The organism is Pseudomonas sp. GW823-FHT02C05 (genome assembly GCF_058797595.1).
On record NZ_JBXAJU010000002.1, the window covers coordinates 1 to 111745 of the forward strand.

General features: G+C 63.4%; 105 protein-coding genes, 1 other RNA gene and 2 pseudogenes (1 of these 108 cut by a window edge). 52 read left to right on the plus strand and 56 right to left on the minus strand.

Annotated features, from left to right (window positions below; genetic code table 11):
• Window positions 1-217 precede the first annotated feature (217 nt).
• From recC to yfiB, 6 genes are all read left to right on the plus strand, one after another.
• Window positions 218-3670 (plus strand): exodeoxyribonuclease V subunit gamma, encoded by a 3453-nt coding sequence (gene recC, locus AC1RGE_RS10940; RefSeq protein WP_492584272.1) that lies wholly within the window; start codon window positions 218-220, stop codon window positions 3668-3670.
• A complete protein-coding gene (gene recB, locus AC1RGE_RS10945; protein ID WP_077933300.1) occupies window positions 3667-7359 on the plus strand; it encodes an exodeoxyribonuclease V subunit beta in 3693 nt (1230 codons plus the stop codon). Before recC ends, recB begins: the two co-directional genes overlap by 4 nt.
• A complete protein-coding gene (recD, locus tag AC1RGE_RS10950) occupies window positions 7356-9437 on the plus strand; it encodes an exodeoxyribonuclease V subunit alpha (protein WP_492584274.1) in 2082 nt (693 codons plus the stop codon). Before recB ends, recD begins: the two co-directional genes overlap by 4 nt.
• A 116-nt stretch (window positions 9438-9553) precedes the next feature.
• Window positions 9554-10135, plus strand: coding sequence for a regulatory sequestration protein YfiR (yfiR, locus tag AC1RGE_RS10955; RefSeq protein WP_026020227.1), 582 nt, complete (start codon window positions 9554-9556; stop codon window positions 10133-10135).
• A complete protein-coding gene (gene dgcN, locus AC1RGE_RS10960; protein WP_492584276.1) occupies window positions 10132-11400 on the plus strand; it encodes a diguanylate cyclase DgcN/YfiN in 1269 nt (422 codons plus the stop codon). Before yfiR ends, dgcN begins: the two co-directional genes overlap by 4 nt.
• Window positions 11401-11414: 14 nt before the next feature.
• On the plus strand, window positions 11415-11909 hold the full coding sequence (yfiB, locus tag AC1RGE_RS10965; protein ID WP_015634043.1) for an outer membrane lipoprotein YfiB: 495 nt from the start codon (window positions 11415-11417) through the stop codon (window positions 11907-11909).
• 45 nt (window positions 11910-11954) lie between these two features.
• Here the strand turns inward: yfiB and AC1RGE_RS10970 are convergent, their stop codons facing one another.
• Entirely contained in the window at window positions 11955-12905 is a 951-nt protein-coding gene (locus AC1RGE_RS10970) for a LysR family transcriptional regulator (protein ID WP_053156256.1), read from the minus strand.
• A gap of 149 nt (window positions 12906-13054) precedes the next feature.
• Between AC1RGE_RS10970 and AC1RGE_RS10975 the strand changes: the two genes are divergently transcribed.
• Together AC1RGE_RS10975 and mmsB are read left to right on the plus strand one after the other, a co-directional pair.
• Complete coding sequence (locus tag AC1RGE_RS10975; RefSeq protein ID WP_019096001.1) at window positions 13055-14581, plus strand: CoA-acylating methylmalonate-semialdehyde dehydrogenase; 1527 nt, start codon at window positions 13055-13057, stop codon at window positions 14579-14581.
• A gap of 10 nt (window positions 14582-14591) precedes the next feature.
• On the plus strand, window positions 14592-15479 hold the full coding sequence (gene mmsB, locus AC1RGE_RS10980) for a 3-hydroxyisobutyrate dehydrogenase (protein WP_053156260.1): 888 nt from the start codon (window positions 14592-14594) through the stop codon (window positions 15477-15479).
• 336 nt (window positions 15480-15815) lie between these two features.
• Here mmsB and AC1RGE_RS10985 read toward each other — a convergent pair whose 3' ends face one another.
• From AC1RGE_RS10985 to AC1RGE_RS10995, 3 genes are all read right to left on the minus strand, one after another.
• Entirely contained in the window at window positions 15816-16334 is a 519-nt protein-coding gene (locus AC1RGE_RS10985; protein WP_011059113.1) for an RES family NAD+ phosphorylase, read from the minus strand.
• On the minus strand, window positions 16331-16816 hold the full coding sequence (locus AC1RGE_RS10990) for an Xre family toxin-antitoxin system antitoxin (RefSeq protein WP_015634047.1): 486 nt from the start codon (window positions 16814-16816) through the stop codon (window positions 16331-16333). Before AC1RGE_RS10990 ends, AC1RGE_RS10985 begins: the two co-directional genes overlap by 4 nt.
• 126 nt (window positions 16817-16942) lie before the next feature.
• The gene (locus AC1RGE_RS10995; RefSeq protein WP_011059115.1) at window positions 16943-17287 is read right to left on the minus strand and encodes a cupin domain-containing protein; all 345 of its coding nucleotides are present in this window, start codon (window positions 17285-17287) and stop codon (window positions 16943-16945) included.
• Window positions 17288-17574: 287 nt separating this feature from the next.
• Between AC1RGE_RS10995 and kynB the strand changes: the two genes are divergently transcribed.
• The 3 genes from kynB (at window position 17575) to pdxR (ending at window position 20938) form a co-directional block, all read left to right on the plus strand.
• Window positions 17575-18228 carry an arylformamidase gene (kynB, locus tag AC1RGE_RS11000; RefSeq protein ID WP_011059116.1) on the plus strand — a complete coding sequence of 218 codons (654 nt, stop codon included), beginning with the start codon at window positions 17575-17577 and terminating at the stop codon, window positions 18226-18228.
• A 93-nt stretch (window positions 18229-18321) separates the two neighbouring features.
• The gene (kynA, locus tag AC1RGE_RS11005) at window positions 18322-19173 is read left to right on the plus strand and encodes a tryptophan 2,3-dioxygenase (protein ID WP_011059117.1); all 852 of its coding nucleotides are present in this window, start codon (window positions 18322-18324) and stop codon (window positions 19171-19173) included.
• Between the two features lie 265 nt (window positions 19174-19438).
• Entirely contained in the window at window positions 19439-20938 is a 1500-nt protein-coding gene (pdxR, locus tag AC1RGE_RS11010) for a MocR-like pyridoxine biosynthesis transcription factor PdxR (protein WP_011059118.1), read from the plus strand.
• A gap of 27 nt (window positions 20939-20965) precedes the next feature.
• Here pdxR and AC1RGE_RS11015 read toward each other — a convergent pair whose 3' ends face one another.
• The 5 genes from AC1RGE_RS11015 to antA all read right to left on the minus strand — a co-directional run bounded on the left by AC1RGE_RS11015 (window position 20966) and on the right by antA (window position 26751).
• Entirely contained in the window at window positions 20966-22174 is a 1209-nt protein-coding gene (locus AC1RGE_RS11015) for a benzoate/H(+) symporter BenE family transporter (RefSeq protein ID WP_011059119.1), read from the minus strand.
• A gap of 186 nt (window positions 22175-22360) precedes the next feature.
• The gene (locus tag AC1RGE_RS11020) at window positions 22361-23761 is read right to left on the minus strand and encodes an amino acid permease (protein WP_011059120.1); all 1401 of its coding nucleotides are present in this window, start codon (window positions 23759-23761) and stop codon (window positions 22361-22363) included.
• Between the two features lie 67 nt (window positions 23762-23828).
• Window positions 23829-24851, minus strand: coding sequence for an anthranilate 1,2-dioxygenase electron transfer component AntC (antC, locus tag AC1RGE_RS11025; protein WP_492584278.1), 1023 nt, complete (start codon window positions 24849-24851; stop codon window positions 23829-23831).
• 17 nt (window positions 24852-24868) lie between these two features.
• On the minus strand, window positions 24869-25360 hold the full coding sequence (gene antB, locus AC1RGE_RS11030) for an anthranilate 1,2-dioxygenase small subunit (protein ID WP_011059122.1): 492 nt from the start codon (window positions 25358-25360) through the stop codon (window positions 24869-24871).
• Between the two features lie 2 nt (window positions 25361-25362).
• A complete protein-coding gene (antA, locus tag AC1RGE_RS11035) occupies window positions 25363-26751 on the minus strand; it encodes an anthranilate 1,2-dioxygenase large subunit (protein WP_103407922.1) in 1389 nt (462 codons plus the stop codon).
• Window positions 26752-27120: 369 nt separating this feature from the next.
• On the opposite strand from antA, the gene AC1RGE_RS11040 reads away from it, so the two are divergent.
• On the plus strand, window positions 27121-28134 hold the full coding sequence (locus AC1RGE_RS11040) for an AraC family transcriptional regulator (protein ID WP_011059124.1): 1014 nt from the start codon (window positions 27121-27123) through the stop codon (window positions 28132-28134).
• Between the two features lie 6 nt (window positions 28135-28140).
• On the opposite strand, the gene AC1RGE_RS11045 is transcribed toward AC1RGE_RS11040, so the two are convergent.
• Complete coding sequence (locus AC1RGE_RS11045; protein ID WP_011059125.1) at window positions 28141-28614, minus strand: Lrp/AsnC family transcriptional regulator; 474 nt, start codon at window positions 28612-28614, stop codon at window positions 28141-28143.
• A gap of 187 nt (window positions 28615-28801) precedes the next feature.
• On the opposite strand from AC1RGE_RS11045, the gene kynU reads away from it, so the two are divergent.
• Window positions 28802-30052, plus strand: a complete 1251-nt coding sequence (gene kynU, locus AC1RGE_RS11050; RefSeq protein WP_103289837.1) for a kynureninase — start codon at window positions 28802-28804, stop codon at window positions 30050-30052.
• Between the two features lie 110 nt (window positions 30053-30162).
• A complete protein-coding gene (locus AC1RGE_RS11055; protein ID WP_011059127.1) occupies window positions 30163-31566 on the plus strand; it encodes an amino acid permease in 1404 nt (467 codons plus the stop codon).
• A gap of 21 nt (window positions 31567-31587) precedes the next feature.
• Here AC1RGE_RS11055 and AC1RGE_RS11060 read toward each other — a convergent pair whose 3' ends face one another.
• The 3 genes from AC1RGE_RS11060 to AC1RGE_RS11070 all read right to left on the minus strand — a co-directional run bounded on the left by AC1RGE_RS11060 (window position 31588) and on the right by AC1RGE_RS11070 (window position 33537).
• Window positions 31588-31959 (minus strand): MerR family transcriptional regulator, encoded by a 372-nt coding sequence (locus AC1RGE_RS11060; protein ID WP_019095167.1) that lies wholly within the window; start codon window positions 31957-31959, stop codon window positions 31588-31590.
• A gap of 64 nt (window positions 31960-32023) precedes the next feature.
• Window positions 32024-32599 (minus strand): NAD(P)H-dependent oxidoreductase, encoded by a 576-nt coding sequence (locus AC1RGE_RS11065; protein ID WP_011059129.1) that lies wholly within the window; start codon window positions 32597-32599, stop codon window positions 32024-32026.
• Window positions 32600-32655: 56 nt separating this feature from the next.
• The gene (locus AC1RGE_RS11070; protein WP_011059130.1) at window positions 32656-33537 is read right to left on the minus strand and encodes a LysR family transcriptional regulator; all 882 of its coding nucleotides are present in this window, start codon (window positions 33535-33537) and stop codon (window positions 32656-32658) included.
• A 213-nt stretch (window positions 33538-33750) separates the two neighbouring features.
• Here AC1RGE_RS11070 and AC1RGE_RS11075 point away from each other — a divergent pair, with 213 nt between their 5' ends.
• On the plus strand, window positions 33751-34515 hold the full coding sequence (locus AC1RGE_RS11075) for a sulfite exporter TauE/SafE family protein (protein ID WP_065364667.1): 765 nt from the start codon (window positions 33751-33753) through the stop codon (window positions 34513-34515).
• 9 nt (window positions 34516-34524) lie between these two features.
• Here AC1RGE_RS11075 and AC1RGE_RS11080 read toward each other — a convergent pair whose 3' ends face one another.
• Window positions 34525-34839, minus strand: coding sequence for a putative quinol monooxygenase (locus AC1RGE_RS11080; RefSeq protein ID WP_011059132.1), 315 nt, complete (start codon window positions 34837-34839; stop codon window positions 34525-34527).
• A 203-nt stretch (window positions 34840-35042) separates the two neighbouring features.
• Here AC1RGE_RS11080 and mdaB point away from each other — a divergent pair, with 203 nt between their 5' ends.
• The 8 genes from mdaB (at window position 35043) to AC1RGE_RS11120 (ending at window position 44529) form a co-directional block, all read left to right on the plus strand.
• Complete coding sequence (gene mdaB, locus AC1RGE_RS11085) at window positions 35043-35633, plus strand: NADPH:quinone oxidoreductase MdaB (protein ID WP_041115830.1); 591 nt, start codon at window positions 35043-35045, stop codon at window positions 35631-35633.
• A 67-nt stretch (window positions 35634-35700) separates the two neighbouring features.
• Entirely contained in the window at window positions 35701-36612 is a 912-nt protein-coding gene (locus AC1RGE_RS11090; protein ID WP_011059134.1) for a LysR family transcriptional regulator, read from the plus strand.
• 221 nt (window positions 36613-36833) lie between these two features.
• Window positions 36834-38501, plus strand: coding sequence for a gamma-glutamyltransferase (gene ggt, locus AC1RGE_RS11095; RefSeq protein ID WP_019095172.1), 1668 nt, complete (start codon window positions 36834-36836; stop codon window positions 38499-38501).
• Between the two features lie 228 nt (window positions 38502-38729).
• Window positions 38730-40175 (plus strand): SulP family inorganic anion transporter, encoded by a 1446-nt coding sequence (locus tag AC1RGE_RS11100; protein ID WP_492584280.1) that lies wholly within the window; start codon window positions 38730-38732, stop codon window positions 40173-40175.
• Between the two features lie 190 nt (window positions 40176-40365).
• Window positions 40366-41715, plus strand: coding sequence for a GntT/GntP/DsdX family permease (locus AC1RGE_RS11105; RefSeq protein WP_011059137.1), 1350 nt, complete (start codon window positions 40366-40368; stop codon window positions 41713-41715).
• Window positions 41716-42576: a MurR/RpiR family transcriptional regulator gene (locus AC1RGE_RS11110; protein WP_072451339.1), complete on the plus strand. Its 861-nt coding sequence runs from the start codon at window positions 41716-41718 to the stop codon at window positions 42574-42576.
• A 1-nt stretch (window position 42577) separates the two neighbouring features.
• Window positions 42578-44044 (plus strand): N-acyl-D-amino-acid deacylase family protein, encoded by a 1467-nt coding sequence (locus tag AC1RGE_RS11115; RefSeq protein WP_072451338.1) that lies wholly within the window; start codon window positions 42578-42580, stop codon window positions 44042-44044.
• Between the two features lie 116 nt (window positions 44045-44160).
• Complete coding sequence (locus tag AC1RGE_RS11120) at window positions 44161-44529, plus strand: glyoxalase superfamily protein (RefSeq protein WP_019095177.1); 369 nt, start codon at window positions 44161-44163, stop codon at window positions 44527-44529.
• Between the two features lie 6 nt (window positions 44530-44535).
• Here AC1RGE_RS11120 and gliR read toward each other — a convergent pair whose 3' ends face one another.
• The 4 genes and pseudogenes from gliR to AC1RGE_RS11140 form a co-directional block, all read right to left on the minus strand.
• The gene (gene gliR, locus AC1RGE_RS11125; RefSeq protein WP_011059141.1) at window positions 44536-45564 is read right to left on the minus strand and encodes an AraC family transcriptional regulator GliR; all 1029 of its coding nucleotides are present in this window, start codon (window positions 45562-45564) and stop codon (window positions 44536-44538) included.
• A gap of 172 nt (window positions 45565-45736) precedes the next feature.
• Window positions 45737-46600 (minus strand): methyl-accepting chemotaxis protein, encoded by an 864-nt coding sequence (locus tag AC1RGE_RS11130; RefSeq protein ID WP_370059467.1) that lies wholly within the window; start codon window positions 46598-46600, stop codon window positions 45737-45739.
• 42 nt (window positions 46601-46642) lie between these two features.
• Window positions 46643-47521 (minus strand): annotated as a pseudogene (locus tag AC1RGE_RS11135) (methyl-accepting chemotaxis protein); the annotation flags it as partial.
• A gap of 131 nt (window positions 47522-47652) precedes the next feature.
• Window positions 47653-47949 carry a hypothetical protein gene (locus tag AC1RGE_RS11140; protein WP_138641097.1) on the minus strand — a complete coding sequence of 99 codons (297 nt, stop codon included), beginning with the start codon at window positions 47947-47949 and terminating at the stop codon, window positions 47653-47655.
• Window positions 47950-48016: 67 nt separating this feature from the next.
• On the opposite strand from AC1RGE_RS11140, the gene pmrG reads away from it, so the two are divergent.
• Window positions 48017-48694 carry a lipopolysaccharide core heptose(II)-phosphate phosphatase PmrG gene (gene pmrG, locus AC1RGE_RS11145; protein ID WP_401262529.1) on the plus strand — a complete coding sequence of 226 codons (678 nt, stop codon included), beginning with the start codon at window positions 48017-48019 and terminating at the stop codon, window positions 48692-48694.
• Between the two features lie 50 nt (window positions 48695-48744).
• Here the strand turns inward: pmrG and AC1RGE_RS11150 are convergent, their stop codons facing one another.
• From AC1RGE_RS11150 to AC1RGE_RS11160, 3 genes are all read right to left on the minus strand, one after another.
• Window positions 48745-49326 carry a DUF2589 domain-containing protein gene (locus AC1RGE_RS11150; protein ID WP_492584282.1) on the minus strand — a complete coding sequence of 194 codons (582 nt, stop codon included), beginning with the start codon at window positions 49324-49326 and terminating at the stop codon, window positions 48745-48747.
• An 80-nt stretch (window positions 49327-49406) separates the two neighbouring features.
• The gene (locus AC1RGE_RS11155) at window positions 49407-50066 is read right to left on the minus strand and encodes a DUF2589 domain-containing protein (RefSeq protein ID WP_011059145.1); all 660 of its coding nucleotides are present in this window, start codon (window positions 50064-50066) and stop codon (window positions 49407-49409) included.
• An 82-nt stretch (window positions 50067-50148) separates the two neighbouring features.
• Window positions 50149-50532, minus strand: a complete 384-nt coding sequence (locus AC1RGE_RS11160) for a hypothetical protein (RefSeq protein WP_011059146.1) — start codon at window positions 50530-50532, stop codon at window positions 50149-50151.
• A gap of 168 nt (window positions 50533-50700) precedes the next feature.
• Here AC1RGE_RS11160 and AC1RGE_RS11165 point away from each other — a divergent pair, with 168 nt between their 5' ends.
• Window positions 50701-51258, plus strand: a complete 558-nt coding sequence (locus AC1RGE_RS11165; protein WP_011059147.1) for a pesticin C-terminus-like muramidase — start codon at window positions 50701-50703, stop codon at window positions 51256-51258.
• 42 nt (window positions 51259-51300) lie between these two features.
• Here AC1RGE_RS11165 and AC1RGE_RS11170 read toward each other — a convergent pair whose 3' ends face one another.
• From AC1RGE_RS11170 to AC1RGE_RS11190, 5 genes are all read right to left on the minus strand, one after another.
• The gene (locus tag AC1RGE_RS11170; RefSeq protein WP_093404976.1) at window positions 51301-51759 is read right to left on the minus strand and encodes a hypothetical protein; all 459 of its coding nucleotides are present in this window, start codon (window positions 51757-51759) and stop codon (window positions 51301-51303) included.
• 85 nt (window positions 51760-51844) lie between these two features.
• The gene (locus tag AC1RGE_RS11175; RefSeq protein ID WP_103289848.1) at window positions 51845-52042 is read right to left on the minus strand and encodes a hypothetical protein; all 198 of its coding nucleotides are present in this window, start codon (window positions 52040-52042) and stop codon (window positions 51845-51847) included.
• Between the two features lie 147 nt (window positions 52043-52189).
• The gene (locus tag AC1RGE_RS11180) at window positions 52190-53656 is read right to left on the minus strand and encodes an ArnT family glycosyltransferase (protein WP_492584284.1); all 1467 of its coding nucleotides are present in this window, start codon (window positions 53654-53656) and stop codon (window positions 52190-52192) included.
• A 133-nt stretch (window positions 53657-53789) separates the two neighbouring features.
• Window positions 53790-54155 carry a hypothetical protein gene (locus AC1RGE_RS11185; protein ID WP_169893843.1) on the minus strand — a complete coding sequence of 122 codons (366 nt, stop codon included), beginning with the start codon at window positions 54153-54155 and terminating at the stop codon, window positions 53790-53792.
• Window positions 54156-54174: 19 nt separating this feature from the next.
• Window positions 54175-54528 (minus strand): winged helix-turn-helix transcriptional regulator, encoded by a 354-nt coding sequence (locus AC1RGE_RS11190; RefSeq protein WP_492584285.1) that lies wholly within the window; start codon window positions 54526-54528, stop codon window positions 54175-54177.
• Between the two features lie 106 nt (window positions 54529-54634).
• On the opposite strand from AC1RGE_RS11190, the gene AC1RGE_RS11195 reads away from it, so the two are divergent.
• Window positions 54635-55669 (plus strand): zinc-binding alcohol dehydrogenase family protein, encoded by a 1035-nt coding sequence (locus AC1RGE_RS11195; RefSeq protein WP_011059152.1) that lies wholly within the window; start codon window positions 54635-54637, stop codon window positions 55667-55669.
• A gap of 85 nt (window positions 55670-55754) precedes the next feature.
• Here AC1RGE_RS11195 and AC1RGE_RS11200 read toward each other — a convergent pair whose 3' ends face one another.
• Together AC1RGE_RS11200 and AC1RGE_RS11205 are read right to left on the minus strand one after the other, a co-directional pair.
• Window positions 55755-56273, minus strand: coding sequence for a hypothetical protein (locus AC1RGE_RS11200; RefSeq protein ID WP_036995595.1), 519 nt, complete (start codon window positions 56271-56273; stop codon window positions 55755-55757).
• 88 nt (window positions 56274-56361) lie between these two features.
• Window positions 56362-56841: a hypothetical protein gene (locus AC1RGE_RS11205; RefSeq protein ID WP_019092813.1), complete on the minus strand. Its 480-nt coding sequence runs from the start codon at window positions 56839-56841 to the stop codon at window positions 56362-56364.
• A 356-nt stretch (window positions 56842-57197) separates the two neighbouring features.
• Here AC1RGE_RS11205 and AC1RGE_RS11210 point away from each other — a divergent pair, with 356 nt between their 5' ends.
• Window positions 57198-57515, plus strand: coding sequence for a hypothetical protein (locus AC1RGE_RS11210; RefSeq protein WP_011059155.1), 318 nt, complete (start codon window positions 57198-57200; stop codon window positions 57513-57515).
• A gap of 50 nt (window positions 57516-57565) precedes the next feature.
• On the opposite strand, the gene AC1RGE_RS11215 is transcribed toward AC1RGE_RS11210, so the two are convergent.
• A complete protein-coding gene (locus AC1RGE_RS11215) occupies window positions 57566-58348 on the minus strand; it encodes an AraC family transcriptional regulator (RefSeq protein WP_011059156.1) in 783 nt (260 codons plus the stop codon).
• A 115-nt stretch (window positions 58349-58463) separates the two neighbouring features.
• On the opposite strand from AC1RGE_RS11215, the gene AC1RGE_RS11220 reads away from it, so the two are divergent.
• From AC1RGE_RS11220 to AC1RGE_RS11230, 3 genes are all read left to right on the plus strand, one after another.
• Window positions 58464-59348 carry an EamA family transporter gene (locus tag AC1RGE_RS11220; RefSeq protein WP_123473946.1) on the plus strand — a complete coding sequence of 295 codons (885 nt, stop codon included), beginning with the start codon at window positions 58464-58466 and terminating at the stop codon, window positions 59346-59348.
• 267 nt (window positions 59349-59615) lie between these two features.
• A complete protein-coding gene (locus tag AC1RGE_RS11225) occupies window positions 59616-61256 on the plus strand; it encodes an ArnT family glycosyltransferase (protein WP_072442967.1) in 1641 nt (546 codons plus the stop codon).
• Between the two features lie 69 nt (window positions 61257-61325).
• Window positions 61326-61805, plus strand: coding sequence for a GNAT family N-acetyltransferase (locus AC1RGE_RS11230; protein WP_053148985.1), 480 nt, complete (start codon window positions 61326-61328; stop codon window positions 61803-61805).
• A gap of 1 nt (window position 61806) precedes the next feature.
• Here AC1RGE_RS11230 and AC1RGE_RS11235 read toward each other — a convergent pair whose 3' ends face one another.
• From AC1RGE_RS11235 to AC1RGE_RS11260, 6 genes are all read right to left on the minus strand, one after another.
• Window positions 61807-62166, minus strand: coding sequence for a RidA family protein (locus AC1RGE_RS11235; RefSeq protein ID WP_175456899.1), 360 nt, complete (start codon window positions 62164-62166; stop codon window positions 61807-61809).
• Between the two features lie 43 nt (window positions 62167-62209).
• Window positions 62210-62863: a DUF3726 domain-containing protein gene (locus AC1RGE_RS11240; protein ID WP_492584287.1), complete on the minus strand. Its 654-nt coding sequence runs from the start codon at window positions 62861-62863 to the stop codon at window positions 62210-62212.
• Window positions 62844-64538 (minus strand): hypothetical protein, encoded by a 1695-nt coding sequence (locus AC1RGE_RS11245; RefSeq protein ID WP_492584289.1) that lies wholly within the window; start codon window positions 64536-64538, stop codon window positions 62844-62846. Before AC1RGE_RS11245 ends, AC1RGE_RS11240 begins: the two co-directional genes overlap by 20 nt.
• Window positions 64539-66098, minus strand: coding sequence for a BCCT family transporter (locus AC1RGE_RS11250; RefSeq protein ID WP_492584291.1), 1560 nt, complete (start codon window positions 66096-66098; stop codon window positions 64539-64541).
• A gap of 122 nt (window positions 66099-66220) precedes the next feature.
• The gene (locus tag AC1RGE_RS11255) at window positions 66221-67270 is read right to left on the minus strand and encodes a membrane dipeptidase (RefSeq protein ID WP_210482662.1); all 1050 of its coding nucleotides are present in this window, start codon (window positions 67268-67270) and stop codon (window positions 66221-66223) included.
• Complete coding sequence (locus tag AC1RGE_RS11260; protein WP_011059165.1) at window positions 67267-68718, minus strand: aldehyde dehydrogenase family protein; 1452 nt, start codon at window positions 68716-68718, stop codon at window positions 67267-67269. The genes AC1RGE_RS11255 and AC1RGE_RS11260 overlap by 4 nt, the downstream gene beginning before the upstream one ends.
• A 151-nt stretch (window positions 68719-68869) precedes the next feature.
• On the opposite strand from AC1RGE_RS11260, the gene AC1RGE_RS11265 reads away from it, so the two are divergent.
• The gene (locus AC1RGE_RS11265) at window positions 68870-69745 is read left to right on the plus strand and encodes a LysR family transcriptional regulator (RefSeq protein WP_011059166.1); all 876 of its coding nucleotides are present in this window, start codon (window positions 68870-68872) and stop codon (window positions 69743-69745) included.
• A gap of 78 nt (window positions 69746-69823) precedes the next feature.
• Here the strand turns inward: AC1RGE_RS11265 and AC1RGE_RS11270 are convergent, their stop codons facing one another.
• The 3 genes from AC1RGE_RS11270 to AC1RGE_RS11280 form a co-directional block, all read right to left on the minus strand.
• Window positions 69824-70879: a YkvI family membrane protein gene (locus AC1RGE_RS11270; RefSeq protein ID WP_011059167.1), complete on the minus strand. Its 1056-nt coding sequence runs from the start codon at window positions 70877-70879 to the stop codon at window positions 69824-69826.
• Between the two features lie 102 nt (window positions 70880-70981).
• Window positions 70982-71359: a RidA family protein gene (locus tag AC1RGE_RS11275; RefSeq protein ID WP_015634090.1), complete on the minus strand. Its 378-nt coding sequence runs from the start codon at window positions 71357-71359 to the stop codon at window positions 70982-70984.
• Between the two features lie 26 nt (window positions 71360-71385).
• Window positions 71386-72522, minus strand: a complete 1137-nt coding sequence (locus AC1RGE_RS11280) for an NAD(P)/FAD-dependent oxidoreductase (protein WP_492584292.1) — start codon at window positions 72520-72522, stop codon at window positions 71386-71388.
• Between the two features lie 165 nt (window positions 72523-72687).
• On the opposite strand from AC1RGE_RS11280, the gene AC1RGE_RS11285 reads away from it, so the two are divergent.
• Complete coding sequence (locus AC1RGE_RS11285; RefSeq protein ID WP_011059170.1) at window positions 72688-73317, plus strand: helix-turn-helix domain-containing protein; 630 nt, start codon at window positions 72688-72690, stop codon at window positions 73315-73317.
• Window positions 73318-73486: 169 nt separating this feature from the next.
• Here the strand turns inward: AC1RGE_RS11285 and AC1RGE_RS11290 are convergent, their stop codons facing one another.
• Window positions 73487-73924: a GNAT family N-acetyltransferase gene (locus AC1RGE_RS11290; protein ID WP_041774060.1), complete on the minus strand. Its 438-nt coding sequence runs from the start codon at window positions 73922-73924 to the stop codon at window positions 73487-73489.
• Between the two features lie 281 nt (window positions 73925-74205).
• Window positions 74206-74754: a GNAT family N-acetyltransferase gene (locus tag AC1RGE_RS11295; RefSeq protein ID WP_011059171.1), complete on the minus strand. Its 549-nt coding sequence runs from the start codon at window positions 74752-74754 to the stop codon at window positions 74206-74208.
• Window positions 74755-74910: 156 nt separating this feature from the next.
• Between AC1RGE_RS11295 and AC1RGE_RS11300 the strand changes: the two genes are divergently transcribed.
• Together AC1RGE_RS11300 and AC1RGE_RS11305 are read left to right on the plus strand one after the other, a co-directional pair.
• Window positions 74911-75765, plus strand: coding sequence for a helix-turn-helix domain-containing protein (locus AC1RGE_RS11300; RefSeq protein WP_492584294.1), 855 nt, complete (start codon window positions 74911-74913; stop codon window positions 75763-75765).
• A gap of 100 nt (window positions 75766-75865) precedes the next feature.
• Window positions 75866-76390, plus strand: coding sequence for a helix-turn-helix domain-containing protein (locus AC1RGE_RS11305; RefSeq protein WP_492584614.1), 525 nt, complete (start codon window positions 75866-75868; stop codon window positions 76388-76390).
• Window positions 76391-76455: 65 nt separating this feature from the next.
• Here the strand turns inward: AC1RGE_RS11305 and AC1RGE_RS11310 are convergent, their stop codons facing one another.
• The 4 genes from AC1RGE_RS11310 to AC1RGE_RS11325 form a co-directional block, all read right to left on the minus strand.
• A complete protein-coding gene (locus AC1RGE_RS11310; RefSeq protein WP_015634097.1) occupies window positions 76456-76842 on the minus strand; it encodes a DUF6124 family protein in 387 nt (128 codons plus the stop codon).
• Between the two features lie 257 nt (window positions 76843-77099).
• On the minus strand, window positions 77100-77642 hold the full coding sequence (locus AC1RGE_RS11315) for a histidine phosphatase family protein (RefSeq protein WP_015634098.1): 543 nt from the start codon (window positions 77640-77642) through the stop codon (window positions 77100-77102).
• Between the two features lie 17 nt (window positions 77643-77659).
• Window positions 77660-78697 carry an SDR family oxidoreductase gene (locus tag AC1RGE_RS11320; RefSeq protein WP_492584296.1) on the minus strand — a complete coding sequence of 346 codons (1038 nt, stop codon included), beginning with the start codon at window positions 78695-78697 and terminating at the stop codon, window positions 77660-77662.
• A 3-nt stretch (window positions 78698-78700) separates the two neighbouring features.
• The gene (locus AC1RGE_RS11325; protein ID WP_041751943.1) at window positions 78701-79120 is read right to left on the minus strand and encodes an ester cyclase; all 420 of its coding nucleotides are present in this window, start codon (window positions 79118-79120) and stop codon (window positions 78701-78703) included.
• Window positions 79121-79236: 116 nt separating this feature from the next.
• Between AC1RGE_RS11325 and AC1RGE_RS11330 the strand changes: the two genes are divergently transcribed.
• The gene (locus tag AC1RGE_RS11330) at window positions 79237-80118 is read left to right on the plus strand and encodes a LysR family transcriptional regulator (protein WP_492584298.1); all 882 of its coding nucleotides are present in this window, start codon (window positions 79237-79239) and stop codon (window positions 80116-80118) included.
• A gap of 208 nt (window positions 80119-80326) precedes the next feature.
• The gene (locus AC1RGE_RS11335; protein WP_492584300.1) at window positions 80327-80911 is read left to right on the plus strand and encodes a DUF6630 family protein; all 585 of its coding nucleotides are present in this window, start codon (window positions 80327-80329) and stop codon (window positions 80909-80911) included.
• Window positions 80912-81137: 226 nt separating this feature from the next.
• Here the strand turns inward: AC1RGE_RS11335 and AC1RGE_RS11340 are convergent, their stop codons facing one another.
• Window positions 81138-82016, minus strand: a complete 879-nt coding sequence (locus AC1RGE_RS11340) for a LysR family transcriptional regulator (protein WP_041115897.1) — start codon at window positions 82014-82016, stop codon at window positions 81138-81140.
• 131 nt (window positions 82017-82147) lie between these two features.
• On the opposite strand from AC1RGE_RS11340, the gene AC1RGE_RS11345 reads away from it, so the two are divergent.
• The 9 genes from AC1RGE_RS11345 (at window position 82148) to AC1RGE_RS11385 (ending at window position 93909) form a co-directional block, all read left to right on the plus strand.
• The gene (locus AC1RGE_RS11345; protein WP_492584302.1) at window positions 82148-83014 is read left to right on the plus strand and encodes an alpha/beta hydrolase; all 867 of its coding nucleotides are present in this window, start codon (window positions 82148-82150) and stop codon (window positions 83012-83014) included.
• A gap of 126 nt (window positions 83015-83140) precedes the next feature.
• Window positions 83141-84709, plus strand: a complete 1569-nt coding sequence (locus AC1RGE_RS11350) for an ABC transporter substrate-binding protein (protein WP_492584304.1) — start codon at window positions 83141-83143, stop codon at window positions 84707-84709.
• Between the two features lie 11 nt (window positions 84710-84720).
• Complete coding sequence (locus AC1RGE_RS11355; protein WP_492584306.1) at window positions 84721-85662, plus strand: ABC transporter permease; 942 nt, start codon at window positions 84721-84723, stop codon at window positions 85660-85662.
• On the plus strand, window positions 85659-86528 hold the full coding sequence (locus tag AC1RGE_RS11360; protein WP_492584308.1) for an ABC transporter permease: 870 nt from the start codon (window positions 85659-85661) through the stop codon (window positions 86526-86528). The genes AC1RGE_RS11355 and AC1RGE_RS11360 overlap by 4 nt, the downstream gene beginning before the upstream one ends.
• A gap of 2 nt (window positions 86529-86530) precedes the next feature.
• A complete protein-coding gene (locus AC1RGE_RS11365; protein ID WP_492584310.1) occupies window positions 86531-88162 on the plus strand; it encodes an ABC transporter ATP-binding protein in 1632 nt (543 codons plus the stop codon).
• Between the two features lie 129 nt (window positions 88163-88291).
• The gene (locus tag AC1RGE_RS11370; protein WP_492584312.1) at window positions 88292-89572 is read left to right on the plus strand and encodes an OprD family porin; all 1281 of its coding nucleotides are present in this window, start codon (window positions 88292-88294) and stop codon (window positions 89570-89572) included.
• A gap of 67 nt (window positions 89573-89639) precedes the next feature.
• Window positions 89640-91154, plus strand: coding sequence for a serine hydrolase domain-containing protein (locus tag AC1RGE_RS11375; protein ID WP_492584616.1), 1515 nt, complete (start codon window positions 89640-89642; stop codon window positions 91152-91154).
• The gene (aptA, locus tag AC1RGE_RS11380) at window positions 91151-92476 is read left to right on the plus strand and encodes an omega-aminotransferase AptA (protein WP_492584314.1); all 1326 of its coding nucleotides are present in this window, start codon (window positions 91151-91153) and stop codon (window positions 92474-92476) included. Before AC1RGE_RS11375 ends, aptA begins: the two co-directional genes overlap by 4 nt.
• Before the next feature lie 14 nt (window positions 92477-92490).
• Window positions 92491-93909 carry an aldehyde dehydrogenase family protein gene (locus AC1RGE_RS11385; RefSeq protein ID WP_492584316.1) on the plus strand — a complete coding sequence of 473 codons (1419 nt, stop codon included), beginning with the start codon at window positions 92491-92493 and terminating at the stop codon, window positions 93907-93909.
• Window positions 93910-94034: 125 nt separating this feature from the next.
• On the opposite strand, the pseudogene AC1RGE_RS11390 reads toward AC1RGE_RS11385, so the two are convergent.
• The 8 genes and pseudogenes from AC1RGE_RS11390 to AC1RGE_RS11425 all read right to left on the minus strand — a co-directional run.
• Window positions 94035-94406: pseudogene (locus AC1RGE_RS11390) on the minus strand (integrase arm-type DNA-binding domain-containing protein); the annotation flags it as partial.
• 35 nt (window positions 94407-94441) lie between these two features.
• Window positions 94442-94835: a transfer-messenger RNA gene (gene ssrA / locus AC1RGE_RS11395) on the minus strand.
• An 88-nt stretch (window positions 94836-94923) separates the two neighbouring features.
• Window positions 94924-95211 carry a PA2433 domain-containing protein gene (locus AC1RGE_RS11400; RefSeq protein ID WP_492584318.1) on the minus strand — a complete coding sequence of 96 codons (288 nt, stop codon included), beginning with the start codon at window positions 95209-95211 and terminating at the stop codon, window positions 94924-94926.
• A 213-nt stretch (window positions 95212-95424) separates the two neighbouring features.
• Window positions 95425-98235, minus strand: coding sequence for an FAD-binding and (Fe-S)-binding domain-containing protein (locus AC1RGE_RS11405; RefSeq protein ID WP_492584320.1), 2811 nt, complete (start codon window positions 98233-98235; stop codon window positions 95425-95427).
• Window positions 98232-98903 carry a LutC/YkgG family protein gene (locus AC1RGE_RS11410; protein WP_492584322.1) on the minus strand — a complete coding sequence of 224 codons (672 nt, stop codon included), beginning with the start codon at window positions 98901-98903 and terminating at the stop codon, window positions 98232-98234. Before AC1RGE_RS11410 ends, AC1RGE_RS11405 begins: the two co-directional genes overlap by 4 nt.
• Entirely contained in the window at window positions 98903-100357 is a 1455-nt protein-coding gene (locus tag AC1RGE_RS11415) for a LutB/LldF family L-lactate oxidation iron-sulfur protein (RefSeq protein ID WP_011059176.1), read from the minus strand. Before AC1RGE_RS11415 ends, AC1RGE_RS11410 begins: the two co-directional genes overlap by 1 nt.
• Window positions 100354-101178 carry a (Fe-S)-binding protein gene (locus AC1RGE_RS11420; protein WP_093404858.1) on the minus strand — a complete coding sequence of 275 codons (825 nt, stop codon included), beginning with the start codon at window positions 101176-101178 and terminating at the stop codon, window positions 100354-100356. Before AC1RGE_RS11420 ends, AC1RGE_RS11415 begins: the two co-directional genes overlap by 4 nt.
• A gap of 151 nt (window positions 101179-101329) precedes the next feature.
• Window positions 101330-103024, minus strand: a complete 1695-nt coding sequence (locus AC1RGE_RS11425) for a lactate permease LctP family transporter (RefSeq protein ID WP_373940329.1) — start codon at window positions 103022-103024, stop codon at window positions 101330-101332.
• A 261-nt stretch (window positions 103025-103285) separates the two neighbouring features.
• On the opposite strand from AC1RGE_RS11425, the gene AC1RGE_RS11430 reads away from it, so the two are divergent.
• The gene (locus AC1RGE_RS11430) at window positions 103286-104053 is read left to right on the plus strand and encodes an FCD domain-containing protein (protein WP_011059179.1); all 768 of its coding nucleotides are present in this window, start codon (window positions 103286-103288) and stop codon (window positions 104051-104053) included.
• Between the two features lie 81 nt (window positions 104054-104134).
• Here AC1RGE_RS11430 and smpB read toward each other — a convergent pair whose 3' ends face one another.
• The gene (gene smpB, locus AC1RGE_RS11435) at window positions 104135-104617 is read right to left on the minus strand and encodes an SsrA-binding protein SmpB (RefSeq protein WP_011059180.1); all 483 of its coding nucleotides are present in this window, start codon (window positions 104615-104617) and stop codon (window positions 104135-104137) included.
• Between the two features lie 117 nt (window positions 104618-104734).
• Between smpB and AC1RGE_RS11440 the strand changes: the two genes are divergently transcribed.
• The 3 genes from AC1RGE_RS11440 to AC1RGE_RS11450 are packed head-to-tail and all read left to right on the plus strand — an operon-like array spanning window position 104735 to window position 106887.
• Window positions 104735-106138 carry a sodium-dependent transporter gene (locus AC1RGE_RS11440; RefSeq protein WP_011059181.1) on the plus strand — a complete coding sequence of 468 codons (1404 nt, stop codon included), beginning with the start codon at window positions 104735-104737 and terminating at the stop codon, window positions 106136-106138.
• A gap of 7 nt (window positions 106139-106145) precedes the next feature.
• Window positions 106146-106580 (plus strand): type II toxin-antitoxin system RatA family toxin, encoded by a 435-nt coding sequence (locus AC1RGE_RS11445; RefSeq protein ID WP_011059182.1) that lies wholly within the window; start codon window positions 106146-106148, stop codon window positions 106578-106580.
• A complete protein-coding gene (locus tag AC1RGE_RS11450; RefSeq protein ID WP_019096044.1) occupies window positions 106573-106887 on the plus strand; it encodes an RnfH family protein in 315 nt (104 codons plus the stop codon). Before AC1RGE_RS11445 ends, AC1RGE_RS11450 begins: the two co-directional genes overlap by 8 nt.
• A 60-nt stretch (window positions 106888-106947) precedes the next feature.
• Here AC1RGE_RS11450 and AC1RGE_RS11455 read toward each other — a convergent pair whose 3' ends face one another.
• A complete protein-coding gene (locus AC1RGE_RS11455) occupies window positions 106948-107475 on the minus strand; it encodes an outer membrane protein assembly factor BamE (RefSeq protein WP_011059184.1) in 528 nt (175 codons plus the stop codon).
• A 98-nt stretch (window positions 107476-107573) separates the two neighbouring features.
• Between AC1RGE_RS11455 and fur the strand changes: the two genes are divergently transcribed.
• Complete coding sequence (gene fur / locus AC1RGE_RS11460) at window positions 107574-107978, plus strand: ferric iron uptake transcriptional regulator (protein WP_011059185.1); 405 nt, start codon at window positions 107574-107576, stop codon at window positions 107976-107978.
• Window positions 107979-108072: 94 nt separating this feature from the next.
• On the opposite strand, the gene recN is transcribed toward fur, so the two are convergent.
• Window positions 108073-109746 carry a DNA repair protein RecN gene (gene recN / locus AC1RGE_RS11465; protein WP_011059186.1) on the minus strand — a complete coding sequence of 558 codons (1674 nt, stop codon included), beginning with the start codon at window positions 109744-109746 and terminating at the stop codon, window positions 108073-108075.
• Window positions 109747-109996: 250 nt separating this feature from the next.
• On the opposite strand from recN, the gene grpE reads away from it, so the two are divergent.
• Both grpE and dnaK read left to right on the plus strand, forming a co-directional pair.
• On the plus strand, window positions 109997-110563 hold the full coding sequence (gene grpE / locus AC1RGE_RS11470; RefSeq protein WP_011059187.1) for a nucleotide exchange factor GrpE: 567 nt from the start codon (window positions 109997-109999) through the stop codon (window positions 110561-110563).
• A gap of 102 nt (window positions 110564-110665) precedes the next feature.
• Window positions 110666-111745: the 5' portion of a molecular chaperone DnaK gene (gene dnaK, locus AC1RGE_RS11475; protein ID WP_011059188.1), read on the plus strand. The gene runs 837 nt beyond the window's last position; 1080 of the gene's 1917 nt are visible here — the first part of the coding sequence; it begins with the start codon at window positions 110666-110668; the stop codon falls past the right edge of the window.

Consider the following 111745-nt stretch of genomic DNA (forward strand, 5'->3'; position numbering starts at 1 on the left):
CATCGCCGATGGTAGTGTGGGGTTTCCCCATGTGAGAGTAGGTCATCGTCAAGATTAAATTCCGAAACCCCAACTGCGCATGCAGTTGGGGTTTTGTTTTTGCGCGACATAAAAGCCCGGCGCTTTCTCTGTCACTGTTTGCTCGACCTGGCTGCCACTGCCCGGTGACAGTGCTAAGGTTCCGCCCTAGCTTTTTGCATTATCCAAGGAAGCCTTTATGCCGGACGCCTCGTCCCTCAACCCTGGTTTCATGGTGGTTCACGGTAACCGCCTGGACGAGTTGCGCAGCCTGGTGGTCAGCTGGATGCGGCGTTATCCCCTGGCGCCCCTGGAAAATGAAATTGCCCTGGTACAGAGCAACGGTATCGCCCAATGGCTGAAACTGGCCCTGGCCGAAGACCCCGAAGTGGATGACGGCGGTGGCTGCGGTATTGCCGCTGCCATTGATGTGCAATTGCCGGGCAGTTTCATGTGGCAGTTGTACCGCCTGGTCCTGGGGCGAGACGAAATCCCGCCTAAATCCCTGCTGGATAAAGCTCCCCTGACCTGGCGGCTGATGCGCCTGTTGCCGGAGTTGATCGATGAGCCGCATTTCGAACCCCTGCAACGCTTCCTGACCCACGACAGTGACCTGCGCAAGCGCTATCAATTGGCCGAGCGTCTGGCGGATCTGTTCGACCAATACCAGGTATACCGAGCCGACTGGCTGGAGGATTGGGCTGCCGGCCGCCACCAACTGCGCAATGGTCGTGGTGAAACCAAGGCCCTGACGCCTGCCAACTGCTGGCAGGCCGAGCTATGGCGCGCGTTGCTGTTGGATGTCGGCACCGAGGGGATGGCCCAGAGTCGCGCAGGCGTTCACCAGCGCTTTATCGAACGGATCAACCAACTGGAGGTGGCGCCCAGTGGCTTGCCGTCCCGAGTGATCGTTTTCGGTATCTCTTCGCTGCCGGCCCAGGCCCTGGAGGCACTGGCCGGGTTGGCCCGTTTCAGTCAGGTGCTGCTGTGTGTGCACAACCCTTGTCGCCATCACTGGGCCGATATCGTTGCCGACAAGGACCTGCTGCGCCACCAATACAAACGCCAGGCGCGCAAGGCCGGCATGCCCCTGGCCCTGGATCAGCAAACCCTGCACCAGCACGCCCACCCGCTGCTGGCCGCCTGGGGCAAGCAAGGCCGTGACTACATCAATCTGCTGGACAGCTATGACGATCCCAACAGCTATCGAAGCGCTTTTCGCGATGGCCGGATCGATCTGTTCAGTGACAGCCAGCCGGCCAGCATGCTCCAGCAATTGCAGGACGACATTCTCGAACTGCGCCCGCTGAACGAAACACGTGAGTTGTGGCCGCAGGTCGATATCCAGCACGATCAATCGATCCTCTTTCACATTGCCCACAGCGCCCAGCGAGAAGTGGAAATCCTTCACGACCAGCTCCTGGCGCGCTTCAGTGCAGAGCCCGATCTGCGGCCCCGGGATGTGATCGTCATGGTCCCGGACATCGACAGCTACGCCCCGCATATCCGCGCCGTGTTCGGCCAGCTGGAGCGGGATGACCGGCGCTTCATTCCCTTTACCCTCACTGACCAGGGCCAGCGTGGCCGTGACCCGCTGCTGATCGCCGTCGAACATCTATTGAAGCTGCCGGACAGTCGTTTTCCGGTCAGTGAGATTCTCGACCTGCTGGACGTTCCAGCCCTGCGTGCGCGTTTTGGCGTCGACGAAGCCGACCTGCCGACCCTGCACCGCTGGATTGAAGGTGCCGGCATCCGTTGGGGAATGAATGCCGAGCAGCGCGCAGAACTGGGGCTGCCCCCGGAACTGGAGCAGAACAGCTGGCGTTTCGGCTTGCGGCGCATGCTCCTGGGTTATGCCGTCGGCCGCTCCGACGCCTGTAACGGTATCGAGCCTTATGACGAGATCGGTGGCCTGGATGCGGCGCTGATCGGTCCCCTGGTCGCCCTTCTTGACGCCCTGCAGATCGCCTACCAGCAACTCACCCAGCCGGCGGATCCGACGGAGTGGGGCGAGCGCCTGCACAACCTGTTGGAACAGTTCTTTCTTGCCAGCAACGAGCACGATGATTACCTGCTGGGACAGCTCGACGACCTGCGGGAAAACTGGCTGGAAACCTGCGAGTCTGTGGGCCTGCAAGATCAGTTGCCGCTGACGGTGGTCCGCGAAGCCTGGCTGACCGGCCTGGACCAGGGGCGCCTGTCCCAGCGTTTCCTCGCCGGAGCGGTGAACTTCTGCACCCTGATGCCGATGCGCGCCATTCCCTTCAAGCTGGTGTGCCTGCTGGGCATGAACGATGGCGATTACCCCAGGGCGCAGCCGCCTCTGGACTTCGACCTGATGGGTAGCGACTATCGCCCCGGCGACCGATCACGGCGCGAAGACGACCGTTACCTACTGCTTGAAGCCCTGCTCTCGGCTCGTGACCAACTTTATGTCAGTTGGGTTGGCCGCAGCATTCGCGACAACAGCGAGCGCCCGGCCTCGGTCCTGATCGGCCAGTTGCGCGATCACCTGGCTAGCGGCTGGCGACTGCCCGATGAGCAGGACTCCCTGCTGGAGGCCCTGACCCAGGAGCATCCCCTGCAACCCTTCAGTGCCCGCTATTTCCACGACAGCGACACGCTGTTCAGCTACGCCCGGGAGTGGCAAGTGCTGCATCAGGTCCGAGAGGAACTGGGCGCAGTCGAACGCCTGGAACCCTATGTCCAGGACGAGCCCCTGAGCCTTGCCCAGTTGCAGGATTTCCTGCGCAACCCGGTGCGGCATTTCTTCAGCCAAAGGCTCAAGGTGTTCTTTGAAGCCATGGAAGCACCGCTGGCCGATGAAGAGCCCTTCGTGCTCGATGCCCTGCAGCGCTACAGCCTCAGCGACAGCCTGCTGGAAGCGGCGCTGGGCGACGCCGGGCAGCCCGAGCAAGCCTTGCAGGCCCAGGCCCAGAGGCTGCAAGCCAGTGGCCTGTTGCCCATGGCCGGTTTTGGCGAATGCCTGCAGCGCGAACTGCTGGAGCCCCTGCCGGACCTGTTGCAGCGTTATCGGCAACTGCTCGACCTGTGGCCGACCCCGGTAACCAGTGCGCTGCCGGTGAGCCTGGAACTGCAAGGCGTGCGCCTGGAAGGTTGGCTCAGCAGCCTGCACCAGCGAGCTGATGGCGGGTTGTTGGCTGTGAGCGCCATCCCCAACGGCATCGGCTCGACCAAGACCCGTAAATGGCATCGGCTGATCAAGCCTTGGGTCAATCATCTGCTGGCCTGCGCCAGTGGCTACTCCTTGACCACCGCGCTGGTGGCCAGCGATGACAGCCTGTTGTTGCCGCCGCTGGAGCAGGAGGTGGCCCGGCAGATTCTCGGTAACCTGCTGCAGGCCTGGCAGGCCGGCATGCGCCAGCCGCTGCCGGTGGCGATCAAGACCGCCTTCGCCTGGCTGGGCCAGAGCGACCCGGACAAAGCCGCGGCCGCTGCACGCAAGACCTACGATGGCGACGGCCAGAACAGCGAGGGCGAACGCCGGCAAAGCCCGGCCCTGGCCCGCCAATTCGCCGACTACAACGCACTGATCGCCGATGAAACCTTCAGCGGTTGGGCCGAGACCCTTTATCGACCCCTGTTGAATGCTCCCTGGCGTTCGGCGCTCGGCGAGGAGGCAGGCGCATGACTGCACAAGCTCCCCTGGCCCTGGCATTTCCTCTGCGCGGCAGCCAGTTGATCGAGGCCAGTGCCGGTACCGGCAAGACTTTCACCATCTCCGCGCTCTACTTGCGCCTGGTGCTGGGCCATGGCGGCGAGGCGGCGGGTTTCGGGCGTGAATTGCTGCCGCCGCAGATACTGGTGGTGACCTTTACCGATGCCGCCACCAAGGAATTGCGCGAGCGCATTCGCACGCGCCTGGCGGAAGCCGCGCGCTTCTTTCGCGATGAAACCAGCGCCCCCGATGGCCTGATCGTCGAGTTGCGTGAGCAATACCCCGTCGAGCAGTGGGCCGCCTGTGCCAATCGCCTGGACATCGCCGCGCAATGGATGGATGAGGCCGCGGTCTCGACCATCCACAGTTGGTGCCAGCGCATGTTGCGCGAACATGCGTTCGACAGCGGCAGCCTGTTCACCCAGACCCTGGAAACCGATCACAGCGACCTGCTGGGCCAGGTTCTGCGCGATTACTGGCGGCTGTTCTGCTACCCGATGCAGGGTGATGCCCTGAACTGGGTGCGCAGCCATTGGGTCGGGCCGGCCGAACTCATGCCCCGAGTGCGGGCAATGTTCGGCAACGAGCGTCGGGACCCACCCGAACAGACGCCGAGCGAGTTGATCGAAGCCTGCCTGCAAGAACGTCGTGAAGCCTTGGTGCAGATCAAGGCGCCCTGGCGCGAGTGGGCCGCGCAACTGCGGGAGATCTGCCTGCAAGGCGTGGCCAGCAAGAGCGTCGACGGGCGCAAGATGCAGGCCCGGTTCTTCGAGCCCTGGTTCGAAAAGATCAGTGCCTGGGCCGAGGACGAATCCGTCGAGCAACTGGACATCGGCACCGGCTTCACCCGCCTGACCCCCGAAGGCATGAGCGAGGCCTGGAAAGGCGCGGCCCCCGATCACCCCGGGCTTGACGCCATGGCCGGGCTCAAGGCCAGCCTCGATGCCTTGCCCAGCCCGGATGCGGCGGTCCTGCAACACGCTGCGCAATGGGTGGGGGCACGTTTCGAAGAAGAGAAGCGGCGGCGCGCCGAGATGGGCTTCGACGACATGCTGCTGCGCCTGGACAGCGCCCTGCAGAGCGATGGCGGCGAGCGCCTGGCGACCCTGATCCGCGAGCAGTTCCCGGTGGCCCTGATCGACGAATTCCAGGACACCGACCCGGTGCAGTACCGGATCTTCGAAAGCATCTACCGGATCGAGGCCAACGACCCCGAGACCGGCCTGTTCCTGATCGGCGATCCCAAGCAGGCGATCTACGCCTTTCGTGGCGCCGATATCTACACCTACCTGCGGGCACGCCAGGCCACCAGCGGGCGCCTGCACACCCTGGGCACCAACTTCCGTTCCAGCCAGGCCATGGTCAGCGCGGTCAACCATGTGTTCCTGCAAGCCGAACAGCGGCCGCAGGGACAGGGAGCCTTCCTGTTTCGCGAAGCGGATGGCGAGAACCCGGTGCCATTCCTGGCGGTGGCCGCCCAGGGGCGCAAGGAGCAATTGCTGGTCGACGGCCAGCCGGTGCCGGCACTTAACTTCTGGCAATTGCCTTCGGAACAGCCGCTGTCCGGGGCCCAGTATCGCCAGCATCAGGCGGCGGCTTGCGCCACGGCGATTGTCGGCCTGCTCAATGGCGGCCAGCAGGGGCGTAGTGGGTTTGTCCGTGAGCAGCAAGCGCTGAAAGGCTTGCTGCCGGCGGATATCGCGATCCTGGTGCGCGATGGCAAGGAGGCCCAGGCCGTGCGCGGCGAGCTGGCGGCCCGCGGGGTGCGCAGTGTGTACCTGTCGGACAAGGACTCGGTGTTCGCCGCCCAGGAAGCCCGGGATGTTCTGGTGTGGCTCAAGGCTTGCGCCGAGCCGGACGTGGAGCGGCCGCTGCGCGCGGCCCTGGCGTCCCTGACCCTGAACCTGCCGCTGCTGGAGCTGGAGCGGCTCAACCAGGATGAACTGGCCTGGGAAGCGCGGGTCATGCAGTTCCGTGGCTACCGGGCGATCTGGCGCAGCCAGGGCGTGCTGCCGATGCTGCGGCGCCTGCTGCATGACTTCCAGCTGCCCCAGGCGCTGATGGCCCGCAGTGATGGCGAGCGGGTGCTGACCAACCTTCTGCACCTGTCCGAGCTGCTGCAACAAAGCGCCGCCGAACTCGACGGCGAGCAGGCCCTGATCCGCCATCTGGCCGAGCACCTGGCGCTGTCCGGGCAGGCGGGGGAGGAGCAGATCCTGCGCCTGGAAAGCGATGAGCAACTGGTCAAGGTGGTGACCATCCACAAGTCCAAGGGCCTGGAATACCCTTTGGTGTTCCTGCCCTTCATCTGTTCCACCAAGCCGGTGGATGGCAGCCGCTTGCCACTGCATTACCACGATGCTGCCGGCAAGCCCCAGGTCAGCCTGCGGCCCACCCCGGAGCTGATTGCCCTGGCCGATGAAGAGCGCCTGGCGGAAGACCTGCGGCTGCTCTATGTGGCCCTGACCCGGGCCCAGCATGCCTGCTGGCTGGGGGTGGCCGATCTCAAGCGGGGCAATCACAGCAGCTCGGTATTGCACCTTTCGGCCCTGGGTTACCTGCTGGGCGGCGGCGATGTCCTGGGCGAATCCAGCGCCTTGTTGCGCTGGCTGCTGGACCTGCAGCAGGGCTGCGCTGCGATTGGCGTGTCCGAGCTGCCCGTCGTCGATGACCAGCGCTATCAGCCACCGCGCAACGAGGCCACTCTGCTGGCGCCGCTGACGCCCAGCCGCCGCGCCGCGGAAAACTGGTGGATTGCCTCCTACAGTGCCTTGCGCATCAGCGACATCCTGGGGGCGGGCAGCACCGAGGCGCCGGAAAACCCCCAGGCGCAGAAACTCTTCGACGACGAACGCCTGGACCCCGAAGCTCCTCGGGAAACCCTGGCCAGCGGCGGCGATATCCACCGCTTCCCCCGCGGCCCGAACCCCGGGACCTTCCTTCATGGCCTGCTGGAGTGGGCCGGGGAGGAGGGTTTTGCCGCTGCCCCCGAGGCGATCGAGGACGCCGTGGCCCGGCGCTGCAATCGCCGCGGCTGGCAAGGCTGGATCCCGACCCTGAGCGACTGGCTGCAGCACCTGCTGCAAGCGCCCTTGCCCCTGGGCGAGGGCCAGGCACCGGTGGTGCTCGGGCAGTTGACCCAGTACCGGGTCGAGATGGAGTTCTGGTTCGCCAGCCACAAGGTCGATGTGCTCAAGCTCGATGAGCGGGTACGCCAGCAAACCCATCAGGGCGCGCCCCGAGTCACGGCCGAGCCGGTATTGCTCAACGGCATGTTCAAGGGCTTTATCGACCTGACCTTCGAGCACCAGGGCCGCTATTACGTGGCCGACTACAAATCCAACTGGCTGGGCGCGGACGACGCGGCCTACACCGAGCAGGCCATGGAACAATCGATTCTCGACAACCGTTACGACCTGCAATACGTGCTGTACCTGCTGGCCCTGCACCGGCAATTGAAGGCCCGGCTGGCGGACTACGACTACGATCGCCATGTGGGCGGCGCCTTGTACCTGTTCCTGCGTGGCACCCGTGCCGCCAGCCAGGGGGCCTACTTCGCCCGGCCGCCTCGACAGTTGATCGAGCAACTGGACCGCATGTTCCAGGGCCAGCCCGAGCCACCCAAGGCCGAGCCCGCCTGGGAGCAGGGAGTGCTGCTATGACCCAGGACCTGTTCGATGCACTGGACCAGGCGCCGCAACCGGCCTTCGACCTGGTGCCCCTGAGCCGCGCCGAGGACTTGCTGCTGTTGCTTGAGCGCTGGGTCGAGCGCGGCTGGCTGCGTTCCCTGGACCGGGCCTTTGTCGGCTTCCTGCATGAGCTGGACCCGGGCTGTGATCCGCTGGTACTGATGGCCGCGGCCCTGACCAGCCATCAGCTGGGGCACGGGCATGTCTGCCTGGACCTGTTCGAAACCCTCAAGGAGCCGGACTTCGCCCTGTCGCTGCCGCCCGAAGGCGACGCACAAAACGGCGCACCGGCGCTGCCGTCCCAGGTGTTGATGGGGCTTGAAGGGGCGCACTGGTGCAAGGTCCTGGCCGGCAGCCGCCTGGTGGCCCTGGCGGCGGATCATGCCGAGTCTTCCCGGCAGCGGCCGCTGGTGCTGTCCGGCAAGCGCCTGTACCTGCGCCGCTACTGGGCCTATGAGCGGCGTATCGACAACGCCTTGCGCCAGCGCCTGGCCTTGGCCGAGGCCACCCCGGAAAACCTCGCGGCGCGCCTCGACGGGCTGTTCGGCCCGGCCAAGGCGGCGGGGCCCGTCGACTGGCAGAAACTCGCCTGTGCCCTGGCCACCCGGGGCGCCTTCAGCATCATCACCGGCGGCCCCGGCACCGGCAAGACCACCACCGTGGTGCGCCTGCTGGCCTTGCTCCAGGGCCCGGCGGTGGAAGCACGTAAGCCGCTGCGCATTCGCCTGGCGGCGCCTACCGGCAAGGCCGCGGCGCGCCTGACCGAGTCCATCAGCTTGCAGGTGCGTTCCCTCGCGGTGCCCGATGAGGTGCGGGAAATGATCCCCAGCGAGGTGACCACCGTGCACCGCTTGCTGGGCAATCGCCCGGGCACCCGGCATTTCCGCCATCACGCCGGCAACCGCTTGCCCCTGGATGTCCTGGTGGTGGACGAAGCCTCGATGATCGACCTGGAAATGATGGCCAACCTGCTGGACGCCTTGCCCATCCATGCACGCCTGGTGTTGCTGGGGGACAAGGACCAGCTGGCCTCGGTGGAAGCCGGCGCCGTGCTCGGCGACCTGTGCCGTGACGCCGAGGCCGGTTGGTACAACCCGCAGACCCGGGCCTGGCTGGAGGCGGTCAGTGGCGAGAACCTGGGAGCCAGCGGCCTGCAGGAAGACAGCGCCCACCAGCATCCCCTGGCGCAGCAGGTGGTGATGCTGCGCCATTCCCGGCGTTTCGGCGAAGGCAGCGGCATCGGCCAGCTGGCGCGTTGGGTCAACCAGCAGCAGGCCGATGAAGCCCGGCGCCTGCTGGCGGCTCGCAGCCATGCCGACCTGTATGGCCTGAGCCTCAAGGGCGAGCAGGATCGGGCCCTGGAGCGGCTGCTGCTGGAGGGCCATGGCGAGGGGCCGCAAGGCTACCGCCACTACCTGAATGTACTGCGCAGCCAGCGCCCGCCGCCGGGTACGCCTCTGGAGGATCGGCGCTGGACCGACTGGGCGCGCCATGTCCTGCAGGCCTTTGATCGCTTCCAATTGCTGTGCGCGGTGCGCAAGGGCCCCTGGGGTGTCGAAGGCCTGAACCTGCGGATCACCCAGGCGCTGTTCAAGGCCCGGCTGATCGACAGTGACCAGCAATGGTACGAGGGCCGCCCGGTGCTGATGACCCGCAACGATTACGGCCTGGGCCTGATGAACGGTGATATCGGCATCGCCCTGAAACTGCCGGAGCAGGAAGGCTCGGAGGTGGGGCGTCAGGTGCTGCGCGTCGCCTTTCCGCGCAACGATGGCCAGGGCGGGGTGCGGTTGGTGCTGCCAAGCCGGCTCAATGACGTGGAAACCGTTTACGCCATGACTGTGCATAAGTCCCAGGGCTCGGAGTTCGCCCACACCGCGTTGATCCTGCCCGACGCTTTGAACCCGGTGCTGACCAAGGAGCTGATCTACACCGGTATCACCCGGGCCAAGGACTGGTTCAGCCTGATCGAGCCCCGTGCCGGAGTGTTCGAAGAGGCTGTTCGGCGCAAGGTCAAGCGTCTGAGCGGGTTGATGCTGGAGTTGGACTGACGCCCATGTTTCCGGCTTTTCTCAGGCATCGTGCTCGGGCGCTGGTCTCGCTGCATTTTCCCGGGCTGTGCTATCGTTGCGGCATCATTTCCGTGAAAATCAAAGAGAATCCCTGCATGGACGTGGCTGTCTTGAGGACAGAGCGCATTTTGGGGTGGAGACAGTGTGTGCTGTCGACCATTCTCTGCCTGTTCAGCCTGTTGGCCATCGCGCAGTCGGAGCCACCGGCGTCCGCGAGCCTGGCCGAGCAACGGGCCAAGGCTGTAACCCAAGTGGTGCTGGGCATTCTCAGCTACGCTCGCTGGCCCGTGGAGCCGGCGCAACTGCGTCTGTGCGTGGTTGGCCCCACCGAATACACCGATGACCTGCTCAAGGGCGCGACCCAGGCCACCGGCCGCCCGGTGCTGGTGCGGCGTCTGCTGGCCAACAACCCGTCGTTGGCCAGTGAGTGCGATTCGGTCTATGTCGGCAAATTGTCCAATGATGAGCGTACCCGCCTGTTCAACTCGCTGATCGGGCAACCGGTGCTGAGCATCAGCGAGGGGGGCGACCAGTGCACCGTGGGCAGCCTGTTCTGCCTGCGGGTCGGCGACAGCCAGGTGTCGTTCGAGGTCAACCTGGATTCCGTGGCGCGCAGTGGGGTGAAGATTCATCCCAGCGTGCTGCAGCTTTCCCGTCGTCGTCCGGCGGCCCCATGAAACTGTTCAAGCCCAACGCCCGCCCTACACTGCGGTCGGTCATCGGTCGCGGCCACCTGATCGTCGCTCTGCTGGCGATCTCCATGGCCAGCCTGTCCCTGACCTTTCTCGGGGTGTTGGCCCTGCGCGTGTACGCCGATCACAACCTGCACCTGATCGCCCGCTCCATCAGCTACACCGTGGAAGCTGCAGTGGTGTTCAACGACAGTGTGGTGGCCACCGAGGCTCTGGCCCTGATCGCCTCCACCGAAGAGGTGGCCGACGCCAAGGTGTATGACAGCCAGGGCCAGTTGCTGGCCAGCTGGCAGCGCCCGGAAAGCGGCTTTCTGACCAATCTGGAAATGCACGTCGCCAGCGCCTTTCTGGAAAAGCCCATCAGCCTGCCGATCCTGCACCAGGGGCGGGAAATCGGCACCATCAATGTCACCGGCCATGGCGGCAGCCTGTTGCGGTTTCTCCTCAGTGGCCTGGCGGGCATCGTGCTGTGCATCGCCCTCAGCGCCTGGTTGGCGCTGTACCTGGCGCGCCGCCAGCTGCGGGGTATCACCGGGCCGTTGCGCAGCCTCGCCGATGTGGCGCACGCGGCCCGGCGCGAACGGGCCTTCGATCAGCGGGTGCCGCCTGCGGAAATCGCCGAACTGGACAACCTGGGCAACGACTTCAACGCCCTGCTCGATGAGCTGGAAGCCTGGCAGACCCATCTGCAAAGCGAGAATGAAACCCTGGCCCACCAGGCCAGCCACGACAGCCTGACCGGCCTGCCCAACCGGGCGTTCTTCGAAGGCCGGCTGATCCGTGCCCTGCGCAGCGCCAACAAGCTCAACGAGCGCATGGCGGTGCTGTTTCTCGACAGCGACCGGTTCAAGGAGATCAACGATAACTTCGGCCACGCCGCCGGCGATGCGGTGCTGGTGGCTGTGGCCACGCGGATTCGCGCGCAGTTGCGCGAGGACGACCTGGTGGCGCGCCTGGGCGGGGACGAATTTGCCGTGCTGCTGACCCCGCTGCACCGGGTCGAGGATGCCCAGCGCATCGCCGACAAGATCATCAGCAGCATGGAAGTACCGATTCAACTGCCCGGCAGCCTGTCGATCCTGACATCGCTGAGTATCGGTATTGCCGTGTACCCGGATCATGGTGCGACACCGGGCAGTCTGTTGAATGCCGCCGACGCGGCCATGTACCAAGCCAAGCGCGGTTCGCGAGGCGGGCAACACACAGTGGGGGCGGAGCCCCCTATCGTTCAGGTTCAAAACAGGAGCTAATTCCCTTGTTCTCGATGACGCAACGTTCGGTTCGACTGTTCAGCACTCTGGTGTTCATGGCCCTGCTGGCCCTGGCCGGCTGTCAGAGCGTGCCGCCCAAAGGTCTGACCCCGAAACAGATCGCGGTACTGAAACAGGAGGGCTTCGAACTGACGGATGAAGGCTGGGCCTTTGGCCTGTCGGGCAAGGTGCTGTTTGGCAGCGATGTGGAAACCCTGAACCAGGCCAGCACCGAGATCGTCCAGCGCATCGGCAAGGCGCTGCTCAGCGTCGATATCCAGAAGGTCCGGGTCGACGGTCACACCGACGCGTCGGGCAAGGAGGCCTACAACGTGCAACTGTCCGTGCGCCGGGCCAAGAGCGTGGTCAAGGTGTTGACCCAGGTTGGCATGCGTGAAGAAAACATCCAGCTGCGCGGCCTGGGCAGCAGCGAGCCGGTGGCCTCCAACAGCACCGTGGCCGGGCGTACCGAGAACCGTCGGGTGTCGATCGTGGTGATCGCCGACTGATCGACGACCTGCGGGTTGCGGCTGCAGCCTTGCGGCCGCTAAGGGTCAGGGGGCGGCGAAGCGCATGCTGCGACTCTCGCCCATGAGCAGCGGCCGATTCTGCTCGGTCACCTCGCGGATGTAATCCCATAACAGGGTGATGCGCTTCAACTTCCTGAGATCCTCCCGGCAGTACATCCAGAATTGCCGGGTCAGGTTGATTTCCTTGGGCAGCACTGGCAGCAGGCGCGGGTCCTGGGCCGCCAGGAAGCACGGCAGGATCGCCAGCGAGCGGCCCTGCTGCGCTGCCACGTACTGGGCAATCACGCTGGTGCTGCGCAGGTTGGCGCTGGCCCCGGGCACCACATTGGCCAGGTACAGCAGCTCGGAACTGAAGGCCAGGTCATCCACATAACTGATGAATTGATGCTCGCTCAGGTCGCCGGGGCGGCGGATCGGCGGGTGGCGATCGAGGTATTCCTGGGTGGCGTACAGCTGCAGGCGGTAGTCGCACAGCTTGCAGCACACATAGGGGCCGTGCTCCGGGCGTTCCAGGGCGATGACGATATCCGCCTCGCGCTTGGACAGGCTGATGAAGTGCGGCAGCGGCAGGATATCCACCGAGATTGCCGGGTAGGCGTCGAGGAAGTGGCTGAGTTGCGGGGTGATGAAGAAGGTGCCGAAGCCTTCGGTGCAGCCCATGCGCACATGGCCGGACAACGCCACTCCGGAGCCCGAGACCTGCTCGCACGCCATGTGCAGGGTGCTTTCGATGGACTCCGCATAACCCAGCAGGCGCTGGCCCTCGGCGGTGAGGACAAAGCCGTTGGTGCGGGATTTTTCGAACAGCAAGGTGCCCAGGGCGGTTTCCAGGGACCCGATGCGCCGCGACACCGTGGTGTAGTCCACCGCCAGGCGCTTGGCCGCGCTGCTGGCCTTGCGGGTGCGCGCCACTTCGAGGAAAAACTTCAGGTCGTCCCAGTTCAGGGTGCTTAGCGAGGTGATGTTTTTTTGCATGATGGACCGGATTTTATGTGCGTTCTTATTAGAAGTTTGCACATCTATACTCCAAAAACCGTCCGATACCAACTCGCGACAGCCCCTCTTTCAAGGCGCTTGCCCGCCTTGGTTTCCCTGCATAAGAACTCAAGAAGTCAGGAGACCCCATGAACGCATCCCTCAAGCCCGACGGCACCACCCTGCAACAGGTCAAACTGCTGATCGACGGTGAATGGGTCCAGTCCCAGAGCCAGGAATGGCACGACATCGTCAACCCGGCGACCCAGGAAGTGCTGGCCAAGGTGCCCTTTGCCACTGCCGCTGAAGTCGACGCCGCGATCGCCGCTGCCCAGCGCGCCTTCCAGACCTGGAAACTGACCCCGATCGGCGCGCGGATGCGCATCATGCTCAAGCTCCAGGCCCTGATCCGCGAGCACTCCAAACGCATTGCCGTGGTCCTCAGCGCCGAGCAGGGCAAGACCATCGCCGACGCCGAGGGTGACATCTTCCGCGGCCTGGAAGTGGTGGAGCATGCCTGCTCCATCGGCACCCTGCAGATGGGCGAATTCGCCGAAAACGTCGCCGGCGGCGTGGACACTTACACCCTGCGCCAGCCGATCGGCGTGTGCGCCGGGATCACCCCGTTCAATTTCCCGGCAATGATTCCGCTGTGGATGTTCCCGATGGCCATCGCCTGCGGCAACACCTTCGTCCTCAAGCCTTCCGAGCAGGACCCGCTGTCAACCATGCTGCTGGTGGAGCTGGCGGTGGAGGCCGGGGTGCCGGCCGGTGTGCTCAACGTAGTGCACGGCGGCAAGGACGTGGTGGATGCGCTGTGCACCCACAAGGACATCAAGGCGGTGTCCTTCGTCGGTTCGACCGCGGTCGGCACCCACGTCTATGACCTGGCGGGCAAGCACGGCAAGCGCGTGCAATCGATGATGGGCGCGAAGAACCACGCCGTGGTGCTGCCCGACGCCAACCGCGAACAGACCCTCAATGCCCTGGTGGGCGCCGGCTTCGGCGCTGCCGGCCAGCGTTGCATGGCCACCTCGGTGGTGGTGCTGGTGGGGGCGGCGAAACAATGGCTGCCGGACCTCAAGGCCCTGGCGCAGAAACTCAAGGTCAACGCCGGCAGCGAGCCGGGCACCGATGTCGGCCCGGTGGTCTCCAAGCGTGCCAAGGCGCGGATTCTGGAGCTGATCGAAAGCGGCGTGAAAGAAGGCGCCAAGCTGGAGCTCGATGGCCGCGACATCAAGGTACCGGGCTACGAGCAGGGCAACTTCATCGGCCCGACCCTGTTCTCCGGGGTGACCACCGACATGCAGATCTACACCCAGGAAATCTTCGGCCCGGTGCTGGTGGTGCTGGAGGTGGATACCCTGGACCAGGCCATCGCCCTGGTCAACGCCAACCCCTTCGGCAACGGCACCGGCCTGTTCACCCAGAGCGGTGCGGCGGCGCGCAAGTTCCAGAGCGAAATCGACGTCGGCCAGGTGGGCATCAACATCCCGATTCCGGTGCCGGTTCCATTCTTCAGCTTTACCGGCTCCCGCGGTTCCAAGCTTGGCGACCTGGGCCCCTACGGCAAGCAAGTGGTGCAGTTCTACACTCAGACCAAGACCGTCACCAGCCGCTGGTTCGACGATGACAGCGTCAATGACGGTGTGAACACCACCATCAGCCTGCGTTGAGGAGCCTGACATGAACATTGCATTTATCGGCCTGGGCAACATGGGCGCGCCCATGGCCCGCAACCTGATCAAGGCCGGCCATCAGTTGAACCTGTTCGATCTCAACCAGAGCGTGCTGGCAGAGCTGGCGCAACTGGGCGGGCGTATCAGTGCTTCGCCCAAGGCCGCTGCCGAAGGCGCCGAACTGGTGATCACCATGCTCCCCGCTGCGGCCCATGTGCGCAGCGTCTGGCTGGGCGAGGATGGGGTGCTGGCGGGTATTGGCCGCGGCGTTCCGGCGGTGGATTGCAGCACCATCGACCCACAGACCGCCCGTGAAGTGGCCGCAGCCGCCGCCAAGCAGGGCGTGGCCATGGCCGATGCACCGGTATCCGGCGGCACCGGCGGTGCCCAGGCCGGGACCCTGACCTTCATGGTCGGCGCCAGCGCCGAACTGTTCGCCACCCTGCAACCGGTGCTGGCGCAGATGGGCCGCAACATCGTGCACTGCGGTGAAGTGGGCACCGGGCAGATCGCCAAGATCTGCAACAACCTGCTGCTGGGGATCTCGATGATCGGCGTCAGCGAAGCCATGGCCCTGGGGGATGCCCTGGGCATCGACACCCAAGTGCTGGCGGGGATCATCAACAGCTCCACCGGCCGGTGCTGGAGTTCCGACACCTACAACCCGTGGCCGGGCGTGATTGAGACCGCCCCGGCGTCCCGCGGCTACACCGGAGGCTTTGGTGCCGAGCTGATGCTCAAGGACCTGGGGCTGGCCACCGAAGCCGCGCGCCAGGCCCACCAGCCGGTGGTGCTCGGTGCCGTGGCACAGCAGCTGTACCAGGCCATGAGCCAGCGTGGGGAAGGTGGCAAGGACTTCTCGGCCATCGTCAACAGCTACCGCAAGCCGCAGTAAGGCGTCGCTTGTAGGGAGGGGGCGCTGGCGGGTTTGCGCGGCAATCTCGACGCCGCCAGTGGTCTCTCTGGGTATCGTCAAACAAGGTCCTGCGGCTCAGCAGCGGCTACAAGGGGCGATGTAGCCGCTGTCGCAGGCTGCGAACGGCTCCGCAGGAGACGCAGCGGTCTCAAACCCGGCAGAGGTTTGTCTGGATATCGCCAGGCAAGGCCCTTCGGTCCTTTTCGCAGCTTCGCGGGCTCAGCAGCGGCTCCACGCGTCATTGAATGCAGCCCCTTCAGCCGGGGCATTTGCGGGAACCTGCGTCGGGCAGGTTCCCGCTTTTTTTTGCCCGGCTCAGTTCGGCCGGCTGGCAACGGTGCCGGAGGGAGGGTTGAGGCGGGTGTCGAGGCCGAAGCGTTCCTGGATCACCACCTGGTACAGCCCCTTGGCCAGCAGCGGATTGATCAGGATATTCCAGCTGTGCCGGGAAACCGACGAGGGCACCAGCACGAAAGGGTGGTCCGCCAGCAACTGATCGGCGAACTTCTGCTGGCCGGCGCTGGGAATCCCCGGCACCAGCCAGTTGGGGTTGGGAATACGGTTTTCATCGACCCGGTAGATGGCGGTCGGGTCCTGGATCAGGGCGCCGGTGAGTACATGGGGCACGCTGTCCAGGGCGGCAAAACCCTTGTGCACCGCCACTTCCAGAATCGCCGTGGCCGGGTCGGCGCTGGCGTACACCGCCTTCACGCCCTTGGAGTTCCAGCGGCCGCCACACAGCTCGGCGCCAATGCCGCTGTCCCAGCTGTCGGCGTGCCGGGCGGCGTCCAGCCGCCAGAAGTGAAGGGTGCTGCTGCCCGGCACACTGATCACTGATAGACCCCGTATTCCAGGCGGGTGAGGAACTCGTCCACCAGTTCGAAACCGATGGGGTTGGTCAGCAGGTCCACCGGTTTGTGGCCGTCCAGGCCCATCACCGGCTTGGCCATCCACTCCTGGGCCTCTTCACTGCTGCCGAAGATGTCCTCGGCCTTGGCCAGCACCTGGGCGAAGCGCACCGCACGGGCGCTCTGTTCCGGGTTCAGCGGCTCGTCCGGGGTTTTCAGGCGCCGGTGCAGGGTGCGTTCGGAAAGGCCGATGATCTTGGCCAGGACCTGTTCGTCCTTGAGCATGGGCACCGAGGAGACGAACTTGATGATCGCCGTCAGCGGGATGCCCTCCTCGGTCAGGCGATAGATCGAGATACGATCATCAAAGCGTGCCCGGCCACCCAGAAGGATGTCCGAGGACTGCTCTTTCAATACCAGTTTGCCTCGCCGCTTGGGAACGAGGCCGGTGCCTGTCAGCGCGACCATGAGTGCTGCTCCTGCCTTTTGCCATTTGGCAGTGATTATATAGACATTTGGCAAAAGGCGCTGGCTTGAATCGCAACACGGCCAGGGGAGCCCGGCTGGCGCGGGCTCCCGGTATCGAGGGAGGGCTCAGGCGAAGACGAAGTACTTGCGCACGGTTTCCACCACTTCCCAGGTGCCTTTCATCCCGGGCTCCACCACGAAGATATCGCCGGCGCGCAGGTGGATGGGGTCGCGGCCGTCCGGGGTGATCACGCAATAGCCTTCCTGGAAATGGCAGTACTCCCACTTTTCATAGGCCACCCGCCATTTGCCCGGGGTGCAGATCCAGGTGCCCATGATCTTGCTGCCATCCTCGCTGGTGTAGGCGTTGAGGTTGACGGTGTGCGGATCGCCCTGGAGTTTTTCCCACTTGCAGGCGTCGAGCACCGGCAGCGGATGAGTGTCGCGAAGAACGGTGATGGGTTGGGACATGCTGTGCTCCTAGCAGGCAGAGAACTGAAGCCGCACCCTATAGCGCCTGGCGGGCAGGGGGTTGTCTGTACTCGACCTCGGGGTATCCAGAAGCGCAGCGCCGGCCCCGAGTCGAGGTGACTGGGCGCAGGGCCGGGAAGAGGCGTGGCGATTGCAAGATTCATTCGGCAAACAGGGCTTTGTTAGCAGTAATTGCGAAATATCCGCGACTGCCCGAGTTATTTCGCAAGAATCTTTACCGGTTTCGCTCGTATCATTCAGCTCGGAGTGACCTAAGAGCCGCACGAATGGAAAATACACCACGCTGGTGGGATATCAGCCCGCCGTTGAGTACCGCAACCCCGACCTGGCCGGGAGATACGCCGTTCCAGGAGGAGCGCGTCTGGCAGTTCGGCCCCGAGTGCCCGGTGAATGTCGGGCGGGTGACCCTGTCGCCCCACACCGGTGCCCATGTCGATGCGCCCCTGCATTACCGGCCGGACGGCCTGCCCATCGGTGAAGTATCGCTGGATGTCTACATGGGCCCGTGCCGGGTCCTGCACTGCCTGGACAGCGGTGCTCTGGTGCAGCCCGAGGCGTTGCTCGGGCGCCTCGAAAACTTGCCTGCGCGAGTGTTGCTGCGTACTTATCCACAGGCTCCGCTGAGTGCCTGGGACCCGGACTTTACTGCCGTTGCTCCAGCCACTGTCGAGCTGCTGGCCAGCCTCGGCGTGCGCCTGATCGGCATCGACACCCCGTCCCTCGACCCCCAGCAGTCCAAGACCATGGACGCCCACAACACCGTGGCCCGCCATGGCATGGCGATCCTCGAAGGCGTGGTTCTCGATGAGGTTGCCGAAGGCGACTACGAACTGATTGCCCTGCCACTGCGCTTCGCTCACCTGGACGCCAGTCCGGTGCGGGCGATCCTGCGCCCCCTGGCCGATTCATTCCTACAATAAATACACAGCTGGCCCTTCGCGCCGTTGTGCATCCCGATCCGGGCTGCGCAGCCAGCGATGGGCAACCGCTGCCTGAGGCGAGGAGCCCACGCGATGAGCCAATGTCCCTTTTCAAGCAATCCGCCGGCTGAGTGGCATAACGCCGAGCTGAATTTTTCCGACTCCATGAGCTACGGCGACTACCTGGACCTGGGGCGCATCCTCAGCGCCCAGCATCCCCTGTCGCCGGACCACAACGAGATGCTCTTCATCATCCAGCACCAGACCTCGGAGCTATGGATGAAGCTGATGCTGCACGAGCTCAAGGCGGCCCGCGAGCATGTGCGCCAGGGCCAGTTGCCGCCGGCGTTCAAGATGCTGGCGCGGGTTTCGCGGATTTTCGATCAACTGGTGCACGCCTGGGCGGTGCTGGCCACCATGACGCCGTCCGAGTACAAGTCGATCCGGCCTTACCTGGGCCAGTCCTCGGGCTTCCAGTCGTTCCAGTATCGGGAGATCGAATTCATCCTCGGCAACAAGAGCGCGGCCCTGCTGCGGCCCCATGCCCATCGTCCCGAACTGTTGCAATCGCTGGAAGCGTCGATTGCCACCCCGTCCATGTATGACGAGGCGATTGCCCTGATGGCCCGCAGCGGCTTGAGCATCGACCCTGCGCGCCTGGCACTGGACAGCACCACCACGACTCAGCATGACCCGTCGGTGGAAGCGGCCTGGCGCGAGGTCTACGCCAACCCTTCGGCCTATTGGGACCTGTACCAGTTGGCGGAGAAGTTCATCGACCTGGAAGACTCCTTCCGCCAGTGGCGCTTTCGCCATGTGACTACGGTGGAGCGCATCATCGGCTTCCAGCCCGGTACCGGTGGTACCGAGGGCGTGGGCTACCTGCGCAAGATGCTCGACACCGTGCTGTTTCCCGAACTGTGGCGAGTGCGCTCCTCGCTCTGACCCGAAAACGCCCCGCCTGCCGGGGCGTTTTCATGTGCCTGCCGGCGTCTGACTCCCTGAGACCCTGGTGCGGCCGCTGCCGCAGACTGCGATCGGCAGCGCAGCAGACGCGTTCTTGAGGTCTGGAAGGTCCTCCGGACCTTATCGCAGCCTGCGGCAGCGGCTACAGAGGTCGTTAGAGAGCAGCGGGCGCTGGCGGCAGTTGCGCTCTGGGGATAAGGTGGCCGCCTTCGGTGCACCATTTTTACTCTCTAAGGCAGACCACATGTCCCGGACCTTCGAGCTTGAAACCCTCAAGATGCGGCTCAGCGATCCTGAGTTCCGCCCTCTGGACCTGCACCAGCGCATCCAGCGCGCCTTGCGCGGGCTGATCCTCGACGGCGCCCTGGGCCCCGGCGTGAAGCTGCCGGCGACCCGGGCCCTGGCCAAGTCGCTGGCGGTATCGCGCGACACCGTGGAAAACGCCTATGTGCAGTTGCAGCGCGACGGTTTTGTCCTGCGGCGCAAAGGCTCGGGGAGCTATGTCTGCGAAACCATCGGTGCCCAATTGCGTGGCCCGTCCCGCCGGCGCCAGCTCCAGCAGGGGTTGCCGGCCCACAGCCCGGAACCGGGAGCGGGCCTGAGCCGGCGCGGCGCGGCACTGTTGGCGCGGGGTGGGGTCAGCGATCAGCAGGCGGTCACGGCCTTCGCTACCGGTTTGCCGGAAACCCGCAGCTTCCCGCTGGAGGTCTGGGAGCGCCTGCAACGCCAGGCATTGAAGGATTACCGTGCCAGCGTGCTGCTGCATGGCGATCCCCAGGGCGCGCTGCCCCTGCGCAAGGCGATTGCCGCCTACCTCAACCTGGAACGCGGGGCCAAGGTGCAGCCCGAGCAGATCCTGGTGCTGAGCAGCACTCGCCAGGCGCTGTTCCTGTGCGCGCAACTGCTGGTGGACGCCGGCAAGCCGATCCTGATGGAGAACCCAGGCTACTTCGGCGCGCGCAAGGCCTTCGAGGCGGCCGAGGCGCGGATCGTGCCCATTGATGTGGATGGCCAGGGCATCCGCACCGACCTGTTGCGAGCCGACCGCAGCGGCGCCCGCTGTGTCTATGTGACGCCCTCGCACCAGTACCCCACGGGTGCCACCCTGTCCCTGGAGCGCCGCCTGGAGCTGACCCGCTGGGCCGCCGAGCACGACCGATGGATCATCGAGGACGACTACGACAGCGAGTTCCACTACGAGGGCCTGCCCACCGCCTGCGTCCAGGGCCTGGACCCGTTTCGGCGCACCCTGTACATCGGCACCTTCAGCAAGACTCTCTATCCGGGCTTGCGCATGGGCTACATGATCCTGCCCGCCGAACTGGTGGGGGCCTTCAGCAGTGCCCGCAGCATCATGGACGGGCACACGCCGCAGATCCTCCAGCTGACCCTGGCGCGGTTCATGGAGGAGGGGCACTACAACGCCCATGTACGGGCCATGCGCAAGCTCTACGCCGGGCGCCGGCAGGCCATGCTCGAGGCCATAGGCCGGCATTTGCCGGGCATTGCCAGGGCCTTGCCGCCACCCGGCGGGTTGCAGGTCCCGTGTCTTCTGGAGCCCGGCTGGAGCGAGGAGCTGACCCAGCAACGCGCGGCCAGGGCTGGCATCCAGTTGCCGGGGCTCAGCCGGCTTTATGCGGGCGAGCAGAAGCAGCAGGGCTGGCTATTGGGCTATGCGTCCCTGAGCGCCCATGAGATCGAGGCGGCGATGGCGCGTCTGGCCCAGGCCCTGGGAAAGGCCTAGCCAGCGGCCTTTTTCCAGCGCCGGCGGTCAGGGCTTGGCGCGTTCCAGTGCCAGGGCGCTGCGCGGGCCCAGGATCAACAGGTGCACGGTCAGCCCGGCAACCAGCCCCCAGAAGGCACCACCGATCCCCAGCAGAGTGACGTTGGCGGCAGTGGCAAGGAAGGTGATCAGCGCGGTTTCCCGAGTGGCCGTATCGGCCATGGCGTTGGCCAGGCTGCCGCCGATTGCCCCCAGCAATGCCAGGCCGGCCAGGGTGGTGATAAAGGCCTTGGGCAAGACCATGAACAGGGTCGCCAGGGTGACCCCGAAGGTCCCCACCAGGATGTAGAAAACGCCGCAGGCGATACCGGCGATATAGCGTTTGCCCGGGTCCGGGTGGGCATCCTCGCCGGTACAGATCGCCGCGGTGATCGCCGCCACGTTGAATGCGTGAGCGCCGAACGGCGCCATGATCAGCGAGCCCAAACCGGTGACCGTGAGCAGCGGGTTGGCGCTGGTCTGGAAGCCGTCATTGCGCAACACCAGCATGCCCGGCATGTACTGGCCGGTCAGGGTGATGACGAACAGTGGCAGGGCCACGCCGAGCAAGGCCGACACGGAGAACTGTGGCGCAGTGAACAGGGGGGCGGCGAAGCTCAGGTGCACGCTGGCGAAGTCGACCCGCTCCTGGACGATCAGCAACGCCAGGCCGATGAACAGGATGCCCACCACGGCAAAGCGTGAAGTGAAGCGCCGCAGCACCGCATAGGACAGTACCAGCACGATCACCAGCAGTGGATCGGCACTCGCGCCGCCAAAGGCGTTGATCCCGAACTGCAGCAGGATGCCTGCCAGCAAGCCAGCCGCGATGCCCTTGGGAATCAGGCGCACCAGCTTGTCGAAAGCCCCGGACCCGCCCAGGACGATGAACCCCAGGGCGCAAACCAGGTAGGCGCCGATCACCTCGGCATAGGGCGTGAAGGGCATCACCGTGGCCAGGAAGGCCGCCCCGGGGGTAGACCAGGCGGTAATGATCGGCGCCCTGTAGCGCAGGCTCAGCCATATGCCGCTCAGGCCCACGCCCAGGGACACGGCCCAGACCCAGGAGGTGGTCTGGGCGGGTGTCAGCCGGGCCAGTTCAGCGGCCTGGAACACCAGGATGAAGGTCCCGCCATAGTTCACCAGCACTGAGATCAGTGCCGCCACGGTGGGAGAGAAGATATCGGCCGGTCTAAGGCCTGTCGCGGTTCTGTTCATAAGCCACTCTCCGTCAAGGAACAGGCTCCCTGGCCCAAACGCCGGGAGAGGCCCGATTCTAGGTAACGGATGGACTATCGTTTCGAGCCACATTCTTGTTTGCTGGCAGACCACTTTGGCGGCGCCGACAAAAAAGCCCGGCCTTGGATAAGGCCGGGCTCGGGGGTGTGGCGTGAACCTGTGGGCTTAGCGCAGGGCGGGTTGCGAAGCTTTTTTCGCCCGGCTCAGGAGGTAGAAGCCCCAGATCACCAGGACCCACACCGGGATCGCGTACACCGAGGCACGGATGCCGGGGATCATCCACATCACGCCGACGATCATCACCATGAAGGCCAGGCACAGGTAGTTGCTCAGCGGCGACCAGAAGGCCTTGAACGAAGGCACCACGCCCTGCTCGGCCATGGCCTTGCGAAAGCGCAGGTGGGTCAGGCTGATCAGCGCCCAGTTGATCATCAATGCGGCCACCACCAGGGCGAACAGCAACTCCAGCGCTTCATGGGGCGCCAGGTAGTTGACCAGCACGCAGAGCAGGGTGATCAGCGCGGAAATGCCCAGGGCCAGGATCGGCACGCCCTGCTTGTTGAGCTTCATCAGCGCCTTGGGTGCGTCACCCTGTTCGGCCAGGCCATAGAGCATGCGGCTGTTGCAGTACACGCCGCTGTTGTACACCGACAGCGCCGCAGTCAGGACCACGAAGTTGAGGATCTGCGCTGCGGCATCACTGCCGATCAGCGAGAAGATCTTCACGAACGGGCTGCTGCTGTAGGCGTCGCCGCCAGCGTTGAGGCTCACCAGCAGTTCGTCCCACGGGTACAGCGACAGCAGCACCGCCAGGGCGCCGACGTAGAAGATCAGCACCCGGTAGACCACCTGGTTGATGGCCTTGGGAATGACCTTGCGCGGTTCGGCGGCTTCGGCGGCAGTGATGCCCACCAGTTCCAGGCCGCCGAAGGAGAACATGATGAAGGCCATGGCCATCAGCAGGCCGGTGCCGCCGTTGGGGAAGAAGCCGCCGTGTGACCACAGGTTGCTCACCGAGGCCTGGCTGCCGCCGCTGCCGCTGAACAGCATGTAGCAGCCGAGGACGATCATGCCGACGATGGCCACTACCTTGATAATGGCGAACCAGAACTCGGCCTCGCCGAAGAACTTCACGTTCATCATGTTGATCAGGTTGACCAGCACGAAGAACACCGCGGCGCTGACCCAAGTGGGGATCTCCGGCCACCAGAACTGCACGTACTTGCCCACCGCAGTGAGCTCGGCCATGCCCACCAGGACATACAGCACCCAGTAGTTCCAGCCCGCGAGAAAGCCGAAATAGCCGCCCCAGTACTTGTGCGCGAAGTGGCTGAAGGAACCGGCCACCGGCTCCTCGACAATCATTTCCCCCAGCTGGCGCATGATCAGGAAGGCAATGAACCCGGCAATCGCGTAGCCCAGGATCATCGAAGGTCCGGCGGACTTGAGAACCCCGGCCGAGCCGAGGAACAGTCCGGTGCCGATCGCCCCGCCCAGGGCGATCAGCTGAATATGGCGGTTCTTCAAGCCACGCTTGAGTTCACCCTGCTTCAAGGTTTGATCCACTAATGTGCGCTCTCTTCTAGTTGTTATCAGGATCGATCGGGGTCGATCACGGCGAATGCTGACGGGATCAGATATTACTCTCGGTGAACCGCTCGTAATACAGCTGAACGCGGTTAAGTTGCTGTTCTTGCAGCCAGATCCGGATCGAGTCGACCATTGGCGGCGGCCCGCACACATACATGTCGGTGTCCTGGTCCCGCAGTTCGCTGCTGTCGAAGTGTTCGCTGATGTAGCCGCGCTTGCCCGGCCAATCCGGGTCGGTGTCGCTGATCACCGGGGTGAAGCGAAAGTCCGCCAGGCGTTCGCCATGGGCCTGGATCCGCTCCAGCTCGCACAGGTCGCGGCTGTGGCGCACGCCGTAGTACAGGTGCACCGGCTGCTGGCAGCCCTGCTCGACGATCTGTTCGAGCATCGCCAGCAGGGCCGAGAGCCCGGTGCCACCGGCCACCAGGATCAGCGGACGGCTGATCTGGCGCAGGTAGAAGGCCCCCAGCGGCGCCTCCAGCTGGAGGGTGTCGCCCACCAGGCAGCGCTCGCGGATGTAGTTGCTCATCACCCCGTCGGGCAGCAGGCGGATCAGGAACTGCAACTGGTTGTCCGCCGCCGGCCGGTTGGCGAAGGAGTAGGCCCGGCTAGTGCCGGTGCCGGGGATGCTCAGGCGGGCGTACTGGCCCGGGAGGAAATCCAGTGGCGCCTGATGGCCGCTCAGGTCCAGGTGGAGGATGGCGGTGCTTTCGGACACCTGGCGCACGTCGATCACCGAGCCCTGCAACTGCACCGGGTCGGCGCTGTGGCACAGGCTGGAGTCGAAATCGAAATAGAACGCTGCGTCGGACTGCACCCGGGTCTGGCAGGTGAGCATCTTGCGCTGTTCCAGGTCCTGGGCGCTGAGGGCTTCTTCGTCCACATAGTCCTGGCTGTACTGGCCGGACTCGCAACGGCCCTGGCAGGTGCCGCACACCCCTTCGCGGCAGTCCAGGGGGATCTTGATGCCGTTGCGCAGGGCGGCGTCGAGCAGGATTTCATTGGCCTTGACCGGGAAGAACAGGGTCTTGCCGTCGGCAAAGCTGAACGCGACCTTGTGCGTCATGGGAGAACTTCCGTGGGTCAGAGGTGATAGAAATCGAGCACCGAGTTGATCGTGTCGTTGAGCAGCAGCACGTGCTTGCGCTGGATCAGCCAACTGTCGCCCTGGGGCTTGAGGTCGTAGGTGGCGTGGCCGTAGAACTCCTCGGAAGTGGCCAGGCGATAGAACAGCGTGTGCCAGTTCAGGCGTACCCGCAGCAGGCCGTTGTCGCCCTCGGCAATGCGCAGGTTGCTGACCATGTGCAGGGTGCGCGGCATGGGAATGGTCGAGGCCGCCTTGCCGGTGCGCAGGCGGAATACCCGGTCCTCCAGCCCCGAACGGTTGGCGTAGTAGATCAGCGACATCTCGCGTTTCGGGTCCCGGGTGTAGACGTGTTCCGAGTCCCACTGGGGCAGGTGGAACTCGCTGTCCACGGCAAACAGTTGCAGGTAGGCGTCCCAGTCCTGGGCATCGCAAAGCTCGGACTTGCGATAGAAGAATTGCTCGATCTGGTACTGCAATTGCGCATTCATGCTTACACCTCACGCAGTTTCAGGGGCCGGCGCTGCAGGCCGTCGAGGAGGAATTTCTGCCAGTTCTGGTGCTGGTTGACGTACAGCCCCTCATGGGTGATCTCGGTGCCGGTCATGGCCGGCTGGATGCCCAGGTTCTCGCTGTTGGCGGTGGGCCCGCTGACCCAGTGCTGGCGCCCGCGGGAGATGTCGCTCCAGCGCTCCAGGCGCCCCTGGAAGCCGCGCTGGGCCTCGCGGAACTCCACCAGGTCGTCCGGCGTGCCCATGCCCGAGACGTTGAAGAAATCCTCGAACTGGCGGATGCGGTTTTCCCGGTCGGCGTCGCTCTCGCCCTTGACCCCGATGCACTGGCTGATGATCTCGGTCTTGTTCCAGGCAATGGGGCGGATGATCCGCAACTGGGAACTGATCTGGTCGAGGAAGAACAGGCTGGGGTAGATGTTCAGGTTGCGCAGGCGGTGCATCATCCACTCGGCCTTGGCCTGGCCGTGCTCGGCCACCAGGCGCGGCATGATGCTGGCGTAGCCGGAGCGCACCGCCGGGTTGGGCATTTCGCTGAACAGCACGCTGTGGCCGTTCTCGAAGGCGAACCAGCCATCGTCGGTGCTGGCGTCGCCGGCGCCGAGCTTGCTGTAGTCCAGGGTGGCGCTGCTGCCGGCGCCGCTGTCGGCGTTGACCTGCTGGCGGTGCTGCACCGTGGCCACGTAGTTGTAGTGCACGGTGCTGACGTGATAACCGTCCAGGCCGTTCTCGTTCTGCAGCTTCCAGTTGCCGTCGTAGGTGTAGGCGGACTTGCCCGGCAGCACCTCCAGCTCACCGTCGGGGGACTGGGCGACCATCATGTCGAAGAAGATCCTGGCGTCGCCGAGGAAGTCTTCCAGGGAATTGTCGGCGGCCACGTCCAGGCTGATGAAGACGAAGCCCTTGTAGCTCTCGATGCGGGCCTTCTTCAGGCCGCGGGTGGCCTTGTCGAAGCCCTCGTCGTATTCCCCTGGCGCCTTGACCTTCACCAGGCGCCCGTCGCTCTTGTAGCACCAGGCATGGAAGGGGCAGGTGAAGGTGGACTGGTTGCCCTTGCCGACCCGGGTCAGGGTGGTGCCGCGGTGCTGGCAGGCGTTGACCAGGGCATTGAGCCGGCCCTCGCCGTCGCGGGTGATGATCATCGGCTGGCGCCCGGCGCGCATCGTGATGAAGTCGTGGTTGTTGGGCAGCTCGCTTTCGTGACAGGCGTAGATCCAGTTCTTCTCGAAGATCAGCTCCATCTCCAGGTCGAACAGCTCGGGTTCGGTGAACATGTCCCGGGCGATACGGAACACCCCGTCCGCGGGACGAAAGTCCAGGCAGCTGCCGATGAAGTCTTGCCACTGCTCGACGTTTCTTGCACCACTCATGAGTCGGTACCTTTTTTATTCAGGCCAATCGGGTGCAGTCATTAGAGAGAGGGGAGGGGGCCTGCGGCTATCCGCTTAGTCGGCCAAGGTCATCCACAAAATTGCCCGTTCCCGGCAAGGCATGGAGCAGCAGGCCCCTGGGTAGCATCTACCCAGCATCGTGCAGGCAAGCGATGGATGGCTGCCTGTTGGTGCGCTGATCGGCTACTGTGAGCGCAGCCAATGAGAGTGATGGGGCCCGGTTATCCACTTAGTCGACGATTGCTATCCACTGGGTTGGCAGCGCCGTCGGCTGGCGCAAAACTTGCCCTGTCATACAAGACGCGCCGTCAGAGCGCGCTGAATAAAAATTGCCGTGGGTGCGCCGTGATGAATAGCAAGGCTGATGGGCAGTTTCGCGAGATTCGTATCGATCGCTTTGACCTTGAAGGGGCCAGGAACTGGATGGCGGGAATCTGTGGGCCTCACCGCCTGGAAACCGCCAACCCCGAACGCATTCGTTTCCACCACAGTGCCAACGTGCTCAGGTCCCGTTCCACGACCCTGGGCATCATCGAGTACGGCACCGATGTGGTGGTGGATATCCAGGACACCGAGCGCTTCAGCAGCTACAGCCTGAGCCTGCCGTTGTGCGGCGAGCAGGAACTGAGCAAGGACGGGCGCCTCTTGCGCTCGGACCGCGGCCAGGGGGTGATCATCGCCCCCAACGAAAGCCAGGTGCTGGCCATCTCCGGAGACTGTCGCAAGCTGCAGGTGGTGATTTCCCGGCCGGCCATGAGCGAGGCCCTGGAGGGCCTGTTGCAGCGCCCGGTGCTGGAGCCGCTGCGTTTCGAGCCCGGCATGGATGCGCTGCACGGTGCCGCCGCGGCCTGGTGGCGCATGGCGCAGCATTTCATCGGCGAACTGGCCCAGGGCAACGAGCTCTATGAACAGCTGGCCTTCACCCGGGAAATCGAAAGCTCATTGATCAAGGGCCTGATCCTGGCCCAGCCCAACAACTACTCCAGCGAGTTGCGGGCGATGCTCGGGGTCAAGCTGCCCCACTATCTGGTACGGGCCCGCCAGCACTTGCATGAACATGCCCGCGAGACCGTGCACCTGGAAGACCTGGAGGCCGCCGCCGGCGTCTCGCGCTTCAAGCTGTTCGAGGCCTTTCGCAAGTACTTCGCCCTGTCGCCCATGGCCTACCTCAAGCGCCACCGGCTCAATGGCGTGCGCCAGGAAATACTCGAGCACGGCTCGGCGCGCAACATCTCGGAGATTGCCCTGGGCTGGGGCTTCACCCACCTGGGGCGGTTCTCCGCCGAGTACCGCAAGCTGTTCGACGAAACCCCGAGCGTCACTGCCCAGCGTCACCCCGCGCGGCGACCGGCCGGGTTCTAGGACGGCTTACTTGCGCTGCACCAGGTCCAGCAGGCTGTTCTGTTCCTTGATCTTCTGCAGGACGATTTCCGAGCGGATGTCGGTCACGCCCGAGGCGCGGTTCAGATGGTTGACGATGAAATCCGAGAAGTGCTTGAGGTTGCGCGCCTGGATGCGAAGCACGTAGTTGCTGGCGCCGGTGATCACGTAGGCGGCCACCACTTCCGGCCACTGCTGGACCTTGCCGATAAAGGTCTCGTGCCAGCCTTCCACGTCCTGGCGCAGGGACACGTGGACGATCGCCTCCAGCTCGATGCCCAGGCGCTCGGCATTGAGCTGGGCGCGATAGCCGCTGATGATCCCCTCCGTTTCCAGCAGGCGCAGGCGGCGCAGGCAGGCCGAGGGCGAGAGGGCGACTTTCTCCGCCAGTTCCTGATTGCTGATACGCCCGTCCTGTTGCAGGAAGTAGAGGATGCGCAGGTCCGTGGAGTCGAGGGTCATGGTTGGCATAAATCCGCGTTTTTTATTGGAGGATTAGAATTTTATTCGAGATTAGTACGACAGCGCGCTGCACTTTGCACGAAAATTCTCCCGGCCTTCGTCCATTATTTCTCAAGTTTTCGGGTTTCCAGGACCCCGTGCCCGGCCCCTTCCGGTGGGCATGACATTGACCAAGACAGGACTGCCAATGATCGATAAAAACCACTGCCTGCGTCTCGATGAACAGGACCCCCTGGCGCCACTGCGCCAACAGTTCAGCCTGCCCGAAGGGGTGATCTACCTCGATGGCAACTCCCTTGGTGCCCGCCCCGTGGCGGCTGCCGAGCGGGCCCGGCAGGTGATCGAGCAAGAGTGGGGCGAGGGCCTGATCCGCAGCTGGAACACGGCCGGCTGGCGTGACCTGTCCCAGCGCCTGGGGGATCGGCTGGCGCCGCTGATCGGTGCGGGTGCTGGTGAGGTGGTCATCACCGATACCACTTCCATCAACCTGTTCAAGGTCCTCAGCGCCGCCCTGCAGGTCCAGGCCGGACGTGCGCCCCAGCGGCGGGTGATCGTCTCCGAAAGCAGCAACTTTCCTACCGACCTGTACATAGTCGAAGGCCTGACGCAGCTGCTGCAGCAGGGGTACTCCCTGCGCCTGGTGGACAGCCCGGAACAACTGCCGGCGGCCATCGGCCAGGACACCGCGGTGGTGCTGCTGACCCACGTCAACTACAAGACCGGCTACATGCACGACATGCAGGCGACCACCGGGTTGATCCACGAGGCGGGCGCCCTGAGCATCTGGGACCTGGCCCACTCGGCCGGCGCGGTGCCGGTGGACCTGGGCCGCAGCGGCGCCGACTACGCCATCGGCTGCACCTACAAGTACCTCAATGGCGGCCCCGGCTCCCAGGCCTTCGCCTGGGTCGCTCCGGCGCTCTGCGACCTGGTTACCCAGCCGCTGTCCGGCTGGTTCGGCCATGCCCGGCAGTTCGACATGGCCACCCGCTACGAGCCTTCCAGCGGCATTGCCCGCTACCTGTGCGGCACCCAGCCGATTACCTCTCTGGCCATGGTCGAATGCGGCCTGGAAGTCTTCGAACGGACCGACATGCAGAGCCTGCGGCGCAAGTCCCTGGCGCTGACCGACCTGTTCATCGAACTGGTGGAGCAGCGCTGCGCCGGTCACGAGCTGAAGCTGGTGACCCCGCGTGAGCATGCCAAGCGTGGCAGCCACGTGAGCTTCGAGCACCCCGAAGGCTACGCGGTGATCCAGGCCCTGATCGCCCGGGGCGTGATCGGCGATTACCGCGAGCCGCGGATCATGCGTTTCGGCTTCACTCCGCTGTACACCCGCTTCAGCGAGGTGTGGGACGCGGTGCAGATCCTCGGTGAAATCCTCGACCAGAAAACCTGGGCCCAGGCGCAATTCCAGGTGCGCCACAGCGTGACCTGAGACGTGTTTCACCCCCTGGTTGCCGCCCTGTGCGGCGACCAGGCCAGCGGCACAAGGACGGGCCGTCACAACGATTTATACGTGCACACAACAATAAAGAGGCACTCAAAGTGACCACCTCCAACAAGGGTTTCGAAGCGATATCCAATCGCGAGCACGGCCTCAGGCGGCAGTTGACCGCCGGCCAGATGAGCATGATCGCCATCGGCGGGGCCATTGGCACCGGGCTCTTCATGGGCAGCGCCTACGCCATCGGTTATGCCGGCCCCAGCGTGCTGCTGAGCTACGCCATCGGCGCGTTGATCACCCTGATCCTGATGGGCTGCCTGGCGGAAATGACCGTGGCCCATTCCACCTCCGGCTCCTTCGGTGCCTACGCCGAGTTCTACGTCAGCCCGCTGGCCGGCTTCCTGGTGCGCTATGCCTACTGGGCGGCCATCGTGCTGGCGGTGGGGGCCGAAGTCACGGCCATCGCCATGTACATGAAGTACTGGTTCGCCAACGTTCCGGAGTGGGTGTGGATCATCTCCTTCTCCAGCGTGCTGATCGTGCTCAACGGCATCAGCGTGAAGACCTTCGGCAACTTCGAATACTGGTTTTCCACCATCAAGATCGCCGCCATCGTCGGCTTCATCATCCTGGCGGTGTACGTGGTGTTCGGCTCTGGCAACCCCGACTACGGGCTGCACAACTACAGTGCTCACGGCGGCTTCTTTCCCAACGGTTTCGAAGGCATGTGGATTGCCGTGATCGTGTCGATCTTCAGCTACCTGAGCGTGGAGATGATCGCGGTGGCGGCGGGGGAGGCCAAGGACCCGCAACGCGCGGTGAAACAGGCCTTTCGCGCCACTATCGTGCGCCTGGTGGTGTTCTATCTGCTGACCCTGGCGCTGATGCTGGCCATCGTGCCCTGGGCCCAGGCCGGCAAGGCCCAGAGCCCGTTCGTCACGGTGATGCAGACCATCGGTATTCCCGGGGCCACCGGGGTGATGAATTTCGTGATCCTGATCGCCGCGCTATCGGCGATGAACAGCCAGCTCTACATCACCACACGGATGATGTTCAGCCTGTCCCGCGCCGGCTATGCGCCCAAGTCCATGGGGGCCCTGAGCAAGAACGGGATTCCGCTCAATGCCCTGCTGCTGTCCAGCTCCGGCATCGCCCTGGCGACCCTGGTCAACGTGCTGTACCCCGAGAGTTCGTTCACCCTGATGATGGCGATCTCGATGTTCGGCGCGATCTTCACCTGGTTCATGATCTTCCTCACCCACTACTGCTTCCGCCGCTATCACCAGCGCCACGGCGAGCAGCAGTTGTCGTTCCGCATGCGCCTGTTTCCCTACAGCACCCTGCTGGGGCTGGTGCTGATGGGGGCGGTGATGATCACCACCTTCTTCACCGAGGCGTTCAAGATGACCCTGGTGTTCGGGGTGCCGTTCCTGCTGTTGCTGACCCTGGTCTATTACCTGTGCTTTCGTAAGCCGCGGGTGGTCGCCGGCTTGTCGGAGGTCTGAAGCAAGGCCGCCCGGGCGGTCCTAGCGGCTGCCCAGGGGGCATTCCTCTCGCGCCTGTTGCAGGCTGGTCTCGAACAGCTCGAGCCGGCCCTGCAACTGCTGCAAATCCTCGATCTGCTGTTGCAGCTCGCGCTTTTTCTGCGCCAGGGCCGCCTGGGCCCGGTCCCAGGGGAAGGCCTGCCCCTGGTGGGTGGCGAACACCTGCTGCAGTTCCTTGAGCTTGAAGCCCAACTGCTGGGCGCACTTGATGAATATCAGTTGCTCGACGCTCTGCGCGTCATACAGGCGGTAGCGACCCTGGCGTGGCGCTTCGGGCAAGAGGCCGATGGCCTCGTAATGACGGATGCTCTTGACCGTGGTTCCGGACAGTTGCGCGGCTTGGCCGATGTACATGAAGGCTCCTTTTCCAGTACCGGGTCGTCGGGCGGTGGACGGCGTTGCGCATTATCCGGCGCTTTCACTGCCTGGCAAGCTGCTCCACTTGCAGCAGCCAGTCGGCCCGGCGTTCCTGGCTGGCGTCCAGCACCGGGCCGAAGGTCAGGGTGCGCAAGGGCTTGATGCCGCAGAAGGCCAGGGTGGTGCGGCGCATCTGCTGCAAGCCGGGCATGCGGTAGAACCAGCGGAAGTACCAGGGCGGTGTATCCATGGTCACCAGCAGGTGGGCGCTGCGGCCCTTTAGCAGTTGCTCCGGAAAGGCTTTGCCGGGGCGGTACTTGAAGGCGAAGCCCGGCAGCAGCACGCGATCGAGAAAGCCCTTCATCAGCGCCGGAATGCCGCCCCACCAGATGGGGAAGACCCAGGTCAGGTGCTCGGCCCAGAGGATGTCGGCCTGGGCCTGCTGCAGGTCTTCTTCCAGGGGCTGGATCTGGCGATAACCTTCGCGCAGCACCGGGTCGAAATGCAGGTCGCCGAGCCTGAGCTGGCGCACTTCATGGCCGGCTTCCTGCGCCGCTTTCACGTAGCGCTCGCTCAATGCCGCGCACAGGCTGTGGCGCGAAGGGTGGCCGAGAATCACCAGGATGCGTTTGCTCATTGCCGTGGTCCTTGAGGAATAAACCCCAAGGCTAAAGTCTGCCCCTAAGGGGAGAGTCAAGGCTCCAGCAGCGCACGGCACAAGCCCTGGGCATACAGGGGCAGGGCGTCGAAGTCGCGGGCGCACAGCAGCAAGCGGCGGCGTGCCCAGGCCTCGTTCAAGGGGCGGCTTTGCAGAGCCAGGTGCAGGTTGCGTTGCAGGGCCGCCAGGGGCACCAGGGCCAGCCCGGCGCCGCGGGCCACCATGCGCAGCACGGCGTCGAAGCCTTCGGCGCGGATGCGCAACTGCATGCGCCGGCCCAGGTGCAGGGCCTGTTCCTCCAGGTACACCGCCAGGGCGCTGTGGCTGGCCAGGCCGACATAGTCGTGGGCCAGGCTGTCGCTGAAGCTGGGGGCCGGCAGGCTACTCAAGGGGTGGTCCGGGGGCATCACCAGTACCAGTGGGTCGTCGCGAAAGGCCCGGGTCATCAGGCCCTGGGTGTCCACCGCGTCGGAGACGATCCCCAGGTCCGCCGCGCCCTGGCGCAGGGCGTGGGTGATGCGCTGGCTGGGCAGCTCCTGCAGCTCGATATCGACATGGGGCTGGCTGTGCAGGAAGTCTGCCAGCAGCTCTGGCAGGTACTCGCTGAGTGCGGTGGTGTTGCACAACAGGCGCACCTGGCCCTTGACCCCCCTGGCGTATTCGCCAAGGTCCTGCTGCAGGTGCTCGGCGTACAGCAGCAGCGTTCGTGCATGCTGGGCCAGGGCCTTGCCGGCGGCTGTCGGGCGGATGCCACGACGCCCGCGTTCGAGAAACTCGATGCCCAGCGAGGCCTCCATGGCGCGGATTCGAGCGCTGGCGGCGGCCAGCGACAAGTGGCTGCGAGCGGCACCGGCGGTGATGTTGCCGGCCTCCAGAATGTTCAGGTACAGGCGCAGGTCGATCAGGTCGAAGTGCATGGGGCATCTCTCGGGGAGCGTCATTTTTGTAGGAGCCGGCTTGCCGGCGAAGAGGCCGCGGGTTTTGCGCAAATCTCGAAATCGCTTTCGCTGGCAAGCCAGCTCCTACGGCGGTACGGGCAATAGGTTTTTGTATGTGCCTATTGCCGGGCAAGAGGCTGGCTCAGTATATGGCAGATTTTCAGCAGGGCGAGCAGGGCGCAGGATAGGCCCATGAACAGCTCGCTCGCGTTTTATCAGAATCTCGGAATGGCCCTTTCCCTGTTGGTGATCGGCACTTTTGTGCTGGCCGGCATGGTCAAGGGGGTGATCGGTCTTGGCCTGCCCACCGTGGCCATGGGCCTCTTGGGGTTGGCTATGGCGCCGGCGCAGGCTGCGGCCCTGCTGATCATTCCGGCGACCTTGACCAATCTCTGGCAACTGGCCTTTGGCGGGCATCTGCCGGCCTTGCTCAAGCGCCTGTGGCCGATGCTGCTGGCGATCTTTGCCGGCACCGCCGCCGGCTCCCTGTGGCTGGGAATCGACGCCGGGCATTGGGTAGTGCGGGGCTTGGGGGCGGCGCTACTGCTATATGCTCTGAGTGGCTTGCTGTTGCCGACCCTGCGAGTGTCGGCGGCCCAGGAACGCTGGCTGGGGCCGCTGTGCGGGCTGGTCACCGGGGTCATCACCTCGGCCACCGGAGTGTTCGTGATTCCGGCTGTGCCCTACCTGCAAGCCCTGGGGCTGAACAAGGATCAGCTGGTGCAGGCCCTGGGCCTGTCGTTCACCGTCTCGACCCTGGCCCTGGCCGGCGGCCTGCTGTGGCGCGGCGCCCTGGGCGGCGCCGAGCTGGGAGCCTCGCTGCTGACCCTGGCCCCGGCGCTGCTGGGCATGTGGCTGGGGCAGTGGTTGCGCCAGCGCATCAGCGCCCAGCTGTTCAAGCGGGTGTTCTTTGTCGGCATGGGCCTCTTGGGCGGGCACTTGCTGATCAGCGGCTAGACCTTTTGCTCAGCGGCCAGCCGCGGCCGGGCTGAGCATGTCGATGGCGCGGATCTCGAAGTCGCGCTCCAGGTAGTCCATGCGCGCGTCGAGGAACTGCTGCATGTGCGGCAGGCTGGAGTGGCTATCCAGCGCCTCCTGGGAAGCCCAGACCTCGTAGAAAATGAACAGGCTCGGGTCCTGTCGGTCCCGCAGCATGTGGTATTCGATGCAGCCTGCTTCAGCGCGGCTGGCGGCTACATGGCCGAGAAAGAACGCCTCGAAGGCATCAGCCCGTTCCGGGCGGGTCTTGGCGTGAAGGATGAAGGCCTGGGGTGTGGGCATAAGGAGCACTCTTGCTGATGGGGAGGTCGGCAAAAATTCTAAGGCAACAATCCACCACTGATTCGTGCGTTTGAGTCAAATGTATTTTGAACAACCCGGGCTTATTCTCCGGCCCTGGCCTGATTAACCTGCCGCCATCGTTTTCAATCTTTACAGCCCGCCGCCATCGATGCGCAACGGGTTGTTCCCGATGAGGCTGGATCATGAAAAAAGTACTGCTGCTCAATGGCGCCAAGCAATTCGCCCACTCCGATGGCCGCTACAACGCGACCCTGCACGACACTGCCCTGGCGGTGCTCGACCGGGGTGGTGTGGAGGTCAAGGTCACCCATATCGACGAGGGTTATGACATCCAGGAAGAAGTGGCGAAGTTTCTCTGGGCCGACGTGATCGTCTACCAGATGCCCGGCTGGTGGATGGGCGCGCCGTGGATCGTCAAGAAATACATCGACGAAGTCTTCACCGAAGGCCACGGCAGCCTCTACGCCAGCGACGGCCGGACCCGCTCCGATGCTTCGCAGAAGTACGGCAGCGGCGGCCTGATCCAGGGCAAGCAGTACATGCTTTCGCTGACCTGGAACGCCCCGCAGCAAGCCTTCGACGATCCCACCGACTTCTTCGAGGCCAAGGGCGTGGACGCGGTCTACTTCCCGTTCCACAAGGCCAACCAGTTCCTGGGCATGAGCGCCCTGCCAACCTTCCTCTGTGTGGACGTGATGAAACGCCCGAACATCGAAGGCGATGTGCAGCGTTACGAGGAACACCTCAAGGCAGTGTTCAATCTGCCGGGCTGAATCCGGCTACTATTGAGTGCCTTGAAATTCAGGGGCGATGTCGCCCCGCTGCCGCCAGAGGACTCATGTGAAAGCCCGATCCGACGAGTTGCAAGTCTTCGTCTGTGTCATCGAGTGCGGCTCGATTTCCGCCGCCGCCGAGCAGTTGGCCCAGACCCCTTCGGCGGTCAGCCGCAGCTTGTCGCGGCTGGAGGCCAAGCTCGATACCACGCTGATCAACCGCACCACGCGACGCATGGACCTGACCGAGGAAGGGCGCTACTTCTTCGAACAGGCCAAGCTGATCCTCGATCAGATGGACGAGCTCGAAGAGCGCCTGTCCTCGCGCCAGCGCAACCCGTCCGGGCGCCTGCGGATCAACGCCGCATCGCCCTTCATGCTGCATGCCATCGTTCCATACGTGGCCGAGTTCCGCAGCCTGTACCCGGATATCCAGCTGGAGCTCAACAGCAACGACCTGATCATCGACCTGCTGGAACAGAGCACCGACATCGCCATCCGCATCGGCGTGCTGGCGGATTCCACCCTGCATGCCCGCTCCCTGGGCTGCAGCCCGCTGCACATCCTCGCCAGCCCTGACTACCTGGCCCGCCACGGTACGCCGCAGAGCGTGGCCGAACTGGCCGGGCACACCCTGCTGGGCTTCACCCAGACCGAGACCCTCAACCACTGGCCGCTGCGCCATGTGCATGGCGATCGCTGGCAGATCCAGCCGGGCATCAGCGCCTCCAGTGGCGAGACCCTGCGCCACCTGGCGCTGGAAGGGCAGGGCATTGCCTGCCTGTCGCACTTCATGACCATCGACGACATCCGCGCCGGGCGCCTGCAACCGGTGCTGGCCTCGTTCAACAGCGGCTATCGCCAGCCGATCAACGCCGTGTACTACCGCAACTCGCAACTGGCCCTGCGCATCCAGTGCTTCCTGGATTTCATCCAGGGCAAACTGGCCGATTACGCCAACCCCGAGTTCCAGGGCTGAAGGCTCCCCCCATTCCCCGCCTATCCCCCGTAGGAGCCGGCTTGCCGGCGAAGGGGCCCCCGGGTTTTGCGCAACTCTTGAAGTTGCATTCGCTGGCAAGCCAGCTCCTACGGTTATCCATGGCTGAGGCTTGGGACGTTCGTGCCACGATTGGCGATTGCTCAACCCCCCGTCTCGGGCCTAAGGTTCTTGCCGTTCAATAACAAGAAAAGGAAGGACCTATGCGCATTCTGTTGTTCAAGACCCTGGCCCTGACGGCCGCCATCGCCGCCAGCAGCTCGGCCTTCGCCGTGACCCTGGAAGGCGGCGCGGTGGCCGCGCCCAACCAGTACGGCGCCGATGTCGCGGCGCAGATCCTCAAGAAGGGCGGCAACGCGGTGGATGCCGCGGTGGCCACGGCCTTCGCCCTGGCCGTGACCTACCCCGAGGCCGGCAACATCGGTGGCGGCGGGTTCATGACGATGTACATCGACGGCAAACCCTACTTCCTCGACTACCGGGAAACCGCGCCCAAGGCCGCGACCCGGAACATGTACCTGAATGAAAAGGGCGAGGTGATCGAGAACCTGAGCCTGGTGGGCGCCCGCGCCGCCGGGGTGCCGGGTACGGTGATGGGCCTGTGGGAGGCGCACCAGAAGTTCGGCAAGCTGCCCTGGAGCGAGCTGATCACCCCGGCCGTGGGTTATGCGAAGAACGGCTTCAAGGTGGCGGACAAGCAGTACCAGTACCGCGAGGATGCGTTGAAGCTGTTCAACGGCACCACCAACTTCGGCGACTACTTCGGCAGCATGAAACCGGGCGAGACCTTCCGTCAGCCGGAACTGGCCGCGACCCTGGAGCGCATCGCCGACCAGGGCGCCAAGGAGTTCTACAGCGGCAAGACCGCCGACTTGCTGGTGGCGCAGATGCAGGCCGACAAGGGCCTGATCACCAAGCAGGACCTGCAGGACTACAAGGTCCAGTGGCGCCAGCCGCTGCAGGTGACCTTCCGTGGCAACACCCTGTACACCGCGCCGCCGCCCAGCTCTGGCGGGGTGGCCCTGGCGCAGTTGATCAGCATCAAGGAAGAGCGCGCGGCGGACTTCAAGGGTGTGGAGCTCAATTCGGCCAAGTACATTCACCTGCTGGCGGAAATCGAAAAGCGGGTGTTCGCCGATCGCGCCGACTACCTGGGCGACCCGGCGTTTTCCGATGTTCCGGTCAAGCAACTGACCGACCCGGCGTATCTGAAAAAACGCGCCGCCGAGGTCAACCCCAACGCCATCTCGGCTACCGAGAAAGTGCGCCCCGGGCTTGAGCCGCACCAGACCACCCACTTCTCCATCGTCGATGCCCAGGGCAACGCGGTGAGCAACACCTACACCCTGAACTGGGACTATGGCAGCGGCGTGGTGGTCAAGGGCGCGGGCTTTTTGCTCAACGACGAAATGGACGACTTCAGCGCCAAGCCGGGCGTGGCCAACGCCTTCGGTGTAGTGGGCGGCGACGCCAACGCCATCGCCCCGGGCAAGCGCATGCTGTCCTCCATGAGCCCGAGCCTGGTGACCCGCGATGGCAAGGTCACCCTGGTGCTGGGCACCCCCGGTGGTTCGCGGATCTTCACCTCGATCTTCCAGGTGCTGAACAACCTCTACGACTACCACCTGCCCCTGGAAAAGGCCGTGGCCGCGCAGCGCGTGCATCACCAGTTGCTGCCCAAGGACACCATCTACTACGACGCCTATGCGCCGCTCACCGGCAAGGTGGCCGATGAGCTCAAGGCCATGGGCTACACCCTGGAAGACCAGGGCTGGGAGATGGGCGATATTCAGGCCATCCGGGTCAATGGCAACGCGCTTGAAACCGCTTCCGACCCACGTGGCCGCGGTGTCGGCAAGGTCGTCAAATAACCGCTGAACCCCTGTAGGAGCTGGCCGGGCGGCGTTCCGCTTGCCGGCGAAAGGGCCCGCAAGCCTGGCGCCAGGTCGAGCGGCCTCTTCGCTGGCAAGCCAGCTCCTACCTTCGTTGTGCAGGCGCCGACGGCCGGCTGGTCGGAGGCGGCTCAATTCCGTAACATTCCCCGCCTTCTTTCCGCACTTCCCAGGGCCGCGCCTGCCGGTCCGTCTATCAGGTCAATCATGAAAGCAAAACGTCTGCGTGCCGATGTCCTGGCCGGACTCACCACCTCCTTTGCCTTGCTGCCCGAATGCATCGCCTTCGCCCTGGTGGCCCACCTCAACCCGTTGATGGGCCTGTATGGCGCCTTCTTCATCTGCACCCTGACCGCGCTGTTCGGCGGCCGGCCGGGCATGGTCTCCGGCGCGGCTGGCTCCATGGCGGTGGTGATCGTCGCCCTGGTAGTGCAGCACGGGGTGCAGTACCTGCTGGCCACGGTGCTGCTGGGTGGGCTGGTGATGGTCGCCTTCGGCCTGCTGCGCCTGGGCAAGCTGGTGCGCATGGTGCCGCACCCGGTGATGCTGGGCTTCGTCAACGGCCTGGCGATCGTTATCGCCCTGGCCCAGCTGGAACATTTCAAGAGCGGCGAACACTGGCTCAGCGGCCAGCCGCTGTACCTGATGGCCGGGCTGGTGGCATTGACCATGGCCATCGTCTATCTGCTACCGCGCCTGACCCGGGCGGTGCCACCGGCCCTGGTGGCGATCCTCGGGGTCGGCGCGCTGGTCTACCTGCTGGGCCTGCCGACCCGCACCCTGGGGGACATGGCCCACATCGCCGGCGGCCTGCCGAGCCTGGCGCTGCCCCAGGTGCCGTGGAACCTGGAGACCCTGGGCATCATCGCGCCCTATGCGTTCCTGATGGCCATGGTCGGCCTGCTGGAAACCCTGCTGACCCTGAACCTCACCGACGAAATCACCGAGAGCCGCGGCTACCCGGGCCGTGAATGCGTGGCCCTGGGCGCGGCCAATGTGGTCTCGGGAATGTTCGGCGGCATGGGTGGCTGCGCGATGATCGGCCAGACCGTGATCAACCTCAGTTCCGGTGGCCGCGGGCGTTTGTCGGGCGTGGTGGCGGGCGCTCTGATCCTGCTGTTCGTGCTGTTTCTCTCACCGCTGATCGAGCGCATCCCCCTGGCGGCGCTGGTGGGGGTGATGTTCGTGGTGTCGCAGCAGACCTTCGCCTGGGCGTCCCTGCGGGTGATCAACAAGGTGCCGCTCAACGATGTGCTGGTGATCCTCGCGGTGACCGTGATCACCGTGTTCACCGACCTGGCCATGGCGGTGTTCTGCGGCATCGTCATTGCCGCCCTCAACTTCGCCTGGCAGCAGGCCCGCGAGCTGTACGCCGACAGCCACCTGGAAGCCGACGGCAGCAAGCACTACCAACTGCATGGCACCCTGTTCTTCGCCTCCACCACGCCGTTTCTCAACCAGTTCGATCCGGCGGGCGATCCTCGGCACGTGACTGTCGACTGTCGCCACCTGAGTTTTGTCGACTACTCGGCCATCGCCGCGCTGAAAACCCTGCGCGAGCGTTATGCCAAGGCCGGCAAGCAGTTGCGGGTGCTGCACCTGTCCGAGCGCTGCAAGAAGCTGCTCAAGCGTGCCCGAGAGCATCACGACTGAGATCGGCCACCGCGGCAGTGGATGAAAATACCCACTGCCGATTTTCATAAGCCGGCCTTTCACTTAGCTGTTCGCGACAAAGCCTGCCTCTTTACGAAAATAAGTTTCACTCGGTTTGAAGTTCACTTTCCTAAGTGATTAATGAATTTCACAACCATTCGAAAGTGACGCTGTTTTCAAGGAGGACGCCATGGCTCCCGCTACGGGTTCTTGGCTGCTGGGCTACGCCGCAGTCGCCATCATTGCGCTGATCGTGTTGATCGCCCGCTACCGACTCAACCCCTTTATCGTCATCACCCTGGTGTCGGTGGGCCTGGCGCTGATGGCCGGCATGCCGCCTTCCGGAGTGGTGAGTGCCTACGAGGCCGGGGTTGGCAAGACCCTGGGGCATATCGCCCTGGTGGTGGCACTGGGCACCATGCTCGGCAAGCTGATGGCCGAATCCGGTGGTGCCGAGCAGGTGGCGCGCACCCTGATCGACCGCTTCGGCGAACGCAACGCCCACTGGGCCATGGTCTGCATCGCCTTTCTGGTGGGGCTGCCGCTGTTCTTCGAAGTGGGCTTCGTACTGCTGGTGCCAATTGCCTTCACCGTGGCGCGGCGGGTCGGGGTGTCGCTGCTGATGGTGGGCTTGCCGATGGTCGCCGGGCTCTCGGTGGTGCACGCCCTGGTGCCGCCGCACCCGGGAGCGATGCTGGCGGTGCAGGCCTATCAGGCGTCGGTGGGGCAGACCCTGGTGTATGCGCTGCTGATCGGTGTGCCCACGGCGATCATCGCCGGGCCGCTGTACGCGCGGTTCATCGTGCCGCACATCCACCTGCCGGCGCAGAACCCCCTGGAACGCCAGTTCATCGCCCGCGAGCCGCGCCTGCGCCTGCCGAGTTTCCGCCTGACCTTGGCCACCATCCTGCTGCCGGTGGTGCTGATGCTTCTCGGCGGCTGGGCCAACCTGCTGGCCGAGCCCGGCACCGGCCTCAACCAGTTCCTGCTGTTTATCGGCAACTCGGTGATCGCCCTGCTGGTGGCCACCCTGGTGAGTTTCTGGACCCTGGGGCTGGCCCAGGGCATGAACCGCGAATCGATCCTCAAGTTCACCAACGAATGCCTGGCGCCCACCGCCAGCATCACCCTGCTGGTGGGAGCCGGCGGCGGCCTCAACCGCATTCTCATCGACTCCGGGGTGACCGAGCAGATCGTCGGCCTGGCCCATGAGTTCCAGCTCTCGCCGTTGTGGATGGGCTGGCTGTTCGCGGTGCTGATGCGGGTCGCCACCGGTTCGGCCACCGTGGCCCTGACCACCGCTTCCGGGGTGGTGGCGCCGGTGGCCGTCGGCCTGGGCTACCCGCACCCGGAGCTGCTGGTGATCGCCACCGGCGCCGGCTCGGTGATTCTTTCCCACGTCAACGACGGCGGCTTCTGGCTGGTGAAGGAATACTTCAATATGACCGTCATCCAGACCTTCAAGACCTGGACCGTGCTGGAGACCCTGATCTCGGTGATCGCCTTCGGCCTGACCCTGGTCCTCGCGGAGTTTTTGTAGATGGACATCCTTTACCAGATCCGCTCGCGCCTGGATTTTCTCAGCGCCGGGGAAGGGCGGATCGCCCGGCTGATGCTCGACGATGTGGGCTTTGCCGCCTCTGCCAGCCTCGACGAACTGGCCCGCCGCGCTGAAGTCAGCGCCGCCACCCTGTCGCGCTTTGCCCGCAGCGTCGGCTGCCGCGACTTGCGCCAGTTGCGCCTGCAACTGGCCCAGGCCAGTGGGGTGGGCAGCCGCTTCCTGGACCCCGCCGGCACCCTGGAACAGTCCGGGTTCTACCGGCAGATCGTTGGCGATATCGAAGCTGCGCTGCACCAGCATCTGGCCGGTTTCGAGGAGGCCCAATTCGCCGATGCGGTGCGCCTGCTGGGGCGCGCGCGGATGATCCACGCCTTCGGTATGGGCGGCTGCTCGACCCTGTGCAGCAGCGAGTTGCAAGTGCGCCTGGTACGCCTGGGCTATCCCATTGCCGCCTGCCACGACCCGGTGATGATGCGCGTCACCGCTGCCGCCCTGGGGCCGCAGCACGCGGTGATCGCCTGTTCGCTGACCGGCATCACCCCCGAGCTGCTGGAGGCGGTGGCCCTGGCCCGGACCTACGGCGCCGGGATCCTGGCCATTACCTTGCCCGACTCGCCCCTGGCGCAATTGGCGGATGTGCTGCTGCCGCTGCACAGCGCCGAGACCTCGTTCATCTACAAACCCACCGCGGCCCGCTACGGCATGCTGTTGGCCATTGATGTGCTGGCCACCGAGCTGGCCCTGGCCCTGCCCGATGACAACCAGGAACGCCTGCGACGGATCAAACTGGCCCTGGACCATTACCGTGGCGGCGACGATTGCCTGCCCCTGGGAGACTGACATGCGCTACCACACGCTGATCCGCAACGCCCTGATCATCGACGGCAGCGACCGTCCCGGTTACCCCGCCGACCTGGCCATCCTCGACGGGCGCATCGCGCGCATCGGCGATCTGTCCGCGGCCAGCGCCGAGCAAGAGATCGACGCCGCCGGGCGGGTACTGGCCCCGGGTTTCATCGACGTGCACACCCATGACGACACGGTGGTGATCCGCCAGCCGCAGATGCTGCCCAAGCTCAGCCAGGGGGTGACCACGGTGATCGTCGGCAACTGCGGGATCAGCGCCGCGCCGGTGACCCTCAAGGGCGACCCGCCGGACCCGATGAACCTGCTGGGCGAGCGCTCGATGTTCGTCTACCCGCGTTTTCGTGACTACCGCGCGGCGGTGGATGCCGCGCGCCCGGCGATCAACGTGGCGGCGCTGGTGGGGCACACCGCGCTGCGCAGCAACCATCTGCCGGACCTGTTTCGCACGGCCACGGCCGATGAAATCAGCGCCATGCGCGGGCAACTGCGCGAAAGCCTGGAGGACGGCGCCCTCGGCCTGTCCAGCGGGTTGGCCTACGCCAGCGCGTTTTGCGCCGAGACCGATGAAGTGCTGCAACTGGCCCAGGAATTGACGGCGTTCGGCGCGGTGTACACCACCCATTTGCGCAGCGAGTTCGAGCCGGTGCTGGAGGCCATGGACGAAGCTTTTCTGATTGGTCGCGCGGCCCGGGCGCCGGTGATCGTCTCGCACCTCAAGTGCGCCGGCGCCGGCAACTGGGGGCGCAGCCCGCAACTGCTGGCGGCCCTGGAAAACGCCGCCCGGGAACACCCGGTGGGCTGCGACTGCTATCCCTACGCCGCCAGCTCCTCGACCCTGGACCTCAAGCAGGTCACCGATGCCTACCGCATCACCATCACCTGGTCCACACCGCACCCCGAGCAGGGCGGTCGTGACTTGAGCGAGATCGCCGCCGACTGGGGCGTCAGCCTGCTGGCCGCTGCCGAGCGCCTGCAACCGGCGGGGGCGGTGTACTACGGCATGGATGAAAACGATGTGCGGCGCATCCTCGCCCATCCGCTGTCGATGATCGGCTCCGATGGCCTGCCGGAAGATCCTTTCCCCCATCCAAGGTTGTGGGGCGCCTTCCCCCGGGTACTCGGGCACTTCAGCCGCGACCTGGGCCTGTTCCCGCTGCACACTGCGGTGCACAAGATGACCGGGCTGTCTGCGGCGCGCTTCGGCCTGCACCAGCGTGGCGAGATCCGTGAAGGGCACTGGGCCGACCTGGTGCTGTTCGACCCGGCGCGGGTGCGTGACGTGGCGGATTTCAAGGAGCCGCAGCGCGCCGCGCAAGGCATCGATGGGGTCTGGGTCAATGGCGTGTGCAGTTTTGCCCAGGGCCGGGCCAACGGCGAACGCCACGGGCGCTTCCTGCCCCGGGAAGGTGATCTGCGCCCGGGATTTACATCCGCTGGCTGATTTGTTGACCTCCATCACAATGATGGCGCTGTGCTATTAAAGAATCCCCGAGCGGCGCCGAACTGCTGATAATCGCCGTCTGTATAGTCGGCTCATTTCAGTCAGGGAGTCGCGCAATGAGCTTTGGCAAAACCACCCCCATCCTGCGGATCTTCGATGAAGCCAAGGCCCGGGAGTTTTACCTCGATTTCCTGGGTTTCTCCCTGGATTGGGAACACCGCTTCGAAGCCGATTTTCCGCTGTATATGCAGGTCTCGCGGGGCGAGTGCGTGCTGCACCTTACCGAGCACCATGGCGACTGCTCGCCGGGTGCGGCCCTGCGGATCGAGACCGATGAACTGGAAACCTTCCAGCAGCAGTTGCTGGCCAAGCACTACCGCTTCTCCCATCCGCAGATCCAGGCCATGCCCTGGGGCAGCCAGGACATGACCATCAGCGACCCGTTCGGCAATCGCCTGGTGTTCACCAACGCCATCAGCGTGTAACGGGTTTCAGGCCTTGCCGGAGCTCTGCGCGCTCAGGCGGAACTGCCCCGGGGTCAGCCCGGTGCGGGTCTTGAAACTGCGGTGGAACGAGCGCGGTTCGGTGAACCCCAGGCAATCGGAGATGCCCTGGATCGACAGCTCGCTGTGGCGCAGATAGTGCTCGGCCAGCTCCTGGCGCAGGTCGTCGAGAATCTGCTGGTATGAAGTGCCAGCCTGTTGCAGTTGGCGCTGCAGGGTGCGTACCGACAGGTGCAGGTGCTGCGCCACCTGCTCCTTGCGCGGCAGGCCGTCCTTGAGCAACTGGCGCAGCACGTTGTGCACCTGCAAGGCCAGGGGCGCATCGCCCAGGGAAGCCATCATCGCCTGGGCGTGTTCTTCCAGGGTCTTGAGCAGGCGCGCGTCGGCCTGGCGCAGGGGCATCTGCAGGTACTCCAGCGGCGCCACCAGCGCCGAGCAGGGTTGCTGGAACAGCACCGGGCAGCCGAACAACGCCTCGTACTGCGCCGCCTCGGCGGGTTCCGGCAGGGCGTGTTCGAACCACACCGCGCTGGGCGACAACTGCGAATCGGCGATCCAGCGCGCATACAACAGCCAGGACGCCAGGACGTTTTCCACCAGGTGCCGGCGGATGTCCGGGCGCTGATGGCGGCAACTCCAGATCAGCCGCACCTGGTTGCCAGCGACTTCGGCGCGGCTGGTGCCCATGTCCCCCACCAGTTTTTCGAACGGCATGATGCGGCCCATGGCTTCGCCGAGGGTCGCGCAGTTCATGGTGATGTAGCCCAGCACATTCCACGAGCTGGGTTTGACGAAGCGCGCCGAATTGAGCCCGAACAGCGGATCGCCGGAGTGCTGGCAGAAGTAGTCCAGCAACCGCTCATGCACCTCCATCGGCAGGCGCAGGCTGGTGTCGTTCAACTGCGCGGCGCTAAGCCCGGCCGCCGCCAGCGCCGGCTCGGTGGCAATACCCAATTGCTCCGCATAGAGCAGGTATTTCAGCAGGGGCGGGACCGAAGTAAAACCGAGGCTGGGCATGAACGGGTTCCTGGTGACTAATCCCTAGGACAGCAGGACGAAGACCGGGAAAGGTAAGGGCAAACCCTGATGGGTGTAAATGCTCGGGTCCGGGGATTGGCGCCTTTCGCCGACAAGCCAGCTCCTACGGAGGGTGTAGGAGCCGGCTTGCCGGCGAAGGGGCCTGCGCGAATCAGACGCGGAAGTGGCTGACCATCATCTGCAACTGGCCGCCCAGGCGCGCCAGTTCAACGCTTGCGGCTGCGGTTTCGTCGCTGGCGGCGGCGGTCTGTTCGGAGACGTCGCGCACGTTGATGATGCTGCGGCTGATCTCTTCGGCCACGGCGCTCTGTTGCTCGGCAGCGGCGGCGATCTGCTGGTTCATCGACTGGATGTTGGACACGGTGCGGGTGATGCTTTCCAGCGAGGCGCCGGCCTTGCGGGTCAGCTCGACGCTGCTGTCGGTCAGGCTGCGGCTGTTGTTCATCACGGTAGCCACTTGCTGGGTGCCGTTCTGCAGGCCGGCCACCAGTTCCTCGATCTCTTCGGTGGACTTCTGGGTGCGCTGGGCCAGGGCCCGCACTTCGTCGGCGACCACGGCGAAACCACGGCCGGCTTCACCGGCGCGGGCGGCTTCGATGGCGGCGTTCAGTGCCAGCAGGTTGGTCTGCTCGGCCACGGCCTTGATCACGTCCATGACGCTGCCGATCTTGTCGCTTTCCTGTTGCAGCACGGTCATGGCGTCGGTGGAGCGCACCACTTCGCTGGCCAGGCGCTCGATCTGCTCGATGGCCTGGGCCACCACCTTGTCGCCCTGGCGGGCTTCGCCGTCGGCGGCGGCCGCGGCCTGGGAGGCTTCTTCGGCATTGCGCGCGACTTCCTGCACGGTGGCGGTCATCTCGTGCATGGCGGTGGCCACCTGGTCGGTCTCGACTTTCTGGCTGTTGACCCCGGCGCTGGTTTCTTCGGTCACCGCAGACAGTTCTTCGGCGGCGCTGGCGATCTGGGTCACGCCGTCGCGGATGCCGCTGATCAGCTCGCGCAGGGTCACGCCCATGCGCACGATGCCTTGTTGCAGCACGCCCAGTTCGTCGCGGCGGGTGACCCGCAGGTTCTCGGTCAGGTCGCCGGAGGCGATGCGCTCGACCACGGCCAGGGTTTCCTGCAGTGGGCGGGTGATCTGCCGGGTGATGATCACGGCGGCCAGTACACCGACCAGCAGCGCCAGCAGGGTGCTGATCAGCTGCAGGCTGCGGGCCTGGGCGCTCTCGATGTCGCGGCGGTCCAGCTGGATCTGGTACAGGGCGTCGCTGCGGCTGACGATGTCGGCGCCCTGGTCGGTCATTTCCTTGCGCGCCTCTACGGCGTTGGTGAAGGCGACCTTGAAGGCCTGCAGCGAGCTGCGGTAGCCGCTCAGGGCGGTTTCGAGCTGTTGTAGGGCATCGCGCTGGGTGCTGCTGAAATGGGACTTGAGCTGATCCATTTCGGCAATCGCAGCGTTGAGCTGGGTGACGGCTTTCTGTTCGGTGTCCGGGTTGTTGGTGGTGACGTAGCCGCGCACTTCATAGCGCGCCAGCTGGAAGGCTTCCTTGGCCTGGGTGATGGCCTGGAACTGCTCGAAACGCTCGTCGCTCAAGGGCAGTTGCTTGACCCAGGTGTTGATCCCGTTGATCAGGTCATTGGCGCGTTCGGCGTTCTGGTTCATCGCCAGGCGCGCAGCGTCGCCGCTGCGGTAGGCATTGCGCATCTTGTTCAGCGAATCCTGATAGGCACTGATGGTCGCGCCCAGGCCTTGCAGGAGCTTGATGTTTTCCGGGCTCTGGAACGAGGCCAGGAGTTTTTTCTGCTGGGCGCTGAAATCGTCCAGGGTGTTCTGCACGCCTTGGGCGGCGGTTTCGTCGCCGTTGGCCAGCATGTACTGCAGGCGGGTGACCCGCAGCTTGGTCAGGCCGCTGTTGAGCTGGGTGATGTCGCTCATCCAGTTGCTGCGGTCGATCAGGCTGCCCAGGCTGGTCCAGCCGGTCAGTGCCAGGACGGTGGTCAGGGCCAGGACCAGGCCGAAACCCAGGCCCAGCTTAAGGTTGACGCTGATGTTGGCAAACCAACTACTCATTGAATTCCTCCAGGAACGTAGCTCTTCTTGATCTTGAGTTGGCTGGAAGATTGTTGTTGTTGGTGACCAGCAAGGTGTTTTGTAGGGGGTGTATCGGCGGGATGTGCCATAGCTGAAACGATTTCGTCGGCATTGTCCCAAGACAATGTTTTAGGCGATGGACGGCTATTTTGCGGGATGTGCCGCCGGTCCGTTGAGCTTTTTTTCACATTGATTTCACTCGGGTCCCACGCCCGGCGCCCTAGAGTCTGGGCGGTCGATGCCACAGGCATCGGCCAGCGTTCAATTGTCATCAGGCTTTCGTAGCCTTGCTGTGCGCTGCTCAACACATCGGACCATTCTCGTAAGGGCGGCTGGGAATTGACTACAAGACTGGTGTTGCCGGCGAGCAAGCGGCCCTTCCTGGGGCGCGTCCTGGTCCGTTACAAGAACCTGCTGGCGCTGCTGCTGGGCGCCTGCCTGGTGATTCCCCTGGGGCTGTTCCTGCTCCGGCCGACCTCGGTGCCCGACCTGAGCCACGGCAACGGGGCCGGGCTCCAGGCCCTGACGGCCGCCTGGGACAAGGGCGAAATGATTGTGCTGGTGCGCCACATGGAGCGCTGCGACCGCTCCAATGCCGCGTGCCTGGGCCCGGCCGATGGCATTACCGACCGGGCCCGCGAGGTGGCGGTGGGGCTCGGCGCGCAGTTCGAGCACCTGGGCCTGGAGCGTACCGATATCTACAACAGCCCGTTGACGCGCACCGCGCAGACCGCGAGCTACATGTTCAGCAAGGTCAGCAGTGGCGATGGCTGGCTGTTCAACTGCAAGAACACCATGTTGCGCGATGTCATGGCGCACAAGGTCGCCGGGCGCAACCTGGTGCTGGTGACCCACAGCGAATGCATGGCGCAGATGGAGCAGGACCTGAAACGGGCGACCCCGACCCTGGGGTACGGCGCTTCCCTGTTCGTCTCCACCGATACCCTCAATGGCGCGCCGAAGATGCTCGGCCTGATCGAGGCCAGTGACTGGCGCTCGGTGAACCTCAAGCCCTGACCTCAGGCGGCCGCTCCGTGTAGCTGGCCTTCAGGGGCATAGGAAGCGGCTCAAGGTGCCAGCAGGTCCGGCTCGGCCGGTGGCGTGCCAGCCGCTGGCGGGGTGGCTGCCGGGCCGTCGTTGATGCGCTGCGGGCTGATCAGGTTGGTGAACTCCTCGATCAGGCGCTGGATCGCTTCTGGCGGCTCACAGTCGCGAAACTCCATGCTGATCTGCACTTCGTCCGGGTCGCGCTCCTGGCCTTCGCGCTTGCCGCTGCCGAAGGTGACGAAAAACTTCTCGCTCTGCAGCTCGCCGTTCTCCAGGTCGTGGCTGGCCTTCTGCAGCTCGGTGGCCTGCATGCGCACCGACAGGTCGACAGTCATCTTGTGCAGGGCCAGGCCCTTGGGCGAGACCAGGGCAATCAGCGGCACATTGATGATGTGGTCTTCGTTGAGCGCCACCTCGACCATCTTGGCCTTCATCGGCGTGCCCAGGTCGTCGACGTTGTAGTCGAAGAACTGGTCGAACAACTTGATGTACTGCTGGGCGATCAGGTTGTGGGTGGCGGCTGCAGCCTGATGCATGCCGCGGGTGATATGGCTCAGGTCGCTGGCGGACATGGGCTCCTTGCTGCGGGAAAAAAACGCCATGGATCACGCTCCTTGTTCGGTGGCTGAAGTGCCCCGCCATGAAGGCGGGGCGGGTTACTGGGGCGAAGGCGCGATGTGGATCAACCGCCGGTGCCGGTTTTCTTCTCGTCCGCGGCATCGGGCATTTTCAGCGCGTTGGCGGTGGGCAGCTTGTCGGTGTCGGTCGGTTGAGTGCTAGGCAGCCGCACAGGCTTGGTGGCTGCGTCGGTGAGGAAGTCGATGACCCGCATCAGGGCTTCCGGTGGGTCCTGGCGGACGATCTTGGTGCTGATGGCGTAGCGGGCGCGGGTGTCGGTCTTGCGGGTCTGGGTCGATTTGTGGCTCGCCGCGCCCTTGACCGAAACGCTGAACGGGCCCCAGCCCATCTTCGCCTCGAAACTGCCGGAGGCTTCGGTGCTGCTGGTGTCCTCGGCCATCTGGCTGATGGTCAGCTCGAACTCGATGGAGCCTTCCTCGATGGTGATGTTGGGGTGACTGATGGCCGCCAGCAACGGGATGCGCATCGACTTCTTCACGGTGCCCTTGTACACCCCCTGCTCATCCACCAGGGTTTCGTCATAGTCGAACTGCACCGAAACCGCCTGGCCGTTCTGAATGCACACGCCCATCAGGAAGTCCGCATAGGCTTTGCTCGCGGCGACCTGCGCCTGAATCATCGCCATCAACGGACCGGTGATCATCTTGTCCAGGGGCAGGGCGGCGATCACGCCGCCAATCAGGCCCTTATCGATATCTGCCATGGTCTAGCTCCTTGTTCTTTGTTGCGCGAAATGCGCCCTTGCAGGTTAAGAAAGCCGTGAAGGCCGATTCAGCAGGAATCGATTACCGGTGAGTGTTGGCATCCAGGCGGCGGATGTTGCCGATCTGCCGCAGGCTCAGGCCGTACTTGTCCGCCAGCACACTGCGGGAAATACCGCCCAGGCTTTCCAGTTGAATGTGCTGGTTGCGGATCTGCCGGCAGAAGTGGTCGGCCTTGGGGATCTCCAGGGCCAGGCCGGCGAAACGCTCGATCAGCGCGTTGAGGGCGTCGGGCGGCAGGATCAAAGCCAGGGAGGTACGTTCGGCGTGCTTGGGGATGTACTTGGGGCGGCCGCCGTATTCACGGGTCAGGCGGTAGGCATTTTCCAGTCCGATGCAGTCGATGAGGGCCTGGAGCGAGTGAGGGAGCTGGCGAACATCGATGAGTACGAGGTCTTTCACGTCCATTTGGTACCTCCTTGGAATTATGGATAAGGCTGGTTTGATCCTAAGGAGGTGTCTCGTCCTCTGTTCAGTGGGAAATTTCCCCCCTATTAAGGGGAACTATTACATTCTGATGTTGTATCGGTCGCTGGTGGTGCACTGGATTTTCCTAAACTGGATGAGGAAAAATCCATGTCACGCTACGCGATTGATTTCAGCTTTATCGCCGCTCTGGAGGGAGCTGCCATTACCCGCGGTTATGTGCCCGATCCGGACAAGAGCAAGAGTGGCGTCACGGTGGGCACAGGCTTCGATCTGGGGCAACGGAACGTAGAGGACCTGCAGGCGCTCAATCTGCCGGCGGACCTGATCCGGCGACTGACCCCCTACCTGGGGCTGAAGGGGCTCAAGGCCAAGGCGTTTCTCGACGGCCAGCCCTTGAACATCAGCAGTGACGAGGCGCTTTTGGTGGACGAGGCATTCAAGGCGCCCTTCGTCGATCTTCTGGCAGCGAACTACACCCAGGCCAGCGGAGTGGACTTTGCCCAACTGCCGGCACCGATGCAGACCGTTATCGCCTCGGTGGCCTTTCAGTACGGCAACCTGGCCAGTCGCACACCGAACTTCTGGGCCCAGGTGGTGGCCCGCGACTGGAAGAGTGCCCTGGCCAACCTGCGCAACTTTGGCGACAGCTACGGCACTCGCCGGCGCAAGGAGGCTGATCTGCTGGGCTCGCAGCTAACCTCGTAAGTGCTCGCCGCCCAGGCTCAAGGCCTGGGCGGCTTGCCGGTTTCAAGGGCAGGGGTAGGTTTGCAGCAGGCTGGCGTTGCCCATGTGGCTGGTGTCGTCGGGTTGTGTGCCGCTGGGCAGCGAGCGCCAGTCCACCAACAGGCACATGGCCTTGAGGGAAATGCCCTTGGCCTGGCCGATGGGGTTGGAAAACTCATAGCGGTACAGCGCCTGGGTGGTGTTCTGCGGGGTTACGCTGCTGGCATTGATCAAGGTGCTGCGAGCCATGTCCGGCAGTTTGTCCTGGGTGATGGTGAAGCGCGGTTGTTCACCCTGTTGGCTGAACGCGCCCTGGTCCCGAGAGCGTTTCCACAGCTGCTGCCACTGGCTGTTGCCGGCGGCGGTGCTCAGGGTGGCGGCGTAGGCCTTGAGGGTGGCGGGTGGGAGATTGGTGGTTTCCAGGGCGTGGGCAGCGCTGGCCAACAGGCTCAGGCCGAGGATCAGTGAACGCAGAATCAACATGGGAGTATCTCCTTTTCCAGGCCGCAAGGGCCTGACACGAACATAGGGAAGATCCCGGCAACGAGGGTATCGCCGGGGGCAAGGCTCAGCGGGCGTCGAGGTAGTCCCGACGCAGGCCTTTCTTGCTGCTCTTGGCGATCAGTTCCTTGGCCACGGTGTTCTCGATGGCGTTGTCGTTGATGTTTTCCACCCCAAGGATGTTTTGCGCCGCCAGTTGCTGGCGCAACCCGGCCTTCTGGGCAACGGCCCGGCTCAGGGGGCTACTGATAACGGTGATGCTCATGTCTGACTCCTTTTCGGGGAAAGCCCGTCGTTGGGCAGGAGTCATGGTTTCAAGGGCGGCGGGCGGGTATCAGCGGGAAAGGGTTCAAGGGGCATGGGCGGCGGGGATGGGCAAACGGCACCTGATTCAGATGCCGTTTTTTTGCGTTCAGCCGGCCGGCGCCAGGTTGACGAAGTAGTAGGCCTGGCGGCCCACCATGAGGGTCTGCTGGATCTGCAGCGGCGGCTTGGGCGCCTCGGCGCCACCCAGTACCGCCATGTGCTGCGGCGACTCGCGCAAGAAGGCCAGCAGTTGCGCCTCGTTCTGCAGGTCCTTGAGCAGGCTCTGGGTGTAGAACACGCTGGCGCCGGCGATGCGCTCGTTGGCCTGGTACAGCGCCAGCTGGTGCCCGCTACCCTGCAACGCCATGATCCGGTCGGTAACTGGAACGAACGACAGTTCGCGGTCGGCCCTGGGCGCGGCCCATTGGGCGTTGGCCAGATAGCCGCCGATCACCAGGGCCATGAGCGCTATCAGCCACCCTCTGCGCTGGCGCCCTACGGCACTCCAGAAACCCGTGCCCGGGGCCCCCCGGGCCAGGCGCTGGTAGAGCACTGCGCCATATTCCGCTGCCAGCACCGCCGCGGCCGGGGTCAGGGACATCAGGTACACCGTGCGCTTGCTCGAAGCCAGGCACAGCAGGGCGAACTGCGCCAGCAACCAGAGGCTGAAAAACAGCAGGTAGCGGTTCTGCACCAGGGTTTTACGGAAATGCCACAGGCCCAGGTAAACCAGGATGTTCCACGGCAGGAAGGCCTGGGGCAGCTTGGCCAGGTAGTAATAGAAGGGCTCGTAGTGCCCGGCCTCCTCGAAGGAGCCGTCGAAGCGCCCGACGCTGTTGGTCCACAGCACTTCCCCCAGGGCCTGCAGGCCGCCGCGCTGGTAGAGCATGTACAGCCAGATCATCAGCGGCACCAGCCCCAGCAGGGTCAGCAGGCCCGGGCGCAGCCAGTGGCTGAAGGTGAAGCGCTTGTCGATCAGGCTGTCGGCCAGCAGGTAGGCGAAGATCACCACCCCGGGCATGGCCAGGCCGAGCACGCCCTTGCTCAGGGTGGCGATGGCGATCCCGCCGGCGAATGCCAGCCAGGAGAGCAGCGCCGGCTGCTGCGCGGCCTGGCGTCGATGGGCCTGGAAAAACGCCAGCAGGGCTAGGGTTACCCCGAGGCTGAGCAGGGCATCCTCGCCCACGCCGCGCACGTTGCTCCAGTAACTGGCCATGGTCGCCAGCATCAGCCCGGCCATGGCCGCCAGGGCTGCCGGTCGGCCAAAGCGGCGCAGCATGGCGTACAGCAGCATCACGCTGAACAGCCCGGCGAAGGCCGAGGCCAGGCGCACCGCCAGGGGCGTGCCGCCGAAGGTGCGGATGGCCCCGGCATCGAGCCACAGGCTCAGCGGCGGTTTTTCCAGGAATGGCGTGCCGAACAGGCGCGGTGTGACCCAGTCATCGTCCAGCTGCATTTCCATGGCGATCCCGGCCACCCGGGCTTCGGTGGAACCTTGCAACTGGTGGTTGCCCAGGGCGAAGAAGAACAGCAGGCAGGCCAGCAGAAACAGTAGCGGAGCGGGTCGTGACATGAGTTGTGCGCCGGCAGGTCGAGGGGCGCAGCCGGAAGGCCGCGGGCAAGCCCGAAAGTATACGTAGGCAAGTCTTAACGAATTGTGAACAAGTAGGGGTAAAACGTGCGGATGTTCGCCGGCTGTGCGCGGGTTAGCCCATGGCCTGCTGGTAGGCGGCCACGGCTTGCGGGAACAGCTGTTCGTAGAGGGGGTAGGCGATGCCCAGCACGGTGATCTCGATGGCATCGGCGCCACATTCGGCGGAGTAGTCCTGAATGCTCACGCCCAGGGCAGGCACGGGTTGGTCGAGGTGGTGTACTACCAGGTGCAGCCCGCTCTGGCTCGCTCCTGCCAGTGCACGAACCTGCTGCTGGAGGCCGGCATAGGCCGGGGCGGCGATGAATTGGCCGAAGGCCACACCCATGGGCGGGTCGGCCGACTCCAGGGCCGACCAACCGAGCAGGGTCGAGCCCTGGTAGACCTTGAACCTTGCTGGAGCATCCGGGTGGGTGGGCATAGGGGGCTCTGGTGAGGGATCAGGTGAAGGCGCTTTCCTGCTGTTGCCGGCTGATGCGCCCGCGGCCCCAGGCCGACAGCGCCTCGATCACCGGCTGCAGCGATTGCCCCTCGTCGGTCAGGCGGTATTCCACCCGCGGCGGCACCTCGGCGTACACCGTGCGCGACACCAGGCCGGCGGCTTCCAGGTCCCGCAACTGCTTGGTCAAAAGACGTTGGGAGATCCCCGGCAGGCGCCGTTGCAGTTCGTTGAAACGCAGGAACTCGTTGGCCAGCAACTGGTGCAGGACCACGCCTTTCCAGCGGCCGTCGATCAGGTCCAGGGTGACCTCCACCGGGCAGCCTGGAATGTCCTGATAGTGTTTGTTTTTCATTGCCTGACGACCCTTTTGCGTAGCTGGTACGCAAAAGTACCCTACTTGTGCGGGCAGGGCATGAGGGATTTAAGTGTGCGCTTTCAATCGCCAAGGAAGCTCTGCAATGAAGGCCATCGCCTACCTCAAAGGCTCGCACCTGTCTGACCCCCACGCGTTCTGCGAGGTGCAACTGGACCCGCCGCCACTGGAACCCCACGACCTGCTGGTGGCGGTCGAGGCAGTGTCGGTCAACCCCCTGGATACCAAGGTCCGCGCCGGCCAGGTGGCGGTGCCCGACGAGGTGCGGACCCTGGGCTGGGACGCCAGTGGCGTGGTCCGCGCGGTGGGTAGCGCGGTGACCCTGTTCGCCCCTGGGGACGCGGTGTTCTATGCCGGCACCTTCACCCGCGATGGCGCCAATGCCGAGCTGCACCGGGTGGACGAGCGCCTGGTGGGGCACAAGCCGGCCAGCCTGTCCTTCGCCCAGGCGGCCGCCATGCCGCTGACCTCGCTGACCGCCTGGCAATTGCTCTTCGAGCGCCTGGGCCGGGTGCCCGGTGACCTCGCTGAACAGGGCACGCTGCTGATTGTCGGCGGTGCCGGTGGCGTGGGGTCGGTGCTGATCCAGCTGGCGCGCCGGCTGACCGCGATGACCGTCATCGCCACGGCTTCGCGGCCGGACAGCCGCCAGTGGTGCCTGGACCTGGGGGCCCATCAGGTGCTGGACCATTCCCGTTCGCTGGTGGAGCAACTGGCGGCCCTGGACCTGCCACCCGTGACCCATATTGCCGCCCTGACCCATACCCAGCGGCACTATGCCGACCTGGCCCGGATCATCGTGCCCCATGGCCATATCGCGCTGATCGACGATCACGACTTCTTCGATGCGGTGCCACTCAAGGCCAAGAGCGTATCCCTGCACTGGGAGATGGTGTTCACCCGCGCCCTGTTTAAGACCCCGGACATGATCGAGCAGCACCACATCCTCAACCGGCTGGCGCAACTGCTGGACCAGGGATTGATCCGCTGCACCCTGAATGAAGTCTTCAGCCCGTTCAACGCCGACAGCCTGCGCCGGGCCCATGAGCGCGTGGAGCAGGGCGGCCTGCCGGGCAAGGTGGTAGTGGCCCGCGACGCCCAGCCCATCGCCTCCTTGTAGGCGCTGATTGGGTGCTGGCTTGCCAGCGAAGGCGGCACCACCTCTGGCGCAGGGCCGCAGGGCCTCTTCGCCGGCAAGCCGGCTCCTATGGAAGTGGAGTGTCGGGGAGGGCTGATCGGCGCAGGTGGCGCCCGCTGCGCCACCAGAAGATGCCGCCGAGGAAGGCCCCAGAACAGCCGAACAGCGGCGCCAGCGGCAGGTAGCGTGGCAAACCGTCGGGTAGCGGTTCATCCTCGTCGCGGTCGGTATAGAAGCTCGAAGGCGCCAGGCTCGCCACCACGGGGATGGTCGGCATGGCGGCCACAGCGCCACTGAACAGGTAGATCAGCACGTTACGCCAGGCAAAGCGCTGGGCCAGCCAGAAGAACAGCGCGCAAGGCAACGCCGTGAGAATGCCGGTCAGCACACCGCTCAACACCAGGGTCAGCAGGCCCACGAACAGGGTCTGGAGAATGATGTCTGTGTTCAACGAGCCGGCGCTGGCCAGCATCGTCAGCATCAGCAGCAAGGCCAGCACCGTGGCCAGGGCCGTGACGCCGATGAAGTAAGCGGCGAACCAGTCTTCCGGCTGCACGCTGCGTTGGGGTGGAGTTGTTACGGGCATGGAAAAGATCGCTCTGTGGGTGGCTGCTTTGGCCCTGCTCAAGGGGCGGGTTGCCTGGCGTCGGGCCGGGCGTAAGTAAAGGCTCGGTTCAGCGCAAGTGACGCCCGCTGCGCCACCAGAACAGCCCCCCCATGAACACTCCACAGCCGCCGAACATCGATGCCAGCTGTAAATAGTGCAGCGCAGCGCTGACGCCGTGCGGGAGGTTGAAGAGTTCGGGGAGCAGCTTGGTCATCACGGGAATGGCGAACTGCGCCGCCAGGGCCCCGCTCACCAGGTAGATCCACAGGTGGCGCCAGGTAAAGCGCTGGGCCAGCCAGAAGAACAGGATGCACGGCAAGGCGGCGATCAGGGTAATCAGCACCAGGCTCACCATCAGCACCGCCACGCTGAACGACAGGGAGTCGAGCAGCGCCTTCCCTGGGTTCTGGCTGGTGGTCAGCAGTATCAGGTTGAGCACCAGCATCAGGGCCAGGGACAGCCCGGCGACGCCGATGAAGTAGGTGGCGATCCAGTGACCGCGGTTCAGGGGGCGAACGGAGTGGGGCGCTTGGGACATGGTGGGCATGGGCTTCGGCTGAGGATGACCGGACCCAGGCTATCGGCAGGCAGGCCTTTTGATTGTGGAGTTTGCGTGGTTTTTTCGCGGTCGACGCGCTCTGGTGGATGACGCCGGGGCAGAAAATCCCTTATACAGGCAGCGGCCCGTCGGTCGTGCACGGGCCCGGTTTGCACCCCCACCCAGAAGGAGATGGACATGTTCAAGTTCCTGGATATTACCGAGCTGCCTCGTACCCCTGCGCATCGAGATACAGGCTCCGTCAGCGGAGCGATCAATGCCTGGGAGCTGAAAAATCGGGCTCTCAATACGAAGGGGTTTGTTACATGTCCAAAGAATTACTCGGAGTTTCTGCTGTAGGGCTGATGGTGCTGGGCGAGTTCTGTGCCATCTACAGTGAAGTGGTGGTGGCGCGGCTGGCCCATTCCGGCAACACCTCCGGTGCCGAACTGGCGTTGCCGGTGCTGATCATGTGCCTGGGCGGTATCTGCCTGCTGGCGGCCTACTGGCTGGGTTACGTGGCGGTGGGCGACATCTGGATCATCACCGTGGTCTCGGTAACGTCGCTGCTGCTCCTGGAGCCGCTGGTGATCTGGGCCCTGTTCCAGCAGGCGCCCGGGCGCGGTGCCTTGATCGGCTTCTGCCTCGGTGCGCTGGGGATGTTGTCCGCCGTGTTCCTGTAGCACAGGCGCGCAGGTCCGGCCTGGCAGGCAAGCTGCCGGGCCCGGGTCGTTCAGACCCGGCCCTGGGCAAAGTAGCGACTGGGCGGCTCGCCCAATACCTTGCGAAACACACCGCTGAACGCGCTTGGGCTGCTGTAGCCCAGGTCGGTGGCAACCCGGGTGATGGGTTGTCCCTGGCCCAGGCGTACCACTGCAGCCAACAGGCAGGCCTGCTGACGCCATTCGACGAAACTGATGCCGCTGTGTTGCCGGAACAGGCGGGTGAAGGTACGGCGGCTCATCCCGGCGCGCTCGGCCATGGCATCGATCCCCAGCTCCAGCGACGGTTGCTCCAGCATTTCCCGGCAGACCCTGGCCAGGCGCGGCTCGGACGGTAATGGGGCGTTGAGGCACAGCGCCGGCATGGCGGCGATTTCATGCAGCAGCAGGTTCATGAGCTGGCCCTGCGCGCTGTCCTCGGCGTAGAGAGCGGGGATGTCCACGGCTCGCAGCAGCAACTGGCGCAGCAGTTCCGACACCTCCAGTACCTGGCAATGTCCGGGCAAGCCCAGGTTCTTGATGGCCTGGGGACGCACATAGGTGTTGAGCATGGTCACCGGCCCGCTCATGTGCATGGCATGGGTCACCCCGGCCGGCACCCAAATGGCCCGCTGTGGCGGCACCACCCAGTTGCCCTGCTCGGTGTAGACGCTGATTACCCCGGTGGCGGCGTAGGCGAACTGCCCGCGTCGATGCTGGTGTTCGGCGAAGTGCTGGCCGTCCGCATAGTCGATGGCCGTGACCAGCGCATCTCGGGGGATGTTTTCGTAGGGGTCGATATCGATAGGGTGCATGGCCCGAATTTACTGATAGTTGACCTGATACTGCAAGCGGGCCATGGCTTCACGCAGCGATAGTGCGGCCCTGTCCCGGGATGTGCTCGGGGCCGCCTTTTGTGGATCGCGCGACATGCAGAAAAAACACCTGTTCCTGGCCCTGTTGGTGACGGCCTTGTGGGGCCTGAACTTTCCCATCACCAAACTGGGCCTGGCCAGTATCGATCCGTTGCTGCTCACCGCCCTGCGTTTCACCCTGGCGGCGCTGCCCTGGGTGTTCCTGGTGCCGCGCCCGCCGGTGGCATTCGCCTGGCTGGCGGCCTACGGGCTGATTTTCGGCGTCGCCATGTGGGCGCTGATCAACCTGGGGATCGATCACGGCGTGGCGCCGGGCACGGCTGCACTGTTGATCCAGTTCAGTGCCTTTTTCTCCCTGGGCTGGGGCGTGCTGCTGTTCGGCGAGCGCCTGCGCCTGCAACAGGTGCTGGCCACGGCCATTGCCCTGTGGGGGCTGCTGCGGATCATTGGCGACAGCCCCGGGCATGCCACCAGCCTGGGTTATGCCCTGCTGCTGGTGAGTGCATTCAGCTGGAGCGTGGGCAACGTCATCATCAAGCGCTGCGGGGTGCGCGAGGTGTTCGCTTTCGTGGTCTGGGCGAGCCTGTTTGCGCCATTGCCGCTGCTGGCATTGACCTGGATAAGCCATGGTGCGGCGCCGTTTCTGCAACTGGCCGGGCAAGTGTCCGCCGGCGCGGCCTTGTCGCTGATGTTTCAGGTCTATGCTGCAACGCACTTTTGTTACTGGGGCTGGAACCTGTTGCTGCGCGAGTATCCGGTCTCCCGGGTGGCGCCCTTGTCGCTGCTGATCCCGGTCTTCGGCATGGCCGGTTCGGTGTTGATCCTGGGGCAGCGGCTCGGGGCCGAGGAGGGCATTTCCATGGGCCTGATCCTGCTGGCGCTGGCGGTGGGGCAATTCGACTGGCGCCGGTTTTTCACCCTGGGTCGCCGTTCCCTGTAGCCGCTGCCGCAGGCTGCGAACGCTCTGGGGCACTGTCGCAGGAAGCGCAGGGACCCTGAGGCCGCCAGAGGTTTGCCAGGAGATCGCCAGGCAAGGCCCTGCGGGCCTTTTCGCAGCCTCGCGGGCTCGGCAGCGGCTACAGTCGGTGACAGTCGGCTGTGTGGAGCGGGTTTTTTATCCTTGTTCAGGCACCGTTCAGGGGCTGCGCGAGCAACATGTCCAGCCTTATGCCTCGCTTTGGGTGCGGCGCTTTCTGGTGGGGCGAAGATGGTTCGAGAAACGCGTTTGAGTATTGAGGCCTGGGGTATTTACCTGGTGGCCCTGCTGCTGTTCACCTTTGGCATCTGGGACCAGCAGCCCCAGGGTTTCGACGGCCGTTGGGCGCTGTTCCTGCAGGAAATGTTCCGCCACGGCGCCAGCCTGTTCCCCACCACCTACGGCCAGCCATACCCGGACTACCCGGGCACTGCGACCTTCTTCAGCTACCTGTTCGCCCAGGCTTTCGGCGCCCCCAACCACCTGGCCAATATCCTGCCCACCGCGCTGGCCTCTGCCGGGGTGCTGGCGCTGCTGTATCGCTTGCTGGCGCCTTCGGGGCGCACTTGGGCACTGCTCGCGGTGCTGCTCACGGCGCTGACCAGCCAGCTGTTGGACAAGTCCCGCTCGGTGTGCCTGGACCAGATGGTTTCCCTGCTGTGCCTGGGCACCTTCTACCTGCTGCACAGCGGCGAGCAACTGGGCTCCCGGCTGCGGTTGTGGGCGGTGCTGTCGCTGCTGGTGCTGGCCTTTGCCATTCGCGGGCCCCTGGGGCTGGTGGAAGTCTGCGGGGTGGCCTGCACCTACTGGCTGCTGGGGGAGAGCCGCACCCGCGAGGCGCGCCTGACGCTGATCAAACGGGTGCTCGCCTATGGCGTCAGTGGCCTCCTGTTGCTGGCCGGCTGCTGGTGGCTGCTGATGCAACTGGCCTATCTCGCTGGTGGCGAAGATTTCGTCCGTCAGGTCTACAACATGCAGGTGGTCGGGCGCCTGGATGAAAGTGGCGAGCCGTTCTACTTCTACTTCCAGCTGGCGCTGTACCGCTACTTCCCGGTGGTGCCCCTGGCCCTGGCGACGCTCTGGGTATTGCGCCGGCAATGGTCGCAGCGCCATGTGAACCCGCAGCTGCGCCTGGTACTTCGGCTGGGGGCCTGTGGCCTGATGATCCTGCTGGGCCTGTCGGTGCCGCACTTCAAGCGCGCCTATTACATCCTGCCCATGGTGCCGATGTTCGCTGCGGTGGCGGCCTACGGCCTGCTCACGGCCCGGGGCTGGCTGGGCAAGGTGCGCAGCGGCTACCTGTGGCTGGTGGGGCTGCTGCCGGGGCTGTGCATCCTGGTGCTGTTCGTCTTGCGCCACAGCTGGCACAAGCACGGTTACTGGCCGCCGGTGTCCATGCCGCTGCTGATCGCGATCTTCGTCGTGTTGCAGCTGCTGGCGCTGTATGGCTGGCGCAGGACCCTGGGCAGTTTCGGGCGGCGTCTGGTGCTGCTCAGCGGCTTGGCGCTGGCGGCGCAATGGACGTTGCTGGTGGCGGTGGTGGACCCGGCCAAGGACCTGCAGTTCGACACTAAGGCCTTCGTTTCCCAGGTGGAGCAGTTGCGCCAGGCCAGCCCCGGGCCGCTGGTGTTCTTCAACCTGGGCCAGGACACCTGGGCGGTGCGCTACATGATGAACCTGGACCACGACGAACAGCCGCTGTTCGTCAGCGGCGACGACCCCGGGCACCTGGACTCGCTGCCCCATGACTCCTGGGTGATCATCGCGCGCAAGGACCGGGGGCTGCTGGATAACACCTCCCTGGAGAATCAATTGCCGGTGTTCGAGGGGCGGCTCAACGACAACCCCTGCCTGGTGTTCCAGTTGCAATAAGTGCTTGGCAGGGCCTGGGGCGGGCCGTATTTTGGCCACTGTCATCCGCGGGATAACCAGGGAGTGGTCATGCAATATCAGGTTCGTCCGGCCGTGCCGGCCGATGCTCCACAGGTCAGCCAGGTGATCCTGGCGGCCTTGCTCGCCAGCAATGCCCAGGACTACCCCGCCAGTGTGATCGAGCGGGTCCAGGCCAGCTTCACCCCCGATGCAGTGCGCCAACTGATGCAGCGCCGGCAGATGTTTGTCGCCCTGGTGCACGGGGAATTGCGGGGCACCGCCAGCCTCGACGGGCGTGCGGTGCGTTCGGTGTTTGTCGACCCGGCCTACCACGGCCAGGGCCTGGGGCGGCAACTGATGGCCGCGGTCGAGCAGGCGGCGCTGGATTCGGGCCAGACCTCGCTGGTGGTGCCCTCGTCGGTCACCGCTGAAGGCTTTTATGCCCGCCTGGGCTTTGTCCGGGTACGCGAGCATTACGAGGGCGAGGAGCTGACGCTGATCATGGAGCGGGCCCTGGTGGCCACTGAGACCGGGCCAGGGCTGGGCTGATTCAGGCCGGTTGCGCAGCAATCACCAACACTTCGATGCGGTAGTGCGGCTTGGCCATGGGCGCCTGCACGCAAGCCCGCACCGGTGCCTGCACACCTTCGAGCCAGGCATCCCAGAGCAGGTTCATGGCCGGGTAGTCGGCCATGTCCTTGAGCCAGATCTGCGCGCTGAGCAGGTGGCCCTTGTCGGTGCCGGCCCTGGCCAGCAGGGCGTCGATCTGTTGCAGCACATCCTGCGTCTGGGCGCGGATGTCCCCTTCGGTCAATTGCGAAACCTGGCCTGCCAGGTAGACGGTCCGGTTGTGGATCACGGCCTGGCTGAAGCGCGCGGTGGTGCCGATTCGCTGGAGGGATGAGGTCATGTCGAGGTCCATTGGTTCGTCCATTGGTTCAAGGGTGGAAAGGTCAGTTGTTGTCGCTCAGGCCGGCCCCGGCGCCCAGCAGGCGCGAGGCTTCGGAGGCCGGCACGTAGGTGCGGGCGGCCAGGTGATCGAGGTCGTGCTGGGGGCTGTCGCCCAGGTCCGGAATGCTGCCCGCCAGAGGCTTGCCGAGGGTGCCGGCAGGATCGGTGCAAGTGCAGCGCACCTGGGCGGCTGTGGCGGCGCCCAGGTTCTGCGCACGTACCAGCCAGGCTTCGCCCGAGGGGGAAAACTTCAGGCAGCAGCCGTTCCAGGACAGCTCCAGCCACAGGCCGAGCTGGCGCGCGGTGGCGCTGGCAAAGGGCAGCAGCAGTTGCGGGTGCGCCACCTGCCGGAGCTCGATGCGGCCGTTGCTGCGCAGCAGGTAGGCGTGGTCGCTCAGGGTCGCCCCGGCAATCAGCGGGCACAGGGCATGCCCCGGCACCTGCCAGGGCTCGGCGCTGACATCCGGGGCCAGTTGCTGGTAGGCACAGCCGTCATTCTGTCGCAGTTGCGTGGCCAGCACGCCGGGCCCGTCGAGGCCGTGGGCGGAGAGCCAGCGCGCGGCCTTGCCGGCTTCCTCCGCCAGGCCCCAGGACAGCCCGGCACCGCGGGCGGCTTTCTTGCACAGGCTTTCGATTTCATTCAACGAGGCATGCACGGCGCTGCTCCTGGCTGTCGAGGTTGGGGTAGGACCAGTCGTCCGCGGCCATCTGCCCCAGCTCATGGGGGAAGGGCGCGTTCTGGTAGAGGGTGATGCGTACCCAACGATCCGAGCGCGGGTCGAAGTGGGTGGCGCCGAAGAACGACAGCTTGCAGCGCAGCAGGTCGATGGGCAGCAGCGCCTGGTCGATCAGGTTGTCCTGGATGTCGGCGTAGGGGAACACTGGCGCCAGTTGCACCCGGCGCAGGCTGTGGCGGTGTTCCGGGTGCCGCAGCAGGAAGCTGGCGACGCTTTGCGAGTCGCTCCAGCCGGGCAGGGCGGCTTGCAACTGGGCGATGTCCCGGGCCACTGCCAGGGGCTGCTCCAGGTCTTGTCCGGGCTCGGCAAAGCGCTGGCCGATCCGCGGTTCGAGTTTTTCCTCGGAGACGTACCAGAACAGCGCGCGGCTGGCTTGGCTGGAAAAGTCGATGGCCGCGACCCAGGAATAATGCTCGTCGAGTATCTGCCGCAGGCGGCCGATGCTCATGCTGCCGTCGACGCTGAAGCTGGCCTGCTCATCGGCCTGCATGCCGGCGCCCAGCTCATCCACCAGGTGGCCGTAGGGCTCCAGCAGCAGCGACACCAGGCATTCCTGCGCCTCCAGCGACAGCGCGCCTTCGGCCCAGCGATAGAGTTCGTCCCAGGGGGAATCCTGCTCCAGGATGCCGCTGGCGAGATGGTGCTCCAGGCGCTGCAGGTCACCTTGCAGTTGCAGGATGCGGCCGTGTTGCAGTTCGTGCTCGGAGTGCCAGTGGCCGATGCCGGCCTGGGCCCGGGTGAGGAATTCGACGAACCGCTGGCGCTCCGCAGCCGATGGCTGGCGCACGGCGCGTACCCGTTGCAGGGCGGTTTCACGGGCCTGCACCCAGTTGTTCAAGAGCACCGGATGGTTCAGCAGGAACGGCGCCATGCCCAGCCCCGTGGAGTTGCCGATGCCCAGGCGCCGGCGCAGTTGCGGCTCCAGGGGCACCGCCTGCCGGGGCGCCCGGGCCTGGGCCAGGTGCTCCACCAGGTCCAGGGTGAAGGCGCGGATCAGGAACACGGTGAGCATTTCCGCCTGGAAGGGTGCCGCCAGCTCCGGCCGCTGGGCGATGCGTTCACGGTCGGCCGCGCCGAACTTGCCGCTGCCGTAGACCGCGGTGGTGCGCATCAGGTAGCCGACTTCATCGATGAATTCGCGTTGCGGCTGGCGGCCGGCAGCCAGGGCCTCGATCACATGGTCGAACAGCCGCACCGAACGGTTGGCCCGGGCCATGCACAGCTCGCGGGAGGAAATGCGCCCGGCTTCCTGCTTCGGCACATTGGCCTCCAGGCGGTCCAGGTCGGCGGCATCGGGGATGCCGTCGAACAGGGCGAAGGTGGCATCCCAGGCGGTGGCGATGACCCGGTCCGAGCGCAGTGCCGGGTCCAGGTCATGGGCGAAGGCCACCAGGCTGTAGCTGCGCTGCGGGCCGGTGGCGGTGTACACCGCGCGGCCCACGCCCTGGCTGTCGAGGGTCCACAGCGGGCGCTGGAACTGCCAGTTTTCAGCCTTGAGGCGGCGCAGCAACTGGCGCATGAACGACAGCCGGGACTGGTGGAAGGCCCCCAGGCGCGCCGCCTTCATGACGCTGGCGGGTGGTCGCAGGTTCATTCAGAGCACCCCCTGTTCACGGGCCATTTGCCGGGCAATGCGGATCGCGTCCCAGACCGCCGGGAGGATCAGCAGCGACACCGGCACCGCAGTGATCACGATGAACGACTGCAAGGCACTGATGCCGCCCTCACCGAGGGTGATCAGGGTCGCCCCCACCAGGCCCATGCCGGCGCCCCAGAACACCCGCAGCCAGGCCGGGGATTCGGCGTGGTTGCTGCTGATGGCCATGGCCACGGTATAGGACATGGAGCCGGCGCTGGTGACCACCGAGAAGAAACTGAGGAACAGGAACAGCGCCGAAATCAGGTTGGGCAGCGGCATCGACTGGGCCACCCCGAGCAGCAGCGCCTCAGGTTGCACGCCGTGGCTGATCACGCGGCCCGGCGACTGCAGTTCGATACCGATCCCGGTGCCGCCCACCAGGGTGAACCAGAGCATGGTGATCAGCGGGGCGGCCACCGACATCAGGGTGATCACCTCACGGATGCTGCGCCCGCGGGAGACCTTGGCCACGTAGATACCCATCATCGGCGCGTAGCCGATGAACCAGCCCCAGTAGAACAGCGTCCAGCTGTTGAGCCAGGCGTTGTCATTGCGGTACAGGGCGGTCTGGAAGAAGCTGGTGACGTGTAGCGCCAGGCTCTGGGCCAGGGTTTCGCTGAGGAACAGGGTGGGGCCGAAGATGAACAGGAACGCCGCCAGGCCCAGCATCAGCCACACGTGGACCTTGCTCACCAGCCGCAGGCCGCCCAGGCCCACCACACAGGACAGGGTGTAGATCACCGTCACCGAGAGAATCACCATGGCCTGGACCATGATGGTGTTCGGCACGCCCCACACCGAGTGCAGGACAAAGGCGATCTGCAGGCCGAGAAAGCCCACCGGGCCAATGGTGCCGGCCACCACCGCGATGATCGCCGAGGCATCGGCGAACACGGCGATCGGGCCCTTCAGGGCACGCTCGCCCAGCAGCGGATAGAGCAGGGTGCGCGGCATCAGCGGCAGGTTCTTTTCGTGGTGCAGGTACATGTAGACCACGGTCAGCAGGCTGCCGAGCACCGCCCAGGCCATGAAGCCCCAGTGCAGGAACGACTGGGACAGTGCGGCCACGCCGGCGGCGTCGCTCTTGGCCACGGCGCCGAAGTACGGCGGTGGGGCGATGAAATGCATCATGGGTTCGGCAGCGGCCCAGAAGGCGCCGCCGCCGGCCAGCAGGGCGCACATGATCATCGATACCCAGTTGAAGGTGCTGATGCTGGGCTTGTGCCCGACGCCGCCCAGGCGCACCCGGCCCAGGCGGGTGAAGCCGATGTACAGGCTGGCGCCGAAGGTCGCCAGCATCAGCACCTGCCAGTACAGGCCGAAGTAGTGGGTGCTCCAGGTGAAGGCGTGGCCGATCAGGCTGGAAAGGGTGTTCAGGTCTATCAGGGCAATGACCAGGAACAGCAGGAAGAAACCTCCGCTGATCCAGAAAATCGACCAGTCGAGGGTTCCAGCGGCGCGGCTGTGCAGCGAGCGGGTGTCGATCCCCGCTTTGATTTCGCCTGGAATTTCCATGGTGCCTCCGTGTTGCGTTGTCGATCGCTAATAATTGTTATGGGCGCATTTGTTGTTGTTAGTGCTTGGCGATGACCCTGTTCAGGCCGGACGTCAGGACAATCGGGAAACAGTCGGGGGCCTCAGACCGCGATCTCGTGAGGGTGGACGGCGGCACCTGCCTGGGCCTTGGCCGGAACAAAATTGTTCTCGAAGAAGCGCAGCCAGTTGCCGCCCATGATCGCGGCGACCTCCTGGGCGCTGAAACCCACGCCTTGCAGGCCCGCTTCGATGTTGTGGAAGTCGCGGTTGTCGCGGAACCAGGCCGGCTGGTCGGGGAAGCCCGGTTGCGCCTTGGAGCCTTCGCCGTAGTCGACATCCAGGGTCCAGCGGCCGACGCGCATCCAGTCCACCACGCTGTTGGGCTGGTCCTGGCACAGGTCGGAACCCAGGCCCAGGTGCTCGACGCCCATCAGCTCGGCGGTGCGCGCGATCATTTCGCAGAAGCTCTGCACGCTGCAGGCGCTCTTGTCCTTGAGGTGGTGCGGGTACAGCGAGAAACCGAACATGCCACCGCTCTGGCCCAGGGCCTTGAGCACGGTGTCGGACTTGTTGCGCAGCGCCGCGTGCCAGAACGCCGGGTTGGCGTGGGTGATGGCGATCGGGCGCTCGGAGTGCTCGATGGCTTGCAGGGTCGAGCGTTCGGCGGAGTGGGACATGTCCACCACCAGGCCGACCCGGTTCATCTCCCGTACCACCTGCTTGCCCATGCGGGTCAGCCCCGGGTCTTCCTGTTCATAGCAACCGGTGGCCAGCAGCGACTGGTTGTTGTAGGTCAGCTGCATGAAGCGTGCGCCGAGGCTGTGCACCACTTCCACCAGGCCGATGTCGTCCTCGATGGGCGAGGGGTTCTGGAAACCGAAGAAGATCGCCGTGCGCCCGGTCTGCCGTGCCAGGGCAATGTCGCTGGCCCACTTGCCGTGCAGGATCAGGTGCGAGTAGCGCTGGAACCTGCGGTTCCAGGCTTCGATATTGGCCACCATTTCGCGGAAGGTCTCGTGGTAGGCGATGGTCACGTGGACCGCATCGACGCCGCCTTCGCGCATCTGCTGGAAGATCTTTTCCGACCAGTTGTCGTACTGCATGGCATCGATGCGCGGGCCGCGGCTGGCGAAGGTCTGGGGCAGGCTCATAGTGGCGCCCCCGCGGCGATGTAGCCGGTCTTCACGTGGGTGTAGAACTCCACCGCCGAGCGCCCCTGCTCGCGCGGGCCGTAGCTGGACTCGCCACGGCCGCCGAAAGGCACGTGGTAGTCGGTGCCGGCGGTGGGCAGGTTGACCATCACGCAGCCGACCCGGGCATTGCGGCGAAAGTGGCTGGCGCGGGCCAGGGAGCGGGTCATGATGCCGGCGGTGAGGCCGAAGCGGGTGTCATTGACCAGGCTCAGGGCCTCTTCGTAGCTGCCGGCCTTGATCACGCAGGCGATGGGCGCGAACAGCTCTTCGCGGTTGATGCGCATGGCATTGCTGCCGCCAATGAACAGCGCCGGTGCCTGGTAGTAACCGGGGCTTTCCAGCTCCAGGCGCTGGCCGCCGGTGAGCAGTTCGGCGCCTTCCTGCTGGCCCAGTTGTAGGTTCGCCAGGTTGGCCTCCAGCTGTGCGGCGCTGGCCACCGGGCCGATCTGGGTACCGGCTTCCAGGGCATGGCCGACCTTGAGCGCCTGGGTTGCCGCCAGCAGTTTTTCCACGAAGGCATCGTGGATGCCTGCATGCACGATCAACCGCGAGGAGGCGGTGCACTTCTGCCCGGTGCCGCCAAAGGCGCCATTCACCGCGCAGCTCACCGCCAGGTCGAGGTCGGCGTCGTCCATCACTGCCAGGGCGTTTTTCGAGCCCATTTCCAGTTGCACCTTGGTCAGGTTGGCGGCGGCCGAGGCGGCGATGCCCTTGCCCACGTCCACCGAGCCGGTGAAGGAAATGGCGTTGATGCCCGGGTGCTCGATCAGCGCCTGGCCGATCTCGGAACCGGCGCCCATCACCAGGTTGAACAGGCCCGCGGGCAAGTCCTGGCGGGCGATGATCTCGCTGAGAATCACCGCGCTGGCCGGGGTCAGGTTGGCCGGCTTCCACACCACGGCGTTGCCGAAGGCCAGGGCCGGGGCGATCTTCCAGCAGGCGGTGGCCATGGGGAAATTCCATGGCGAAATGATCGCCACCACGCCGATGGGTTCACGGCGGATATCGATCTCGATGCCGTCGCGCACCGAGTCGGCGGTCTGCCCCAACTGGCGCAGGGTTTCCGCAGCGTAGTAGGTGAAGAACTGCCCGGCGCGGTACACCTCGCCAGCACCTTCGGCCATGGGCTTGCCTTCTTCCCGGGACAGGGTCCTGCCGATTTCCGCAGAACGCTGCATCAGCTCCTGACCGATGGCCATCAGCACCTTGTAGCGTTGCTCGAGGCCGCTGCGGGCCCAGATTCGCTGGGCCTCGCTGGCGGCGGCAAGGGCACTGTCCAACTGCGCCCGGGAGGCCTGGGCGTAGAGGCCGATCAGGTCGCGGGTGTCGGACGGGTTGCGGTTCTCGATCTCGCTGGCGCCCTTGAGCCATTGGCCGGCGATGTAGTTGTGATGGTTGTCGCTCATGAAATCCTCCAGGGCGGCACGCCAGGCGGGGCGTTGCCTTTGTGCGGTTCTGGGAGGATTATGAGTCGGCCTTGTATTAAGTAAATCTAATAAATTTTAAGGTTGTTTAGGTAAAATTTAAGCTATGCCTTTGCCAGCAGGACGCGCCGCCATGAGCATCAAGATCTCCAATTTGCAGTTTTTCGTCGCGGTGGCCACCAGCCAGAGCCTGACCCAGGCTGCCCAGCGCCTGCACCGTACACCGGCAGCGGTGTCGCTCTCGCTCAAGCAACTGGAAGAGGAACTGGGCGGCGCCTTGTTCGAAGGCGAGCGCAAGAACCAGCTCAGCCCCCTGGGGCGTTTCGTGCTGCTGGAAGCCCAGCGCGAACTGGCGCATTTCGACCGCACCATCAGCACCATCAAGACCTACGCCAAGGCCGAGACCGGCCTGGTGCGGGTGGCGGCGGTGCCGTCCTTCGCCATCACCCTGCTGCCGCCGCTGCTCAAGCAATTCCATGAACAGCACCCGCAGTTCCACCTGGATATCCGCGATATGGATTCCGAGCGAGTGGTGCAAGCGGTGCTCAGCGGCGACGTGGACATCGGCATCGGCACCGTACCGGCGAGCATCCCCAACATCGACCAGGACTTCCTGTTCTCCGATGCCTTCTGCGTGGTCTGCGCCAGCGACAACCCCCTCAACCGCCTGGCGCGCCCGCTGCGCTGGAGCGACCTGGACGGGCAGAACTTCATCAACAGCGGCCTGGGCGCCGAGATCAACGCCGCCGAGTTCCGGCACATCCGCGACCACTCGACCCTCAGCGTCAGAAACACCACCTCCTTGCTGGCACTGGTGGCCCAGGGCATGGGCGTGACCTTGCTACCGGAACTGCTCAGCCGTTCGGCGGCGGGGGATCAGCTGAATTTCCTGCGCCTGGAAGACCAGCGCATCGTGCGCTCGGTGAGCGTGATCACCGCCCCGCGAGAGACGTTGAACCATGCGTCCTATACCTTCTTGAAGGCGCTCAAGGGCAGTCGGTTTGCTTGAGCGGGCCGCTCCTACGGCACCGGGCTTGACTCAAGGCACCTGGGATAACTCCCGGGTGCCTGCCCCATCGAGCGACGCCTACGCCACCACCACCCGCCGTGGTCGCAGCCAGCCGATCACCACCGCGGCAATCAGCAGGAACCCCAGGTAGCCGAAGAACGGATAGACCTGCCCCACCAGGCTGATAAAGCCCACCAGACTGCCGACAAACGCCAGGGCGCCGGCGGCTATCGAACCGAGGCGGAACTGTCGGGTGCCCGCCGGCAACAGCCGCGCGGAGAAGGAGTACAGGGTGCCCACGGCGGTGTTGAGGATCATGCAGAAGATGATCAGCGCCATCAGCAGCCCCAGGGCCGGTGAGACTTCGCTGGCGATCGACAGCATGGGCATCGGCAGGTCCGCCACGCTGTCCAGGCGCGACAGCAGGCCGAGGCTCATCACCAGCATCAGCACGCCCAGCAGCGCGCCGCCGAGGATGCCGCCCCACATCGCCTGTTTTTCACCCTTGGCCGCGCCGCCCATTATCGCCAGGATCGGCACCCCGGCCACGATGTTGTAGGACACGTAGAGCAAGGCGCCCAGCAGCCAGTGGCTGGCACCGGCTTCTTGTTTGGCCGCCAGTTGGTTGAGTTCGCCGAAGCTCAGGTCGCGGGTCGCGGCGCCATACAGTGCCACGCCGACCGCGGTGATGATCAGGAAGGGCGTCACCGCGCCGATCATGCCGATGACCTTGTGCACGTCCAGGCACACGATGGCGACCACGATCAGCGTCACCAGCACGCTGCCGGCGATGGCCGGAATACCGAACTGCTGCTCCAGCAGGGCACCGCCGCCGGCCAGCATCACCACGGTCACGGCGAACATGAAGAAGGTGATCATCAGGTCCACCAGGGCCCCCAGGTGCTTGCCGCACAGGGCCTGCACCACGTCTTTGTGCGACGCCGCTCGCAGGCGGCTGCCCATGCTGGCCAGGGCCATGCCGAGGAAGGTGAACAGCGCCGCGCTGACCACCGCACCCGCCAGGCCCCAGGCGCCGAAGTCGACGAACATCAACAGTAGTTCACGACCGGAGGCGAACCCCGCGCCGACAATCACACCGACGAAGGCGCCGGCGATCTTCAGACTTTCTTTCATGACGATTAGCCTCGATTTTTTGTTGTTATGTGGGGTGGACCACCCCGGCATTCATGGCCTTGGTGGTCCTGGGCATCGCACTTGAGGGCTGGGGCGGGTGACTCAGTTTTCGCCGACCCAGGCCTGGACTTCGATCTCGACATCGACCCCCAGCGCCAGTTGGGCGCTGACGGTGGAACGCACCGGGAAACCGTTCTTGAAGTGGCGCTGGTAGACCTCGTTGAAGCCGGCGAAGTGCTGCATGTCGGTGAGCCAGACAGTGCTCTTCACCACCTGGTCGAAGCTGGCACCGCATTCGGCCAGGGTCTCGCCGATGCGCGCCAGGGCGGCTTCGGTCTGCACGCGGATGTCGCCGTGCACCACTTCGCCTTCGGCGCTCATGGGCACCTGGCCGGAGAGGAACAGAAAGCCGCCGACCCGGATCGCCCGGGAAAAGGGGTAGGGCAGGTGGCTGGGATAACGCTGGATGTCATTGGACATGGCAAGGGCCTCGTGGGCTGGGTGGGTTAACGCAAGCGAGCGGGGGCCAGGGCCTGGGCATCGACGCCCTGGCTCAGCAGTTCTTCGGGGACCGGTTGCCCCAGCAGCAGGGCGCAGGCCAGTTGCGAGACGCCGGCCGCCGACTGGATGCCGTAGCCGCCCTGGGCGGCGAGCCAGAAAAAGCCTTCGCAGCTGTCGTCCCAGCCCACCACCAGATCGCCGTCGGCGACGAAGGAGCGCAGGCCGGCCCAGCTGTGGCGCGGGCGGCGGATGCTCAGGGAGGTGACGTTCTCGATGTGGTAGATGCCGGTGGCGATGTCCAGTTCTTCAGGCATCACGTCTTGGGGCGGCACCGGGTCGGCATTGGCCGGGGAGCCGAGCAACTGGCCGGCGTCGGGCTTGAAGTAGAAGCTTTCGTCGATGCCGATCACCGCCGGCCAGCGGCTGAAGTCTTCATCCGGTGGGCCATCGAAGGTGAAGGCGCTGCGCCGGCAGGGTTGCAGGCCGATGGGGGCCACGCCGCACAGCTGGGCCACGTCATCGACCCAGGCGCCGGCAGCGTTCACCAGATTGCGCGCCTGCAGTACACGGCCATCACTGAGTGTGAGGTTCCAGTGGCGGTCTTCGCGGCTGGCCTCGACGATCTGTATGTCGCACTCCAGCAGCCCACCGGCGCGGCGCATGGCCCGCAGGAAGCCCTGGTGCAGCGCGTGCACGTCCAGGTCCTGGGCGGCGGTTTCCAGCATCGCCCCGGCGACGGCCTCGGGGCGCAGGCAGGACACCAGGGCCCGGGCCTGCTCCGCCGTGATCAGGCGCACATTGGCGGAACGGGCGCGGGTTTCATCGTAGGTCTGCTGCAACTGTTCCAGCTGTTCCTCGCTGGCCACGTACAGGCAGCCACGGGGTTCCATCAACGGGTGATCGCAGAAACCCTGCGGCGGCCGCTGGTAGAAAGACCGGCTGGCGCGGGTCAGGGCCTGGATCTGCGGGGTGCCGTAGGCCTCCATGAACATCGCCGCCGAGCGCCCGGTGGAGTGGTAGCCCGGCTGCGATTCACGTTCCAGCACCAGCACGCTGGCCTGCCCGGCCAGGCGATAGGCCAGGGAAGCACCGGCAATACCGGCGCCGATGATGACGAAGTCGAAGCATTGGTTCGCGTGCATGCCGGGGTTCCTGAATCGCTGGGAAATGACAGGGGTCAAAATTCTCACATACGAGAAATGTAAGATATGAGAATTTTCCAGTCAACCCGGGGTCATGGGTTAATATTTCGCCACGTGCCCCGGCTAGCGTCGCGGTTGCCCTTATTTGCCAGACAGAGAGCCTCAATGAGTTCCGACCGAGCCCAGCCCGCCTCGAGCTCCCACGCCCATCCACTGATCGACCGGACCCAGGTCGGCGCACGCCTGCGGACCATTCGTAAAAACCAGAAGCTGACCCTCAAACAGCTCTCGGAACGCTCCGGCGTGGCGCTGTCGACCCTGTCGAAAATGGAGCTGGCCCAGGTCTCGGTCAGCTACGAAAAACTCGCCGCAGCAGCCCGCGCCCTGGGCGTCGACATCGCCCGGCTGTTCACCCCCGCGCCGAACCTGATCCAGACCGGCGGCGCCCAGGTGCAACCGACCGTGGTCAGCACCACCATCGCCGACGCCCCCGGCTACAGCACCGGCAATTACGACTATCACCCCATGGCCGGCGACTTTCCCGGGCGCAGCATGACCCCCATGTACGCGCGGATCTTTGCCCGCGAGCTGCAGCAGTTCGAGGATTACATCCGCCACCCCGGGCAGGAATTTGCCCTGGTGCTGTCGGGGCGTGTGCGAATTCAGTTCGAGACCGGGGAGGCCGTGAGCATCGGCCCGCAGGAGACTGCCTACTTCAACAGCAGCATTGGCCATATCTACCTGGCGGAAGGGGATGAGGATGCGGAAGTGATGGTGGTGATGTCGGAGCGTTGAGGCCCCTCACCATCGAGCAAGTCATCCACAACTCCCGATACAAGTGGTTAGGTTCAACCAGGACGTTTCGCACAATAGAAACAGACTCTGCGCCCTCCTGAGCCATAAGCGGTTGGAGTTGAAGGTAATTAGAACTGTTGTGCAACGCTCGAATTGTATTTGGCGCAGTTCAAATCCTGATCCTCGCCAGCATATCTTCGCCGTCTGCATCCATACCAACCTCGACAAATCCGAAACTGGAGTAGAACCCTTTAGCTACGATGTTGTTGGGGTTGTAGCAAATTTCAATTTCTTTCAAATCCGCGATCTGTTTTATTTCATGTAGGGCGAGGCCCAGCGCTACTCTACCGATGGATTTTCGCTGATGTTCTTTGTCCACCATAAAGCGCCAGATAGAAACTTTGCCTTTTGACTCTTGCACCCACATAAAGAAGCCTACGGGCTCTCCATCCGCGATGATGGCGCGTGTGAAGTAACCTGGGTTGTACGCAGCCTCAACGAGCGACCAGGTATTACTTGCCACGTAGTCTTCCTGCTCTTCAGTGACCTCCAGTTCACAAATCGCTTCATAGTTTTTTTGCGTTACTTGGGTAAGCGAGATTTTCATAAGTCTCCTGAACTGGGGTGTGGATAAGGCTCAATTAACTTTCACGGGCATTCAGTTCCTCCTGCGCCTTCGCCAGCAGCGCGACGAACAGTTCGGCGCTGTCCTGCGGCAGGCTTCGCACTCTAGCTGTTGCAGTTCACGGCAGTGCTGGGGCGGCGGGGGATTCCGCTTAGCTCTCCGTGCAGCTCCAAGTAAGGTTTGAACTCCTCTGCGGCGTTCGTGCGGTTTACGTCGTCACCAGACTGCGTCCGTCGGTTGTGGCCGCCATTCACCGTGTGTCCTTACTCTTTCGTATGGTCCAGCCATTCTTGGTAGGTGATACGGCTAATGTGTTCTGTCCGATAGTCTTGGAGGAACTGGTTGTATTTGTTTTCTTCCGTGTGATGAAAGCGAAAGCCACACTTGGATTGAGCAGCATAGGACTGGATGTTGTTGGCGAAGTAACCACACCAAAGTGCTTTGAGATTCAGGTTTTCAAAGGCGTGTCGCATCACTTCACGTACTGCTTCCGGAATCAGGCCTTTGCCCCAGTACGGCACGCCGATCCAGTAGGCGATTTCCCCTTCCTGCTCACTGATTTCAAAATTGCTGTTGCTGCCTATGAGAATGCCCACACAACCAACAGCACGGCGATTTTCCTTCAGTTCGACCGCGTACACCTCGGGGTGATTGAAGACCGTACGGATGATGTCGGCACTGTTCTCCACGCTGGTGTGTGGGGGCCAGCCAGCGATAGGGCCGACTCGGGCGTCTTTGGCATATTCGTATAGATCGGCGGCGTCTGTGGCCTGCCAGGGGCGAAGCAAGAGTCGTTCTGTTTCAAGTGTCATGTCCTGTACCCGAATGGATTGGTTCGTTCGGGACAGAGTATTGGGAGACAGATCATCGGTACACGCCAGTACCTCGGCTTTTTCGGTACTTTTCGAAACAGCTACGCCAAGCGGTGATAGGATTTTGGCTCTTGTTTGTTGTAGCGCTGGGTCACTATGCATCACATTCCGAAACTTTCCGCTCCTGACGACTCGATGCGGATGGGAGAAACCACGCTAGCGGAAGGGCTCGGTTTACCGCTCTCCTTCGGTCACGCTTACTTGACGCTGCTGGTATGCCTCTGCGGTAGTGCCCACTTCACACTTAACTTCAAAGAGCATGCGGTTAGGCGCGGTGCTGTGATGCTGCTGGCTGAGGACACTATTGCCTTGCTCAAACGTCGCTCGCGCCGCTTCAAGGTGTTTTTCTGCCTTATGCCGAAAAGTTTTGCCGCGGAGGTTGCCTACCCGCTACCCAATACCTTGTTCGTATTTCTGCATGACCATCCTCATTGCGTTCCATCCAAGGATGACATGCCGCTGATAGAGGACTGGGTGACGCAGATGCGGAATATTGCGCAGACCTGTCCCACCTACCAACGCATTATGTTGCGCAATCAGCTGCAGAACCTCTTTTTGAAAATAGCCGAGCAACTTCCAGCCAACCAGATAGAAAACAGGGGATTCAGCCGGAAGGAAATGCTCAGTTGGCGCTTCTGGGAATTGATAGGCAAACATTGCGTGCGGCATAGAGATGTGAAGTTCTACGCCGACGCACTGAATATCACGCCGTTCTACCTGTCGCAGTTGACCAAAGCGTTTTTCAACGACACACCCAAGGGCCTGATCGATCGGCAGGTAACCTTGGAGATCAAGGCTCTTCTTTTATACAGTGACTTGGCTATTGGCCGTGTGGCCGACGAATTGAACTTCGTCGACGCGTCTTACTTGTGTCGCTACTTCAAGCGCCAAACGGGAATTTCGCTCTCCCGTTATCGTAAGCACAAGAGAGAGGAGGGGGAGCAGGGCTGACCTGCGGTCGAAATAGAGGAGGGAAGGCGCACTATGGAAAAGGTTTCCCTCCTAGATATAACACTGATTCCAGCGCGCGATCGGTTGTCCATAGGACGAGCTGACCCTAAAACAGCTCTCGGAACGCTCCGGCGTCGCACTGTCGACCCTGTCGAAAATGGAGCTGGCCCAGGTCTCGGTCAGCTACGAAAAACTCGCCGCTGCGGCCCGCGCCCTGGGCGTCGACATCGCCCAACTGTTCACCCCGGCGCCGAACCCGATCCAGACCCGCAGCGCCCAGGTGCAACCGACCGTGGTCAGCACCACCATCGCCGACGCCCCCGGCTACAGCACCGGCAACTACGACTACCACCCCATGGCCGCGGACTTTCCCGAGCGCAGCATGACCCCCATGTACGCGCGGATCTTTGCCCGCGAGCTGCAGCAGTTCGAGGATTACATCCGCCACCCCGGGCAGGAATTCGCCCTGGTGCTGTCGGGCCGCGTGCGGATTCAGTTCGAGACCGGGGAAGCGGTGAGCATTGGCCCGCAGGAAACGGCCTACTTCAACAGCAGCATTGGCCATGTCTACCTAGCGGAAGGGCAGAAGGATGCGGAGGTGATGGTGGTTATGTCGGAGCGCTGAAGCCCCCACTCATCAAGCGACAGCACGACAGACTGTGCTGCCGCGTCGTGTTGTCGCGGGGAGTTCTACTTCAGCGTTGGCCTGTGGCGACTGCCGTCGAGCAAGGCATCCACCACGGCCCGGGCCATCTCCACCGAGTGCACCAGGGACCAGATCAGGCCGCGTTCAATGCCGCTGCCGCGCTCGGTGATTTCATCGGAGACTTCTTCGGCGCTTTTCAGCAGCAGAGAGACGTGGAGCAGGGCTTTTTCAGCGTTGATGCCCTCTCGGATGGAAAACAATGAGTCGCTGCTAACCGGGACGCCTGAGGTGTGTTTGATGGACTTGGCCAGAGGCGCACCGGTAGGTCGAAGTGCCAGTTTCTGAAGGATCTGTTTGTTGGCCTGGTCTAGTTCAGGGTTTCTACCGTGGCGCTGGGGGGCTTTGGGCTGATCGGGAACGAGCTTTTTCATGGCGTAACTCCGTGCGCCTAGTCAACATCGAGCTGCTAAACCCGGCCATCGAATGTTCGGTGACAGATCGAGGCTAGTTAGCAGGAACTCCCGATTCAAGTGGTTCGGTGTAACTAGGACGTTTCGCACAAAAGAAAGAGACTCTGTACCTCTTCGAGTCACAAGCGATGGGGCATGGGCTTTAGTGTTATCGCCAGTGACATCGGCGATTGACGTGTCGCTGCCCAATCGCTTGCGTACTCTGCGCCGACCACCGTTTAGACACCTGCGTGGTGATACACCGACGCGCTCCAATAGCGGCTGCCACTCCGCTGTTGGCGAGTCCACCCGCTTGCCAGCAGTTGCTTGGCAATCATCCGATTCATGACGCCATGACCGAGCAGCAGCACCGGCTCTTCGCCGGCAAGGGCCTGCAGCCGCTGAGCGGCGGCACTGGCACGTTGCTTCGCCGCACCGAAGGATTCGACGCCGCTCGAATAGCCGCACAGCCACAGGACGCGAAAGATGAAAGCCCAGGTAAACGGCGATAACCGGGGAAATCGCCAGCCACCATGGGGCAGTTGAGCTTCGCAGAACGTCGCGTCAACCACGGCAGGTTTCAGCCCGAGTACCTCGACGGAGGTCAGGGCCCGAGGCGCGCTGCTTGAAACAACGGTGCTGGCGGTTGCGGCAAGTTGCAGGCTGGCCTGCGGCGCAGGATCGCGGATGATTTCGGAGCGGTTGTATTGCGCGATCCAGTCCTTCATCTCAAGCATTGAGATCTTTTCCGCCGCGGCGATCTTTGGCTGGCCGTGACGCATCAGGATGATTGTCCTGCTCACCGTTGGTTGTCGTCCTTGGTTTTCGTGAACCCGCCATGTTGCCGATACCAGGCCACGGTGTCAGAAATAGTCTGCTCCAGCGCTCGAAAATTCACGCCAAGCTCTTGTTCGCTCTTGCGGTGGTTAAAGCTGGTCCGGTTCTCTTCGCGTATCAACAGGCGCACCGTCGCCATGCTCAGCAAAATCGGCTTGCCGGTCAGGCGCGCGTACACCTCCTGCACCGCCGCCAACAGGTACAGCGCGGGCACTGGCAGTTGCCGGGCAGGGGTTTTGACGCCCGCTATTCGCCCCAGGAGCGGCACCAACTGGCGCATGTTCAAGCTCTGACCGGCGGCGAGGTAGCGCTCGCCACGGCGGCCATTTTTCGCGGCAGAGATCTGAGCCCAGGCCACATCACGGGCATCGACCACGGAGAAGGTGCCAGGAATCAGCCCGGGCAGCTTGCCGTTGACCACATCCTTGACCAATTGCCCCGAGGAGGTCGGCCCCCTGTCGCCCGGGCCCCACATCCAGCCGGGCAGCACCATGCAGGCATGCATCTGCGGGTGGGTGTCGAGGAAGCTCAAGACCTCGCGGTCGGCGAGGATCTTGCTGCGGTAGTAGTCATCCGCATCGGCTTCGGCGCGCAGGCAGCTCTCATCGATGGAGGTGCCGGGGGCGCCGTCGAGCACGGCAATCGAAGAGGTGTGGACAAAGCGGCGTATGCCCGCGCGGTAGGCGTGGTGCAGCAGGTCTCGCGTACCGGTGACATTGATCTTTTCCAGGGCTGCCCAATGGCTGCCGCCCTTGTAGTTATCGCGAAAGAACGCCGCGGTATGAAACACCGTATCGCAGCCTTGCAGCGAAGGTGCGAAGGTGTCGATATCGGCCATGTCGCCCACGACCAGTTCCACACTGGGCAGATCGTTGAACTGCTCTTCACCTTTGGCTCTTGAGCGGACCAGGGCTTTGACGGTGTAGCCACGGGCGACCAGCTCGCGCACCAGGTTGTTACCCAGCAGGCCGGTTGCGCCCGTCACGAATGCGTTACCCATGGCTCAACTCTCCTGCTGTTCGGCTGAGGGCATCAACGCCGCGCTGTCGAAGAACACTTCTTCGCGGCAGGCCAAGCCGTCTCTGAAGGTGAAGTGCGCGCTGTAGTGCACGGCAATCGGGCGGCCATGAGGCGGGATCAGCCGGCCCGCCAGCACCAGAGGGGCGGTGAAGGTACCGGTCAGTAGGGCGGTCAGCGCCAGTCGGTCTTCAGTGACGATAAAGGGCGTCATGGTCACGTGGGCATCAGGGAACGCCTCGAACAGGGCGGTCTCCCGTTTGCGCATGGATTCACGGCCGCTTTGCATGCCCATGCCGTCGAGGTAGATGAAGTCTTCGCACACCAGCGCGAGCATCGACTCCAGGTCACGGTGGTTGAAGGCACGAGCGGCGCGTTCTGCGTAGTCGTGGGGGCCCGTCGTCATACAGTGCATTCCAGTGGTTTCGAAGGCCTGTAGATATACCGGCGAGACCGTGCTTGAAAAACAGCGACTACTGCATAATGGCTTTGCATTAATGCAAACCAGGGGGGATGGGAGGTATGGCGTTGCAGGCAAATTGGGACGATCTTCGGCTGCTGCTGGCCGTCTCGCGGCGTGGCAGTTTTCTTCAGGCGGGCCAGCTGTTGGGTATCGCGGCGTCTACTGTGTCCCGTCGCCTGACCCAACTGGAAGTGGCCTTGGGTGAGCCGCTGGTTGAACGAGGCGTTGAAGGCTGTTGGCTGACCGCACGGGGCCAGTCCCTGGTGGAAGTGGCACTGGCGGCGGAAGCCGGCTTGCGGCGCCAAGCGGCGACGGATCTGTCCGGGGTGCAGACGGAGCTCTGTGGCAGTGTCCTGGTGAGTGCCGGAGAGGGGTTTTCTCCTTGTGTGCTGGAGGCCGCGAGTCGTTTTACGGCCCTGCATCCGCGTTGTTCCGTGGAGTTGCTGGTCACCGCCGACTTTCACAAGATCGTCCGCGGCGTGGCCGATATTGCAGTACGCACCGCGCACCTGGGCGAACCTTCTCTGATCTATCGGCCCTTAGGCAGGCTCGCCTATGGCGTCTTCGCCCAGGCGGGCTACCTGAAGCGGTTTCCGCAGGTGAGCCTGGCTACGGCGGCCAACATTGCCTTGCTTCCTCCACTGGATATGTTGCCGCAAATGCGTGCTGCCAAGGCGGCGGGCCTGGACCGAGGGCAAATCTGCGTGGACTCGTTCGCCGTGCAACTGGAATCGGTGAGGCGAGGCCTGGGCGTAGCGGTACTGCCGCGCATTCTGGCGAAGGACCTGACCGAGGTGTTCCCGGATCTTGAACTTCCAGATATGGAGGTCTATCTGGTTACCCGGCCCCAGGCGTTGAAGCAGGCGCACATCAGAGGTTTCTTTGAGATCTTGGAGCAGGTCATGCTCGACGTTCTGAAGGTTGAAAGCGTCGACGATTGAACCCCGGGCGCATTTTTCAACGGAATCGGCCGATAGCTGGCGCTCACTAACTACCGTTTTTGCTCAGAAATAGACGATCTATTCGTATCCGCCTCGGCCAGCAAAGGCCGTTGATCGGTACACCTCACTGTCAGGCAGAAAGCTCAATTGCAATAATGGACGCAAGTCGCAACCAGATGGTTTTACTCAACTTAATACAGGGATTGGCATGGGTATCTTAGATCGGTTGTTTGGTGGACGCTTTACCATGCCTGCACCCGAGGAAACCAACCTCAGTGCTTCAGCGATCATGAAAGAGTTGCGACCTGTGCGAGGCGATCCTGACCAGAAAAAAGCGCTCGAGGCCTTGGCTCAAGCGCTCGTAGCTGTCGTCCCGGATAAAGAGGGCGCCAGGCTTGTCAGGCGCGTGATGCGTAGATACGCAATGGGGGATGACCCATCCAGTGCGCTCACGGAGGGGTTTCTGAATGAAGCAAGGGGGCAAAAACTTGAAAGCCTCGTTCTCCTTAGCCTGGATGGGAAGAGTCATGACGTTTTTGAATATCAAGCTCCCTATTTGGTCAGAGCCAGTGGTTTGAAAGAGCCGTTCTCTTATGTGCGGGAACACGGGGCATCGATTCCAGAGGTTCTCCACAACTTTGACCAGTGGCTGGCTCGGTTCGGTAAACGTTATCTTCACCTGGACTCCGGAGGTGAAAATTACGACGGTTTCATTGTTGAAACTGAACGGTTGGAAAAGATTATTGAGTTGGCTGGACGAGCTGGAGTCAACGTCAGCCTCGAGAGCTTCTAACGATCGAAAAAGGTTGAAGCAATCGCGATCCTTAAATCAGTGTCGTCCACGTCCATTCTGGATCGATTGCTGTTGTTCACTTACGGCAGCTTTCGGCCAGTCATCAACATCATTTCGGGGCGAAAGGTGCTTGCTCCGCCAGTGCGGGGAGTTCTTCCTGAGAGACAGGGAGGCAACTCACGAAATTTCCCGAGGCAGGCGCTAATGATCCGTGCCAAGGGGATTATTACTTTGCCACAGCCGACATCAGCAACTTGCGAATTTCCCCGGTAATTGCACTTTTGGTGCCTTGTTCCAAGATTCCCACCCGGCGTACCGCCAGATCCCCCGGCAACGGCAGCACCCGCAGGCTTGGGTCTTTGTGCCAGTCGAAATTTTTCAGCAGCGGCACAATCGCCACCCCGACTTGCTGGCGTACCAGGTCGGCGATTCCGATGATCGAGTTCAGCTCCAAGATCTCCAGCGGTTCGACCGATTCACTCTTGATGATCGACTGCACCTTGCGGCCCACTGCTGTGGACCTGTCGTAGCGAATAAACGGTTGGGTTCTCAGCAACTCCACTGCATCGTTGATGCCGGCGGTCTGTGTGGCATTGGCGAGCATGACGATCGGTTCGTTATAGAGCAGGGTCCAACTCAAGCCATTGAAGTTTTGCCGCGCCGTCTCGATCAGCAGCGCGGCGTCGAGTTTGGCGGCCTGTACCAGGTTGACCACTTCGTCGGAACGGGCGGTCATCAGGTTGACCGATATCCTGGGGTGCAGCTTTTTCAGTTGTACCAGGCAATTGGCGAGCAGGCCCATGCCCGAGGTAATGCCGCCGATCGACACTTCGCCCTCCATGGCTTCGCCGTCGGGGGCTTCAGCGATCATTTGTTCGTAGTCCGCCAGCAGACGCTTGGCCTTGGGCAGCAATAACACACCATCGCGGCTCAGTTTGATCTGCCGCTGACTGCGGTCGAACAGCGGGCGGCGCATTTCCTCTTCGAGTGCGCGCATTTGTTGGCCGACGGCGGCGTTGGTCAGTGCTACTCGGTCGGCAGCGGCGGCAAAGCTGCCGTACTCGGCGACGGCGATAAACGTCTTGAAAAAGCGAATGTTGCTCATGGGTCATCTCGCGCCCGTGGGTAGGGCTTGATCGTAAAGGTTTTGTTTGTTCTGGCTAAAGTTTAATTAGTTTTTCTTTTTATAGCGCCCGACCAATACTCAAGCCCGAACTGACTCGGCGAACTTTCCACATGAGCAATCCAGATACCAACCCCATCGACGCGGCCCTGCGTGCCGCCAAAAACGTGTATCACCTCGGCGCTACCACGGTGTACTCGCACCATCAGGACAGCCGTTTTGCCTACACCCTCTATGTGCCTGAAACCATCGAGGATAGCTCCCGGCCAGTGGACCTGGTGGTATCGCTGCATGGCTCGACCCGTGCGATGGAGATTTATCGCAATGGCTTCGCGGAGTTTGGCCGCTGGAACGATTGTGTGATTTTGTCGCCACTGTTCCCGGTCGGCGTGCTGGGTGACAGCAATGGCGATGGCTACAAGCAACTGGTCGAGGGCGATATCCGTTACGACCAGGTGTTACTGGACATGATTGCCAGCGTCGGCGAACGCTATGGACGCCGCTTCGATAGCTTTGCGCTGTTCGGCTATTCCGGCGGTGGACAATTCACCCACCGGTTCTGCTACCTGCACCCCGAGAAACTCTGGGCGGCGTCCATCGGTGCGCCGGGCTCTGTGACCCTGCTGGATTCCGAGCAGGATTGGTGGGTCGGCGTGCGGGACTTCGCGACGCGCTTTGGCAAACCGTTGGACCTGCAAGCCTTGCAGCAACTACCGGTGCACATGGTGGTCGGCGATTCGGACCTCGAAACCTGGGAAATCACCCACCGTGAAGGGAGCAAACACTACATGCCCGGTGCCAACGCTGCCGGACGCACGCGCCCGGAGCGCCTGGCCAGCTTGAAGGCGAGCTTCGAAGCCGTCGGGGTGCAGGTGCATTTCGACCTGTTGCCCAACGTTGCGCACCAGGGCGTCAAGGCTATGCCGGCAGCCCAGGACTTCTTCGCCAAGGTGTTGCGTCGCAAGCGCAACCTCGGCTGATACACCGCTGGTAGATGTACTCAGAACAGGCCGTATAACAATAACCAAGGTTTCACTCATTCTGATGCCGGTTCTGCCCTGGCCCTCGCCACTGACCGGAAAATTACTTCAAGGAGTCTTTCTCCCGTGAATAGCTACGTAAAGACGGCACTGGCCGTCGCGATGTCGGCGTGCACTTTTTCCATGGCCGTTGCGCAAGACAAGGTCATCAGCGTGGGCCTCAATGGTGATATCCGCAGCACCGATCCGGGCGTCAACCGTGACGACAATACCGATGCGGTGATGATGCATATCGTCGAAGGGCTGGTGGCGTATCGCGAAGACACCAGCATTGCGCCGATGCTGGCCAGTGCCGTCGCTGTCTCGCCAGATGGCCTGCGCTACACCTTCAGCCTGCGAGACGGCGTGCATTTCCAGAATGGCCAGCTGTTGACGGCCAAGGATGTGCAATGGACCTGGCAGCGCTACCTGGACCCCAAGACCCAATGGCGTTGCCTGGCGGAGTTCGACGGGCGTGGCGCAGCCAGGATTGTCGATGTCGCCACCCCTGATCCGAAAACCGTGGTGTTCACGCTGGACCAGGCCAACGGCTTGTTCCTCGCCGCGATGGCTCGCCCGGATTGTGCCGGCAGCGGCATCCTGCACCCCGATTCCCTGGCCGCCGATGGCAGTTGGCGTGCACCGATTGGCACCGGGCCGTTCACCCTGGGCAAATGGCAGAAGGGCCAGTACGTCGAACTGGATCGCTTCAAGGAATACACACCGCGTGCCGAGGCCGAGGCGGACGGGTCCACCGGCAACAAGCAGGCGTTTGTCGACAAGGTGCGTTTCGAGGTGATCCCCGATTCGGCTTCGGCCAAGGCCGCTCTGCTCTCGGGGGGCATCGACCTGCTGCCGGACGTGACGGCGATGGACGCCGCACAACTCAAGCAGGTCAAGAATCTGCAGATCCAGGTCAGCCCGATCATGACCATCAGCGGCCTGCTGTTCCAGACCCGTGATCCGTTGCTCAAGGACGTGCGCATTCGTCGCGCGGTGGCGCTGTCCCTGGATTACGCACAGATGGTGGCGGCCTTGTCCGATGGCTTGTCGGTGGTCAACAACTCGGTCATCCCCACCGCCAGCCCGTACTACGACGACACCGCGCACCAGGGCTACACCTACAACATCGACGAGGCCCGACGCCTGTTGAAAGAGGCCGGTTACGGCGGCGAAAAAATCCGCATGCTGGTCAACAAGCGCTACCCGCAGATGTTCGACATGGGTTTGCTTAGCCAGGCCATGACTCAGGCGGCGGGGCTGAACATCGAGATGGAAACCCTGGAGTGGGGTACGCAACTGGAGCGCTACCAGACCGGCAGCTACCAGATGATGTCGTTCTCCTACTCGGGGCGTTTCGATGCGGCGCAGAGCTACGAATCAGTGATTGGCGACAAGCAGAAGGAGCCGCGCAAGGTCTGGGACAACCCCGAAGCCTTGGCGATATTGCGCGAGGCCCAGCGTGAGGTTGACCCGGCCAAGCGCCAGCCGCTGTTCGACAAGCTGCACACCTTGATGCTCAAGGATGTACCAATGGTGGTCATCTACAACGGCACCGCCATCGGCGCCATGGGCAAGCGCGTTGAAGGTTATCGCTCCTGGCCCGTTGCCAAGCCGCGCCTCTGGGGCGTGAAGCTGGCCGACACTTCCAAGTAAGGCGTACCGCTATGTTTCGATTCATATTGCACAGGCTCGGCATGGCGGTGCCGACCCTGCTGTTGATCTCGGTGATTGTGTTTGCCTTGATTCGCCTGATCCCCGGCGACCCGGCGCTGCTGATGCTGGGCGACATGGCCGATGCGCAAAGCCTCGCCGACATGCGCGCCAGCCTGGGGTTGGACCACTCGGTGGTGACCCAGTACCTGATCTGGATCAAGTCGGTGCTCAGTGGCGATCTTGGGATGTCCATCAGCAGCCGCCAGCCGGTATTGGCGTTGCTGATCGAGCGATTCAGCGTCAGCGCCACAGTGGTGCTTGTCGCGGTGTTACTGGCGACCCTGCTCGCGGTGCCGGTGGGTTTGCTCGCGGCCTGGAAGCAAAACAGTGCGCTGGACTTGGGCCTGGTGGCTACGGCGACATTGTTGCTGTCGGTGCCGAGTTTCTGGCTGGGTTTGTTGTTGCTTTATGTGTTTGGTATTCAGCTCGGCTGGTTGCCGGTGATCGGTTACGTGGGCTTTGCCAGCGACCCGATGAAAGCCGTGACCTATGTGGTGCTGCCGATCATCACCCTGACCCTGGTGGAGTTCGGCGCGATTGCGCGGATGGCGCGGGCCAGCACAATCGAAGTGCTGCGCCTGGAGTACATCGCCCATGCGCGGGCCAAGGGGTTGTCGGAGGGGGCCGTGCTGTGGAAACACGCTCTGCGCAATGCCTTTGCGCCCACCTGGACCTTGATTGGCCTGATTCTCGGCAATTTGCTCGGCGGCATTGCGGTACTGGAAACCGTGTTCACCCTGCCCGGTATTGGTCGCTTGATGGTCGATTCGATCTTCTCCCGTGACTACCCGGTGCTCCAGGGGTGCCTGCTGCTGGTCACCTGCATCTATGTGTTGGTCAACCTGTTGGTGGATCTGTTGTATCCGCTGTTCGATCCAAGGGTGAAGCTATGAACCTCAAGACTCCCGCCTTGCCGACAGGGCTGGATACCCAGCCTCGACGTGCCTGGCGTTACCCGCCGTTGAATGCGTTGATCGGCGGCGGCCTGCTCGTGGTACTGGTGTTGCTGGCGTTGCTCGGCGTGGTGTGGACGCCTTATGACCCGCTCAAGCTGGACCTGTTGTCGCGCCTGCATGCACCCGATGCTGTGCACTGGCTGGGCACTGATGAATTCGGCCGGGACGTGTTCAGTCGCTTGATGATTGGTGCACGCACCAGCCTGTGGATCAGCCTGCTCTCGGTGAGCGTGGCGGTTATCTGCGGCACGGTCATCGGTATGCTTGCCGGTTACCTGCGCGGCTGGACCGACCAGGTGCTGATGATGCTCAACGATGCGCTGCTGGCGTTCCCGGGTATTCTCATGGCCCTGGGCATCATGGCAATCATTGGTGCCAGCCAGTACGGCATCGTGCTCGCCCTGGGCATTGCCTACACCCCGTCAGTGGTGCGTGTGGTACGAGGCAGTGTGTTGTCGTTGCGTGAGCTGGAGTTCATCGAGGCGTCTCGGGTAATCGGCAACTCCGAGCTGTACACCATGTTCCGCCATATCACCCCCAACTGCCTGGCGCCGCTGTGTGTGCTGGGTACCAGCATGTTCGGCTGGGCGTTGCTCTCGGAGAGTGCGCTGAGCTTCCTTGGCCTGGGCGTTCCGCCGCCGGCCGCGACCTGGGGCAGCATGCTCTCGGCGAGCCGCACCTACATCTCTACAGCGCCGTGGCTGGGGATCTTCCCGGGCATCTTTATCAGCCTGACGTTGCTGGCTATCAATCTGTTTGGCGATGCCTTGCGTGATCGTCTCGACCCGCGCATGAGGAAATGAGCATGAGCGTTCCAGTGCCATTACTGGCTGTTGAAAATCTACAGATTCGCGTCGGTGCGGACGGCCCTCTGGCCGTCGATGATTTCAGCTTCACCATGGCCCCTGGCGAGATCGTCGCGCTGGTAGGCGAATCGGGCAGCGGCAAGACCATGGCCGCACGCGCAGCCATTGGCTTGCTGCCGGCACCGATGCAGGTCTGTGGTGGGCGCATCCTGTTCCAGGGAGAACCGCTGGACAGCGGCAATGCCAAGGCGATGCGTGAAGTGCGCGGTGCGCGGATCGGCATGGTGTTCCAGGAACCAATGGTTTCGCTCAACCCCGCGCTGACGATTGGCCGGCAGATGAGCGAAGCGCTCAAACTGCATACCACGCTGGATGCGGCGACGATCCGCGAACGCTGCAGCGCCATGCTGCAACGCATCGGTATCAAGGATGCCGAGAAATGCCTGGGGTCCTACCCGCACCAGTTCTCCGGCGGCATGCGCCAACGCATCATGCTGGCCTCGGTGATGTTGCTGCGTCCGGCGCTGCTGATCGCTGACGAGCCAACCACGGCGCTCGATTGCCTGGCGCAACTGGACGTGATCGAGTTGATGCTGGAGCTGACGCGCGAGCAAGGCACTGCGATTTTGTTCATCAGCCACGACCTGTCCCTGGTGGCGCGTTATGCCCACAAGGTGGTGGTGATGCGTACGGGCAAGGCGGTGGAGCAGGGCCGCATCGAAGACATCCTGTTCGCGCCGAAGGCCGACTACACCCGGCAGCTACTTGAAGCGCTGCCACGGCGCGGCGAGCTGGTGCCGTTGCCGGCCGCAGGTCACGCGCTGTTGCAGGTCCGGGATGTGTGCATCGAACACCCGGGACCGCGCAGTTTCTGGGGCCGCAGCGTGCCCAAGCGCGTGGTGCATTCGGTGAACCTGAGCATCGCGCCGGGCGAGACCTTGGCCTTGGTCGGTGGCAGTGGTTCGGGCAAAACCACCCTCGGGCGGGCAGTGGTCGGTTTGGTCACGCCCTGCGCCGGGTCCATCCTGTTCCAGGGCGTGGATATCCTCAAGGCCGCCAACCGTGCACATCGCCTGCAATGCCAGATGATTTTCCAGGACCCGTACTCTTCCCTCGATCCCCGCATGACCGTCGGCCAGATCATTGCCGAGCCGCTGCGCCATGAGCCGGAGCTGACGGCTACGCAAAAACGCCAACGGGTCACCGAGACACTGACTGACGTCGGCTTGCCCGAGCAGTTTCGTGAGCGCTTTGCCCATCAACTCTCCGGTGGCCAGCGCCAGCGCGTAGCGATTGGCCGGGCGCTGGTCAGACGGCCCAAGCTGGTGATTGCCGACGAGCCGATTTCGGCGCTGGACATGACCATTCAAAAGCAGATTCTCGAGTTGTTCGAGCGCTTGCAACGCCAGTACGGGTTCGCCTGCCTGTTCATCTCCCACGACCTGTCAGCAGTGGAACGCATCGCTCATCGCGTGGCAGTGATGAACCAGGGCGAAGTGGTCGAGATGGGGCCGCGCGATACCCTTTTCGACACCCCGCAACATCCCTATACCCGCCGGCTGCTCGCAGCGGCCAGCCCCTTGGAGAAATGTGCGGATGGCAGCTACCGCCTCCGCGCCAGTGTGATTTAGGTACTGCGGCACCCCAGGCCACGTGTTGACCCCCAAACCTTCGTCAATCGGTGATTGGCGAAGCGGGCGAAGCCATGGCCGAAGAAAACAAAAACAACCCCACTCAACCTGTCTGCCAGGAACCCACGCATGAATAACCGCATCAACAAAGTCGTCACCAGTGCCAGCGCCATGGGCGTCGGTTTCATGCCCTTGTTTGCCCAGGCCGACTTTGTCGCCGACAGCAAGGCCTCGCTTGAATTGAAGAACTATTACTTCAACCGCGACTACCGTGAGTCCAGCGGGCAGAACAAGCGCGCCGAGTGGGCGCAGGGGTTTATTCTCGACCTCAAGTCGGGCTTTACCGACGGCACGCTGGGTTTTGGCCTGGACGCGGTCGGCATGCTGGGCGTGAAGCTCGACTCGAGCCCGGATAATTCCGGCACCGGCCTGCTGGCGCGCTCAAGTTCGGCCGAGCCTGGCTCGCCCAGCTATGCACGCCGTGCCCATGACAATTACTCCAAACTCGGCATCACCGGTAAGGCGCGCATGGCCCAAAGCGAGCTGCGAGTGGGCTACATGGTGCCGGACCTGCCTACCCTGCAACCCAACCTCAGCCGTCTGTTCCCGCAGAGCTTCAGTGGCACAGCGTTCACCTCCAAGGACATCGACAATCTGACCCTGACCGTGGGCCAACTGGACCAGGTCAAGCAACGCGACTCGACCCACTACGAGGACATGGGCCTTACCAGCCAATACGGCGCCTACAAAAGCAGCGCCAAAAGTGATGAATTCCGCTACGCCGGCGGCGAGTACAAGCTCACGCCTACCACGGTCGTGACCTATCAGTACGCGCAACTGGAAAGCCTCTACCAACAGCACTACCTGGGTTTGAAAAATAGCTTCAAGTGGGGCCCCGGCACGATCAAGACCGACATTCGTTACTTTAATGCCAGTGAAGACGCCGCGGCCCTGGCCGGCAAGGTGGATAACCGCGCGTTGAGTACGCGCATCGGCTACAGCCTCTATGGCCACAACCTCAGCGGCGGTTACCAGAAACAGTACGGCTCGACGCCGTTCACCTACGTGGACGGCACCAACACCTACCTGTTTACCGAGTACCAACTGGCTAACTTTTCCCAGACCGGCGAGCGCGTGTGGCATGCCCGCTATGACTATGACTTCGCCTCGCTGGGCCTGCCGGGCCTGCTGTTCTCGACGCGTTACGCCAAGGGCGACAACGCCAAGGTCATCGGCTTCAAGGGCGAAGGGCGCGAGTGGGAGCGCGATTTCACCCTTGGCTACGTGGTGCAAAGCGGCACGTTCAAGGATGTGTCGCTGCGTTGGCAGAACGCCAGCGCCACCAGCAACTTCACCCGTGACACGAACGAAAACCGAGTGATCCTGGGTTACACCGTGGCGCTCTGGTAGCAGTAACGGCGTGCAACAGGGTCAGCCTGTTGCACGCCAAGGCAGTGAAAATGAGGGGATAGATCAGATGACGAGTTTGCCGTTGCGACGGGCACTGCCCAGCCAACAACGCGTATCGGCGCGTGGCGTGAGTGATTTCATTGGGGCGGTGAACGCTGCAGGCCTGGAGCTGCACAGTTTCATGCTGTACCGCGACGGTGCGGTGGTGGCCGAAGCGTTTTGGGCGCCTTATCGCGCCGAGCGCTTGCATGTTCAGCATTCGGTCACCAAAAGCTGGGTATCCATGGCCATCGGGCTGTTGGTGGATGACGGCGTGCTGACGCTGGATGCCAAGGTGGTGGATTTTTTTGCCGCAGATTGCCCGTCATCCATCAGCGCCAATCTGGCAGCCATGACCGTGGGCGATTTGCTGACCATGCGCACCGGCCATCGCCAGGGCATTTCCGGCGGCGCCTGGCGTGGGCGCGGTGAGAGCTGGGTCAAGCTGTTCCTCAGTGAACCGGTTGAAGACCCACCAGGGCAGCAGTTTATCTACAGCAGTGCCTCGAGTTTCATGCTCTCGGCGATTGTCAGCGTGGTCAGTGGCCAGACGGCCTTTGAGTTGTGCAATACACGTATTTTCCAACCCATGGCCATGGGGACCATCGAATGGGACCTTGCACCTGACGGCTTCAACACTGGCGGCAATGGCCTGAGTTGCAGCACCGAGGACTTGCTCAAGTTCGGTGTGCTGCATTTGCAGCAAGGCAACTGGGAAGGACAGCAGTTGCTGTCCCGGGAGTGGGTGGCCGAAGCCACCCGTGGGCATGTCGATGATGTTTGGATGGGGGCCTTCGACGGCAAGCGCTACCAGGGCCGCGACTCGAGCGATGCAGGTATCACGCGCCGTGAAGGCTACGGCTACCAGTGGTGGATGACCCTGCACGGTGGCTACTACGCCTCCGGGGTATTCGGCCAGCAATGCATCGTCTTGCCACGCCATAACGCGGTGATTGCGTTTACCGCCGGGCTACCCTTGGGCGAGCGACGCTTGCACAGCCTGCTTTGGGAACATCTTTTGCCCGCGCTGGATGGGCCCGTCGACGGCACGGCGGACGCCGAGTTGGCGGCGCTGTTGGCAAGCCAGCGGTTGCCGCCCCTGCCAGGGGCGTCTACCTCGCCGCGTCACGCCGAGTTCAACGGCACGTTTGTGATGGAGGCCAACGACGATCAAGTCAGCGAAATACGCTTGGAGCTTGGCGCTGACCATTGCGACTTCTACCTCACCGACCCCCGTGGCACACACTGCATTCGCGCCGGGCTGGCCGACGGCATCGAAAGCCGGACCAGCATGACCGGCCATTATCTGCATCACCAATACCAGCCGGAACTCACTCCGGTGGTGGCACAGGCGCGCTGGACCGGCGACGGGGTATTAAGCATGACCTGGCAGTTTGTCGAGATGGCGTTTTGTGACCGTGTCAGCTGCCGTATTGAACGCGGCATGTTGTACGTGGACCGCAGCGTCAACGTTAACGCAGGCCCGTTGCAGCGCCCGACGCTGACGGGCCACCGAAGAACAGTTTTGCAGGAGTCGCTATGAACGATATTTCCAACCCGACAGGTTCCGAGTGTGGCGCGTTCTGGGCGCCGTTTACCCCGATGCGCCAGTTTCAGCAGCAACCGATGATGTTCGCCAGTGCTGACGGCATGTACTACACCACCACCGATGGGCGTCGTGTACTCGATGCAATGGCGGGCCTCTGGTGCGTCAATGCCGGGCATGGCCAGCCGAAAATCGTCGAGGCCATTCGCGAGGCGGCGGGGCGCCTGGACTTTGTCTCGTCATTCAAGATGAGTCATCCCCATGCCCTGGAGATGGCCGAGCGCCTGATCGACATCAGCCCGGTCGGTATGGAACAGGTGTTTTTTACCAACTCAGGTTCCGAGGCCGTCGACACCGCGTTGAAGATTGCCCGGGCGTATCACCAGGCCCGCGGTGATAGCCGCCGTACCAAGTTTATCGGGCGTGCCAAGGGCTATCACGGCATGGGGTTCGGTGGGCTGTCGGTGTCGGGTATCGGCCGGCAGAAGCGTGACTTCGGTCCGCTGTTGGGCGAGGTGTCACACCTGCCGCTGCCTTACGATGCGGGTATGCGTTTCAGCGCCGGGCAACCGCAGCAGGGGGCACCGTACGCCGAAGCGCTGACACAATTGCTGGACATTCAGGATCCGAGCACTGTGGCGGCGGTGATCGTGGAGCCGGTGACAGGCTCCGGCGGGGTGTACCCGCCGCCCCATGGTTACCTGCAACGCTTGCGCGAGATCTGTACCCGGCACGGTGTGCTGCTGATTTTCGATGAAGTGATCACAGGATTTGGCCGCGTGGGCGAAAGCTTCGCCGCCCAGGCGTTCGGTGTAACGCCAGACCTGATCACCACCGCCAAAGGCCTGACCAACGGCGCCGTGCCCATGGGCGGCGTTCTGGTCAGCGGTGCGGTCTACGAAGCGTTCATGGCCGGGCCGGCGAACGTCATCGAACTGATGCACGGCTATACCTATTCGGCACATCCCTTGGCGTGTGCGGCCGGGTTGGCGACCATCGAGGTGCATCGCGAACTGAACATCAATCAACACGTCAAGGTGGTCAGCGGGCCCTGGCAGTCGGCCGCGCTGGCACTGCGGGGTGTGGGGCCGGTGTTGGACGTACGCACCATCGGTTTGCTGTGTGCCGTCGAGCTCGAACCGCGCCCTGGCGCTGCCGGCGCGCGTGGCAGTGAAGTGGCGCAGTGGTGCTTTGAGCACGGGGTACTGGTGCGTGGTTCGGGCGATACCATCGTGATTTCACCGCCGTTGCTGATCAGCCAGCAGGAGATCGCCCAGGTGTTCGACACCTTGGCGCAAGCCTTGAGCCAGGTGGCCTGAAGGGAGTCGAGGGTATGTCCGATTTGTTTGAGTTCTACATTGACGGCGCCTGGGTCAAACCCCACGGTGAAACTGTCGAGACAGTGGTCAATCCGTCCACCGAGCAGGAAATCGCGCGCATCATTCTGGGCGACATTCATGATGTCGACCGTGCGCTCGGCGCGGCCCGGCGAGCTTTCCCGGCGTTCTCTGCGAGTTCGCTCGAGGCACGTGTCGACTTGTTGCAGCGCATCATCGAAGCCTACAAACGCCACAGCGAGGCGTTGATCGAGGCGGTTCATCTGGAGATGGGGGCGCCACTGTCCCTGGCCCGAAGCGCTCATGTCCCGGCCGGCCTGGGCCATCTGACGCAGGCGCTGCAAGTGCTGCGCGAGTACCGCTTCGAACGGCGCCTGGGCCAGACGCTGGTGGTGCGTGAGCCTATCGGCGTGTGCGCGCTGATCACCCCGTGGAACTGGCCACTCAATCAACTCACCTGCAAGCTCGCACCTGCCCTGGCGGTGGGCTGCACCGTCGTACTCAAGCCCAGTGAGTGTGCGCCGTTGTCGGCGCATATCGTCGCGCAGATCCTGCATGAGGCCGGGGTGCCGAAGGGGGTGTTCAACCTGGTCAACGGTAATGGGCCGGTTGTTGGGGCTGCGCTGGCCAGCCATGCCGAAGTGGATATGGTGTCGTTTACCGGCTCGACCCGTGCCGGCATCGCAGTGGCGAAGGCGGCAGCCGATACAGTGAAGCGTGTGTCCCAGGAACTGGGCGGTAAATCCGCGAATATCCTGCTCGACGACGCCTGCCTGCCCAGCGCGGTGCGCCACGGGGTGCAGGCCTGCATCCGCAACAGTGGCCAGTCGTGCAATGCGCCGACACGCCTGCTAGTACCGCGCGAGCAGCAACTGGCGGTGATTGATATCGTCCGGGAAGTGCTGGCGCAGGTGTGCTTTGACGACAGTAACCCGACCTGCGCCATCGGTCCCGTGGCCAATGCCCTGCAATTCGAACGGGTTCAGACGATGATCGCCCGGGCAATCGCCGAGGGTTCGCGCTTGATCGCCGGAGGGCTTGGGCGGCCACAAGGGATTGAGCGCGGCTACTACGTGCAACCTACGGTATTTGCCGACGTCACCCCGGACATGCTCATAGCGCGCAAAGAGATCTTCGGTCCGGTCCTGGCGATCATGCCGTATGACAGCGAAGCCGAGGCGATAGCTATCGCCAACGACAGCCCTTATGGCTTGTCAGGTTACGTCACCTCGACCAGCCTCGAACGCAGCCGCGGGGTTGCGCGGCAATTGCGTACTGGCATGGTCCACCTCAATGGCGCCCGGGCTGATCAGGCTGCGCCGTTTGGCGGCTATAAGCAGTCGGGTAATGGGCGTGAGTGGGGGGAGTTGGGGTTTGAAGAGTACCTGGAGAGCAAGTCGCTGTTTGGGTATTAACGGCTTCAGAGGCGCGCCACGGGGCGACAGATAAATCAATGTCCCCTTTGCGCGCTGGTTGGTGTTCACAGGTGAACAAGGCGGCAAAGCCGTAGGTTTTGTTCTCGGCCTGGAATCCGCCAATTGGTCATGGCGTCTTTCTTCAGCTCGAACCAGGCCTTAGCCACGTTTTCGACCCTGTGTGTTCACTCTCAGCAAGTTTGACGTGCCTAACCTCATCTCGCCGGGGCTTGGAATCAACTCCCAAAGCGAGCACCTCACGCGCCTCTGCGGCTTTCTTCCGAGCGTTGGCTGGCGAGCGTTCGAGGTTGGATCGAGCGCCATGTTGATACGACGTCGATCAACGGCTCGCGGTGATTGAAATTCCACATCATCAAGCCGCTGGCGCGTACTCGAAGCTGCAAGCCATTGCTGTCGCTGAGGCCGACGTCTTTACCTGTTGCCTTGACGACCTTGAGCTGGCGATCGGAGAGGCGGGTTGCGCTTTTCAGGCACAAAAAAAGACGTCCGTGGACGTCTTTGATTGATTATTTGGTGGAGCCGGGGGGATTTGAACCCCCGTCCGCCAGTACTCCGCTGTCGGTACTACATGCTTAGCCGTGTCTATTGAGTTAACCCTCAGCGACCCGACGGGCAGGGTGCTTTGGGCGAGTTGTGTAAGTTTTAGCCGCTTCGTCCACAACGTACTGCACGGCGATTCTGTTCTATATGACAATCATTTTGGGTTTACAGACATCCCCTGATGATTGCTGGACCCGAAGGTACCAGGGGGGAAGGGCTAAGGCTGCTTACGCAGCGAGAGCGTAATCCCCGTAGGTTTCGTCATTGGCAACTATAGGAAGTTGCAACAGTGGATTTACGAGTTCTGTTACCAACTCGGCATGCACCTAAAGTTTCGCAACCGGCGTCGAATCCTAAACGGCCCCGAACCTGTTGTGCATAACCAACAGGTGGACAGATTCTACGCTAACCGAGGCCAGAAGGCCAACCCGAAGGTTGGCCCAATGCATCGGCCTACTGATCGCCCTTGGTGTTGTTCTGCAATTTCTGGATCGCTTGGGTGGTCAGGGAGATGCAGTTCTTGGTGCCTTGCTCGGTGCCCTTGGCCTGTTCGGCGGTGGCTTGCTGCACCGTGGCGTCAATGTCGCTGCTCAGGTCCGAGCTCATGGCTTCGGTGCTGACCTTGGCATCGCGGATCTTTTGCAGGTTGATCTGGCACAGGTCCTCTTGCCCGGCGGCAAACACCGGTGAGGCCAGAATCGCGGCGGTAATGAACAGTCCAGCCATTGCGGAACGCTTCATGGTTATCTCCTTGATCGCGGGGGGCTCGGTGTTGCCGGTCAACAGGACAGGCGGCCGAGTGGGGCCAAGCCCTTTGGGGGCGGGCCTAGAAAATGGACCCTGGCCGGGTGCTGGGGTTCGGTTTTTTTTTGCGATGAAACGTAGCAGTTGTTATCGCATTTAAGCAGGCACAAAAAAGGGGCGAAATCGCCCCTTGTTGTTCCGCCCCTGAGGTCAGGCCGTCTTGGCCCGGGTCACCCGATCCACCAGGTAGACCAGCCCGTGATAGTCGATCCCGCCATGCTGGCTGAGGCCGATTTCACAGGTGCGGCTGGTGGAGATGCCTTCGCTGCAATACTGCACCGCGTCCTTGAGGCTGCGCAGGGAGTGGGCGTTGAGTTCCGGGGTGGTGAAACCCTTGTCGCCGGCGAAACCACAGCAATGGATGCCTTCGGGGATCACCACGTTGTTGCTGCAACGCCGGGCCAGGTCGATCAAGGCCTGGCTCTCGCCCAGGTGCTGGGTGCTGCAGGTGACGTGCACCGCGATCGGCGCTTCCTGCGGCGTGAACTCCAGGCGTTCCAGCAGGTGGGTGCGGATGAAGCGCACCGGGTCGTAGAGGTCCAGGCGCACGTCCCCCAGGTCCTGCACCAGGCGCAGGGTGCAAGGGCTGGTGTCGCAGTAGATCGGGTCGAGGCCGCCCCGGCTGGCGTGGAGCAGGGCGCCGATCAGTTCCTGGCGCTTGTCCTCGGCCTGGGTGGCGTAGCCCTTGGACGCGAACGGCTGGCCGCAGCACAGGTTGTCCAGGTTGTCCGGCAGCACTACTTGATAACCGGCCTTTTCCAGCAGACCGCGGGTTTTCTCGTAGAGCGAGCTTTGCTCCTTGTCGCCCGCCGCTGGCCCCATGACCCGGGACACACAGGCTGCCAGGTACACCACCCGCGGACGCGCGTCGCTGACGCTCGGGCTGAAGCGAATGGCCTTTTCCGGCTGTGGCATGGCGCTGCTCCACTGCGGCACCTGGCCTTTGGACAGGCGTGTCAGGCTCGCCGACAGCTTGCTCAGGCGCGGCGCGCCCAAGAGCATGCGCGCACCGTTGGCCACGTGCAGGGTGAAGCGGGCGCCCTGCAAGGTGGTGGCGAAGTGTGAGCCGAGCCAGTCGGCGGTGCCGTTATGGGTGGCGTGTTCACTGCGCAGTTTCTTCACCAGCTCGCCGGTGTTGATGCCCACTGGGCAGCGCTGGGCGCACAGCCCGGTGGCGGCGCAGGTGTCGATGCCCTGGTACTGATAGGCCGCTTCCAGTTCCGTGGTGTCGATGCCGGCCCGTTTGCGTGCCTGGATATCACGCCAGATGACGATGCGCTGGCGCGGGCTCAGGGTCAGCCCCTTGGACGGGCACACCGGCTCGCAGAAGCCGCACTCGATGCACTTATCCACAATCTCGTCGGCCGCCGGCAGTGGCTTGAGGTGCTTGAGGTGGATCTGCGGGTCTTCGCTGAGCACCACGTCCGGGTTGAGGATGTTGTTGGGGTCCAGCAGGCGCTTGAGTTGCCACATCAGCTGGTAGGCATCGCTGCCCCATTCCAGCTCGACGAAGGGTGCCATGTTGCGCCCGGTGCCGTGCTCGGCCTTCAGCGAACCGCCGAATTCCACCGCCACCAGTTGCGCCACGTCGTCCATGAACGCCTGGTAGCGGTTCACTTCCTCGCTGCTGTTGAAGCCCTGAGTGAAGACGAAGTGCAGGTTGCCCTCCAGGGCGTGGCCGAACAGGATCGCTTCGTCGTAGTGGTGCTTGTCGAACAGCTCGATCAGGCGGTTGACACCGATGGCCAGCTGTTCCACGGGGAAGGTCACGTCTTCGATGATCACCGTGGTGCCGGTCTTGCGCACCGCGCCCACCGCCGGGAAGGTGTCCTTGCGAATCGCCCAGAGCTTGGCGTTTTCCTGCGGGTCTTCAGTGAAGTCCACCTGTTTTTCCACCGGGAAGGTGGCCAGGGAATTCATGATCTGCGCCAGTTGCTCGTGCAGCAGTGATGAGGACGCGGCGCGGGATTCGATCAGCAGCGCGCAAGCGTTGGCCGAGAGTTGCTGGACGAAGGCCGGCATGCCGGGCTTGTCCTGCACCGAGCGCAGGCTGCGGCGGTCCAGCAGTTCCACCGCCGACACCGGCTGGCTCTTGAGCACGGTCACCGCGTTGCAGCAGGTTTCCACATCGGGAAAGACGATCAGCGCCGACGCCTTGTTCGGGTGGTCGATCACCGTGTCGTAGGTCACCGCGCTGATAAAGCCCAGGGTGCCCTCGGAGCCCACCAGCAGGTGGCTGAGGATGTCCAGCGGCTCGTCGAAATCCACCAGGGCATTGAGGGACAGGCCGGTGGTGTTTTTCAGCCGGTATTTGTGCCGGATCTTCGCGGCCAGTTCACTGTTGGCACGGGTGCTGCGGCCCAGTTCGGCCAGGCGCTCCAGCAACGGACCATGGCTGGCGCGGAAGGCGGCGATGCTGGCCTCATCCTCGGTATCCAGACGCGTGCCATCGGCCAGTACCAGGCGGATGCCGGCCAGGGTGTGGTAGGTGTTCTGCGCGGTGCCGCAGCACATGCCGCTGGCGTTGTTGGCGACGATGCCACCGATCTTGCAGGCGTTGATCGAGGCCGGATCGGGGCCGATCTTGCGCCCGAAAGGTGCCAGCCAGGCATTGGCCTGGGCGCCGATCACACCAGGCTGCAGACGAATCTGCGTACCCTGATGGCGAATCTCCTTGCCGTTCCAGTTATCCCCAAGAACGATCAGCACCGAGTCGCTGATGGCTTGCCCGGAAAGGCTGGTGCCCGCCGCGCGGAAGGTCACCGGCACCCGGTCGCGCTGGGCCAGCTGGAGCAGGGCCACCACTTCGTCTTCGGATTCGACGCGGATCACCAGTTTGGGGATCAGTCGGTAGAAGCTGGCGTCGGTGCCGAAGGCCAAGGTCGAGAGCGGGTCGTCGAAGCGCCGCTCCTGGGGGATCAGTTGCTGTGCATCACGCAGAAAAGCGGCCGGTAGGCTCATTGGTCCTCCAGGATCAGCACCACCAGGTCTTTCGGGCCGTGGGCGCCGTAGGCCAGGACTTGCTCGATATCAGCGGTCTTCGATGGGCCGGACACCAGCAGCGCGTTGGTCGGCATGCCGGCGGCCCAGTTCATCTGTTGCTGCACCTGATAGAAGTTGTCGCGGATCTCGCTGGCCTTGAGCAGGGCGAAATGCACCGGCGGCACCAGGCTCATCAGCCGCGGCTCTTCTCGGGTCGGCCAGAGGATCAGGCTGCCGGTGGCGGCGATGGCGCCCAGGGTGGTAGTGAGGCTGGCCGGGGTGTCGTTGAACAGCTCGGCTTTCCATTCTTCCACCGGGCGGTCGTAGGCCTTGAGCGCCGGCAGTTGCGGCTGCTCGGCCCAGTACTGGGTGACCCGCTGGCCGTGGGGCGTGCTCGGGGCGATCAGCAGGCTGGGCAACTGGCGTTCCTGCAGCAGGCGGGCCAGCAGCTCCGGCCAGTCGGCGGCGGTGCTCAGGTGGATTTCGGTGTGCACCGCTTCCATCTGTTTGCGCAGTTGCGGGATGCGTTGTTCCGCGCTGTAGGTGTAAGGCTCGGTGACCAGCGCCTCGTCGAAGTTATCCACAATCGGCGTGGTGCCGGTCAGGCTGTTGCGCAGCTTGGCGAGGATGTTGTGTTTCGCGCTCATCAGCGGTCTCCCTGCTTGTCCAGGTGCTCACGGGCCAGATCATGCAGCGACCGGGCAGCGGGTTTTGGCGCACTGTGGTTCTGCGTCCAAGGGCCGACCTTGCTCGGGGTGAGGGCGCGCAGGCGGGTGGCGGCCAGGGTGAACAGGCGATACAGGGTCGGCGAGCTATTGAGGCGGGCCCAGGCGTTCCAGATGAAACGTTCCTTGCGCGAGTACTTGCTGCCCTGGCCGCGCATCACTTGATGTGGGCTGTCCGGGGCCTTGACGTTTTCTTCCCGCAGTCGGCGCAGCAGCGCCGGGATCGGGATCTTCACCGGGCAGACCTCGCCACAGGCGCCGCACAGTGACGAGGCGCTGGGGTGATCCGGCACCTTGGCCAGACCGACCATGTGCGGGGTGATGATCTTGCCGATCGGCCCCGGGTAGACCTCGCCATAAGTGTGGCCGCCGACCCGGGTGTAGACCGGGCAGTGGTTCATGCAGGCGCCGCAGCGGATGCAGTTCAGGGTCTGGCGCAGTTCGCTGTCGGCAAACGCCTGGCTGCGGCCGTTGTCCAGCAGCACCAAGTGCACTTCCTGGGGGCCGTCCAGCTCATGCTCTTTGCGCGGGCCGGAGATCATGTTGACGTAGGTAGTGATGGGCTGGCCCAGGGCCGAGCGGGTCAGCAGCGACAGCAGGGGAACCACGTCCCGCAGGTTCTCGACGACTTTCTCGATCCCGGTGACGGCGATGTGCACTGGCGGCACGGTGGTGGACATGCGGCCGTTGCCTTCGTTTTCCACCAGCAGCAGGGTGCCGGTCTCGGCCACGGCGAAGTTGACGCCGGAGACGCCGATATCCGCTTCGAAGAATTTCTGCCGCAAGACCTTGCGACCGATCTGAATGAGTTGGTCAACGTCCTTGGTGTACTCCACGCCGAGTTTGTCGTGGAACAAGGACGCGACCTGACCGGCATTCTTGTGGATCGCCGGCATAATGATGTGTGAAGGCTTCTCGTGGTCGAGCTGGACGATGAACTCGCCCATGTCCGACTCAAGGCATTCAATGCCTTGTTCAGCGAGGACATGGTTCATTTCCATCTCTTCGCTGACCATCGATTTGCCCTTGATCACTTGCCGCGCCTCGTGAGCGCGGATGATCGAGAGGACGATGCCATTGGCTTCGTCCACCGTTTCCGCCCAGTGCACTGTCACACCGTTGCGGGTCAGGTTCTGTTCCAGCCGCTCGAGCAGGTCGGGCAGCTTGGATAACGCCCGGGCGCGAATCGCATTGCCCAGGGCGCGCAGGTGTTCTCTTTCGTGGGCATCGCTGAACGAAGCCGCACGCTTGGCCATGAGTGAATCCATGGCACTGCGAAAGTTGTTTCGCAGTTGTTGGTCACCTAGGGCCTGGTGGGCCCGGGTGCGAAAATCGTCCGCCACGTTGGTGGTCGGAATCAGCTCTGGGGTGCTCATTGCGCACCTCCAGTACGTTGCCAGAGGAAGCTCGCCAGGTGCTGGCCGCGCAATGCCTCTTGTTGTTTCTCCAGCGCGCCGTTGATGTTCATCAGGCAGCCGCAGTCGGCACTCAGTACCTGGTGGGCGCCGGATTCCTTCAGCGCCCGGGTCTTGTCCGCGACCATGGCGCCGGAGATGTCCGGCATTCGGACGCTGAAAGTCCCGCCAAAGCCACAGCATTCGCTTTCGTGGCTGTGTTCTACCCGTTCCACGTTGCTCAGCTGTGACAGCAACTCACGGCCGTGCAGGTGGGTGTTCATTTCCCGGCGTGCCGAGCAGGAGGTGTGCAGCGCCACCTTGACCGGTGCGCCGCTGTCCTTGAGCTGCACCTTGCACACGTGCAGGAGGAACTCGGCCAGTTCAAAGGTGCGGGCAGCCAGGGCCTGCACCTGTTTCAGCGTTTCGGGCTCGTCCTTGAACAAGTCCGCGTAATGCTCGCGCAACATGCCTGCGCAGGAACCCGACGGCACCACCACCGGATAGTCGCCGGCAAACAGCGCCAGTTGCGAGCGGGCCACGGTGCGCGCCTGCTCGGTGTAACCCGAGGTGTAGGCCGGTTGTCCGCAGCAGCTTTGCCCTTGCGGGTAATCCACGCGAATGCCTTCGCGCTCCAGCAGGTGAATCGCGTCCATCCCGGCTTCGGGATAGAACAGGTCGACCACGCAGGTGCCGAACAGGTAGACCCGCGCCGGCTTCGCACTAGGGTACTGCCGGGGTTCGGCCAGCGGCGGTGCGACACGGGTCGCATTGGGCACGGCGTTGTAGAAAAGCTCGCTCATCAGGCGTGTCTCCGGGTGGTCCCGGTTATTCGTCCGTTGCGGCGGCTGAAAGATAAACCAGCAAGCTTTCAGCAGCCTTGCAGACCGGGTGGTGAATGACTGACGCCGCGGGTGAGGGCGGCGTCGGTTCCATCGGTGTCGCAGGTGTTGCTTAGTGCACCAGCATGCCGGTGAACCAGTAGGCCTGGGCCAGGGTGATCAGACCGACAATAGTGGCAAAGAACAGACTGTGCTTGAGGGTGAAGCGGAACAGGTCCGACTCCTTGCCCACCAGGCCGGTGGCGGCGCAGGCCACGGCGATCGATTGCGGCGAGATCATCTTGCCGGTTACGCCGCCGCTGGTGTTGGCCGCGACCAGCAGGGTGTCATTGACCCCGATCTGGTGCGCGGTGGTGGCCTGCAGCGAGCTGAACAGGGCGTTGGACGAGGTATCGGAGCCGGTGAGGAACACCCCGAGCCAGCCCAGGAACGGCGAGAAGAACGGGAACGCCGCGCCAGTCGCTGCCAGGACCAGGGCCATGGTCGAAGACATGCCCGAGTAGTTGGTGACGAAGGCGAACGCCAGCACCATGCCGATGGACAGGATCGGCCAGCGCAGCTCGTAGAAGGTCTCTTTCAAAGTGGTCAGACCAGTTTTGAAGTCGATCTTCAGTACCACCATGGAGATCAGCGCGGAGAAGAAGATCGCCGTGCCGGTGGCCGAGATCGGGTCGAGCTTGAACACCGCCGGGATGGCCGTTGGCGTGGTCACGATCGGTGCCATCTTGATCACCAGCTGATCCAGGTGCGGGATGGCGAAGTTGAACACCCAGCCGTACATCGAGCCGCCGGCAGCGAACATCGCCTTGAAGGGCTTGAGGGTCCAGATGGTCACCAGCACGGTGAGGATCAGGAACGGCGACCAGGCCTTGAAGATCTGGCCCAGGCTGTAGGGTGAGGCCTGGGTTTGGCGTGGCTGGCCGAAGCCACCGGCACTGGCGGTGATGGCCGCGCTGGAGGTGGCACCGGCAATCTGCGCGCCGGCGGTGCGCTTGGGCTGCCAGATTTTCAGGAACAGGGTCAGGGAGATCAGGCTGGCCAGGGCCGAGGTGATGTCCGGCAGTTCCGGACCGATGAAGTTCGAGGTGAAGTACTGGGTGACGGCGAAGCTCAGGCCTGCCACCAGAGCGGCCGGCCAGGTCTCTTTGACGCCGCGCATGCCGTCCATCATGAACACCAGCCAGAACGGCACGAACAGCGACAGCAGCGGCAGTTGGCGGCCGGTCATGGCGCCGATCTTGAAGGCGTCGATGCCCGTCACCTGGCCGGCGACGATGATCGGAATCCCCAGGGCGCCGAAGGCCACGGGCGCGGTGTTGGCGATCAGGCACAGGCCGGCGGCGTACAGCGGGTTGAAGCCCAGGCCCACCAGCAGGGCGGCGGTGATCGCCACTGGCGCACCGAAGCCTGCCGCACCTTCGAGGAAGGCGCCGAAGCAGAAACCGATCAGCAGCACCTGCAGGCGCTGGTCGTCGGTGATCGACAGCACCGAGCTGCGGATGATTTCGAACTGGCCGCTCTTCACGGTCAGCTTGTAGAGGAAAACGGCGGCGACAATGATCCAGGCGATGGGCCACAGACCGTAGGCAAATCCATAGCCAGCGGCAGCGAGGGCCATGTCGGCGGGCATCTGGAAGGCGAAGATCGCCACCAGGATCGACAAGGCCAGGGTGATACTCCCGGCGACGTGTCCTTTGAGACGGAACACGGCCAGAGCCAGGAAGAAGAACACGATCGGGATGACGGCGGCGAGGGCGGACAGGCCGAGGCTGCCAAGCGGGCTATAGAGCTGTTGCCAGGTTTGCATAATGGGGTGGCCCCTAATTGTTGTTGGTCAGGCACTGCTAGCGTCTTGGTTAATTGGTAAGACCAATTTACAATCGCTGTTGGCTAGGGTAAAAGCCTTGTGCTCGGTGTGTCAATTTGCCGCCCTAAAACTTTTGTCGAATGCGCTATGGCGCGGGCATCTGATCGGTGCAAATGGCCGTGTTCTGACAGGTGTTGGCGCGCCATGAATAGGCCAGAATAGAGCCCCCCGGCGAAGGGTCGGGAGGGGGGAGAGTGAGTTATGGGGTTTGATCAGATACGCCAGCGCCGTTTGTCCGACGATATCGTCGAGCGTCTGGAAGGGATGATTCTTGAAGGCACCTTGAAGGCTGGCGAGCGGCTGCCCGCCGAGCGCGCCCTGGCCGAGCAGTTTGGTGTCTCCCGGCCCTCACTGCGCGAGGCGATCCAGAAATTGACGGCCAAGGGGTTGCTGATCAGTCGTCAGGGCGGTGGCAACTATGTGGTGGAATCCCTGGGCTCGACCTTCAGCGATCCTCTGCTGCACCTGCTGGAAAACAACACCGATGCCCAGCGCGACCTGCTGGAGTTCCGGCATACGCTGGAAGCGTCCTGCGCCTATTACGCGGCGCTGCGGGCGACGGCAGTGGATCGTGAGCGACTGACTCAAGCCTTCGAGGAGTTGCAGGATTGTTATTCCCGTTCCGACGATGTCAGTCGTATCGAGGAGGGTGCGGCAGATGCCAAGTTCCATCTGGCGATTGCCGAGGCCAGCCACAACGCCGTGCTGCTGCACACCATTCGCGGGCTGTTCGACCTGCTCAAACGCAACGTGGTGACCAACATTGGCGGCATGTACAAGCAGCGTACGGAAACCCGCGACATGCTGATCAGCCAGCACCGCGACCTGTACCAGGCGATTATCGAAGGGCGGGCCGAAGAGGCGCGGGAAATCTCCAGCCGGCACATTCTCTATGTGCAGGAGGTGCTCGAGGAAGTGCGTCAGGAAGTACAGCGAGTGGCCCGGGCCGAGCGGCGCAAGGGCATGTAACGCAAATCGCCGGCAAGTCGGCTCCTACCTGGGTTCTGTAGGAGCCGGCTTGCCGGCGAAAACGACCTCAAGGCAGGAAGATCAGTCTTCCTTGCCCTTGGTCCGCACCGCGCGCTGCAGCTCACGATCGGAATCGCGCTCGCGTTCGGTATGACGCTTGTCGTATTCCTTCTTGCCCTTGCCCAGTGCGATTTCACACTTGACCAGGTGCTTGCTCCAGTAGAGCGAAAGGCACACGCAGGCGTAACCCTTCTGCTGCACGGCGGCAAACAGCTTTTCCAGCTCTCGCTGGTTGAGCAGCAGCTTGCGCGAGCGCGTCGGGTCGGCGATGACGTGGGTGCTGGCGGTGGTCAATGGCGTGAAGTGGCTGCCGAGCAACCAGGCTTCACCATCCTTGAGCAGCACATAACTGTCCACCAGCTGTGCCTTGCCTGCACGCAGACTCTTTACTTCCCAGCCGGCCAGGACCATGCCAGCCTCGAACCGATGTTCGATGAAGTAATCGTGACGCGCCTTTTTATTTTGCGCGATGGTCCCTGTTGGGTGTTTCTTCTGTTTAGCCATAGGGGCGGCATTATAGGGAGTTGCGCGCGCGTCGGCTACGGTGACGCAGCGTGCTTGAGCAGGTTGATTGAATCCCGGACAATGCGGCCTCTTTTTTTTCGGTTGGGCGCGTTAACGATGTCGACAGACAGGGTCTCTGTCCACGGCGGCTGGGCAAGCCGCTGGGTCTTTATACTCGCTGCAACTGGTTCGGCCGTGGGCCTGGGGAGTATCTGGAAATTCCCCTACATGGTCGGCGTCTATGGTGGTGGTGCCTTTGTCCTGGTGTTTCTGGCGTGTATTGCGCTGATCGGGTTGCCGGTGATGCTGGCGGAAACCCTGATTGGCCGCCGCGCGCGGCAAAGCCCGGCGAATGCCCTGAAGGTGCTGGCCCTGGAGGCCGGGCATTCGGCCAGGTGGTCCTGGGGCGCCTTTGCCGGAATGATCACGGCGCTGCTGATCCTCTCCTTCTATAGCGTGGTGGGTGGTTGGTCCCTGGACTACATCATCGACATGGGGCGCGGCGATTTTCAGGGTGTCACGGCGGATCAGGTCGGCGCCTATTTTTCCGCGGTGACGGCCGACCCCTGGCGCCTGACCCTGTGGCACACGCTGTTCATGCTGTTGTCGGCGCTGGTGATTGCCAAGGGTGTGGTGGCCGGGCTTGAGCGCAGCCTGCGGGTCATGATGCCACTGCTGTTCGTGATGTTGCTGGTGCTGCTGGGCTACAGCATGACCACCGGGCATTTCATGCAGGGCCTGCACTTCATGTTCGACTTCAGCCTGGAGCGTTTGCTCGACGGGCTGTTGCCAGCCATGGGGCACGCGTTCTTTTCCCTCAGCGTGGGAGTGGGCTCGATCATGATCTACGGCGCCTACATGCCCAAGCATTCGTCCCTGGCCGGCACCGTGGTCGGGGTGGCGCTGCTGGATACCTTCGTTTCGCTGGTGGCTGGGATGGCCCTGTTCCCCATTGTATTTGCCGCCGGGCTGAACCCCAGCGAAGGGCCGGGGCTGATGTTCATCAGCCTGCCGTTTGCCTTCGGGAATGTGGCGTTCGGCCAGCTTATGGGCGTAGTGTTCTTTATCCTGGTGGCGATCGCTGCCTGGAGTTCGGCCATTTCCTTGTTGGAGCCGATGGTGGCTTATCTCGTCGAGAGGACTAAAATCCGCCGCGGCTGGGTGACATTCTGGCTGGCATTCAGTTGCTGGTTTGTGGGATTGGGAACGGTGTTCTCTTTCAACATCTGGCAACAGGCCAAATTTTTCGTGAACGAAGGCGGCGTTTTTCATCTCTACCAATGGGGCGCGGCCGGCGGTCTGGACTTCTTTGGTGTGATCGACTTTTTCACCTCGCGGATCATGTTGCCTCTTGGCGGTTTGTGCTTCGTGGTATTTGCAGGTTGGGTGATGGGCCGTGAGGCAGTTCGTGATGAGCTGTCGTTACGTAGCCCGCTGTTGTTCGCTCTGGCCTTGTTTTTGATGCGCTATGTGGCGCCCGTCGGCATTCTTGTGGTGTTTGCCGCCCAGTTGTGGAAATGAAGCTCACATGACGACCCATATTCAACGTTCGGCCCTTCTGCCCTATCCGGCGCAGTTCCTTTACGACCTGGTCAATGACGTGGCCCGGTACCCGGAGTTTCTGCCCTGGTGCTCGTCGGCCGAGGTGCTGGAAAGCAGCGAAGAGCGGATGCGCGCGAGCCTGGCGGTGGCCAAGGGCGGCATGAGCCAGCGCTTCGTTACCTGCAACAATCTGGTACCGGGGCAGTCGATCGAGATGAATCTGGAGGAGGGGCCATTCAATCAGTTGCATGGCGTGTGGGTGTTCAAGCCGCTGGGCGAGAAGGCCTGCAAGATCAGCCTTGATCTGTCTTTCGATTATGCGGGGCCTTTGGTTCGAGCGACCTTGGGGCCGCTGTTCAACCAGGCGGCGAATACCCTGGTGGACGCTTTCTGCCAGCGGGCCAAGCAGTTGCATGGCTGAGCCGATGATTTCGATTGAGGTGGCCTACGCGGCTGTCGATCGCCAGGCGTTGATCAGAGTGCAGGTGCCCCAGGGGTCGACGCTGCGTGCAGCCTTGCAGGCTTCAGCCATCGGGCAGCAATTTCCCGAACTGGATCTGGCGGCTTGTCCGGTGGGGATCTTCGGCAAGCAGGTCAGTGACCCTGAACAGCATGTGATTCAGGCGGGGGATCGGATTGAGGTCTATCGCCCATTGCTGGCCGATCCGAAAGAGGTTCGGCGTCTGCGGGCGGCGAAAGCGGCCGAGGCACGCAAGCGCGAATCGTGATTGATGGTGGCAGGCAATAAAAAGCCCGGGCATGCCCGGGCTTTTTTATTTCGCCACAAATTATTCCGGCGAAGTATCCAGTGGTTCAGGCGTAGGAACTGGCACGGTTTTCACGCCATCCACGTCCTTCTGGATCTGGTCGAGCAGCGAGCCAGGCTTGGCTGGTTTCTCGGCTTTTGGTTTCTCGACGTTCTCGGCAGGCGCTGTCACGGTGTTGGCGCTGTCCTTGCCCAGCAGGGCTTCGTCGCGGCTTACGCCTGGCATGAAGTCACCGGCCAAGCTGACCAGTTGGTCGTTGCCGTTGAAGATCAGGCTCACGCGTTCCTGTTGGCGTTCACCACCACCAGGCTGCAGGCTGTAGAGATAATCCCAGCGATCGGCATGGAACGTGTCGGTCAACAGAGGGTTGCCCATGATAAACCGTACTTGCCGTCGGGTCATTCCGGGGCGCAACTGGTCTATCATGTCCTGCGTGACGACATTGCCCTGCTGGATGTCGATTTTGTAAACCCCGGGGAATGAACAACCGGCGAGTGCGAGCAGTCCCACGAAGGTGAAACTGGTTAGCAAGAGCTTGGTGTTTTGCATCGGTGGGCGACTTCCACTATCTTGGCTGGGACAACGTAAACCCCGATCATACCCGCATTAAGAGAAGCTGCGAAGCAGCATCGGCGAGAAAGCTGACCATGGTTGAAAATAGCGAACTACGTAAAGCCGGCCTCAAAGTGACTCTGCCACGAGTCAAAATTCTACAAATGCTTGATTCCACCGAGCAGCGGCACATGAGCGCTGAGGATGTCTACAAGGCGCTGATGGAAGCTGGTGAGGATGTGGGTCTGGCCACGGTTTACCGTGTACTGACTCAATTCGAAGCAGCCGGACTGGTGGTACGCCATAATTTTGATGGCGGTCACGCTGTATTCGAGCTGGCGGATGGCGGTCACCACGACCATATGGTCAACGTGGAGTCTGGTGAAGTGATCGAATTCTTCGACGAAGAAATCGAAAAGCTTCAGAAGGCGATTGTCGAAAAGCACGGTTTCGAGTTGGTGGATCACAATCTTGTGCTGTACGTGCGCAAGAAGAAGTAAGCCCCTCACGCGGCGTTTATCGTCGTGAAACGATCGAAGGCGACCCTAGGGTCGCCTTCGTGTTTTGTGCCTATATAAAAGAAGCGCTGAAGGTTCAGGCCTTGGCGGTCACCACCATTTTCTTGGCGTGGGCCAGAGACTCCTTGGTCAGGTCGATGCCGCCGAGCATCCGCGCCACCTCCTCGACCCTCTCATTCTTGCCCAGCTTGGATACTGCGGTATGAGTGGCATCGCTGCCGCGCACCTTGTGCACGAACAGATGCTGATGCCCCTGGGCGGCGACTTGCGGCAGGTGTGTCACGGTCAATACCTGGCCGCGCTCGCCGAGGCGGCGCAGCAGCTGGCCGACGATCTCGGCTGTCGGCCCGCCAATCCCCACGTCGACTTCGTCGAATACCAATGTGGGAACCCGCGAGGTCTGCGCGGTGATGACCTGGATCGCCAGGCTGATACGTGACAGCTCACCGCCGGACGCGACTTTCGCCAGGGCCTTGAGGGGTTGCCCGGGGTTGGCACTGACCAGCAGTTCCACCTGCTCCAGGCCGTTGGGCAGCAGTTCATCGCTGCTGTTGGCGCGCAGCTCGATGGTGAAGCGCCCTCCGGGCATGCCCAGGCGCTGGATTTCCTGCTCCACTGCGCTGGCCAGGCTGGTCGCGGCCTGCTGGCGCAACTGGCTCAGTTCCTGGGCTTTCTCCTGATAATGACGAGCGAAGGATTGCAGCTCTTCGCCCAGCCGTTCGATGGATTCGTCATTGGCGTCCAGAGTCTCGATTTCATCCAGCAGGGTTTGCTGCATGGCGGCGAGTTCGAAGGGCTGGATGCGATGCTTGCGCGCCAGGGTATAGATGGCGTCGAGGCGTTCTTCGAGTTGTTGCAGGCGTGCCGGATCAGCGTCGAAGTGGTCAAGGAAACGATTCAACTCGCCCACGGCTTCTTCGACCTGGATCTGCGCGCTGGCCAGCAGGTTGGTGGCCTCGCCCAGGGAGCCCGAGGAGTTGCCGATGCTCGACAGGCGGTTGAGGCTGACAGTCAGGGCGTTCAGGACATTGCCTGAATCACTTTCGCTGCATTGCTCCACCACCTGGCGGCAGATGCCCAGCAGGGTTTCGGCATTGGTCAGGTTCTTGTGCTCCTGCTCCAGCTGTTCGAGTTCATTTTCCCCGAGCCCCAGGTTTTCCAGTTCTTCGAGCTGGTAGCTGAGCAGTTGATGGCGAGCGCGCTGCTCGTCGCCGGAGTTGGACAGGCGCTCCAGCTCCAGGCGGGTCTGGCGCCAGCGCTGCGCAGCCAGTTGCACCTGGCGCGCCAGGTCGGTTGCGCCGGCGTACTCGTCCAGTAGGCGCCTATGGGTATCGGTCTTGAGCAGCGACTGGTGTTCATGCTGGCTGTGGATATCGATCAGCAGTTCGCCCAGGGCTTTCAAGTCTCCGAGCGGGCAGGGCGTACCGTTGATATAGCCGCGGGAACGTCCTTCTGCCGTGATGACCCGACGCAGGATGCACGGGCCGTCGGTGTCCAGGTCACGCTCGGCCAGCCAGGCGTGGGCCTCGGGGATATCCGCCAGATCGAAGGTGGCGAGGATATCGGCCTTGTCGGCTCCGGGGCGTACCACGCCGCTGTCGGCACGATCACCCAGGGTCAGGCCGAGCGCGTCGAGCATGATCGACTTGCCGGCACCGGTCTCGCCGGTAATGACGCTCATCCCGCGATCGAGTTCCAGATCCAGGTGTTCGACGATGGCGTAATTGTGTACGGACAGGTGCACCAGCATTAAGGCCGCTCCCAAACTAGATGTCTGGTTATTTATACAGTGTTTTGTTTCGGGCTGACAATGCTTTCCCTTAGCTCGATTTGCTTGGTCGTTCTGGCTTTTTAGTGCGCTCGGTAATGTCCACATACAGGATTTATCGGGTCGGAACGACTTTTGCTGTGGCTGCGGACTTGAACCTTGAAAATGCGACCCCATATAGCTGGGCAGAAGAGTGAGCCCGGCTCACAGACGATATTGAAAGGAGAATTTCATGGCTGACGAACAGACGCTGGATACGCAAAATCTAGACGCCAATCAGGCTCCCGAGGCATCGGGTGATGACCTGGCGGCTCGTGTACAAGTGCTCGAAGAGCAACTGGCTGGCGCGCAGGATCAGGCTTTGCGTGTTGCTGCCGATCTGCAGAACGTCCGCCGCCGCGCCGAGCAGGACGTGGAGAAAGCTCACAAATTCGCGCTGGAGAAGTTTGCCGGCGACCTGCTGCCGGTGATCGACAGCCTGGAGCGTGGCCTGGAGCTGTCCAACCCGGACGACGAAAGCATCCGCCCGATGCGTGAAGGCATCGAGCTGACCTTGAAGATGTTCCACGACACCCTCAAGCGTTATCAGCTGGAAGCCATCGATCCACACGGCGAACCCTTCAACGCTGAACAGCATCAGGCCATGGCCATGCAGGAAAGCGCGGATGTCGAGCCGAACAGTGTTCTGAAAGTGTTCCAGAAGGGCTACCAGCTCAACGGTCGCCTGCTGCGCCCGGCCATGGTCGTGGTCAGCAAGGCTCCTGCACCGGTTTCGCCTTCGATTGACGAAAAGGCTTGAAAACGGCTGTAGAGCCCCCATTTATCAGTCAAGCGTTTAAGTGCTACCGCAGTTTGCCACCACAGCTGCGGCATCCAAATCCAAAGTTTCGGGAGAGTTAACATGGGCAAGATTATCGGTATTGACTTGGGGACCACCAACTCGTGCGTCTCCATTCTTGAAAACGGCAACGTAAAAGTTATCGAAAACGCTGAAGGCGCGCGTACCACGCCGTCGATCATCGCGTACGCCAACGATGGCGAAATCCTGGTAGGTCAGTCGGCCAAGCGTCAGGCTGTCACCAACCCGCACAACACCCTGTACGCAGTAAAGCGTCTGATCGGTCGTCGCTTCGACGAAGAAGTTGTGCAGAAAGACATCCAGATGGTCCCTTACAAGATCGTCAAGGCTGACAACAACGACGCCTGGGTTGAAGTGAACGGCCAGAAAATGGCTCCGCCACAAATCTCGGCTGAAATCCTCAAGAAAATGAAGAAGACCGCCGAAGACTACCTCGGCGAAGCCGTGACCGAAGCGGTCATCACTGTTCCGGCCTACTTCAACGACAGCCAGCGCCAGGCGACCAAAGACGCCGGCCGCATCGCAGGCCTGGACGTCAAACGTATCATCAACGAACCAACCGCAGCCGCTCTGGCCTACGGTATGGACAAGGCCAAGGGCGATCACACCGTGATCGTTTACGACCTGGGCGGTGGTACTTTCGACGTTTCGGTGATCGAAATCGCTGAAGTCGATGGCGAGCACCAGTTCGAAGTGCTGGCCACCAACGGTGACACCTTCCTCGGTGGTGAAGACTTCGACATCCGCTTGATCGACTACCTGGTTGATGAGTTCAAGAAAGAAAGCGGCATGAACCTCAAGGGTGACCCGCTGGCCATGCAGCGCCTGAAAGAAGCTGCCGAGAAAGCCAAGATCGAGCTGTCCTCGAGCCAGCAGACCGACGTCAACCTGCCGTACATCACTGCAGATGCCACCGGTCCTAAGCACCTGAACGTGAAGATTTCCCGCGCCAAGCTGGAGTCGCTGGTTGAAGACCTGGTTCAGCGCACCATCGAGCCTTGCCGTATCGCGCTCAAAGACGCCGGTATCGACGTGGGTTCGATCAACGACGTGATCCTGGTCGGCGGCCAGACCCGTATGCCGCTGGTACAGAAGACCGTAACCGACTTCTTCGGTAAGGAA

Coding starts and splice junctions, on each gene's coding strand:
- recC (WP_492584272.1), top strand. CDS start 218: ATGCCGGACGCCTCGTCCCTCAACCCTGGTTTCATGGTGGTTCACGGT.
- recB (WP_077933300.1), top strand. CDS start 3,667: ATGACTGCACAAGCTCCCCTGGCCCTGGCATTTCCTCTGCGCGGCAGC.
- recD (WP_492584274.1), top strand. CDS start 7,356: ATGACCCAGGACCTGTTCGATGCACTGGACCAGGCGCCGCAACCGGCC.
- yfiR (WP_026020227.1), top strand. CDS start 9,554: ATGGACGTGGCTGTCTTGAGGACAGAGCGCATTTTGGGGTGGAGACAG.
- dgcN (WP_492584276.1), top strand. CDS start 10,132: ATGAAACTGTTCAAGCCCAACGCCCGCCCTACACTGCGGTCGGTCATC.
- yfiB (WP_015634043.1), top strand. CDS start 11,415: ATGACGCAACGTTCGGTTCGACTGTTCAGCACTCTGGTGTTCATGGCC.
- AC1RGE_RS10970 (WP_053156256.1), bottom strand. CDS start 12,905: ATGCAAAAAAACATCACCTCGCTAAGCACCCTGAACTGGGACGACCTG.
- AC1RGE_RS10975 (WP_019096001.1), top strand. CDS start 13,055: ATGAACGCATCCCTCAAGCCCGACGGCACCACCCTGCAACAGGTCAAA.
- mmsB (WP_053156260.1), top strand. CDS start 14,592: ATGAACATTGCATTTATCGGCCTGGGCAACATGGGCGCGCCCATGGCC.
- AC1RGE_RS10990 (WP_015634047.1), bottom strand. CDS start 16,816: ATGGTCGCGCTGACAGGCACCGGCCTCGTTCCCAAGCGGCGAGGCAAA.
- AC1RGE_RS10995 (WP_011059115.1), bottom strand. CDS start 17,287: ATGTCCCAACCCATCACCGTTCTTCGCGACACTCATCCGCTGCCGGTG.
- kynB (WP_011059116.1), top strand. CDS start 17,575: ATGGAAAATACACCACGCTGGTGGGATATCAGCCCGCCGTTGAGTACC.
- kynA (WP_011059117.1), top strand. CDS start 18,322: ATGAGCCAATGTCCCTTTTCAAGCAATCCGCCGGCTGAGTGGCATAAC.
- pdxR (WP_011059118.1), top strand. CDS start 19,439: ATGTCCCGGACCTTCGAGCTTGAAACCCTCAAGATGCGGCTCAGCGAT.
- AC1RGE_RS11015 (WP_011059119.1), bottom strand. CDS start 22,174: ATGAACAGAACCGCGACAGGCCTTAGACCGGCCGATATCTTCTCTCCC.
- antC (WP_492584278.1), bottom strand. CDS start 24,851: ATGACGCACAAGGTCGCGTTCAGCTTTGCCGACGGCAAGACCCTGTTC.
- antB (WP_011059122.1), bottom strand. CDS start 25,360: ATGAATGCGCAATTGCAGTACCAGATCGAGCAATTCTTCTATCGCAAG.
- antA (WP_103407922.1), bottom strand. CDS start 26,751: ATGAGTGGTGCAAGAAACGTCGAGCAGTGGCAAGACTTCATCGGCAGC.
- AC1RGE_RS11040 (WP_011059124.1), top strand. CDS start 27,121: ATGAATAGCAAGGCTGATGGGCAGTTTCGCGAGATTCGTATCGATCGC.
- AC1RGE_RS11045 (WP_011059125.1), bottom strand. CDS start 28,614: ATGACCCTCGACTCCACGGACCTGCGCATCCTCTACTTCCTGCAACAG.
- kynU (WP_103289837.1), top strand. CDS start 28,802: ATGATCGATAAAAACCACTGCCTGCGTCTCGATGAACAGGACCCCCTG.
- AC1RGE_RS11060 (WP_019095167.1), bottom strand. CDS start 31,959: ATGTACATCGGCCAAGCCGCGCAACTGTCCGGAACCACGGTCAAGAGC.
- AC1RGE_RS11065 (WP_011059129.1), bottom strand. CDS start 32,599: ATGAGCAAACGCATCCTGGTGATTCTCGGCCACCCTTCGCGCCACAGC.
- AC1RGE_RS11070 (WP_011059130.1), bottom strand. CDS start 33,537: ATGCACTTCGACCTGATCGACCTGCGCCTGTACCTGAACATTCTGGAG.
- AC1RGE_RS11075 (WP_065364667.1), top strand. CDS start 33,751: ATGAACAGCTCGCTCGCGTTTTATCAGAATCTCGGAATGGCCCTTTCC.
- AC1RGE_RS11080 (WP_011059132.1), bottom strand. CDS start 34,839: ATGCCCACACCCCAGGCCTTCATCCTTCACGCCAAGACCCGCCCGGAA.
- mdaB (WP_041115830.1), top strand. CDS start 35,043: ATGAAAAAAGTACTGCTGCTCAATGGCGCCAAGCAATTCGCCCACTCC.
- ggt (WP_019095172.1), top strand. CDS start 36,834: ATGCGCATTCTGTTGTTCAAGACCCTGGCCCTGACGGCCGCCATCGCC.
- AC1RGE_RS11100 (WP_492584280.1), top strand. CDS start 38,730: ATGAAAGCAAAACGTCTGCGTGCCGATGTCCTGGCCGGACTCACCACC.
- AC1RGE_RS11105 (WP_011059137.1), top strand. CDS start 40,366: ATGGCTCCCGCTACGGGTTCTTGGCTGCTGGGCTACGCCGCAGTCGCC.
- AC1RGE_RS11110 (WP_072451339.1), top strand. CDS start 41,716: ATGGACATCCTTTACCAGATCCGCTCGCGCCTGGATTTTCTCAGCGCC.
- AC1RGE_RS11115 (WP_072451338.1), top strand. CDS start 42,578: ATGCGCTACCACACGCTGATCCGCAACGCCCTGATCATCGACGGCAGC.
- AC1RGE_RS11120 (WP_019095177.1), top strand. CDS start 44,161: ATGAGCTTTGGCAAAACCACCCCCATCCTGCGGATCTTCGATGAAGCC.
- gliR (WP_011059141.1), bottom strand. CDS start 45,564: ATGCCCAGCCTCGGTTTTACTTCGGTCCCGCCCCTGCTGAAATACCTG.
- AC1RGE_RS11130 (WP_370059467.1), bottom strand. CDS start 46,600: ATGGGCGTGACCCTGCGCGAGCTGATCAGCGGCATCCGCGACGGCGTG.
- AC1RGE_RS11140 (WP_138641097.1), bottom strand. CDS start 47,949: ATGACAATTGAACGCTGGCCGATGCCTGTGGCATCGACCGCCCAGACT.
- AC1RGE_RS11150 (WP_492584282.1), bottom strand. CDS start 49,326: ATGGCGTTTTTTTCCCGCAGCAAGGAGCCCATGTCCGCCAGCGACCTG.
- AC1RGE_RS11155 (WP_011059145.1), bottom strand. CDS start 50,066: ATGGCAGATATCGATAAGGGCCTGATTGGCGGCGTGATCGCCGCCCTG.
- AC1RGE_RS11160 (WP_011059146.1), bottom strand. CDS start 50,532: ATGGACGTGAAAGACCTCGTACTCATCGATGTTCGCCAGCTCCCTCAC.
- AC1RGE_RS11165 (WP_011059147.1), top strand. CDS start 50,701: ATGTCACGCTACGCGATTGATTTCAGCTTTATCGCCGCTCTGGAGGGA.
- AC1RGE_RS11170 (WP_093404976.1), bottom strand. CDS start 51,759: ATGTTGATTCTGCGTTCACTGATCCTCGGCCTGAGCCTGTTGGCCAGC.
- AC1RGE_RS11175 (WP_103289848.1), bottom strand. CDS start 52,042: ATGAGCATCACCGTTATCAGTAGCCCCCTGAGCCGGGCCGTTGCCCAG.
- AC1RGE_RS11180 (WP_492584284.1), bottom strand. CDS start 53,656: ATGTCACGACCCGCTCCGCTACTGTTTCTGCTGGCCTGCCTGCTGTTC.
- AC1RGE_RS11185 (WP_169893843.1), bottom strand. CDS start 54,155: ATGCCCACCCACCCGGATGCTCCAGCAAGGTTCAAGGTCTACCAGGGC.
- AC1RGE_RS11190 (WP_492584285.1), bottom strand. CDS start 54,528: ATGAAAAACAAACACTATCAGGACATTCCAGGCTGCCCGGTGGAGGTC.
- AC1RGE_RS11195 (WP_011059152.1), top strand. CDS start 54,635: ATGAAGGCCATCGCCTACCTCAAAGGCTCGCACCTGTCTGACCCCCAC.
- AC1RGE_RS11200 (WP_036995595.1), bottom strand. CDS start 56,273: ATGCCCGTAACAACTCCACCCCAACGCAGCGTGCAGCCGGAAGACTGG.
- AC1RGE_RS11205 (WP_019092813.1), bottom strand. CDS start 56,841: ATGCCCACCATGTCCCAAGCGCCCCACTCCGTTCGCCCCCTGAACCGC.
- AC1RGE_RS11210 (WP_011059155.1), top strand. CDS start 57,198: ATGGTGCTGGGCGAGTTCTGTGCCATCTACAGTGAAGTGGTGGTGGCG.
- AC1RGE_RS11215 (WP_011059156.1), bottom strand. CDS start 58,348: ATGCACCCTATCGATATCGACCCCTACGAAAACATCCCCCGAGATGCG.
- AC1RGE_RS11220 (WP_123473946.1), top strand. CDS start 58,464: ATGCAGAAAAAACACCTGTTCCTGGCCCTGTTGGTGACGGCCTTGTGG.
- AC1RGE_RS11225 (WP_072442967.1), top strand. CDS start 59,616: ATGGTTCGAGAAACGCGTTTGAGTATTGAGGCCTGGGGTATTTACCTG.
- AC1RGE_RS11230 (WP_053148985.1), top strand. CDS start 61,326: ATGCAATATCAGGTTCGTCCGGCCGTGCCGGCCGATGCTCCACAGGTC.
- AC1RGE_RS11235 (WP_175456899.1), bottom strand. CDS start 62,166: ATGACCTCATCCCTCCAGCGAATCGGCACCACCGCGCGCTTCAGCCAG.
- AC1RGE_RS11245 (WP_492584289.1), bottom strand. CDS start 64,538: ATGAACCTGCGACCACCCGCCAGCGTCATGAAGGCGGCGCGCCTGGGG.
- AC1RGE_RS11250 (WP_492584291.1), bottom strand. CDS start 66,098: ATGGAAATTCCAGGCGAAATCAAAGCGGGGATCGACACCCGCTCGCTG.
- AC1RGE_RS11255 (WP_210482662.1), bottom strand. CDS start 67,270: ATGAGCCTGCCCCAGACCTTCGCCAGCCGCGGCCCGCGCATCGATGCC.
- AC1RGE_RS11260 (WP_011059165.1), bottom strand. CDS start 68,718: ATGAGCGACAACCATCACAACTACATCGCCGGCCAATGGCTCAAGGGC.
- AC1RGE_RS11265 (WP_011059166.1), top strand. CDS start 68,870: ATGAGCATCAAGATCTCCAATTTGCAGTTTTTCGTCGCGGTGGCCACC.
- AC1RGE_RS11270 (WP_011059167.1), bottom strand. CDS start 70,879: ATGAAAGAAAGTCTGAAGATCGCCGGCGCCTTCGTCGGTGTGATTGTC.
- AC1RGE_RS11275 (WP_015634090.1), bottom strand. CDS start 71,359: ATGTCCAATGACATCCAGCGTTATCCCAGCCACCTGCCCTACCCCTTT.
- AC1RGE_RS11280 (WP_492584292.1), bottom strand. CDS start 72,522: ATGCACGCGAACCAATGCTTCGACTTCGTCATCATCGGCGCCGGTATT.
- AC1RGE_RS11285 (WP_011059170.1), top strand. CDS start 72,688: ATGAGTTCCGACCGAGCCCAGCCCGCCTCGAGCTCCCACGCCCATCCA.
- AC1RGE_RS11290 (WP_041774060.1), bottom strand. CDS start 73,924: ATGAAAATCTCGCTTACCCAAGTAACGCAAAAAAACTATGAAGCGATT.
- AC1RGE_RS11295 (WP_011059171.1), bottom strand. CDS start 74,754: ATGACACTTGAAACAGAACGACTCTTGCTTCGCCCCTGGCAGGCCACA.
- AC1RGE_RS11300 (WP_492584294.1), top strand. CDS start 74,911: ATGCATCACATTCCGAAACTTTCCGCTCCTGACGACTCGATGCGGATG.
- AC1RGE_RS11310 (WP_015634097.1), bottom strand. CDS start 76,842: ATGAAAAAGCTCGTTCCCGATCAGCCCAAAGCCCCCCAGCGCCACGGT.
- AC1RGE_RS11315 (WP_015634098.1), bottom strand. CDS start 77,642: ATGCGTCACGGCCAGCCAAAGATCGCCGCGGCGGAAAAGATCTCAATG.
- AC1RGE_RS11320 (WP_492584296.1), bottom strand. CDS start 78,697: ATGGGTAACGCATTCGTGACGGGCGCAACCGGCCTGCTGGGTAACAAC.
- AC1RGE_RS11325 (WP_041751943.1), bottom strand. CDS start 79,120: ATGACGACGGGCCCCCACGACTACGCAGAACGCGCCGCTCGTGCCTTC.
- AC1RGE_RS11330 (WP_492584298.1), top strand. CDS start 79,237: ATGGCGTTGCAGGCAAATTGGGACGATCTTCGGCTGCTGCTGGCCGTC.
- AC1RGE_RS11335 (WP_492584300.1), top strand. CDS start 80,327: ATGGGTATCTTAGATCGGTTGTTTGGTGGACGCTTTACCATGCCTGCA.
- AC1RGE_RS11340 (WP_041115897.1), bottom strand. CDS start 82,016: ATGAGCAACATTCGCTTTTTCAAGACGTTTATCGCCGTCGCCGAGTAC.
- AC1RGE_RS11345 (WP_492584302.1), top strand. CDS start 82,148: ATGAGCAATCCAGATACCAACCCCATCGACGCGGCCCTGCGTGCCGCC.
- AC1RGE_RS11355 (WP_492584306.1), top strand. CDS start 84,721: ATGTTTCGATTCATATTGCACAGGCTCGGCATGGCGGTGCCGACCCTG.
- AC1RGE_RS11360 (WP_492584308.1), top strand. CDS start 85,659: ATGAACCTCAAGACTCCCGCCTTGCCGACAGGGCTGGATACCCAGCCT.
- AC1RGE_RS11365 (WP_492584310.1), top strand. CDS start 86,531: ATGAGCGTTCCAGTGCCATTACTGGCTGTTGAAAATCTACAGATTCGC.
- AC1RGE_RS11370 (WP_492584312.1), top strand. CDS start 88,292: ATGAATAACCGCATCAACAAAGTCGTCACCAGTGCCAGCGCCATGGGC.
- AC1RGE_RS11375 (WP_492584616.1), top strand. CDS start 89,640: ATGACGAGTTTGCCGTTGCGACGGGCACTGCCCAGCCAACAACGCGTA.
- aptA (WP_492584314.1), top strand. CDS start 91,151: ATGAACGATATTTCCAACCCGACAGGTTCCGAGTGTGGCGCGTTCTGG.
- AC1RGE_RS11385 (WP_492584316.1), top strand. CDS start 92,491: ATGTCCGATTTGTTTGAGTTCTACATTGACGGCGCCTGGGTCAAACCC.
- AC1RGE_RS11400 (WP_492584318.1), bottom strand. CDS start 95,211: ATGAAGCGTTCCGCAATGGCTGGACTGTTCATTACCGCCGCGATTCTG.
- AC1RGE_RS11405 (WP_492584320.1), bottom strand. CDS start 98,235: ATGAGCCTACCGGCCGCTTTTCTGCGTGATGCACAGCAACTGATCCCC.
- AC1RGE_RS11410 (WP_492584322.1), bottom strand. CDS start 98,903: ATGAGCGCGAAACACAACATCCTCGCCAAGCTGCGCAACAGCCTGACC.
- AC1RGE_RS11415 (WP_011059176.1), bottom strand. CDS start 100,357: ATGAGCACCCCAGAGCTGATTCCGACCACCAACGTGGCGGACGATTTT.
- AC1RGE_RS11420 (WP_093404858.1), bottom strand. CDS start 101,178: ATGAGCGAGCTTTTCTACAACGCCGTGCCCAATGCGACCCGTGTCGCA.
- AC1RGE_RS11425 (WP_373940329.1), bottom strand. CDS start 103,024: ATGCAAACCTGGCAACAGCTCTATAGCCCGCTTGGCAGCCTCGGCCTG.
- AC1RGE_RS11430 (WP_011059179.1), top strand. CDS start 103,286: ATGGGGTTTGATCAGATACGCCAGCGCCGTTTGTCCGACGATATCGTC.
- smpB (WP_011059180.1), bottom strand. CDS start 104,617: ATGGCTAAACAGAAGAAACACCCAACAGGGACCATCGCGCAAAATAAA.
- AC1RGE_RS11440 (WP_011059181.1), top strand. CDS start 104,735: ATGTCGACAGACAGGGTCTCTGTCCACGGCGGCTGGGCAAGCCGCTGG.
- AC1RGE_RS11445 (WP_011059182.1), top strand. CDS start 106,146: ATGACGACCCATATTCAACGTTCGGCCCTTCTGCCCTATCCGGCGCAG.
- AC1RGE_RS11450 (WP_019096044.1), top strand. CDS start 106,573: ATGGCTGAGCCGATGATTTCGATTGAGGTGGCCTACGCGGCTGTCGAT.
- AC1RGE_RS11455 (WP_011059184.1), bottom strand. CDS start 107,475: ATGCAAAACACCAAGCTCTTGCTAACCAGTTTCACCTTCGTGGGACTG.
- fur (WP_011059185.1), top strand. CDS start 107,574: ATGGTTGAAAATAGCGAACTACGTAAAGCCGGCCTCAAAGTGACTCTG.
- recN (WP_011059186.1), bottom strand. CDS start 109,746: ATGCTGGTGCACCTGTCCGTACACAATTACGCCATCGTCGAACACCTG.
- grpE (WP_011059187.1), top strand. CDS start 109,997: ATGGCTGACGAACAGACGCTGGATACGCAAAATCTAGACGCCAATCAG.